119 protein-coding genes, 1 other RNA gene and 1 other annotated feature (1 of these 121 running past the window's edge) are annotated in these 115,343 nt (G+C 36.3%); of the genes, 38 read left to right on the plus strand and 82 right to left on the minus strand.

All coding sequences use genetic code 11. The features are described from left to right. Positions 1-164: 164 nt before the first annotated feature. On the minus strand, positions 165-527 hold the full coding sequence (locus tag RV04_RS06695; protein ID WP_211271184.1) for a hypothetical protein: 363 nt from the start codon (positions 525-527) through the stop codon (positions 165-167). An 85-nt stretch (positions 528-612) separates the two neighbouring features. After that, the gene (locus RV04_RS06700) at positions 613-993 is read right to left on the minus strand and encodes a CvfD/Ygs/GSP13 family RNA-binding post-transcriptional regulator (RefSeq protein ID WP_071857706.1); all 381 of its coding nucleotides are present in this window, start codon (positions 991-993) and stop codon (positions 613-615) included. Between the two features lie 77 nt (positions 994-1,070). Between RV04_RS06700 and RV04_RS06705 the strand changes: the two genes are divergently transcribed. Then, the gene (locus RV04_RS06705; RefSeq protein ID WP_071857707.1) at positions 1,071-2,237 is read left to right on the plus strand and encodes a MalY/PatB family protein; all 1,167 of its coding nucleotides are present in this window, start codon (positions 1,071-1,073) and stop codon (positions 2,235-2,237) included. A 30-nt stretch (positions 2,238-2,267) separates the two neighbouring features. Here RV04_RS06705 and RV04_RS06710 read toward each other — a convergent pair whose 3' ends face one another. Next, positions 2,268-2,855 (minus strand): peptidylprolyl isomerase, encoded by a 588-nt coding sequence (locus RV04_RS06710; RefSeq protein ID WP_071857708.1) that lies wholly within the window; start codon positions 2,853-2,855, stop codon positions 2,268-2,270. Positions 2,856-2,986: 131 nt separating this feature from the next. Here RV04_RS06710 and RV04_RS06715 point away from each other — a divergent pair, with 131 nt between their 5' ends. Together RV04_RS06715 and RV04_RS06720 are read left to right on the plus strand one after the other, a co-directional pair. Beyond that, positions 2,987-3,970 carry an NAD(P)/FAD-dependent oxidoreductase gene (locus RV04_RS06715; RefSeq protein ID WP_071857709.1) on the plus strand — a complete coding sequence of 328 codons (984 nt, stop codon included), beginning with the start codon at positions 2,987-2,989 and terminating at the stop codon, positions 3,968-3,970. Positions 3,971-3,989: 19 nt separating this feature from the next. Continuing rightward, positions 3,990-4,499: a phosphatidylglycerophosphatase A family protein gene (locus tag RV04_RS06720; RefSeq protein ID WP_071857710.1), complete on the plus strand. Its 510-nt coding sequence runs from the start codon at positions 3,990-3,992 to the stop codon at positions 4,497-4,499. A gap of 18 nt (positions 4,500-4,517) precedes the next feature. Here the strand turns inward: RV04_RS06720 and RV04_RS06725 are convergent, their stop codons facing one another. The 4 genes from RV04_RS06725 to RV04_RS06740 are packed head-to-tail and all read right to left on the minus strand — an operon-like array spanning position 4,518 to position 7,952. After that, positions 4,518-5,153: a TIGR01906 family membrane protein gene (locus tag RV04_RS06725; protein WP_071857711.1), complete on the minus strand. Its 636-nt coding sequence runs from the start codon at positions 5,151-5,153 to the stop codon at positions 4,518-4,520. Next, a complete protein-coding gene (locus RV04_RS06730; protein ID WP_071857712.1) occupies positions 5,143-5,913 on the minus strand; it encodes a TIGR01457 family HAD-type hydrolase in 771 nt (256 codons plus the stop codon). Before RV04_RS06730 ends, RV04_RS06725 begins: the two co-directional genes overlap by 11 nt. Positions 5,914-5,917: 4 nt before the next feature. Continuing rightward, a complete protein-coding gene (locus RV04_RS06735) occupies positions 5,918-6,538 on the minus strand; it encodes a YutD family protein (protein ID WP_071857713.1) in 621 nt (206 codons plus the stop codon). A gap of 34 nt (positions 6,539-6,572) precedes the next feature. Beyond that, positions 6,573-7,952, minus strand: coding sequence for a bifunctional metallophosphatase/5'-nucleotidase (locus RV04_RS06740; protein ID WP_071857714.1), 1,380 nt, complete (start codon positions 7,950-7,952; stop codon positions 6,573-6,575). 127 nt (positions 7,953-8,079) lie between these two features. Between RV04_RS06740 and RV04_RS06745 the strand changes: the two genes are divergently transcribed. Beyond that, positions 8,080-8,553, plus strand: a complete 474-nt coding sequence (locus RV04_RS06745; RefSeq protein WP_071857715.1) for a methylated-DNA--[protein]-cysteine S-methyltransferase — start codon at positions 8,080-8,082, stop codon at positions 8,551-8,553. Positions 8,554-8,600: 47 nt separating this feature from the next. Here RV04_RS06745 and RV04_RS06750 read toward each other — a convergent pair whose 3' ends face one another. The 13 genes from RV04_RS06750 to RV04_RS06810 form a co-directional block, all read right to left on the minus strand. Then, the gene (locus RV04_RS06750; protein WP_071857716.1) at positions 8,601-9,098 is read right to left on the minus strand and encodes an LURP-one-related/scramblase family protein; all 498 of its coding nucleotides are present in this window, start codon (positions 9,096-9,098) and stop codon (positions 8,601-8,603) included. Positions 9,099-9,115: 17 nt separating this feature from the next. Then, positions 9,116-9,985 (minus strand): SPFH domain-containing protein, encoded by an 870-nt coding sequence (locus RV04_RS06755; RefSeq protein ID WP_071857717.1) that lies wholly within the window; start codon positions 9,983-9,985, stop codon positions 9,116-9,118. 140 nt (positions 9,986-10,125) lie between these two features. Beyond that, an RNA gene (ffs, locus tag RV04_RS06760) (signal recognition particle sRNA small type) lies at positions 10,126-10,207 on the minus strand. 27 nt (positions 10,208-10,234) lie between these two features. After that, positions 10,235-10,738 carry a tRNA adenosine(34) deaminase TadA gene (gene tadA, locus RV04_RS06765; RefSeq protein ID WP_071857718.1) on the minus strand — a complete coding sequence of 168 codons (504 nt, stop codon included), beginning with the start codon at positions 10,736-10,738 and terminating at the stop codon, positions 10,235-10,237. Between the two features lie 137 nt (positions 10,739-10,875). Further along, positions 10,876-11,211, minus strand: coding sequence for a hypothetical protein (locus RV04_RS06770; protein ID WP_071857719.1), 336 nt, complete (start codon positions 11,209-11,211; stop codon positions 10,876-10,878). Positions 11,212-11,336: 125 nt separating this feature from the next. Beyond that, the gene (locus RV04_RS06775; protein ID WP_071857720.1) at positions 11,337-12,044 is read right to left on the minus strand and encodes a zinc metallopeptidase; all 708 of its coding nucleotides are present in this window, start codon (positions 12,042-12,044) and stop codon (positions 11,337-11,339) included. Positions 12,045-12,162: 118 nt separating this feature from the next. Then, positions 12,163-12,486, minus strand: a complete 324-nt coding sequence (locus RV04_RS06780) for a zinc ribbon domain-containing protein YjdM (RefSeq protein WP_071857721.1) — start codon at positions 12,484-12,486, stop codon at positions 12,163-12,165. 126 nt (positions 12,487-12,612) lie between these two features. Continuing rightward, the gene (locus RV04_RS06785; protein WP_071857722.1) at positions 12,613-13,563 is read right to left on the minus strand and encodes a DHH family phosphoesterase; all 951 of its coding nucleotides are present in this window, start codon (positions 13,561-13,563) and stop codon (positions 12,613-12,615) included. A 15-nt stretch (positions 13,564-13,578) separates the two neighbouring features. Continuing rightward, the gene (locus tag RV04_RS06790) at positions 13,579-14,910 is read right to left on the minus strand and encodes a DRTGG domain-containing protein (RefSeq protein ID WP_071857723.1); all 1,332 of its coding nucleotides are present in this window, start codon (positions 14,908-14,910) and stop codon (positions 13,579-13,581) included. A 144-nt stretch (positions 14,911-15,054) separates the two neighbouring features. Continuing rightward, positions 15,055-16,482 (minus strand): MFS transporter, encoded by a 1,428-nt coding sequence (locus RV04_RS06795; RefSeq protein ID WP_071857724.1) that lies wholly within the window; start codon positions 16,480-16,482, stop codon positions 15,055-15,057. 98 nt (positions 16,483-16,580) lie between these two features. Beyond that, positions 16,581-16,775 carry an MJ0042-type zinc finger domain-containing protein gene (locus tag RV04_RS06800; RefSeq protein WP_071857725.1) on the minus strand — a complete coding sequence of 65 codons (195 nt, stop codon included), beginning with the start codon at positions 16,773-16,775 and terminating at the stop codon, positions 16,581-16,583. A gap of 121 nt (positions 16,776-16,896) precedes the next feature. Next, positions 16,897-18,576 carry a ribonuclease J gene (locus RV04_RS06805; RefSeq protein WP_071857726.1) on the minus strand — a complete coding sequence of 560 codons (1,680 nt, stop codon included), beginning with the start codon at positions 18,574-18,576 and terminating at the stop codon, positions 16,897-16,899. A 189-nt stretch (positions 18,577-18,765) separates the two neighbouring features. Next, positions 18,766-19,812 carry an aspartate-semialdehyde dehydrogenase gene (locus RV04_RS06810; RefSeq protein ID WP_071857727.1) on the minus strand — a complete coding sequence of 349 codons (1,047 nt, stop codon included), beginning with the start codon at positions 19,810-19,812 and terminating at the stop codon, positions 18,766-18,768. Positions 19,813-20,085: 273 nt separating this feature from the next. On the opposite strand from RV04_RS06810, the gene RV04_RS06815 reads away from it, so the two are divergent. Beyond that, complete coding sequence (locus RV04_RS06815; RefSeq protein ID WP_071857728.1) at positions 20,086-20,904, plus strand: hypothetical protein; 819 nt, start codon at positions 20,086-20,088, stop codon at positions 20,902-20,904. 49 nt (positions 20,905-20,953) lie between these two features. Here the strand turns inward: RV04_RS06815 and RV04_RS06820 are convergent, their stop codons facing one another. Then, complete coding sequence (locus tag RV04_RS06820; RefSeq protein WP_071857729.1) at positions 20,954-22,150, minus strand: MFS transporter; 1,197 nt, start codon at positions 22,148-22,150, stop codon at positions 20,954-20,956. A 13-nt stretch (positions 22,151-22,163) separates the two neighbouring features. After that, entirely contained in the window at positions 22,164-22,451 is a 288-nt protein-coding gene (locus RV04_RS06825; protein ID WP_071857730.1) for a hypothetical protein, read from the minus strand. A gap of 271 nt (positions 22,452-22,722) precedes the next feature. Here RV04_RS06825 and RV04_RS06830 point away from each other — a divergent pair, with 271 nt between their 5' ends. Then, positions 22,723-23,379 (plus strand): Crp/Fnr family transcriptional regulator, encoded by a 657-nt coding sequence (locus tag RV04_RS06830; RefSeq protein WP_071857731.1) that lies wholly within the window; start codon positions 22,723-22,725, stop codon positions 23,377-23,379. A gap of 137 nt (positions 23,380-23,516) precedes the next feature. Here RV04_RS06830 and pflB read toward each other — a convergent pair whose 3' ends face one another. The 4 genes from pflB to RV04_RS06850 form a co-directional block, all read right to left on the minus strand. After that, on the minus strand, positions 23,517-25,814 hold the full coding sequence (gene pflB / locus RV04_RS06835; RefSeq protein ID WP_071857732.1) for a formate C-acetyltransferase: 2,298 nt from the start codon (positions 25,812-25,814) through the stop codon (positions 23,517-23,519). A gap of 516 nt (positions 25,815-26,330) precedes the next feature. Further along, positions 26,331-27,029, minus strand: a complete 699-nt coding sequence (locus RV04_RS06840; RefSeq protein WP_071857915.1) for a helix-turn-helix domain-containing protein — start codon at positions 27,027-27,029, stop codon at positions 26,331-26,333. A gap of 930 nt (positions 27,030-27,959) precedes the next feature. Further along, the gene (locus tag RV04_RS06845; protein WP_071857733.1) at positions 27,960-28,664 is read right to left on the minus strand and encodes a helix-turn-helix domain-containing protein; all 705 of its coding nucleotides are present in this window, start codon (positions 28,662-28,664) and stop codon (positions 27,960-27,962) included. 281 nt (positions 28,665-28,945) lie between these two features. Beyond that, positions 28,946-30,259: an NCS2 family permease gene (locus RV04_RS06850; RefSeq protein WP_071857734.1), complete on the minus strand. Its 1,314-nt coding sequence runs from the start codon at positions 30,257-30,259 to the stop codon at positions 28,946-28,948. Positions 30,260-30,506: 247 nt separating this feature from the next. On the opposite strand from RV04_RS06850, the gene RV04_RS06855 reads away from it, so the two are divergent. Further along, the gene (locus tag RV04_RS06855; RefSeq protein ID WP_071857735.1) at positions 30,507-31,418 is read left to right on the plus strand and encodes a UbiA family prenyltransferase; all 912 of its coding nucleotides are present in this window, start codon (positions 30,507-30,509) and stop codon (positions 31,416-31,418) included. A 40-nt stretch (positions 31,419-31,458) separates the two neighbouring features. Here RV04_RS06855 and deoC read toward each other — a convergent pair whose 3' ends face one another. The 7 genes from deoC to RV04_RS06890 form a co-directional block, all read right to left on the minus strand. Further along, positions 31,459-32,136, minus strand: coding sequence for a deoxyribose-phosphate aldolase (gene deoC, locus RV04_RS06860; RefSeq protein ID WP_071857736.1), 678 nt, complete (start codon positions 32,134-32,136; stop codon positions 31,459-31,461). A 27-nt stretch (positions 32,137-32,163) separates the two neighbouring features. Next, positions 32,164-32,463 carry a rhodanese-like domain-containing protein gene (locus tag RV04_RS06865; RefSeq protein ID WP_071857737.1) on the minus strand — a complete coding sequence of 100 codons (300 nt, stop codon included), beginning with the start codon at positions 32,461-32,463 and terminating at the stop codon, positions 32,164-32,166. Positions 32,464-32,597: 134 nt separating this feature from the next. Next, entirely contained in the window at positions 32,598-32,912 is a 315-nt protein-coding gene (locus RV04_RS06870; RefSeq protein WP_071857738.1) for a PTS lactose/cellobiose transporter subunit IIA, read from the minus strand. A gap of 12 nt (positions 32,913-32,924) precedes the next feature. Then, positions 32,925-33,260: a PTS sugar transporter subunit IIB gene (locus RV04_RS06875; protein ID WP_071857739.1), complete on the minus strand. Its 336-nt coding sequence runs from the start codon at positions 33,258-33,260 to the stop codon at positions 32,925-32,927. 37 nt (positions 33,261-33,297) lie between these two features. Then, positions 33,298-34,728, minus strand: coding sequence for a 6-phospho-beta-glucosidase (locus RV04_RS06880; protein ID WP_071857740.1), 1,431 nt, complete (start codon positions 34,726-34,728; stop codon positions 33,298-33,300). Between the two features lie 24 nt (positions 34,729-34,752). Next, complete coding sequence (locus tag RV04_RS06885) at positions 34,753-36,108, minus strand: PTS sugar transporter subunit IIC (RefSeq protein ID WP_071857741.1); 1,356 nt, start codon at positions 36,106-36,108, stop codon at positions 34,753-34,755. A gap of 229 nt (positions 36,109-36,337) precedes the next feature. Then, positions 36,338-37,099 carry a MurR/RpiR family transcriptional regulator gene (locus RV04_RS06890; RefSeq protein WP_071857742.1) on the minus strand — a complete coding sequence of 254 codons (762 nt, stop codon included), beginning with the start codon at positions 37,097-37,099 and terminating at the stop codon, positions 36,338-36,340. Between the two features lie 147 nt (positions 37,100-37,246). Here RV04_RS06890 and RV04_RS06895 point away from each other — a divergent pair, with 147 nt between their 5' ends. After that, positions 37,247-38,050 carry a Cof-type HAD-IIB family hydrolase gene (locus tag RV04_RS06895; RefSeq protein WP_071857743.1) on the plus strand — a complete coding sequence of 268 codons (804 nt, stop codon included), beginning with the start codon at positions 37,247-37,249 and terminating at the stop codon, positions 38,048-38,050. A 40-nt stretch (positions 38,051-38,090) separates the two neighbouring features. Here RV04_RS06895 and RV04_RS06900 read toward each other — a convergent pair whose 3' ends face one another. The 5 genes from RV04_RS06900 to RV04_RS06920 all read right to left on the minus strand — a co-directional run bounded on the left by RV04_RS06900 (position 38,091) and on the right by RV04_RS06920 (position 43,102). Beyond that, positions 38,091-39,164: a hypothetical protein gene (locus tag RV04_RS06900; RefSeq protein ID WP_071857744.1), complete on the minus strand. Its 1,074-nt coding sequence runs from the start codon at positions 39,162-39,164 to the stop codon at positions 38,091-38,093. A gap of 18 nt (positions 39,165-39,182) precedes the next feature. Further along, positions 39,183-39,449 carry an rRNA processing protein gene (locus tag RV04_RS06905; protein WP_071857745.1) on the minus strand — a complete coding sequence of 89 codons (267 nt, stop codon included), beginning with the start codon at positions 39,447-39,449 and terminating at the stop codon, positions 39,183-39,185. 85 nt (positions 39,450-39,534) lie between these two features. Further along, on the minus strand, positions 39,535-41,184 hold the full coding sequence (locus RV04_RS06910) for a hypothetical protein (protein ID WP_071857746.1): 1,650 nt from the start codon (positions 41,182-41,184) through the stop codon (positions 39,535-39,537). Between the two features lie 104 nt (positions 41,185-41,288). After that, positions 41,289-42,494 carry an MFS transporter gene (locus tag RV04_RS06915; protein ID WP_071857747.1) on the minus strand — a complete coding sequence of 402 codons (1,206 nt, stop codon included), beginning with the start codon at positions 42,492-42,494 and terminating at the stop codon, positions 41,289-41,291. Positions 42,495-42,622: 128 nt separating this feature from the next. After that, entirely contained in the window at positions 42,623-43,102 is a 480-nt protein-coding gene (locus RV04_RS06920) for a rhodanese-like domain-containing protein (RefSeq protein ID WP_071857748.1), read from the minus strand. A 452-nt stretch (positions 43,103-43,554) separates the two neighbouring features. Between RV04_RS06920 and RV04_RS06925 the strand changes: the two genes are divergently transcribed. The 3 genes from RV04_RS06925 to RV04_RS06935 all read left to right on the plus strand — a co-directional run bounded on the left by RV04_RS06925 (position 43,555) and on the right by RV04_RS06935 (position 45,776). Beyond that, positions 43,555-44,541: an ornithine cyclodeaminase family protein gene (locus tag RV04_RS06925; RefSeq protein WP_071857749.1), complete on the plus strand. Its 987-nt coding sequence runs from the start codon at positions 43,555-43,557 to the stop codon at positions 44,539-44,541. Between the two features lie 42 nt (positions 44,542-44,583). After that, positions 44,584-44,796, plus strand: coding sequence for a tautomerase family protein (locus RV04_RS06930; RefSeq protein WP_071857750.1), 213 nt, complete (start codon positions 44,584-44,586; stop codon positions 44,794-44,796). A gap of 104 nt (positions 44,797-44,900) precedes the next feature. Beyond that, positions 44,901-45,776: a sulfite exporter TauE/SafE family protein gene (locus RV04_RS06935; protein WP_071857751.1), complete on the plus strand. Its 876-nt coding sequence runs from the start codon at positions 44,901-44,903 to the stop codon at positions 45,774-45,776. A 105-nt stretch (positions 45,777-45,881) separates the two neighbouring features. Here the strand turns inward: RV04_RS06935 and RV04_RS06940 are convergent, their stop codons facing one another. After that, positions 45,882-46,316 (minus strand): MerR family transcriptional regulator, encoded by a 435-nt coding sequence (locus RV04_RS06940; RefSeq protein ID WP_071857752.1) that lies wholly within the window; start codon positions 46,314-46,316, stop codon positions 45,882-45,884. A 117-nt stretch (positions 46,317-46,433) separates the two neighbouring features. Here RV04_RS06940 and RV04_RS06945 point away from each other — a divergent pair, with 117 nt between their 5' ends. Beyond that, complete coding sequence (locus tag RV04_RS06945) at positions 46,434-47,129, plus strand: SDR family NAD(P)-dependent oxidoreductase (protein WP_071857753.1); 696 nt, start codon at positions 46,434-46,436, stop codon at positions 47,127-47,129. A 48-nt stretch (positions 47,130-47,177) separates the two neighbouring features. On the opposite strand, the gene RV04_RS06950 is transcribed toward RV04_RS06945, so the two are convergent. The 7 genes from RV04_RS06950 to RV04_RS06980 form a co-directional block, all read right to left on the minus strand. After that, positions 47,178-47,363 carry a hypothetical protein gene (locus RV04_RS06950; protein ID WP_071857754.1) on the minus strand — a complete coding sequence of 62 codons (186 nt, stop codon included), beginning with the start codon at positions 47,361-47,363 and terminating at the stop codon, positions 47,178-47,180. A gap of 95 nt (positions 47,364-47,458) precedes the next feature. Next, positions 47,459-48,286 (minus strand): peptide-methionine (S)-S-oxide reductase MsrA, encoded by an 828-nt coding sequence (gene msrA, locus RV04_RS06955; protein ID WP_071857755.1) that lies wholly within the window; start codon positions 48,284-48,286, stop codon positions 47,459-47,461. A 126-nt stretch (positions 48,287-48,412) separates the two neighbouring features. Further along, positions 48,413-49,441 (minus strand): NAD-dependent epimerase/dehydratase family protein, encoded by a 1,029-nt coding sequence (locus RV04_RS06960; RefSeq protein ID WP_071857756.1) that lies wholly within the window; start codon positions 49,439-49,441, stop codon positions 48,413-48,415. Between the two features lie 117 nt (positions 49,442-49,558). Continuing rightward, a complete protein-coding gene (gene map / locus RV04_RS06965; RefSeq protein ID WP_071857757.1) occupies positions 49,559-50,311 on the minus strand; it encodes a type I methionyl aminopeptidase in 753 nt (250 codons plus the stop codon). An 86-nt stretch (positions 50,312-50,397) separates the two neighbouring features. Further along, positions 50,398-51,042, minus strand: a complete 645-nt coding sequence (locus RV04_RS06970; RefSeq protein ID WP_071857758.1) for an endonuclease III domain-containing protein — start codon at positions 51,040-51,042, stop codon at positions 50,398-50,400. A 33-nt stretch (positions 51,043-51,075) separates the two neighbouring features. Then, complete coding sequence (locus tag RV04_RS06975; RefSeq protein WP_071857759.1) at positions 51,076-51,582, minus strand: DNA-3-methyladenine glycosylase I; 507 nt, start codon at positions 51,580-51,582, stop codon at positions 51,076-51,078. Between the two features lie 105 nt (positions 51,583-51,687). After that, the gene (locus RV04_RS06980) at positions 51,688-52,389 is read right to left on the minus strand and encodes a DUF975 family protein (protein WP_071857760.1); all 702 of its coding nucleotides are present in this window, start codon (positions 52,387-52,389) and stop codon (positions 51,688-51,690) included. Positions 52,390-52,580: 191 nt separating this feature from the next. On the opposite strand from RV04_RS06980, the gene RV04_RS06985 reads away from it, so the two are divergent. Beyond that, positions 52,581-53,498 carry an ABC transporter ATP-binding protein gene (locus RV04_RS06985; RefSeq protein WP_071857761.1) on the plus strand — a complete coding sequence of 306 codons (918 nt, stop codon included), beginning with the start codon at positions 52,581-52,583 and terminating at the stop codon, positions 53,496-53,498. Then, positions 53,491-54,261: an ABC transporter permease gene (locus tag RV04_RS06990; protein ID WP_071857762.1), complete on the plus strand. Its 771-nt coding sequence runs from the start codon at positions 53,491-53,493 to the stop codon at positions 54,259-54,261. The genes RV04_RS06985 and RV04_RS06990 overlap by 8 nt, the downstream gene beginning before the upstream one ends. A 48-nt stretch (positions 54,262-54,309) precedes the next feature. Here RV04_RS06990 and truA read toward each other — a convergent pair whose 3' ends face one another. The 6 genes from truA to RV04_RS07020 all read right to left on the minus strand — a co-directional run bounded on the left by truA (position 54,310) and on the right by RV04_RS07020 (position 60,337). Then, complete coding sequence (truA, locus tag RV04_RS06995; RefSeq protein ID WP_071857763.1) at positions 54,310-55,047, minus strand: tRNA pseudouridine(38-40) synthase TruA; 738 nt, start codon at positions 55,045-55,047, stop codon at positions 54,310-54,312. 130 nt (positions 55,048-55,177) lie between these two features. Next, positions 55,178-55,687: a DinB family protein gene (locus tag RV04_RS07000; protein ID WP_071857764.1), complete on the minus strand. Its 510-nt coding sequence runs from the start codon at positions 55,685-55,687 to the stop codon at positions 55,178-55,180. Between the two features lie 91 nt (positions 55,688-55,778). Then, positions 55,779-56,183 carry a C-GCAxxG-C-C family protein gene (locus tag RV04_RS07005; RefSeq protein WP_071857765.1) on the minus strand — a complete coding sequence of 135 codons (405 nt, stop codon included), beginning with the start codon at positions 56,181-56,183 and terminating at the stop codon, positions 55,779-55,781. 16 nt (positions 56,184-56,199) lie between these two features. Next, positions 56,200-56,628, minus strand: a complete 429-nt coding sequence (locus tag RV04_RS07010) for a GNAT family N-acetyltransferase (protein ID WP_071857766.1) — start codon at positions 56,626-56,628, stop codon at positions 56,200-56,202. Positions 56,629-56,633: 5 nt separating this feature from the next. Beyond that, the gene (locus tag RV04_RS07015) at positions 56,634-58,787 is read right to left on the minus strand and encodes an ATP-dependent helicase (protein ID WP_071857767.1); all 2,154 of its coding nucleotides are present in this window, start codon (positions 58,785-58,787) and stop codon (positions 56,634-56,636) included. A 143-nt stretch (positions 58,788-58,930) separates the two neighbouring features. After that, the gene (locus RV04_RS07020) at positions 58,931-60,337 is read right to left on the minus strand and encodes a CHAP domain-containing protein (RefSeq protein WP_071857768.1); all 1,407 of its coding nucleotides are present in this window, start codon (positions 60,335-60,337) and stop codon (positions 58,931-58,933) included. Between the two features lie 341 nt (positions 60,338-60,678). Between RV04_RS07020 and ypfJ the strand changes: the two genes are divergently transcribed. Continuing rightward, positions 60,679-61,575 carry a KPN_02809 family neutral zinc metallopeptidase gene (ypfJ, locus tag RV04_RS07025; protein WP_071857769.1) on the plus strand — a complete coding sequence of 299 codons (897 nt, stop codon included), beginning with the start codon at positions 60,679-60,681 and terminating at the stop codon, positions 61,573-61,575. A gap of 192 nt (positions 61,576-61,767) precedes the next feature. On the opposite strand, the gene RV04_RS07030 is transcribed toward ypfJ, so the two are convergent. Continuing rightward, entirely contained in the window at positions 61,768-62,253 is a 486-nt protein-coding gene (locus RV04_RS07030; RefSeq protein WP_169818191.1) for a TetR/AcrR family transcriptional regulator, read from the minus strand. Positions 62,254-62,426: 173 nt separating this feature from the next. On the opposite strand from RV04_RS07030, the gene RV04_RS07035 reads away from it, so the two are divergent. Next, complete coding sequence (locus tag RV04_RS07035) at positions 62,427-63,371, plus strand: amidohydrolase family protein (protein WP_245791066.1); 945 nt, start codon at positions 62,427-62,429, stop codon at positions 63,369-63,371. A gap of 44 nt (positions 63,372-63,415) precedes the next feature. Here the strand turns inward: RV04_RS07035 and RV04_RS07040 are convergent, their stop codons facing one another. The 3 genes from RV04_RS07040 to RV04_RS07050 all read right to left on the minus strand — a co-directional run bounded on the left by RV04_RS07040 (position 63,416) and on the right by RV04_RS07050 (position 66,930). Next, entirely contained in the window at positions 63,416-64,423 is a 1,008-nt protein-coding gene (locus tag RV04_RS07040; RefSeq protein ID WP_071857771.1) for a CdaR family transcriptional regulator, read from the minus strand. A gap of 65 nt (positions 64,424-64,488) precedes the next feature. After that, positions 64,489-65,625 (minus strand): glycerate kinase family protein, encoded by a 1,137-nt coding sequence (locus RV04_RS07045; RefSeq protein ID WP_071857772.1) that lies wholly within the window; start codon positions 65,623-65,625, stop codon positions 64,489-64,491. A gap of 12 nt (positions 65,626-65,637) precedes the next feature. Next, on the minus strand, positions 65,638-66,930 hold the full coding sequence (locus RV04_RS07050) for a GntP family permease (protein ID WP_071857773.1): 1,293 nt from the start codon (positions 66,928-66,930) through the stop codon (positions 65,638-65,640). 183 nt (positions 66,931-67,113) lie between these two features. Between RV04_RS07050 and RV04_RS13220 the strand changes: the two genes are divergently transcribed. The 4 genes from RV04_RS13220 to ndk all read left to right on the plus strand — a co-directional run bounded on the left by RV04_RS13220 (position 67,114) and on the right by ndk (position 70,970). Beyond that, positions 67,114-67,281, plus strand: a complete 168-nt coding sequence (locus tag RV04_RS13220) for a hypothetical protein (RefSeq protein ID WP_169818192.1) — start codon at positions 67,114-67,116, stop codon at positions 67,279-67,281. Positions 67,282-67,409: 128 nt separating this feature from the next. Next, positions 67,410-67,865, plus strand: coding sequence for a DUF2188 domain-containing protein (locus RV04_RS07055; RefSeq protein WP_071857774.1), 456 nt, complete (start codon positions 67,410-67,412; stop codon positions 67,863-67,865). Between the two features lie 249 nt (positions 67,866-68,114). Further along, entirely contained in the window at positions 68,115-70,481 is a 2,367-nt protein-coding gene (locus tag RV04_RS07060) for a phosphoketolase family protein (RefSeq protein WP_071857775.1), read from the plus strand. A gap of 81 nt (positions 70,482-70,562) precedes the next feature. Further along, the gene (gene ndk, locus RV04_RS07065) at positions 70,563-70,970 is read left to right on the plus strand and encodes a nucleoside-diphosphate kinase (protein WP_071857776.1); all 408 of its coding nucleotides are present in this window, start codon (positions 70,563-70,565) and stop codon (positions 70,968-70,970) included. Between the two features lie 62 nt (positions 70,971-71,032). On the opposite strand, the gene RV04_RS07070 is transcribed toward ndk, so the two are convergent. Then, positions 71,033-72,091 carry a serine hydrolase gene (locus RV04_RS07070; protein ID WP_169818193.1) on the minus strand — a complete coding sequence of 353 codons (1,059 nt, stop codon included), beginning with the start codon at positions 72,089-72,091 and terminating at the stop codon, positions 71,033-71,035. A gap of 385 nt (positions 72,092-72,476) precedes the next feature. Here RV04_RS07070 and RV04_RS07075 point away from each other — a divergent pair, with 385 nt between their 5' ends. Beyond that, positions 72,477-72,995 carry an HdeD family acid-resistance protein gene (locus tag RV04_RS07075; RefSeq protein ID WP_071857778.1) on the plus strand — a complete coding sequence of 173 codons (519 nt, stop codon included), beginning with the start codon at positions 72,477-72,479 and terminating at the stop codon, positions 72,993-72,995. A gap of 42 nt (positions 72,996-73,037) precedes the next feature. Here the strand turns inward: RV04_RS07075 and RV04_RS07080 are convergent, their stop codons facing one another. From RV04_RS07080 to RV04_RS07090, 3 genes are all read right to left on the minus strand, one after another. Next, a complete protein-coding gene (locus RV04_RS07080; protein ID WP_425429340.1) occupies positions 73,038-73,760 on the minus strand; it encodes a potassium channel family protein in 723 nt (240 codons plus the stop codon). 56 nt (positions 73,761-73,816) lie between these two features. Next, positions 73,817-74,326, minus strand: coding sequence for a YehS family protein (locus tag RV04_RS07085; RefSeq protein WP_071857780.1), 510 nt, complete (start codon positions 74,324-74,326; stop codon positions 73,817-73,819). Between the two features lie 205 nt (positions 74,327-74,531). Next, entirely contained in the window at positions 74,532-75,311 is a 780-nt protein-coding gene (locus tag RV04_RS07090) for a hypothetical protein (protein WP_071857781.1), read from the minus strand. Between the two features lie 191 nt (positions 75,312-75,502). Between RV04_RS07090 and RV04_RS07095 the strand changes: the two genes are divergently transcribed. Further along, entirely contained in the window at positions 75,503-76,042 is a 540-nt protein-coding gene (locus RV04_RS07095; RefSeq protein ID WP_071857782.1) for a hypothetical protein, read from the plus strand. Between the two features lie 41 nt (positions 76,043-76,083). Here the strand turns inward: RV04_RS07095 and RV04_RS07100 are convergent, their stop codons facing one another. Further along, positions 76,084-76,761 (minus strand): TVP38/TMEM64 family protein, encoded by a 678-nt coding sequence (locus tag RV04_RS07100; protein WP_071857917.1) that lies wholly within the window; start codon positions 76,759-76,761, stop codon positions 76,084-76,086. A 67-nt stretch (positions 76,762-76,828) separates the two neighbouring features. Then, positions 76,829-77,308 (minus strand): 23S rRNA (pseudouridine(1915)-N(3))-methyltransferase RlmH, encoded by a 480-nt coding sequence (rlmH, locus tag RV04_RS07105; protein WP_071857783.1) that lies wholly within the window; start codon positions 77,306-77,308, stop codon positions 76,829-76,831. A 423-nt stretch (positions 77,309-77,731) separates the two neighbouring features. Here rlmH and RV04_RS07110 point away from each other — a divergent pair, with 423 nt between their 5' ends. Continuing rightward, positions 77,732-79,048 carry a S1C family serine protease gene (locus RV04_RS07110; protein WP_071857784.1) on the plus strand — a complete coding sequence of 439 codons (1,317 nt, stop codon included), beginning with the start codon at positions 77,732-77,734 and terminating at the stop codon, positions 79,046-79,048. Between the two features lie 44 nt (positions 79,049-79,092). Here the strand turns inward: RV04_RS07110 and ytpR are convergent, their stop codons facing one another. The 3 genes from ytpR to RV04_RS07125 form a co-directional block, all read right to left on the minus strand. After that, entirely contained in the window at positions 79,093-79,704 is a 612-nt protein-coding gene (ytpR, locus tag RV04_RS07115; protein ID WP_071857785.1) for a YtpR family tRNA-binding protein, read from the minus strand. Between the two features lie 162 nt (positions 79,705-79,866). Further along, on the minus strand, positions 79,867-80,322 hold the full coding sequence (locus RV04_RS07120) for a universal stress protein (protein ID WP_071857786.1): 456 nt from the start codon (positions 80,320-80,322) through the stop codon (positions 79,867-79,869). A gap of 9 nt (positions 80,323-80,331) precedes the next feature. After that, a complete protein-coding gene (locus tag RV04_RS07125) occupies positions 80,332-80,649 on the minus strand; it encodes a thioredoxin family protein (protein ID WP_071857787.1) in 318 nt (105 codons plus the stop codon). Positions 80,650-80,792: 143 nt separating this feature from the next. Between RV04_RS07125 and RV04_RS07130 the strand changes: the two genes are divergently transcribed. Then, positions 80,793-81,128 carry a hypothetical protein gene (locus tag RV04_RS07130; RefSeq protein ID WP_071857788.1) on the plus strand — a complete coding sequence of 112 codons (336 nt, stop codon included), beginning with the start codon at positions 80,793-80,795 and terminating at the stop codon, positions 81,126-81,128. 170 nt (positions 81,129-81,298) lie between these two features. Here RV04_RS07130 and pepV read toward each other — a convergent pair whose 3' ends face one another. After that, complete coding sequence (gene pepV / locus RV04_RS07135) at positions 81,299-82,711, minus strand: dipeptidase PepV (protein WP_071857789.1); 1,413 nt, start codon at positions 82,709-82,711, stop codon at positions 81,299-81,301. A 182-nt stretch (positions 82,712-82,893) separates the two neighbouring features. On the opposite strand from pepV, the gene RV04_RS07140 reads away from it, so the two are divergent. Both RV04_RS07140 and RV04_RS07145 read left to right on the plus strand, forming a co-directional pair. After that, the gene (locus tag RV04_RS07140; protein ID WP_071857790.1) at positions 82,894-83,730 is read left to right on the plus strand and encodes an NAD(P)H-hydrate dehydratase; all 837 of its coding nucleotides are present in this window, start codon (positions 82,894-82,896) and stop codon (positions 83,728-83,730) included. Positions 83,731-83,732: 2 nt separating this feature from the next. Beyond that, positions 83,733-84,167 carry an acyl-CoA thioesterase gene (locus RV04_RS07145; RefSeq protein ID WP_071857791.1) on the plus strand — a complete coding sequence of 145 codons (435 nt, stop codon included), beginning with the start codon at positions 83,733-83,735 and terminating at the stop codon, positions 84,165-84,167. Positions 84,168-84,216: 49 nt separating this feature from the next. Here RV04_RS07145 and RV04_RS07150 read toward each other — a convergent pair whose 3' ends face one another. The 4 genes from RV04_RS07150 to RV04_RS07165 all read right to left on the minus strand — a co-directional run bounded on the left by RV04_RS07150 (position 84,217) and on the right by RV04_RS07165 (position 89,561). Then, a complete protein-coding gene (locus tag RV04_RS07150) occupies positions 84,217-85,566 on the minus strand; it encodes an APC family permease (RefSeq protein ID WP_071857792.1) in 1,350 nt (449 codons plus the stop codon). 245 nt (positions 85,567-85,811) lie between these two features. Next, entirely contained in the window at positions 85,812-86,813 is a 1,002-nt protein-coding gene (locus RV04_RS07155; RefSeq protein WP_071857793.1) for an NAD-dependent epimerase/dehydratase family protein, read from the minus strand. A gap of 39 nt (positions 86,814-86,852) precedes the next feature. Then, on the minus strand, positions 86,853-88,046 hold the full coding sequence (locus tag RV04_RS07160) for a glycine C-acetyltransferase (protein WP_071857794.1): 1,194 nt from the start codon (positions 88,044-88,046) through the stop codon (positions 86,853-86,855). 588 nt (positions 88,047-88,634) lie between these two features. After that, entirely contained in the window at positions 88,635-89,561 is a 927-nt protein-coding gene (locus RV04_RS07165; RefSeq protein ID WP_071857795.1) for an aldo/keto reductase, read from the minus strand. A gap of 142 nt (positions 89,562-89,703) precedes the next feature. Between RV04_RS07165 and mafR the strand changes: the two genes are divergently transcribed. Beyond that, complete coding sequence (gene mafR / locus RV04_RS07170) at positions 89,704-91,152, plus strand: global transcriptional activator MafR (RefSeq protein ID WP_071857796.1); 1,449 nt, start codon at positions 89,704-89,706, stop codon at positions 91,150-91,152. A gap of 8 nt (positions 91,153-91,160) precedes the next feature. Here the strand turns inward: mafR and RV04_RS07175 are convergent, their stop codons facing one another. The 4 genes from RV04_RS07175 to RV04_RS07185 all read right to left on the minus strand — a co-directional run bounded on the left by RV04_RS07175 (position 91,161) and on the right by RV04_RS07185 (position 96,659). Next, entirely contained in the window at positions 91,161-93,713 is a 2,553-nt protein-coding gene (locus tag RV04_RS07175; RefSeq protein ID WP_071857797.1) for an HAD-IC family P-type ATPase, read from the minus strand. 238 nt (positions 93,714-93,951) lie between these two features. Further along, positions 93,952-95,187, minus strand: a complete 1,236-nt coding sequence (locus RV04_RS07180; RefSeq protein ID WP_071857798.1) for a glycosyltransferase family 2 protein — start codon at positions 95,185-95,187, stop codon at positions 93,952-93,954. After that, on the minus strand, positions 95,174-95,338 hold the full coding sequence (locus RV04_RS13225) for a hypothetical protein (protein WP_169818194.1): 165 nt from the start codon (positions 95,336-95,338) through the stop codon (positions 95,174-95,176). The genes RV04_RS07180 and RV04_RS13225 overlap by 14 nt, the downstream gene beginning before the upstream one ends. Before the next feature lie 28 nt (positions 95,339-95,366). Then, positions 95,367-96,659: a nucleotide sugar dehydrogenase gene (locus tag RV04_RS07185; protein WP_071857799.1), complete on the minus strand. Its 1,293-nt coding sequence runs from the start codon at positions 96,657-96,659 to the stop codon at positions 95,367-95,369. 272 nt (positions 96,660-96,931) lie between these two features. Here RV04_RS07185 and RV04_RS07190 point away from each other — a divergent pair, with 272 nt between their 5' ends. Both RV04_RS07190 and RV04_RS07195 read left to right on the plus strand, forming a co-directional pair. Beyond that, on the plus strand, positions 96,932-97,957 hold the full coding sequence (locus tag RV04_RS07190; RefSeq protein ID WP_071857800.1) for a helix-turn-helix domain-containing protein: 1,026 nt from the start codon (positions 96,932-96,934) through the stop codon (positions 97,955-97,957). A gap of 83 nt (positions 97,958-98,040) precedes the next feature. Continuing rightward, positions 98,041-98,391, plus strand: a complete 351-nt coding sequence (locus tag RV04_RS07195) for a hypothetical protein (protein WP_071857801.1) — start codon at positions 98,041-98,043, stop codon at positions 98,389-98,391. A 337-nt stretch (positions 98,392-98,728) separates the two neighbouring features. On the opposite strand, the gene RV04_RS07200 is transcribed toward RV04_RS07195, so the two are convergent. Continuing rightward, positions 98,729-100,171 (minus strand): helix-turn-helix domain-containing protein, encoded by a 1,443-nt coding sequence (locus RV04_RS07200; RefSeq protein ID WP_071857802.1) that lies wholly within the window; start codon positions 100,169-100,171, stop codon positions 98,729-98,731. A 373-nt stretch (positions 100,172-100,544) separates the two neighbouring features. Here RV04_RS07200 and RV04_RS07205 point away from each other — a divergent pair, with 373 nt between their 5' ends. From RV04_RS07205 to RV04_RS07225, 5 genes are all read left to right on the plus strand, one after another. Then, positions 100,545-104,021, plus strand: coding sequence for a vWA domain-containing protein (locus RV04_RS07205; RefSeq protein WP_071857803.1), 3,477 nt, complete (start codon positions 100,545-100,547; stop codon positions 104,019-104,021). Then, entirely contained in the window at positions 104,011-105,117 is a 1,107-nt protein-coding gene (locus tag RV04_RS07210) for an isopeptide-forming domain-containing fimbrial protein (RefSeq protein ID WP_071857804.1), read from the plus strand. The genes RV04_RS07205 and RV04_RS07210 overlap by 11 nt, the downstream gene beginning before the upstream one ends. Beyond that, positions 105,047-105,517, plus strand: coding sequence for a prealbumin-like fold domain-containing protein (locus RV04_RS07215; RefSeq protein ID WP_169818195.1), 471 nt, complete (start codon positions 105,047-105,049; stop codon positions 105,515-105,517). Before RV04_RS07210 ends, RV04_RS07215 begins: the two co-directional genes overlap by 71 nt. Further along, positions 105,514-107,379, plus strand: a complete 1,866-nt coding sequence (locus RV04_RS07220; protein ID WP_084405559.1) for a pilin N-terminal domain-containing protein — start codon at positions 105,514-105,516, stop codon at positions 107,377-107,379. Before RV04_RS07215 ends, RV04_RS07220 begins: the two co-directional genes overlap by 4 nt. 61 nt (positions 107,380-107,440) lie before the next feature. Continuing rightward, a complete protein-coding gene (locus tag RV04_RS07225) occupies positions 107,441-108,286 on the plus strand; it encodes a class C sortase (RefSeq protein ID WP_071857806.1) in 846 nt (281 codons plus the stop codon). Positions 108,287-108,335: 49 nt separating this feature from the next. Here the strand turns inward: RV04_RS07225 and RV04_RS13620 are convergent, their stop codons facing one another. The 5 genes from RV04_RS13620 to infC form a co-directional block, all read right to left on the minus strand. Next, positions 108,336-108,464, minus strand: coding sequence for a hypothetical protein (locus RV04_RS13620; protein ID WP_281246546.1), 129 nt, complete (start codon positions 108,462-108,464; stop codon positions 108,336-108,338). A gap of 13 nt (positions 108,465-108,477) precedes the next feature. Next, on the minus strand, positions 108,478-108,726 hold the full coding sequence (locus RV04_RS07230) for a GlsB/YeaQ/YmgE family stress response membrane protein (RefSeq protein WP_071857807.1): 249 nt from the start codon (positions 108,724-108,726) through the stop codon (positions 108,478-108,480). 169 nt (positions 108,727-108,895) lie between these two features. Then, complete coding sequence (rplT, locus tag RV04_RS07235) at positions 108,896-109,255, minus strand: 50S ribosomal protein L20 (RefSeq protein WP_071857808.1); 360 nt, start codon at positions 109,253-109,255, stop codon at positions 108,896-108,898. A 61-nt stretch (positions 109,256-109,316) separates the two neighbouring features. Beyond that, positions 109,317-109,517: a 50S ribosomal protein L35 gene (gene rpmI / locus RV04_RS07240; protein WP_010742869.1), complete on the minus strand. Its 201-nt coding sequence runs from the start codon at positions 109,515-109,517 to the stop codon at positions 109,317-109,319. Positions 109,518-109,590: 73 nt separating this feature from the next. Beyond that, positions 109,591-110,115 (minus strand): translation initiation factor IF-3, encoded by a 525-nt coding sequence (gene infC, locus RV04_RS07245; RefSeq protein ID WP_071857809.1) that lies wholly within the window; start codon positions 110,113-110,115, stop codon positions 109,591-109,593. 27 nt (positions 110,116-110,142) lie between these two features. After that, positions 110,143-110,271 (minus strand) — a sequence feature (ribosomal protein L20 leader region). 143 nt (positions 110,272-110,414) lie between these two features. On the opposite strand from infC, the gene RV04_RS07250 reads away from it, so the two are divergent. Further along, positions 110,415-111,224 (plus strand): Cof-type HAD-IIB family hydrolase, encoded by an 810-nt coding sequence (locus tag RV04_RS07250; RefSeq protein ID WP_071857810.1) that lies wholly within the window; start codon positions 110,415-110,417, stop codon positions 111,222-111,224. 42 nt (positions 111,225-111,266) lie between these two features. Here the strand turns inward: RV04_RS07250 and RV04_RS07255 are convergent, their stop codons facing one another. Beyond that, positions 111,267-112,172 (minus strand): magnesium transporter CorA family protein, encoded by a 906-nt coding sequence (locus tag RV04_RS07255; RefSeq protein ID WP_084405561.1) that lies wholly within the window; start codon positions 112,170-112,172, stop codon positions 111,267-111,269. 116 nt (positions 112,173-112,288) lie between these two features. Beyond that, positions 112,289-112,945, minus strand: a complete 657-nt coding sequence (locus tag RV04_RS07260) for a deoxynucleoside kinase (protein ID WP_071857811.1) — start codon at positions 112,943-112,945, stop codon at positions 112,289-112,291. Positions 112,946-113,354: 409 nt separating this feature from the next. Between RV04_RS07260 and mvk the strand changes: the two genes are divergently transcribed. The 3 genes in view from mvk to RV04_RS07275 are tightly spaced (each overlapping or abutting the next) and all read left to right on the plus strand, a layout consistent with a single transcriptional unit that may run on beyond the window. Next, positions 113,355-114,296 carry a mevalonate kinase gene (gene mvk / locus RV04_RS07265; RefSeq protein ID WP_071857812.1) on the plus strand — a complete coding sequence of 314 codons (942 nt, stop codon included), beginning with the start codon at positions 113,355-113,357 and terminating at the stop codon, positions 114,294-114,296. Beyond that, on the plus strand, positions 114,289-115,278 hold the full coding sequence (gene mvaD, locus RV04_RS07270) for a diphosphomevalonate decarboxylase (protein WP_071857813.1): 990 nt from the start codon (positions 114,289-114,291) through the stop codon (positions 115,276-115,278). Before mvk ends, mvaD begins: the two co-directional genes overlap by 8 nt. Further along, on the plus strand, positions 115,279-115,343 hold the 5' portion of the coding sequence (locus tag RV04_RS07275) for a phosphomevalonate kinase (protein ID WP_071857814.1). Its footprint extends 1,024 nt past the window's final position; 65 of the gene's 1,089 nt are visible here — the first part of the coding sequence; it begins with the start codon at positions 115,279-115,281; the stop codon falls past the right edge of the window.

Consider the following 115,343-nt stretch of genomic DNA (forward strand, 5'->3'; position numbering starts at 1 on the left):
AAAGTTAATGTCAACAACTTTTTCTAAGTTTTTTTAATCTTAAAAATCATTGTTCGGTTTTTGCTGCATCAGCAACGTTTATTAATTTACCACGTTATTAATGATTGGTCAATAGTTTTTTTCATAAAAAAAAGAACTTATTTTCATAAGCTCTTTCTCAATGATTATTCAAATAAAGGGACGCCTTCAATTTCAATAGTTCCTAGAATCTTCCGAACACTCTCTGGGGTTTCCCAAGCGAATCCTTTGGGTAATTCCGTCATCTCGGAACTAACCATTTCAAAAACGTACAAAGGTAAATTATTTCCTTGCGTTTGAGTATTCGTCAACTCAACCAAACGAATGTCATTTACATCAATATGCAATGTACTCTTTAAAAAATTTAAAAAACTAGCTAAAACTGTATTCTCTGCTTTAGTATCAGTGCGAGCAAATTCTCTCTCATTTCCAATTTCGTGAACTAAAAAACGTTTTGATCCATCTTCTAAGTGCAACATGATTGTTCCAGATACTTGTTTTGTCACAATTTTCACCTCTGCAAAAGCTAATCATAAACCGCCATCATTGTATCATGTTTTCTGAAAAAAAGATATTTTTTGCATAAAACCTGTATTAATTTTCTACTCGTTCTTTCAACAAGTAATCAATTGCTTCTTCTGTCCAAATAGGCATATTTTTTTCAATTGATCGAAAGCCAATATTTTTATTACGATTAGTAAAGTACCGTTTGCGATGATAAGGTAATTCAACTGTGTGATCTGCTAGTGTACGCAAGGACAAACTGATTTTTTGGGTGTATTCATCAATATCTATAATTTGCACTTCGATCGTTTGACCAATTTCTAAAAAACTGTGGATGTTTTTAGTGAATCCTGATTGAATCTCCGAAACATGAATCAGTCCTTGAGTCTGCTCATCTAGCGAAATGAATGCGCCATATGGCTGGATGCCTGTCACACGTCCCTCAATAATATCTCCAATTTTATATCCCATTCGTTTCCCTCTTTTCGTATGATTCATTATACTGTACTTAGGAAGAAAATAGAAGTTTGCACATTGGAGGAAGATAAATGACTAATTTTGATCAGCCCATTGATCGTTTAGGAACCAACAGTATCAAGTGGGACGCCTTTTTAAAAACGTATAACGAAGAAGAGCTTTTGCCCTTATGGATTGCTGATATGGATTTCAAAACCCCACCTGGTGTTTTAGCAGCTTATCAAAAATTATTAAGCGAAGGCATTCTTGGTTATAGTGAAGTTTCAGATAGCCTCTATAATGAGATCATCTCTTGGGAGAATAGACAGCATGGATTGAGTCTCAATAGAGAAGATATTTTCTTTTTTTCTGGTGTACTGGCTGGCGTTACTACGGCTATCCAAGCATTGACACAACCAAATGATACCATTTTGATTCACGATCCTGTCTACCCACCCTTTGCTGCTATCATCACTAACAATCGGAGAAAATTAGTTCGTAGTCGTTTGATTGAAAAGAACCATCAATTTATGATTGACTTCGGCGATTTAGAAGAAAAATTCAACAAGCAACAAATAAAATTAATGATTCTATGTAATCCGCATAATCCTGGAGGCCGAGTCTGGTCTGCAGCGGAATTGAATCAGCTAGGAAAACTATGCAAAAAATATAATGTTCTTGTATTAAGTGATGAGATCCACCAAGATCTAGTCTTTCCCCCTAACCATATGACTTCATTCTTTAACGCTGGAGAACAGTTTAGTGATTTTAGTATTCAATTCACTTCAATGACCAAAACATTTAATTTAGCTGGAATCAAAAATTCACTGGCTTTCGTCAAAAATAAGAAATTGCGGGAATTACTACTAAATAAGCAGCAAGAGAATTTCCAGCAAGAAATCAATACGTTTGGACTAGTCGGAATGGAAGCAGCTTATCAATCTGGCGAAGCGTGGCTAAACGACTTATTGCCCTACCTTCAATCTAATATAACTTTTACTTTAGAATACTTCCGTACACATTTGCCGAAAGCTGTAGTAATGGAACCTGAAGCTACTTACTTATTATGGATCGATTTTTCAGCGTATGATTTCTCAGACAGCGAATTGGAAGAACGTTTGGTGCATAAAGGAAAAGTCGTTTTAAATACTGGAGTCAGTTATGGTGCTGGCGGTAAACAGCACATGCGCTTAAATGTCGCCTGCCCTCGTTCTATTTTGGAGGAAGGATTAAACAGAATCGTTTTCGCTTTAAGCTAAAAAAAGAACGGCCAATTGGCCGTTCTTTTTTTAGTCAGTGATTTCAATCGATTCGATTACGATATCATGGACTGGTTTGTCTTGAGCACCGCGTTTAGCATTACCGATACTGTCAACAACGTCCATACCTTCTTTCACTTGTCCGAAAACAGTATGACGGAAGTCTAACCAAGGAGTTCCCCCTTGTTTGTATGTTTCAATGATTTCACCTGGGAAACCGGCTTCTTCTAATTGAGCCATCATGTTTGCTGGAACATTTTGATTGTTTACGATGAAGAATTGGCTGCCGTTTGTATTAGGACCAGCATTCGCCATTGATAAAGCACCACGTAAATTGAATAAATTACGTGAAAATTCATCTTCAAATTTTTCACCATAGATACTTTCGCCGCCCATACCAGTACCGGTTGGATCGCCACCTTGAATCATGAAATCAGGGATCACACGGTGGAAAATCACACCATCGTAATAACCTTTCTTCGCTAATTGAACAAAGTTTTCAACTGTTTTGGGTGCTTCTTCTGGGAATAGTTGAACAATAATATCTCCCATATTTGTTTTGATCGTCGCTTTCGGACCTTTTTCTTCTGTTAGATTTAATTGTGGAAATTGAGACACTTCAAATTCCTCCTTTATTTTTGCTCCATCTATCATAACAAATTTTTACTGTTTTGCCACCTCCTTAAGCTAAGCGGTTCTTTCTATTTAAATTATTTGTTACAATTGAGCAGAAAAGAAAGGGTGAGGATATGGAAATTTTCGATATAACCATTGTAGGTGCAGGACCCGTTGGGATGTTCGCAGCCTTTTACGCAGGGATACGTCAAGCAAAAACCAAGCTGATCGATAGCTTGCCACAACTTGGCGGACAGTTGACAACACTTTACCCTGAAAAAAACATCTATGACATTCCTGGATTTCCCATCGTTAAAGCGGCAGATCTAGTTGGCAATTTAGAAAAACAATTACGAACTTTCTCGCATACGTATTGTTTGGATGAAGAAGTATTAGATCTAAAGCAACATGATGATTATCTAGAGTTGATTACCAATAAAGAAAGCCACTATACTAAAGCAGTCGTATTAGCTATCGGAAATGGGTCTTTTCAGCCTAGACGCTTACAAATCGAACAAGCCGACAAATTCGAAAATCATGGCGTAGATTATTACATCAATGATTTGATGAAATACGCCGGTAAAAAAGTAGCAATCGCAGGTGGCGGTGATTCCGCGATCGACTGGGCCTTGATGCTAGAACCAATCGCCGGAGAAGTCTCGCTCATCCACCGTCGAGATCAATTTCGCGGCCATGAGCATAGTGTAGAAAAATTAAAAACTTCTTCCGTTAATATTTACACGCCATATATTTTAACGGAATTGAATGGTGAGCAAGAGCTAGATCGGTTAACTTTGCAAAAAACGAAAAGCGATGAGACAATTAATCTGAACATCGATTACTTGATTGTTAATTATGGTTTTTCTTCTTCACTTGAGCATTTACGTTCTTGGGGACTCGAAAGTACCCGTCAAGCAATCCTAGTGGAACCAGATATGCGTACTTCTATCCCTGGAGTCTATGCGTGTGGCGATATCGCAACCTACGATGGAAAAGTAAAATTAATTGCCACCGGGATGGGCGAAGCCCCTACAGCTGTAAATAACGCATTGCATTACATCAATCCGAAGAACCGGACGCAACCAGGACATAGTACCAGTCTATTTCCACAAAAATAGGTTAAATGGAGGGAACATCATGGTCTACGAAACAACAACATTGGAACAAAAAGCTCGTGACTTATTGGAAGAACGTGGCGTAACGATCAAAGATATTGCAGAGTTGGTTTTCTTCTTACAAAAAGACTATATCTCTGAACTGGATATTCAAGTATGCATTGATAGTGTTGATCGGGTGCTTACGAAACGCGAGGTTCATAATGCAATCATCACTGGCATCGCGTTAGACAAACTAGCTGAGCAAAAAAAATTAGATGATCCGTTGCAGAAAATTTTGGAAGAAGACGAAGGCTTATATGGCATCGATGAAATCATGGCTTTATCGATCGTAAATGTATACGGCTCGATTGGTTTTACTAACTACGGGTATATCGACAAGGTAAAACCCGGAATCTTAAAAAAACTAAATGAGCATGACGGTGTACATGTTCATACGTTTTTAGATGACTTAGTGGGCGCCATTGCAGCGGCAGCTGCTAGTCGATTGGCTCATGAAGATCCTGGAAAATTGGACGCCATCGTCAAATAAGAGCATTAAAAAAAGAGCTTAATGCTCTTTTTTTAATGCTCTTTTTCCAAAATAGATTGGCAGAAAATAAAAAATTTCTAGCAAAATAAAAAATAAGATAAAACAGTGTAGAAAAAAAGTCTCCGGCAAGACATTGATAATCGGGTCAGTTGCAGGATTAAAAATCCAGGCGTCGTTATTAAAGAATAAGCCATGGAATGTAATAAAAAATTGATCAAAATTAACTGCCATCAAAAAAGCGATAACGATCGGCACGACCATTGCCAACTTGAATGGCTGAATCAATGTCCAAAGTCGTTTTTGCTTACTGAGCCTTCTTACGTAAAAAACACTTGGAACAACGGTAACTATCAACAGTCCATAGTTCAACATAAACAATCGTTTGACTTCGTAAAAGTGCAAAGCGCCACTAGCTGAAACCGGAAAATCATCCAGCTTCAACTTATGAATCCAAGGTGTATTCAAATACTGCATCAATTGATCAAAATTATGTAACAACCCCTTAGATGAAAGAATTGTATAATCTAGCAAATTTAAGTGCCTGATATCAAACTGATACAACCAACGGGCATTGATCGTCAATGTGATTGCCAGGGTTAATAACGCTACAATCAGACAAAACAATCCGATTATATCGAAGCCTTTATTTTTCATCAAAACGCCACTCATCTAAAGAATCGACTAAATGAGTCGGTTGCACTGGCAAATCAGGGATTTCTTCCTTTTGGGTAAAGCCTGATAAAACCAATAAGGAATCAATACCATTATTGATGCCTGCAAGAATATCTGTCGTGTAATTATCGCCTACCATTAACACTTCCGATTTATCTAAGCCTAAAATCCCTAATCCTTTTTCCATGATAATCGCTTCAGGCTTGCCGATATAAATAGCTGATTGTTGCGTAGAAGCTTCAATCAAAGCAATCACTGATCCAGCGCCAGGCAATAATCCACGTTCGGTCGGAATATTTTTATCTGGGTTGGTCCCGATAAACGTTGCGCCCCTTTGAATCGCTAGTGTTGCCGTCACAAATTTTTCGTAAGTAACATCAGTGTCTAACCCCACAACAACATAGTCCGGGTGCTCAGTTTCCCATTCATAACCAGCAGCTAAAATCGGATCGATCAAACCCGGCTCCCCAATCACAAATACTTTTTTACCTTTGTCTGCATCATTCATGTAATCAATCGTCGCCAAAGTCGCCGTATAAACAGTTTCAGGGCTAACGTAGATTGAAAATTCATTTGCCAAACGATCTGCAACCGTTTGAGGTGTCTTCGTCGTATTGTTTGTCAAAAACAAAAAAGGAATTTGACGTGCTTGAAGTTGCTCTACAAAACGACGACCTGCAGGGATCGGTTCGCTTCCACGATAGATCGTTCCATCTAAATCGATTAAATATCCTTTATACATATATCTACTCTTCTCTTTGACGAATCACAAAGCGTTCATCTTTTTCTTTGGTTTTCGCTGGAGCAGCTTTTTTCGGTTGACGATTTTTGATCACAGGTTTCTTTTTCTGCGTTTCCGAAACCGTCGCTTTTTTCTCTTCTACAAATGCTTGTGGTTTATCTTTGCGTTTACGTTTACGTTTTTTACGATTTTGCTGGCGTTTGCCATCCGTTCGTTCCAATACAAAGTACGCACACCCAAAATTGCAATATTCATATAAATAATCTTCTAAAGCATCGATCCGTTGCTCAGGCATACTCTTCCGGTCATCTTCACGGAAAAAGCCTTTCAAACGTAATTGGTCATATCCCCAATCTCCTACAACATAATCATAGCGCGTCAAGACCTCACTAAAGCGTTCACCTAAACGTTCGGCATCAAAGCCCTCACGGTAATTTCTAACTAAACGATATTGGCGTTCGCCAATTAAAAGATTGCTGTCATCTACAAAAACGACATGTTCACCTTTTTTCTTTTCTTCAGCGGGCGTCTCGACGATTTCATCTAAGACTTCAGTCATCTCTTGCGTAACTGTTTTTTCAGTTGGTTGTTGCTGCTCTTTTTTGTCTTTTTTCTCTCTTGTCATCGTCTCACCACCTGTTTGTTATTATACCTTGTTTTTATTTGCTTGGATAGTGAGTATGCAGATAGTCCCCCACAACGGTCCGAATAAAAGCTGGAAACAAAAATTCATACCGACCGGCAATTTCGATTGTCGGGAAAAAGGGGACAAACATAAAATGATCCACCGTGGCGATCGTATATTCTAGCTCAGGATCGACCAATTCCCCAAGCCAACGAACTTGATGATTGATGGCATCATAGTCAATTCCATCATATACAAGATGACCAAAAACTTTTCCACGAAATCCCATACCCATGACTGGAAAATTAATCAAAAAGTGCCGATTTTTTTCCATTTCTAAAACCAAACGAATCAAATCATTTCCTGATAATGTTACTTTAATCAAATGCATCGGATGGGGCAAGGCAGTATGTAGTTGATCTTGATTAATTTCTCCAGCTGGGATATCTGTCAAAAATAATCCAGAATTCAAAACAGCCGCTTCCGTTCCTGCAGCTTCTTTGACTGCTTTTAAAGCATAAGTGATCATTGGATGCAACGAATCAAGCGCTGTTTCTAATGCAAAAGGCAGTTGAGCCACTTTCTTTTCAGATAATAAGCGATGCCCTTCTTCCAGATAGCCTGCAATTTCTATTCGATCTTCTGGGATTTCCAACATTTTTTCTGTTGCAAACGTTCGAGCAATCGTTTGTTGAACATGATGCTCTTCATCTAGCATTACTTGTACTTCACCGACGTAATAGCCATATTTCCCGGCAGCCGCTAGTTGAACACCTGCGACTTTTTCACCATTCTCAAATAAATGATGTGTATGGGAACCTAAAATCACATCAATTTCTGGTAGTTCTTTAGCGATCAAGCGATCTGCACTAATGCCTAAATGACTCATCAGTACAACAACATCTACTTTAGTTCGCAGCTGGGAAACCAATTCTGGTAAGATATCCATCACTTGACGGATATCCCAACCGTTGGGATTGTAGGTTAAGGGAAATGGGGCGGTAAATGCCAATAATCCGATTGTTGTTCCTAATTTGGTCGTGATGATTTTACAAGGTTGCGACCAAGCTGGCGGCTGTAACGTTTTCTTATCAAATAGATTATCTAATACGATATCAAAATTTGCTTGATCATATAGATGGTTCAATTCTTCTTTAGAGTTTCCTACGCCTTCATTATTTCCAATTGTTGCTGCATCATAATGAATTTGATTCATCAACTCGATATTTGCTTGCCCATTCGTCGCTTCTGTTAGCGGATGCCAACGATCGACAAAATCTCCTAAATCGATCGTAATCACCGTTTGATCAGCGGTCTCCTCTTGTTTACGTTCTCTTAAAAACCGACGAATCTTAGGCCAATTTTCTAAGTGCGAATGTAGATCGTTGGTATGTAAAAGGATAATTTTTTCCATTGTTCTACCTCTTTTCGACTCTTTTTGTTCCATCTATAGTACCATAGAGCTACACTAGAAGCGTTGATAGAAGTATTCATCCATTGCTTTTGTTTTCCTTCTTAATTCTAGAAAAGTAGGTGGGTAAATGAAATTCGAATCTTCCTTAGGAACCATCTGGTTAAATGCCAATCAACAATTTTTGACTCAGATTTCTTATACGCCAATTGATGAACACCCCTTAGCAAATCAAGCTCTTTTAATCCAAGCACAAACACAAATTTTAGAATTTTTATCGGGTGAACGAAAAACGTTCGACCTTCCCTATATGTTTGAAAAAGGCACTGCTTTCCAACAAGAAGTTTGGCAATCACTGACATCCATACCTTACGGATCGACCTGCAGCTATCAAGCAGTAGCTGAAAGCATCCACCGACCAAAGGCTGTGCGGGCGTTAGGGCAAGCAAACCGCCAGAACCCATTGCCGATTTTGATTCCCTGCCATCGTGTTATCGGAAAAAATGGACGATTGGTCGGTTATTCTGGTTCAAGCGCAGAGGGTTTAAAAATCAAACAACATTTATTAGCACTTGAAAATGCTGAATTTAAAATAAACGACTGATCTATCGCAAAAAAGCACCGCAACTTTAATTCGTTGCAGTGCTTTTTTTAATCTGAAGATGATGCGGCATTCGAATTTTCATCAGCTTTCACACAATCAATCGCGATGACTAATGAAACAATCAACTCTTCCAATGAATCATTTAGGATCGTGATTTCATAGGAATCGCCCCACGAGATCCAACGCTTATGGATTTCAGCTACTTTGCGGCCTTTTTGAGAAACCTCAAAATCCATGTCCCACCAATTACCTTCTACTTTGATGTCTTCAGCTGAAATAGCATACTTTGCCTTAAAGACACTCAAATGTTTTGAAATTTCAATCGCATCGTTACCGTCCAACTCAACAGTGAATTTAGGTAATAGACTAATTACTTTCTTCGTAATTTTGCTGACTTCATTTCCTTTTTCATCTTCCACTCGAAAAGTTTTAGGAATCTTTAAAAAACTCCCCTTAACAAAATAGCGAGGATGTTGATCCTCATCTACAACAGTGAATTTTTCACCAATACTAAAGACTTTTTGTTTGATATACAATTTTTTCATCAAGGTACCTCCTCTATTTATTTTTCAGATAAATCACCCGTATTGATCACAGGTTGCGTTCCTTTATCGGTAATAATCGAAACAAGCAAATTATTGATCAATTGGACTTTCCGGTCATCCGTAAAGTGAATATCTTGGCCGTTTTCAATTTGTTCCAAAGCCATTTGGGTCATCGTCACAGCCCCTTCTACAATGGTTTGACGAGCTGATAAAATAGCTCTTGCTTGTTGTCGTTGCAACATTGCATTAGCGATTTCAGTTGCATAAGCTAAATGATTCAAACGCGTCTCGATCACTTCTACTCCCGCCATCGCCAAACGTTCTTGTAATTCTCTTGCTAATTCTTCTGACACTTCTGCGGTATTGCCTCGCAATGTTAAATCGTCTTCGTTGAAAGTATCATATGAATATTGCGTGGCGATATGGCGAATCGCCGTTTCACTTTGGATCTCTACAAAATCCAAATAATAATCAACATCAAACAACGCTTTAGCGGTATCCACTACCTTAAAAACTACGACTGCTGAGATTTCTACTGGATTTCCATCGGCATCATTTACTTTTAGTAATGAACTATTAAAGTTTCGGACCTTTAAAGAAATGGGGATTTTACGAGTCAAAGGCGTTGTAATAAATAAGCCATTCTCTTTGATCGTTCCTAAATATTTACCAAAGAACAAAACGGCTTTTGCGTTATTGGGCCCCACAATCGTCAACGAACTAAGAAATAGTGCAGCAATGATCCATAATAAAATCCCTACAATGATCATACCGAAACTATCTTGAGTATCTCCGGTCGCTACACACCATAGACCAGCTAACAAAATAAGAATCAATCCAACTAAACCAATATACCCATTGATATGAAATGCATTTTTCTCTTTCACCCTTAACACCTCCAGGATTTGATACCTTTAGTGTACGCTTTATTTAGATAGGCTTCAATTAAGAGCTTTCATTATAAGAAAGCGAAATTAGAATTTTAGGCAAAAAAAAAAAGCAGGCTCTCGCCTACCATTATCGTCTCTATAACAGACACATGCCGGATCCTGCTTAGTGCTGCTTCCTTCCGGATCTGACACAATTCACAAGCCCGACATTGTCCTGCCTTTCGGCAAGGAATAGTATAACAAATTCTATTCCTTTTGACTAGTCTTTTTTTTACGAGCACGCAATTGCCGAAAAAAATTAGTCAATAACTCTCCGCACTCGGTTTCCAAGATGCCACCTTCTACATACGCTCGATGATTAAAACGTTCATCTGTCAATAAATTCATCAAGGTACCCGCCGTTCCACCTTTTGGATCATACGCACCAAAATACACTTCCTCCACACGTGACAGAATCATCCCGCCGCTGCACATTGGGCAAGGTTCTAAGGTCACAAAAAGCTGACATTTTTCTAACCGCCAGTTATCCAATTTTTTACAGGCTTCACGAATAGCAAACATTTCCGCATGACTAGTGGCGTCTTGACTATGTTCTCTAAGGTTATGCCCTCGACCAATAATTTCACCTTGATAAACTACGACCGCTCCGATTGGAACTTCTGCAATAGCTTCTGCCTTTTTTGCTTCGTTGATGGCCGCTTGCATAAACTGTCTTTTTTCTTCTACCGTTAATTGGCTTTCACGTTCCATGTTTTTCCTCGCTCACTCTTCTAACTTAACTCGTCTTTTTACTCTATCATAATTAGAAGGACAAAAAAACTACCCATCGTCACCAATGAGTAGTTTGAAGTAAAAAATAGTTGCCTGTTTAAAGCATCGCTACTTTTTTACATTACTTTGTCTACAAAATCCATCAACTTATTTCTTAAATCATCGGTCGTATCTTTGATGGAATCACCGTAGACCGATACGCGCTTTTTTCCGCTTTTGATCTTATCTAAAATATTCATCATATTATCTAAATCGTCATCTGATAACTTGTCGACGATCGACAACAACGTTTCACTACCGTCGAACTTATCATTCACAAAGCGTTTTACTTTGTGGCGATTCGATGCGTGGCGTGCTTTTTCGATTAGCTGTCCGGAAATAACCACGGCGGTTGCTGTACTGGCTGCAAAAATAACTCCTACTCCAATTTTTACTTTAGTTGATTTTTTCATGGTATCAGCTCCTTTTATTCATGATAACACACTCTCAAAATTTAAAATAATCAAGTGCCTTCCCACTATGAGAACGTCTCCAGTCAATTTTTTTAAACAAAAAAAGAACCGACAGTCGTCGATTCTTAGTCACGATTACGATTTCCACCGAATAATAAAACTAATCGCAGTAATTGCAAGAAGGTTGATAAAGCTGCCGCTACATAGGTTAATGCCGCCGCTACTAATACTTTTCGAGCTGCTACAAGTTCATCTTCTTGCAATAAACCACCTTCTCTTAGAATAGCTAACGCTCTGCGTGAGGCATCAAATTCTACTGGCAAGGTCACTAATTGAAAGATTAAGGCTAAAGAAAAAGCCAAGATTCCGATATTGATCAACGTTTGATTCCAACTCATGAATACACCAATCATAATTAGTGGAAAAGACAAAGTTGAGCCAATATTGGCTACCGGAACGATTGCTGCTCGCAAACGCAAAGGTATATAATTTTTAGCATCTTGGACCGCATGGCCACATTCGTGAGCAGCTACCCCGATTGCAGCTACCGATGTCGATTGCGCTGTCGCTTCTGAGAGGCTGAGCATTTTATTCCCGCTATTATAATTATCGGTTAAGTTCCCTGAGATTTGCTGAACACCGACGTCAGTGATGCCTTGACTACGCAAGATATATTCAGCAGCAGATGTTCCAGTCACGCCTTTACTACTACGAAATTCATCATATTTACGAAAAGTTGAATTGACATAAGCAGAGGCTAAGCCAGAAATGACTAATCCTGCGATCACCAATAAAAACGTGGGGTCAAAAAAATTGTAATAGGATCCGTACATAAACATTCTCCTCTGATCAAGAAATTTTACTGTTCATCAATCAAAAACAGTTTCCTAATATAAGTGTAGCATGAAAAATGTGTTTTTTTATGAAAGTCACTCTAAATCATGCTCTCTTTTAAAGCTTCTTAACGAATTCTGATTTTAACTTCATCGGTCCAAAGCCATCAACTTTACAATCGATGTTATGATCACCTTCGACCAAACGAATATTTTTGACTTTTGTCCCTTGTTTGATGGCACCTGAAGCCCCTTTGACTTTCAGATCCTTGATCACCGTCACACTGTCTCCCTCTTGTAATACATTGCCGTTACTATCTTTAACGACCATTGCTTCTTCGGTTGTTTCACTTTCAGACCATTCATGACCGCATTCAGGACAAACAAATAATCCTCGATCTTCATATGTATACTCTGATTGACACATTGGGCAATTCGGCATGTTATTCCTCCAATAAACTAGTTTATGAATATTTAGTTTAACGGAAAGCCGCGTACTTGAAAAGCCTTTCTCTATAAAAAAGACTGAACAAAAGCATCTTCGTCTTTTGTCCAGTCACTTTTTACTTTAGTTATTTACTTGATACTCAGCACACAATACTTGGATTTTTTGATAAATTTCTTGGCACATCGCTTGATCTTTAGCATTGGCTCCGCTAGCTAGCGGATGCCCGCCACCATGATATTGTTTAGCTAACTCATTGATCACAGGACCTTTAGAGCGTAAACGAACGCGATAATAACCTTCTGGCTGTTCAACAAAAACAGCCCAAGCTAGTACGGTATCGATTGTCCCTGGCAACGGAACTAAAGAGGCTGTATCTGAGTCTTTGATGCCATACTTATTTAAAATTGCTTGATCCAAAATCACATAGCCAGCACCATTGTCATCGATTTGTAGATTTTGATAAAGATAACCTGAGAGTTGCGCTACTTCCAGTGAAATTTGATCAATTTGGCGGTTTAATTTAGACGAATCGAATCCGTAATCTAACAATTTTGAAGCGACCACCAAGGTATGAGAAGTTGTTGCTGGATATAGGAAACGACCAGTATCACCAACGATTCCACCATATAAAAGACGCGCAGCATTTTCTGAGAGCGTCAAATCTTCAGCAAAAGCTAAATCAGCGATGATTTCACTACAGCTACTAGCCTCTGTATTCACCCATAGAAGATCACCATATGGGTCGTCATTTGGATGATGATCGATCTTGATTAATTTATCACCTAACTGGTAACGATCATCACTGATGCGCGGCGCATTTGCAGTATCCGTTACGATCACTAACGCTCCGATATACAAATCATCCGTGATTTCATCCATCTCAGCTAAAAATTCTAGTCCTTCCACTGGACCACCGACTTGATAGATTTCTTTTTTAGGATAAGTTGCTCGCAAAATTTCAGCTAATCCACACTGTGATCCTAAGGCATCTGGGTCCGGGCGCATGTGGCGATGAATGATGATGCGATCATATTGTTTGATCATCTCAATGATTTTTTCAGTAATTGTCATATAAAATCCCTCTTTCTACGAACGTTCCATCACTTGGCAAACAACGATTGCTTTGGCTACGATCACATTATCGATATAAACTTCTACATCGACTTTTGCTGACCGCCGTCCCAATTCCAATGTTTTTGAATGGATCTCGATTTCACTTTCTAATTGGATCAAACGTAAATAGTGCAAGTTCATTTGTTCGATCAACGTATTGCGACGCTGATCCAATAAAATACTTCGTTGAGCGACATTGGCCACAATTTCACTTAAAACCCCAAATGAGATAGTCCCGACACTGTTAACCATTTGCGGAGTAACTTCGAATTTAAAATAAGGCGTATCCAACGGTGTATCGTCACGATCGGTATTGATTGTAATAATATCACCTACAATTTGATCAGAAATCGTATTTGACATTTGGGGTTGTCGCTGTACTAGCTGCATCGCCTTCATGACATCTTGACGACTGACCATTCCAACAAGTGATAGATCATCTTTTACGACCGGCATCATTTCTAAACCATCCCAGATCATTTGATGACTGACTGAAGCCACACTCATACTTTGTTTGACCACGTTTGGTTCACGAGTCATCACTCGATCAATCAATTGGTTGTCTGCTTTTCCTAATACATCTTTTGCTGTTACCACACCTAAAACACGTAAACTTTTATTTACGACAGGGAAACGAGAATGACCAGTTTGCCCTGATAAACGATGATAACTAGAAATCGGATCCCCCGATTGTAAATAGACTGTTTTTTCTAGCGGCATATAAATATCGCTAACTTGCATGATATCTTTTTTGATCAGTTGATCGCTCAGTGCTCGATTGATCATTGTTGCCACCGTGAAAGAATCATAGGTGGTACTCAAAACAGGAAGATTCAATTCATCCGCAAGTTGTGCGATTTCAGCGGTTGTTCCGAAACCACCAGTAATCAAGACTGCAGCACCATCTTGTAAGGCTAATTTTTGAGCACCTTCTCGATTCCCAATAATCAATAAAGATCCAGGTGTGATATAGCGACGCATTGCGTCTTCTGTCATAGCACCAATCACAAACTTATTCAAATCTTTATCTAGACCATTGGCTCCTCCTAATACGTCTCCTTCAATGATCCGAACTACTTCACCAAACGTTAATCGTTCGATATTCTTTTTTAATTTTCGTTCGATCCGGATGGTTCCCACACGTTGGATCGTAGAAACTAGACCAATATTTTCTGCATCTTTAATGGCACGATAGGCCGTACCTTCACTAACATTTAAATTTTTTGCGATACTGCGCACAGAGATTCGCTCCCCCACTGGGAGACTCTCAATATGTTCCAGAATCAAATCATGTTTTGTCGCCATAACTTCCTCCTGTTTTAAGTGTCTATTTATCATAGTAGTACAGCTTAGCAAAACTAGTATAACAGAGTGTTACAAAAAAAAGAAGTCAACCGTTACCATACACGTAACAAGTGACTTCTTTTGTACTAATATAGGCATTAATTTTTAGTTCACAGCTTTTTTTCTAAACCGTACCAAAGAAAGGATGAAGCCAAACACACATAGTATCAATGAAACAACAAATGTCACGCGCATACCAAAGATAAATATATCTGGACGACCTTCTATATAAGTTGTCACACGTTGACCGTAGGCCACAGACATTCCACTATACAAAATCGTCGTTGCCAACGCAATCCCAATCACCATTCCTAAATTACGAGCAAAAGAATTCATACTTCCAGCAACACCTAAATTGTCCTTTTCGACACTGCTCATCACGATTGTGTTATTAGGTGATTGGAATAAGGCATTTCCGAAGCCCATGATTGCTGTCGCTAAGACATAATACCAAATAGGGCTCGTTTGATTCATAAATACATACAACAATTGTGCAATAGACAATAAAGTCAAACCTAATAAAACCAATCTTTGTGGACCGATTTTATCAGTCAAATACCCACTTAAAGGGGAACCAATCACCATTAAAAAAGGGAAGACCATCATCAGTAAACCAGCATAACTAGCCGTTAAGCCCCGTGCATTTTGTAAATAGAACGGTATGACGACATTCACAAAAAAATTGGCTGAAAAAATCAACAATGCTGTCAGCAAACTCATCGTAAACATTTTGTTTTTTAAGATGTCAAACACTAGCAATGGATTTTCTTTGCGTTTTTCGACTTGGATAAATACAACAAAAAAGACGATCGCAATAACTAATAATACCAATGGAACGGTATGGATATATCCCACTTCTTGACCGATAAAAATCGCGCCAAAAAAGCTCATGATCGTTACTGCAAAAGTAACAAAACCCAACCAGTCGATTTTCTTTTTCGACATCGTGATATCTTTGGGTAAAAATTTCTCGCCAATCAAAATCGTTAAGATCCCGATTGGAACATTGATCCAAAAAATATACGACCAAGAAAAATGCGCTAAGATCAATCCACCAATACCAGGACCGGCAATCGCTCCTAAAGATACAAAAGCGCCCACTGCTCCTAATGCTCTTCCACGTTCGCTCATTGGGAATACCTCTGTTGTGATACCTGTATTGGTAGCCATCGTCATGCTAGCTCCGATGCCTTGAACCACCCGTCCAAAAAGAAGCATCGCCAATGAATGATTAAAGCCACACAATAAAGAACCTACTGTAAAAATAACTGTTCCAATCCGATAAACTCGAATTTTCCCAAAACTATCTCCGACTTTTCCAAAAAGGAGCAGGCACGCACAGACGACCATCAGATAGATGGACACGACCCATTCTGCTTTATTCATCGGTACAACTAAATCTTTAGAAATCGTCGGCAGAGCAATATTAACAATACTCGAATCTAATGTAGACATAAAGGTAAACATTGCAACTGAGACTAAGATCCACCAGCGATTTTTTTGGACCTCTGGGTTTTCTTGATAACTTTTCATGTAAAACTTCCTTCCACTATATAAATAAGCCATAGCTATTCTAGCGGATAGATCGATAAAAAAGCAACCCAAAATAAAAACGAGGAAAGATCCCTCGCTTATTTCATATATTTACCATTTTTTCCATCTTCGAATGTTGTAAAATAGCCATTTGAGATTCTCTTTTCATAGACATGGTGACAATTTGGACATTCAATCGGCATATTGTCTTTTGGATGATCCTCAACGTTCAATACTTCTTCTACAAAAAAATGCGTACCACAATTTGGACATTTCAATGGTTTTTCTAACATATGACCAACCCTCTCTACATTTGCTTCTCTATTTATCATACTCTATTTTTATCAAAAAACAGAATGATAACTATTGAAAAAACTCCGCAAACGAAAAAATCGTTCGCGGAGCTTTTAGGATTTATTTGCGGCGGCCGCGACGTTGATTGGCTTCCATAATAACCGGAAGAATCACTGGACGACGTTTCGTTTGTTCAAATAAGTAACGACTTAATTGATCACGAATATCTTGTTTTAATTTGCTCCATTCAAAATCATCTGAATGCAAATGTTTTTCCACGATTTCGCTAGTTGTTTCCGCACTTTCTTTAATCAAATCACGGCTAGCTTTGATATAAACAAATCCTCGTGAAGTAATTTGCGGTGCCGAAACAATTTTTTTCAATTTACGATCGATCGTCACAACGACCACGAAGATCCCGTCGTCTGACAACACTTTACGATCACGTAAAACAATATTACCAATATCACCCACACCGATACCATCAATCATGATGTTATCAGCAGGCACACTGCCCGCAGCACTCATGTGTTTGTTTTTATATTCTAAGACATCTCCACGACCAGTAATAAAGATATCTTTGAATGGCATCCCTAATTCATTCGCTAAATGGGCATGTGCCGCTAACTGACGATATTCACCTTGAACGGGAATAAAATATTTAGGTGACATAAATTTCATCATCAATTGTAGGTCACGCGGATTGGCATGGCCTGATACACGTAGATTTTCTGAAATACTCTTCACTACTCCACCAGCACGATAGATCATATCTTCTGTCTTTGCGACAGTCGTTTCCATCGCGATCGTTGGCGTAGTCGTGATATAAACTAAATCACCATCTTCAATTTTCAGGTTACGGTGTGACCGATTGGCCATTTTTTGTAATGACTTGATCGGTTCACCCATTCGGCCCGTTTCTAAAATCAGTAACTCTTCGGGTTGATATTTTTTCATTTCCTTAACAGTAATCAAAATATCTTCTGGTACTTCCAATTTTTTCAAACGCATCGCTGTTTTTAAAATACGATCTAAATCTTGACCAGTCAGTACCACTTTACGTTTGGCTTTTTCTGCAGCATTCAAGACTTGTTGAACTCGTTGTAAATTACTGGCAACACTGGCAACAATGATCCTGCCAGGCCATTCATTGATCGTATCGTAGACTTCATCAGCAATTTCTTGTTCTGAGGCTACTTGGATCGGATTTTCGGCATTTGAAGAAGAACTTAATAATGCTAAGACACCTTCTGAACCAACCTCAGCTAGACGACGATAGTTCGTCGCATACATCGGGATCGCTGTCGGATCAAATTTGAAATCACCCGTATAGACAATCGTTCCTTCATCCGTTTTCAAACTGATTCCGACAGAATCTGGAATCGTATGGGTCGTGCGGAAGAAACTGATCAACGCTGTTCCAAAATCGATTTCTGTATGTTCATCAATCACATGGAAATCTTTGAACCCTTTGCTGTCATCATTTTGATTGACCGTTAGCTTTGCTAGCTCCACAGTCAATTCAGTTCCAAAAACTGGAACTGCTACTTTAGAAACTAAGTATGGCAACGCACCAATAGCATCGGCATGGCCATGTGTCAAAAAGACACCTGCTACACGTTCTTTATTTTCTATCAAATAGGTAAAATCTGGAATCACAACATCGATTCCTAATAGTTCATTTTCTGGATACTTTAGTCCACAGTCTAGGACAAAAATATCGTTATCCACTTCCACTGCATACATGTTTTTACCATTTTCACGTACACCGCCGAAGGGAATGATTTTGATTGTACTCAAAATATACACCTCGCTAATTATTTTTATCTATTATATTCAGCTTACTCAGATCCCGTGATCAGTACGATCTGTGCTTTTATACTCACTAGCTATTATACATGATTTTTAATGAAAAACCATCGATTGAAAAACCACGGATCGCGCAGAAAAAGAAAAAGCCTAAAGCAAATCCTGCCTTAGACTATTTCTTTAATCAAATAGATTCATTTCATACATTTTTTCAGCGATTTGTATTGAATTCCATGCGGCACCTTTTAAAAGATTATCTGAAACGACCCATAAATGTACACCGACTTCTTCATCTGGATCTTTCCGGATTCGGCCGACAAAAGTTTCTTTTCTACCGACACTGTTGATCGCTTGCGGATAAATTTGCTGACTAGGATCATCCTCTAGTACTGCCCCCGGAGCGTTAGTGATCAACGTTTGAATTTCAGCAACGCTCGCAACTTTTTCAGTTTCAATATAAATCGACTCTGAATGTCCGCTCATTACTGGAATCCGCACACAGGTCGCAGAAACTTTGATTGTGTCGTCTTCCATGATTTTCTTGGTCTCGTTGATCATTTTCCACTCTTCATAGGTATAGCCCGCTTCTGCAAAAACATCGATTTGCGGCAAGGCATTAAAGGCTAATGGATAATGTTTTTTATCTCCACCACATGGCAAGATCTCCATCTGCCACTGATCGACGGGTTTGTCAGCTAAGTAATCTCTGGTCTGCTGTTTTAATTCTTCCATCGCTTGATTTCCAGCTCCAGATACGGCTTGATAAGTAGATACGATCACACGTTTCAAGCCAAATGCCTGTCGAATCGGCTCTAAAGCGACCATCATCTGAATCGTTGAACAATTTGGATTTGCAATAATCCCTTTATGTGAGCGCAACGCTTCAGGGTTTACTTCAGGTACGACCAATGGAACTTCTGGGTCCATTCGAAAATGACTTGTGTTATCAACCACGATTGCGCCACGTTTGACCGCTTCAGGAGCAAATTCAGCAGAGATCCCCCCACCAGCAGAGAATAAAGCAAGATCGATTCCTTCAAATGATTCAGGAACCAATTCTTCAATTGTTTTTGACGCACCTTTAAATGAAAGTTGCTTGCCCGCAGAACGCTTAGAAGTTAGAAATTTGACGTTCCCTAAAGGTAGCGAACTACTTTCTAATAGCTTGATCATTTGTGTTCCTACAGCACCCGTAGCACCCACGATTGCAACATTCATTTTTCTCATCGTAATCACTCTTTCGTTTCATATTTTTAAATATTTTATCATATAATTTTAGAAATACAAGCGCCTAAATATCCATTTAATAACTTTGCATATTTATATTATCTACTAAAAATGTTTTTAAATTACAGGTTTTAATTTAAATTATATTTTAAATATAACGAGTATTTTGTTAAAAAAATAGTAAAAAAAAGATTTTTATCCAGTATATTTGTTGTTAATTTTTAATAAAACATTTAGAATTAGTTTGTAAGCGTTATTTATAGGAGGCCATTCATGAGAGCTAACGGATCGATTATTAGACAACAACGCGAAGCACAACAATTGACCTATGAAGATCTCAAATTTATTTGTTCTTCTGATGATCTAATGATGATTGAACAAAAAAACGAGGGGATCTTAGAAATTATTTTAGATCTTTGCCAACGCTTAGAGGTTCCTTATCATAAGGCCTTCAGCAAAGCGACGTTATCATCAGAAGTTTTTATGTTGCATATCATTCGTTGTTTGCATTTGCGGCAAGAGTTTTCAGCGATTCTCTTTTTATTAGATACTTTTGGAAATAGGATAAATTATGAGAATACACGAATAGTCGGACATCTCTTTTATTTCCGTGCCTATGCAACCTTATTTTATAGGCAAGATACACAAAAAGCCGTACATTATTTTCAACGCGCATCTACCTTTTTAAATGAAGAAAAACGTTATGAACTTTTAGTATTAAAAGGCTTAGCAACTTGCTACCAAGCTAATCAAGAAAAAAAAAGGGCGCGTATTTTTTTTGAGCGCGCTGAACAAGTGGAGGAAAATATGATGCATCCAAAAGAATTAGGACTGTCTTACTGCCAAGCAGCTCGTTTTTTTGCTCAAAAAGGGCAATATCAGCAAGTCAATGACTTGTGCGACGAGGGGATCCAAACGCTATTAGAAATTAATATCACAGAGGGTTTGGAAGAATTGTTTTTTGAAAAAGCCATCGCACAATCAGAACCTGCTCAGCAACTCGAATTATTGAAACAAGCAAATTATTACGCTGCAATTAATCAAAATAACCATTTTGAAAAACAAATTAATGATCGACTGATTCACGTATAAAAAAACCTTGCTTCCTATTCACTGAGGAGGCAAGGTTTTTTTTATCATTTTAATGATTCATTTTCAATTTTTTATTTGGGTGATAGAAAATCATATATAAAACAGCGACAATAATCGGAATCACTGCGCAGAAAATATAGATATGTTGATAAGTCCCTAGGAGTCCTTTAATAGCACCTAATAAGTACGGACCCACACCTAATCCTAAATCTAAGCCGATAAAGTAAGTCGATAAGGCAACGCCGATACGTTCTTGCTCTACCAATTTTAATGTAACAGCTTGACCATTAGCCATAAATGTTCCATATCCTAGACCTACAAAAGCTCCAGCAATCAGTAATACTGGTGCATTTTGAGTAACAGCTAACAAAATTAAGCCAATTGTTAAACAAATAAAGCTTGGATACATAACCGCGTTTTCACCATATTTATCAAAAATTTTCCCTGACATCGGACGTGTCACTGTAACGACTAATGCATACACAACAAAGAAGAATGCACCGGCAGTAACTAAATGTAATTCATCCGCATAAATCGAGATGAAACCTAAGACGCTAGAATATGCAATACCGATTAAAAAGGCGATTGCAGCAATAAATAATACCTTCAGCTCTATAAAACTTTCAAGACTGAATTTATTGATTCTTGCTCGATGTTCATCTGTTAAAACGATATTTTCAACTTTAAACCCGAAGCAAGCAATCATCGTAACGAAAGCTAAGATGACAGCAATAATAATAATCGCTTTAAATCCTAAAATCGGTAACAGCAATAACCCAATGAACGGACCGATTGCAGCAGCTAAACTAGTACTCAATCCATAATAATTGATACCTTCGCCATATTTTGATTCTGGAATATATGCCGTAACAATTGCATTGGCTGCTGTCGAAACAGCTCCATAACAAAAACCATTCAAAAAGCGAACACTATCTAAAATAAAAATATTTGTACTTACTAAATACCCAGCGGTAGTGATCAAATAAAATAATGCGCCATACCTCAGTACTGCTCGGCGACCGAATAATTCCAATTTTTTCCCTACGTATAAACGAGCTAATAGGGTTCCGATGATATAAATACCGACAGCAAGACCAGCTTGGGCTGTCGTTGCGCCTAAACTTTGTGTAGCATATTTTGCCGTAATTACGACAAAACAATAGTAAACTAAAAATACGATAAAGTTGATGATCGTAATGGTGATAAATCCTTTATTGAATAACTTTTCTTCTTCCTTGATTGTCATTACCCACTCTCAATTAATATGCGATACTCTCATTTAATTTCTTTAACTTAGAAATTTTCTCTGCGACTTTATTGTAGTTTGATGGATAACGATCCACTGCTTGACTAACGAATAAATCCCGCGTGTAGTCAAATTCCGCCAAAAAATCATCTAGTGTTTTATCTGTTTGCGCGTAATCTTTTCTAAGCATCAACGCATTTTGGTAGGCATCATTTAGAAAGACCAATACCGCTTCCTTTTCAAACCGTACCTTGTAAGCTGATTCTAACCGTTCGATCATTGCGCTTGTCCATTTTTTCATAAATAACCACTCCTATTAGTTCCAAATTTTCTATTCACTAGACTATTTGGTTTGTTTGACTTACTTGATTGATTATACGGATATAAACAAATCGCGAAATCGTCTTTTATAATAAAAAAAGGAGATATAAATTTGAATTATGGATTTTTAGTAGAAAAGAGGTGTAACATTTGTTACTATCCTTTTGACATATATTTTTTATCCATGTGAATGAGTGATTATGATAAAATAGCTATGAATTCAAATATATTGCGGAAGGAACAATGATAAATTGGATAATACGGCCTTAACAGACTACTTAGAACAAAAAAAATTCCCTGTCGTCACGAAAGACTACAAGAAATATATTCTCTATGAAGGAATTCAAGATCACCATGTCTATATTTTAAAAAATGGAGTTATCAAAACAAGCGTCATTTCTCGAGATGGGCGTGAATTTAATTTAGAATATATTACAGATTTGGAAGTCGTTTCTTTGTTAAAGGATGAGTATTCACAATTCATCGATGCCCCTTTCAATATTCGAGTCGAATCGGAAACAGCAGAACTTTATCAAATTGATCGGGTCGAATTTTGGAAAGATATCAATCAAAACATCGATCTTCAAATTTACGTTAAGAACTATTATCGTGAACGTTTACTCAAATCAATGAAACGAACCCAGCAAATGTTGATGAACGGAAAATTTGGTGCTGTCTGCACGCAGATTTATGATTTATACGATAAATTCGGTGTCGAATTCGAAGACGGTGTTTTGATCGATTTTGTTGTTACGAATGAAGATCTTGCTCATTTTTGCGGCATCAATGCTGCCAGCAGTGTTAGCCGAATCATGCATCAGCTAAAAGAATGTGGTGCGATCCAAATGCATGACCGAAAAATTTTTATTAAAAATATTGAACTTATTAAAGATAATATTATTTTTTAATTTTAAAAGACCTATCAGCAATTTTCTGATAGGTCTTTATTTACAATTCAGCTCCTAACTGATCTCTTCAAAAAAAGATACCGTGTCTTTTGATACAAAAAAACTAAAACCCATGAGGGTTTTAGTTTTTTTTAAGCTTACATTCTTGTATGGTCTGTACGAGAGATAACATCACGACGTTGTTCCGGCGTCAAATCACGGAATTTAACCGCATAACCAGAAACACGGATCGTAAAGTTGGCATATTTTGGATTGTCGATATCTTTATCCATTTCTTCTAGCAACTCACGACCGAAGACATTGACATTTAAGTGGTACCCACCCTTATCAAAGTAGCCATCTAAGACTTGACGTAAATTATCAATCTGCATTTCTTCATCATCTGTGCGGCCTAACGCGCCAGGATTGATCGTTTGTGTATCAGAAATTCCATCTTGTGCACAAGAGTAGTTTAATTTAGCTGTTGAATTCAACGACGCTAATAAACCATTTTTCTCGCCTAGGAATTTGCCATCTTGATAACTTGGGTTCGCGCCTGGTGCCAATGGTTTCCCTGCACGACGGCCATCTGGTGTATTCCCTGTATTTTTTCCATAAACGACGTTTGAAGTGATTGTTAATAATGACAATGTTGGTGTTGAATCGCGATACGTATGTTGACGTTTGATTTGTGTCATAAAGTATTCTAAGATCCAGTTCGCCATTTCATCGGCTTCATCGTTATCATTTCCATAAGTCGGAAATTCATTTTGTGGAACATAATCGATGGCTAATCCATTCTCATCACGAACAACTTTTACATTTCCATGTTTGATCGCCATCAATGAATCCGCTGCATGAGAAATCCCCGCAATCCCAGTTGCAAAAGTACGTTTTAAATCAGTATCCATCAATGCTAATTGTGGTGCTTCATAGGCATATTTATCATGCATGTAATGAATCACATTCAACGTATTCACATAAAGTTCAGCTAACCAGTCTAAAACATCTTTGTAGCTATCCATAAATTGGTCGAAATCAATGCTATCGCCTTCTATTGGACGGAAGCGCGGGCCCACTTGCATTTTTGTCATTTCATCTACGCCACCATTGATCGCATAAAGAACTGCTTTTGCTAAGTTGGCACGAGCCCCAAAGAACTGCATATCTTTTCCGATTACAGTCGCCGACACACAGCAAGCGATCGCCGTATCGTCTGAACCCCAGTGTTGACGTAATAAGTCATCATTTTCTAATTGAATCGAAGAGCTCTCTTTCGCAACTTTTGCCGCATAAGTACGGAAGCCTTCTGGTAATTTTGAAGAATACAATACTGTTAAGTTTGGTTCTGGTGATGGTCCCATATTTGTCAATGTATGAAGGATGCGGAAATCATTTTTTGTGACTAATGAAGAACCATCCATGTTCATACCAGCTAATGACAATGTTGCCCAGATCGGATAGCCAGAGAATAATTGATTGTATTCAGGTGTACGAGCAAATTTAACCATCCGTAATTTCATGATTAAATGATCAATCAATTCTTGTGCTTCATCTTCTGTAATCACGCCGCGCTCTAAATCACGTTGGATATAGATATCTAAGAAAGCTGAAATGCGTCCGATCGACATAGCTGCACCATTTTGTGATTTGATAGCCGCTAAGTAACCAAAGTACAACCATTGGATTGCTTCTTGCGCATTGCTAGCTGGTTGAGAGATATCATAACCATAGCTTGCAGCCATTTCTTTCATATCCGCTAGAGCACGATATTGTTCAGAAACTTCTTCACGTAATTGGATAACATCATTAGTCATTACTTTGCTGCCGACATTTTTCCAATCTTTTTTCTTTTGTGCCATCAAAAAGTCGATTCCGTATAATGCTACACGACGGTAGTCACCAATGATACGGCCACGGCCATAGGCATCCGGTAAACCTGTAATGATTTTATTTTTACGGGCCAAGCGCATTTCATCTGTATAAGCATCGAATACACCTTGGTTATGTGTTTTGCGCCATTTGTTAAAGATAAATGACATCTCATCATCTACTTCATAGCCATTTGATTCTAAGGCTTTATTCGCCATGTTGATACCGCCATACGGCATAAATGCTTGTTTTAATGGAACATCCGTTTGTAGACCAACGATTTTTTCTTCATCTTTGATCAAGTATCCTGGCTCATGAGACGTGATCGTTGCTGGGATATTCGTATCCATATCGTAAACGCCATTCTTTTTATGTTGCACTTCAAAGAGTTCTTGAAGTTTATCCCATAACTTTTCTGTACTTGGAGCAGCTTCTGCTAAAAAGCTGTCGTCACCTTTATACTCTGTATAATTACGTTTGATAAAATCAAGTGTATTTACTTCATGTTGCCAACGACCTTCGTTAAAACCTTCCCAAGGGTTCGTTGCTTGTTTAACAGTTTTATCCATTGTATTAGTAGTCATAATAACACTCCTTTGTATAATTGTTTCACAATATTTAAAGTGATTATAACAGAGGAATCTTTTTAAAGAAAGGGCTTTTTTTACTTTTAAAGCTGTTAATAATTGTAAAATAATGGCGATTATTTTAATGTTGATAAAACACTGTTACAGTTTAAACTATAACAGTTATAAAAATAGTAACTAATGATTTCTTTTCAAAATAGTTAATCTGATTAAACCAACTTTATCAGTTACACTCAATTGAAAAACAGCAGACTAATACAGTACTTGCTGTAAAAAGAAAAAAATATATTTTCTCATAAAGAAGCGTCGGTTCCGATAAAAAATTTTTTTGCTCCAAAGAAATTGTGCTAAATGTTGGTTTTATTCAAGCAATTGGAATCAAAGATAGCCAATGGATATTTTTAGTTTAAAGGCTCTTCTGAAACGGTCGAAGAATCAGATTTCTAGGTACTATTTAACACCAAAGAGACGAAGACAAACGTAGAAAACACGTTCGTCTTCGTCTCTTTATTTTTACATACTATATTCTTCGACATGTTCTTTGATTAAACCACTTGGGATATCATGCAAACGATACCCATTTCCCCAGTAAGTAATGATTCGCACATTATCAATATGAGCATGTGCTATTTTTTTTCGGATATTACCGACAGCAGTCGACATCTGGACTAATCGGGATTTACTAACGGTATCATTCCAGACTCTGTTGCAGAGCTCATCTCTAGATATGATCTTTCCGTCACTTTCTGCTAAAGCATTGATAATTTTTTTTTCAATATTATTCAATGAACTATACAGCAGAACTAAGTCTTGCTTTTTCATTTCAGATTGTCTCATTAATCCCTTTGTGATGGAATCAGTTGCTCTTTCTCGTGTGTCACTCATCAATAAAAACTCTCTTAATTCAGTCATTGAACAGTCAATAGATAGACAATGATTGTCGTCAATTGTTGGAAGAGGTTCATCCGTTCGGCGAAGATAGTGCAGCTCTTTTTCGACGACGATTGGTAGAATCTCGTTAAATTCTTGATTGGTCAAGGTTTCACTAAAGATCACGATATCAAATAATGACAAAATATCTTCAAAATACTGAGGCCGATCTCCATCGTAAAATTCTTTTAAAACAAATACTTCGTAATCTAAACGTTGCAACTCATTCTGAAAATCTTGTTCAATGATAATATTTCTAGTTAAAATAATTACTTTTTTCAATCCCAATCACTCCCCCACCTTTAATCCCATTCATTTTATATCTACTATTCTAAAAACAGCTAAAGTACCACTAGATAGACCAATTTATTTAATTAGCAGCCTTGATAATTCTTCGTTACATCTAGCACCGCGGTACTTTTGGCTTTCACTATCCCATCATTTTTTCTAGTACCACTTTTTTTGATCTCAGAAATGTTTCTTTTTAACGTTTCTAATATTAACCGCTAGCCAGAAAACGCTTTTATTTCTATTCATTCAAAAATCAAGATAAAATTTGGAATCATCCAAATACAACTTAAGTTATATTAACTTCTAAAAAAAATAATCCTATTGAACATTAATGGCATTAAATATTATTTTAATTTGAAAAATAAATATTTATACTTTGATGACTAACGATTTAAAAAAATTATAAAATATCTTTTATAACATATCAATGATTTATTAACATTTAATAAAACCTTTTTTTTAAGATACTTTTGGCTAAACGAATTTTTTTAGCTATTATTTCAAATAGGAACTCCCTATTTTTTTGTAATATCTAAGAAAACCACTATGTAATAAGTATTTTTTAGTTCGCTTGATTTAAAATCAAACTTACCACTAATTTTAGATGAAACGCTTTATGATTTTACGACTTGCTTATTCTATATTTTTGTTTTTTTATACATTTTTTTATTTCTTAAAATGATTTCGTATTTTGTCTTTAATTTCATAGCCAACTATCGTGGTCTGAAAATTACTAATACGATCGCTTAAAAGACCTTCTGTTTAAGTAAATATTTAGTGAAGGTTCTCAACCTTTTTATCTTATTTCATTAAGAATCATTTTTCATGTATCAATCCCTGCTATAAATAAAAAAGTGAAGTCATTACAATCCTTAGTCGACTAAGGACTTGATGACTTCATCTTAATATAGTTAAATTACTTTATTGAATTCCAACGTTGCCTAATTCAATTACATCATTTTCAATATAATCAAAAATCTTTTTATTTAATCGATAACCTTGTCCCCAAACAGTTTGAATCGCTTCATCCCCAAATTCTCCTTGGAGTTTTTCATTCACTTTTGAGACGACTTTTGACAAACTAGCTAAGACAGATTTTGTTGGTGCTTTTTCCCAGATTTGTCGACTGATTTCTTCACGTGGAACTGTGCGATCCCCAGACTTGATCAAATAGTAGACTATTTCTTTTTGTTTAAGTTTCAAATTCATATTCGACAATTTTTGTTTAACAGATATTTGTTGCGCTCTATCCGCATCTTGAAAAGATAGATGAAAAACTTCTGCAACTACTAATAATTCTCTTAATCTTTCTAGACTTGCTCCGATAGGAATACAAGCATCAAAGCTAGCATTTATTTCATCTCCACAAGTTGTTTCCACTGCTCGACGAAAAAGTTTAAAATCTCCTTGTGGCAGTTGTTGAACTAGTTCATTCGTTTCATTATCATATAATGTTTCGCTAAAGATGATTCCTTCGAATTGATTGATAAATTGTGGAGTAATCACTTCTTTTTTTATCATTTCTACCACATTACTAGAACAATAAACTTCATTTCCTAATTGTTTTAATTGAAGTTCGAAACGCTCTTCATATAAAGGTACCTTTGTCAAAAGTAATAGTCGCATATTTTTCCCTCTCTTTAAAGCTAAATTTTTAGATAAATTCCAAAAATCACTTGTCATATGTTAATAAATACATATTTTTCAATTACACCATACAAATGATAAGTTTATTTGTCATTAAAATAAAAAAAAAGTTATTTTCAAAGATAATTATAATATGATGATAGCTCAAGGTCAATTGAATATCGACTATTTATGTATAAATATTGCTGAACTAATTAATTTATACATAAAAAGCTATTTGATTCTACTAAGAGAGAATCAAATAGCTTTTATAGATTTCTTTATTTTACATTTAAGATCCACATGAAGCCAATGAAGACGAAGAATAAAGCATACATAATAATCGATACTTCTTTCCCACGTTTAGCAGCAATCATTGTGATTGGATAAAAGATAAAGCCTAAGGCAATCCCATCTGAGATGCTGTAAGTTAAAGGCATCCCAATCAAAATCAAGAAAGAAGGAATCGCAATTTCTAATTCTCCCCAATTGATTTGACGTAACGACTGAGCCATCAAGACGCCTACCATAATCAAAGCTGGTGCTGTAACTTGGGAAGTAACTACAGATAATAATGGAGAAAAGAATAATCCGAAAATAAAGAATACCCCCGTTGTGATCGCCGTTAATCCTGAACGTCCACCAACTGCGATCCCCGCAGATGATTCGACGAATGCTCCAACTGGAGATGTACCTAATAATGAACCAGCTAGCATTGCAGTTGAGTCAGAAGCTAACGCTTTACCGACACGCGGCATTTTATTATCCTTCATAAAGCCAGCTTGATTTGCTAACCCAACTAATGTCCCTGCCGTATCAAAGAATGTTACTAATAAGAATGTCAATACGACCACCCATAATTGCAGTGTGTTGATATCTTTTACATGTTTTAAAGCAACCAAAAAGGTCGGTTTCAAACTAGGAGCTGCTGAAACGATATGTGTTGGAACATCAATCAAGCCGGTTACTAATCCTAATAAAGTTGTTGCAACCATTCCAATAAAAATTCCACCCGGTACACGCCGAACCATTAAGATAGCTGTCACGATTAAGCCAAAAACAGTTAACCACGTTGAGCCAGTATTCATGGAACCCAAACCGACTAAAGTGGATTTATTGGCCACGATGATTCCACCTTCACTTAATCCAAGGAAAGCAATGAATAAGCCGATACCACCTGAAATCGCATATTTTAGATCAGCTGGAATAGCATCAATAATCAATTCACGTAATTTAAAGATTGTAATCAAAATAAAAATCAACGAAGCAACAAAAACACCAGCTAAAGCTGTTTCCCAACGAATCCCCATACCGATACAGACGGAATAAGAAAAGAAGGCATTGATTCCTAATGCTGGAGCAGTAGCGATTGGATAGCGCGCTAGAACACCCATCAATATACACCCTAAAGCACTTGCCAAGGCAGTGGCTGTAAACACGGCGCCTTCATTCATTCCTGATGCACCTAGTACGCTAGGATTAACAAAAAGAATGTAGGCCATTGAAATAAAGGTAGTGAAGCCGGCCAAAATTTCTCTTTTTACTGTTGTATTCAATTTTTCAAGTTCAAAATAGGAATTAATTTTCCCTTTCATGAATCTTCCCCCTATAATCTGAATAATGTTCGTAAAATAATCATTTTTTTTCTAAACAACGTTGATTATCATATAATAAACTGACTAATAAGTAAATAGCAATGTACAAAAACAGCAAAACACGAACATTATTTGGCAAAAAGACAAAAACACGAGAAACCCTTTTCATCAATTAGGGGCAAACTAGTGGACATTCTCCAAAATAATCGATACCTTTGATATTGATTGAATCGAAAGGAGAATTATTTTGAAACAACTTAGCTTCAAACAATTTTGGGAGTTATCTGAAATCTATACTGCTCCGTTGAACTTATTTATTATTTTATTAGGTTATGCTATTGCTAAATTTCAATTGAATAGTTTACCAAGTCCGGCTTTCTTTCTCTTTGTTTTAATTATTGTAATGTTTCATATCACTGTAAATATCTTCAATAATTATATGGACTATAAAAATGCTTCTGATGAAAATTACAAGCAACAAACAAATATTATCGGACGTGACCACTTAGATATCCGATTTGTTAGAAATATCTATTTATTTAGTTTAGCGATGTCATTTCTACTAGGGATCATTTTAGTTTGGCATACCAATTGGGTCATTGGTGTCTTAGGGGTCATTGGTTTTTATATCGGTTTATTTTATTCCTATGGACGGCGTCCTTTGAACAGCTTGCCTATTGCTGAAGCATTAACGGGAACTGCGAGTGGCTTTTTTATTCCTATGATCAGCTATTATTTAGCCATCTACCAAGACTACACACTCACTTGGCCAATGATCGGTAAAGTATTTTTGATCAGTTTGCCCCTTGTATTGATGATGTTTAATAATTTATTAGCCAATAATACTTGCGATTTAGAAGAAGACATCGAAAATCATCGCAAAACTTTGGTTTATTATTTAGGCAAACCATTAGCTGTGAACGTCCTACTGAGCGTTTATGCTTTTAGCTTTATTTGGTTGTTGGTTCTTGTTTTTACCGGATTAGCACCTTGGACGGTTCTGTTCTTACTATTGTTATTTCCAAAAAATTGGTCCCAATTGAAAGAATACCGAACCATACAAGATAAGAAAAAAACATTCCCAATTGTTTTAAAAGCAATGTCGGCCATTATGGTCCTTTATCCTGTTCTTTATTTTATTGGTTCGCTCTTTTTATAGACAAAAAAACCGTCTAAATCAGGCGGTTTTTTCTATATTTTTAGTTAACTAAAGAGCGATATTCTTCAATAATTTTTATACCAGAACTAGTTCCTAAGCGCTCAGCTCCTGCGTCAATCATTTGCAGTGCCGTAGATAGATCACGAATGCCACCAGCCGCTTTGACTTTTACGGCAGCACCAACTGTTTTTTTCATTAATAAAACATCGGTAGTAGTAGCTCCAGCTGGTCCAAAGCCGGTCGACGTTTTGACAAAATCAGGTTTTACTTCCTTTGCGATCAAGCAAACTGCTTTTTTCTCCTCGTCTGATAAGTAACAAGTTTCTAAGATCACCTTGCTAAGTATCTTCCCTTTACGAGACGCCCTTACGATGGCCTGCATTTCTCTTTTTATATACGCCAAATCTCCCATTTTCAATCGACCAATATTTATTACGTAATCAATTTCATTAGCGCCATTTTTAATGGCATCTTGTACTTCGAAGACTTTCGCTTCGATCGTTGTTTGTCCTAACGGGAATCCGATAGCAGCACCGACATGCACCGGGCTATCTTTTAGAAAAGTATGGCACATCTTTACAGGATATGAATTGATCGCTACCATTTTAAACCCATACGAATCGGCTTCTTCACATAATTTTTTAAACTCATTTTTTTGAGCAGCTGCTTTTAACAATGTATGGTCGATCATATTAGCTAATTCTTCTAAGGCAATCATCGGTAACTTCCTTTCGATTAAATTCTTTTATTTGCTAAGTTCCCCTGGCCAAGCTGTTGTCCCTCCAGCTACACTAGTCACATTAAAACCTTGACCGGCTAAATATTCTTGAGCCATTGCTGAACGTTTGCCTGTTTGACAAATCAAATAATATTTCTGATCTTTCGTTAATTGCTGTTCTGCAATGTCTAAATTGCTTAAGGGCCAATTTTGAGCCATTGGTATATGACCTTGTTGATAGTCTTTATTTTCTCGGATATCAAAAATATTGAGCTGTTGTTTTTGCGTTAAGTCATAAAATTCTTCCATACTGATTGAACGTTCCATTTTTCTTTCTCCCCTGTCTCTTAGCCTCTTTCTATCCTTCATTTTTCATGACTTTGGTCTTTTTGTCAAAAAACTAGTTTTAAGCCAAAAAAATCCCCCTCCATGATTTAAGGAGAATCATGGAGAGGGATTTCTTATGCACTAATTTTACGATAGACATCGATGATTTCTTTTGCTAAATCGGTAAAAGCAATCGATGTCATAAGATGGTCTTGACTGTGGACCGTCAAGAGATTTAAGTTTAGCTGTTCACCTTGGGCCTCTTTCGTTAATAATCCTGTTTGCGAATGATGTGCCTCAACTAGTGATTTTTCAGCTTCTTTGATTTTTTCGTCTGCTACTGTAAATTCCCCATTTTTTGCTTCTTGAATTGCTTCCATGGCGTTACTTTTAGCATTGCCCCCATGGATAATCAAACCCATGACTGCTTCTAAATTTTCCTCTTGCACGGTGCTCACTTCCTAACTATTTATTTTAACTGATTGAATCATGGCGATTGCTTGGCCTAGAACTTTTTCACCATTCATCATGCCATAATCTGTCATATTAATGACATCAATCGGAATGCCTAATGGTGTTAATTTTTCTTCAAATTGCTTTTGCATAAATCGGACTTGTGGTCCTAACAAAACCGTATCAATTTTTTGTTCTTGCAACTTATTTGTTGCCTCGGCTGCTGCAGTCGCAAAAATAGTTACATCGATGGCTTGCGCAACCGCTGCCTTTTGCATTTTTGTCACGAGCATACTGGTGCTCATTCCAGCATTACAAACAAGCATAATCGTTTTTTTACTCATAGAATACTAGCTCCTTCATTTATTGATCGGAATATGTTTAAAGTTTTTCTCCATTTGTCTCAATCACTTTTTGGAACCAATGAAACGAATCCTTTTTACTACGATCAAGCGTCCCGTTTCCTTCATTATCTTTATCAACATAGATAAATCCATAACGTTTTTTCATTTCACCTGTTCCCGCAGAAACAAGATCGATAAACCCCCAGGGCGTATATCCCATTAAATCAATTCCATCATAGATAACAGCTTCTTGCATTGCTTCAATATGTTCTCGCAAATAATCGATGCGGTACTCATCATGAATTTCGCCATCTTCTGTGATTTCATCAATTGCTCCAAAACCATTTTCTACGATAAATAAAGGCAATTCATAACGATCGTTGAACCAATTCATTGCGTAACGCAAACCAGTTGGATCAATCTGCCAGCCCCAATCAGAAGCTTTCACATACGGATTTTTTACTAAATCATTCGCTTCGTCATAATCATAGGCTGGTCCTTTACCATGATCTTTGACCGTAAATGACATGTAGTAACTAAAGCCGATATAATCGACTGTTCCTTTTGTTAATTGTTCTTCATCTTCTACTGTAATATCTAAATTAAATTGTTTGCGTTCGAAATACTTCTGCATGTGACTTGGATAACGTCCTTTGCAATGAACATCGGCAAACCAATAACGACGTTGCATTGCCACAGTTGCGGTCATCATATCTGAAGGGCTACATGAATAAGGATAGATTGGACACATCGCTATCATACAGCCGATTTCAAACTCATGATTGATCGCATGACCGATTTCGATGGCTTTAGCACTGGCAACCAATTCATAATGAGCGGCTTGATACATGATCTTCTCACGATCATCGCCTGCTTCAAATGCCAAACCTGAATTTGTGAATGGGGAAAAATCTTCTTGGTAATTTGCTTGATTATTGATTTCGTTAAAGGTCATCCAGTACTTCACTTTGTCCTTATAGCGTGAAAAACAAACTTCTGCAAATCGAACAAAGAAATCGATCATCTTACGATTGCGCCAGCCACCATACTCAGTAACCAAATGATACGGCATTTCAAAATGCGACAACGTAATAACTGGCTCGATTCCATATTTCAAACATTCATCAAACAAATCATCATAAAACTGCAAACCAGCTTCATTCGGTTCTTTTTCATCACCCTTAGGAAAAATCCGTGTCCAGGCAATCGATGTCCGAAAACATTTAAGGCCTAATTCAGCAAATAATTTTACATCGTCTTTGTATCGACCATAAAAATCGATGGCTTCATGATTAGGATAATTTTCGCCCTCAATCACACCATTGGTGATCCGACGTGGCACACCATTTGCACCGACAGTCATTACATCGGCGACACTGACACCCTTACCATCTTCTCGCCAACCGCCTTCTAGTTGATGGGCAGCAACAGCGCCGCCCCATAAAAAGTTCTCTTTAAAAATACTCATTTGTCTACCCCTTTAATCCCGTCATTAAGCTGGTACGTTTCCTTCAGCTTTATCGTTGCCAGTTTCTAAATCTTTTTCAATTTGCTCCATGCTTTCACCTTGTTCTTGTAAGTAATTCAATGAATCTACTTTTCGAACAAATGGTAAATAGATAAAGAAGCCCATTGTTAAAACAATGGCTTGCAATAGTGCCGCTTGCCATCCGCCTACTAAGAAGCCTGAAATAATCGGTGGTGTTGTCCAAGGTACTTGAACAGCTGTAAATAATGGTACTAACCCTGTATACAATGAGAAATACGTAATTGCTCCTGAAAGCATCGGAGTCAAAATGAATGGTACTGCCATCAATGGATTCATTACGATCGGAGTAGCAAATAAAATGGGTTCATTAATATTGAAAAAGGCTGGTAGCAATGCTAAGCGTCCTAATTGTTTGAATTGAGCAGAACGAGCAAACATTACCATAAACATAACGATACCAATTGTCATACCAGCACCGGTCACGGTCATAAATTGATCTAAAAATTGTTGTGTAACGATATGGCCTCCATTTGCTACTGTTAATTCTTTGCCAGAATTTAAAATAGTCGTATTCTCTAATGAATTCGCTTGCAAGATTGGTCCCATGATACCACCAACTAGTGTTGATCCATGAACCCCGAAGAACCATAAGAATGGAACTAAGAACCCAAGCATCATTGCTCCGCCAAACGTATCCGTAACACCTTGCATCGGTGTTTGAATCACTTTATAAATTGCTTCTACTACAGTTGTGTTGAACACTTTATCAAAAATAATGTAGACAACTAATGAAAAAGTCGTGATTGCAGCTGCTGGAATCAGTGCTGTAAATGAGTTAGCTACATTCGTAGGAACTTGTTCTGGTAATTTAATTCGGATATCTCGTTTTAAGAACCATGAATACGCCCAGCCAACAAACAGACCAACTAAGATCGCACTGATCATTCCTTGACCGCCTGTCCAAGTTTTATCGATCACATTTGTGACAACTGCTTTTGTATCTGCATTTGTAGCACTTGAATGTTGTGTCAATAAGAAGACTACTAAAGAGATCATCCCAGCGGGTAATCCTTCAAACCCTTCTTCTTTTACATAAGAATTCGCAATCCCCATTACGGCAAAAATAGACATAATAGCAAAGGATGCACCAAAAGCTTCATTAAAATAAACATCTAAGCCACTGTTCGCTACCCAAGTTGAAACTGCTGGAATTGGAAAGTTTGCTAATAATAGAAAGACCGAACCCACGATCGTAAATGGCATGGTATAAAGCATCCCGTTACGCAACGCTGTAATTGCTTTTGTATTTACAAATTTTAAAATAGGGGGCAATAATTTCTCATTGATAAAATTGTTCATGCTTAATTCTCCTTAAATAAAATATTTTACTGCAGTGATTGGCCACTCACATGTTATGTATCCGTTTACATATTTATCATAAAGGATAGTTTGCATAATAGATATAGTTCTGAAACAGACAGAAACATGTTCCAAACAAAAAAACAAACTTTTCATTTTAAATAAATTTTTTACCTTTTTTAGCAATTTATACCGATAAAAAAGGCAAAGAAAATGATGCTCAAGGAGATCACTCGCCTGTCGCATCATTTTCTCTTTGATATGCTTGATGAGCTAAAATTTCTAAGAGAGCGATCACCGGAACTTGAGTGGTTAAGTTGATCGATTGATCAGTAGGATCGGGACCAGAAACATCAGGCATATAATAAGAAATATTTTGATCTGCCATATTCGCAATGATAGAATGTTGATCATTGGTAATACTCAATACTTCTGCTCCATAACGTTTGAAATCCTCAATTTGCTTGATCAGTTCTTGTGTTCGACCAGAAACGGATAAAACAATCACCAATGTCGTATCTAAGCCTCGTTTAGGAACTGGAATAAATGGGTCGGTGATCGAATACGCATTAAATTGTAAATTAGAAAAATAGCGGGCTCCGTATGTTCCTAAAATACCGCTGGTCCCGATTCCAGTAAAGACAAGGTGTTTGTTCGATAGAATCAAATCAACCGCCGGGTCCAAAACGGCATGGTAACTCTCATTATTCACTTTTTTTAAAAAAGCATCCACATGGACATTGGCTTCATAAAAAGCTTCAAAAGATTGTCTGCCTTGTTTCAATTTGTCTTTTAGTGCGAACTTAAATTCCGAATATCCTGAAAAACCTAACTTATTTAAACAACGTAAAATGGTGGAAGTCGACACATGGCAATGGTCCGAAAGCTCACGAATCGTCAACCCATTGACTTCTTCTAAGTGTTCGATAATAAAGGTGTAAACGACGAGTTCTAACTCGTTTAATTCTTTTACTTTTTCTGAATCAAACAAATGCTCTCAACTCCTAAATAAATCTACAATCGGTTATTATTATCCCATATAAAACAAAAATAACACAGTTAATCGATACTTTTGTATATCTTATGAGATAAATCAGGTACACTATTCTTAACAAAAAGAACTAAAGGAGGCGTCACAATGATCCAAGCTATTGCTGTCGATATGGATGGAACCTTTTTAAAATCAGATAATACGTATGATGTGTCTCGTTTTAAACAGATTTTTGAACAACTAGAAAAGCGTGACATCCATTTTGTCGTTGCTAGTGGCAACCAATATTATCAATTAAAATCTTTCTTCCCAACGCACCAAGACCAAATCACCTTTGTCTCTGAAAATGGTGCACTAGTGTTTGAATCCGATCGACTTTTGCGGAGTAATCAATTTTCTACTGAGGTTGTCCAACGAATGCTAACTTTTTTAGCAAATCATGATTTGGACTTAAATGTGATTGTTTGTGGCATCGCTTCTGCCTATATTTTGAAAACGACACCAAAAGACATCTATGATATCGCAAAAATATATTATCATCGTTTAGAGACCTTAGATTCTTTTGATCACTTGCCTACTGATCCGATTGTAAAATTCGCCTTGAATCTACCTATCGAAAAAGTTGCAGATTTTGTAATCGAAATCAATGCTGCTTTTCAAGGAGAAGTCAAAGCTGTCGCTAGCGGCCATGGCAGTGTGGATATTATTATTCCTGGTATGAACAAAGGTCGGGCACTTGAATGGTTACTGGACCGTTGGAACTTACAACCAGATCAGCTGATTGCTTTTGGCGATGCCAACAATGATCTTGAGATGCTCGCTTTAACCCAAAATAGTTATGCGATGGAAAGTAGCAGTCCTGCATTAATCAAGACTGCTAAACATCGAGCGCCTTCGAACAATGCTTCTGGTGTATTAGAGATTTTAGAAAAGAGACTAGCAACTAAATAAAGAGACAAAAAAGAGAACCCGAAAATTTATCAGGTTCTCTTTATTTGTGTTTACGTTTAATGGCTTTTTTTATACCGACACGATAAACTTTCGGAATCGCTAAAAAAAAGTTTTCGGTAAACTGATAGTTTTGATGTTTATCAATAATAAAAAGAATCAGTTCAGCATTGCCATATTTTTTTTGGTGGAATAATTCAAAACTATGAATTTTTCTTTGGGCTTTTTCTGGCTCTTTTAAACCTACTAAAAACGAGAGCAAGTCATCAAAATAACGTTGTTTGGCTTCATCATAGTCTTCTGTTCCATATCGTTTTAATTGAATGAAATCCGTTAATTTATGTCCCCAAAATTGTCGTTCGTAGTAAACCGGAGATTGGATATCCCGTTGAAAATCATTCAAGTAAGTTTCAAATACTTGTTTATTTGCTAGAAATTTCTTTTCTTTACGATCAAAAACTTCGCGATCTACTTGATTGATTTCTGTCAAAACGTTTAAATAATCACCAATAAAGATCGGCATGTTTGCTTGGCGAAAATGCAAAATTCGTTCTGCCAATTTTTGGTTCAAAGGCAAGGGTTTGCGTAACGTCGTATTCCGATAATACGAAAATACATAACGTTGCCACAAATCTTCTGGAAAACAATGACCACTTTCTGTCAACCAGAGCAATTCATCGAGTGCCAAATCGACATGTGCTACACCTTTTTTGATTTCCTCAGCCACTTGCTGTGAAATTCCTAGATGATCTTTAAAATGCTGGATCCCTAAACGAATCTCTTGCTGCTTGATTTTTGATTCAATCACAAATTGATACTTCAATGGACGTCCACAAGCACACTTTAATTGACTCCGAATCCCTCTTTCATAGTCATCATCAATATTCAATGCAACAAATTCCCAATCTGACGTTTCCAAATATTGCTTTTGTAAGAACATTGAACGAACTTGGTATTTACGTTGTTGATTAACTAGCTCTTGCTGGTCTTCAGTCAGTGTCTCAAATAGTGCTTTTCGTGCTGCTCCCGAATAGGTTACGTGACATTCTGTCGGATAATCATTCAAGCCATAACTTCTTGGATACCAGTGCTCATAAATTTCTAAATAATTATCCATGCTTAAACTCTTTCGTACTTATTTCTTTGAATCAAATTTCTCTTCGATTTCTCTAATTACTTTTTTCGCTTCATCTTTCAATGACGTATGAGGGGTTTCTTCTTCAACAGCATTTGAGCCAGATTGCGCAGGCTCTTTCTCTCCGCCTGCCATCTCGCCAGCTAAAGCTTCTGGTTTATCTTGCGTATCACTTGAATTAGTTCCAGCTAAAGCAACATCCTCATCTGTTTTCGGTGCCATTGAACCGCGTAAGCGTGGTTCTTTTTCGTTATTATAATTTGTCATTCACTTTCACTCCTTTTATTTCATCAATCAAAAATAGAACTTCTTGTTTTTGTATTTTAACCGAAAGCTGCTTAGAAAGCCAAAGTTAGCTTTTTTGCTGCCAGAAACGATACCCACACCATAAGAATAATGAAAACCAGCTCAACGTGCAAAAGATAAAAACAAACATCATATAACTTGGTGGATCATAACGCAGATGAATGGTGTTTTTTCCAGGCTTTTGTTGGATAGTTGGTAAGCCGATATTGGATCGTTTTATCGGTGTAATTTCTGTTGTCCCTGAAATTAATTTAGAATAATGATATAGAATTACTGGCAGTTGAATTTCCCCAGTCTTTTCTGCTTGCCAAGTCAGTTCCAAATGATTATCTATGATCGTTTTAGAAAAGATTGGTGATTGCTCCAATATTTGTTCTTCATAGCTAACATATTTGTTATTGGCATCACCATGATAAATCGGCAAATAATCTGGACTAGATTTTTGAACGGTTCTCAAAGCTTCCCCTAAATCATTCGAAAAGAAACTTTGGCGTGCTGCTTTTTCAGAACTTGTAACAAAGGTATGTTTGCTCACTAAGGAACGGCTTTCCCAAAGGGACAATTCTTGTTGATTGTTTTTTAAATTTTGTCCAATACTCAGCATACTTAAGGCAATTAAAACAAATGAGAGGATTTTTCTTGCTCTCAATTCATGGATGATAGAGGCAAAAAAGAATAAGTAGAGAACTGTAAACGGAGCAAAAAAGCGAAAAGGAAATTGGATCAAGGAGACAAACGGTATTTGATGCGCCACCATCCAAGTCCAAGGAATCAAGCTAGTTGAAAGAAGTAAAAATAGTCCACTCAGCAATAGCAGCTGCTTAGTAAATGTTGAAATAGCTTTCCAGTATACCAAACAAATGATTAAACCGATTACTAATAATAACCGCAAGCATCCAGGATATTCTAACCAATAAAAGCCTTTCAAATTAATTGCCTTTTCACTCATTTGAGCATTGACGAAAGGCATTTTTAATTGGTCGCTTGTTTCTATCACAATCAAACTGATCCACACATTGATGGATAAACAAAGATAAATAAAAATTGCTTTAAATATATCGATAATCGCCCGTTTCCATTGATGCTTTGCGTAGGAGATAAAAAAGGGTAGATAGATCAAACCCAACATTACTGCCGTCAACATATGGATTTGGGTCATCAAAGCCATCGATACACCCATTTTGATAAAAGGAAAGCGGGAATTTTTCAAATCAACGATTGGGATCAAACAAAGTGGCAAGATAGCCGTTCCCCAACTAGTAAATCCCTGATTTAAGACCCAATAATTAATACTATATGTAGTCATGAAAATAATTGAAGTAAACAAGGCCGTATTCTGATTAAGCTTCGCATAAGTCAATAATTTAAATAACGAACAACCAGCGATCACATACACAAGAAAATTTGAGAGAACTTGATAATGAAACCAACTTCCTGCTAGTAATACAAGAACACCCTGAAAATAGGCAAATACTGGTCCGTAGACTGCATTGGTGATTCTTCCCGATTGTTGAAAGCCAAAAATCGAAATGAAATAACTAAAATGCCCGGTTTTTATCTGCTGCGCTGTTTCGTAAAAACGATTGTAGTGAAAAATAGCATCGGCACCCAAAATCATTTTATGCGTCCATAACTGGGGTAGAACAAATAATCCCGCAATAATTAAGATAATTATGTAGTAATGATATTTTTTCATAAATAACTTCCTAACTGGTTATTTCTAGGTTAACTCTACCCCATTAGGAAGATAATTTGAAACAAAACGACTATTTCAAAAAAAAATCTATCATTTTTCAGTGGTTACTTTTTTTCAATTGTTAAACAGACGATTATTGTACCTGCTAAAGAGATAGTTGTTCCAATCAAAAGCATCATTGAAACAGACAAAAAGCTCAACATCTGGCCGCCTAGAAAAGAGCCCGCGATCCCCCCAATCGTATTAGCTGTCGCCATTAAAGTCTGCCCTTTAACTAAATCTTTCTGGGCGATAATTTGATTCGTATAATAAACCGAGGCCATCGTATGTAGCGCAAAACCAAACATCTGTAAACTCTGAGCCAGATTGATCAAAAAAATAGAGCCCGCAAATAAAATCAATCCTGCTTTGATCGAGAAAAAAATCGCTGCAAGTTGCATCAAGGAATGAATCCTCACGTGACGAAGCAAGTAAAAGAAAAAGAACATCGTCGGTAATTCACTGATAGCTGCTACAGATAAAGACGAGCCGACATTACTTTCTGTCCCACCCAATGGCTGCATAATTTGAAACATATAACTATTGATGATCGTATGAAAAACAAATAAGAGTGATACCCCGATCAATAGGAACATGAAACGCTGATATTTTTTTGCAAATGCGATCAATCCAATCGGTGTTTCAGAATGATCCGATTGATGCGAACCTTCTATCGATAACGAAGCCGAGTAAGTACCTCCTTGTTGACGCGTATCAATTGCTAAAGTCACAACTATAAAAAACAAAAATATAGCGATCAATAAATATAAAATGATCGTTGCTGAAAAACGTTCGATCAGCAAACCGGTCACGGCAGCTGCCCCCGCAAAAGCTAATGATCCTAAGCCACGAGCCAAACCAAAATTTAAGCCATATCCTCGACTAATAAAAAAAGTCCCAATTGCAATCGTCAGGGGTTGTAGCAGAACTAAACAGGCATACAGTAGAAGATAAATAAATGCTACTACTAAAAAGACTTTTGGTAATACCAGTAACATCCCGGAGAAGATAACTAGCAATAAAGCCATCACTGCAGCAAGTTGAGACAAGCGTATCCGTTCCATTCGATCGGCAAATGATGCCACGAACGGTTGGATAATCGCTGCCAATAAATTAGCTAACGACAATACGATACCAATTTGTCCGTTTGTAAAACCACGTGATAATAAAAAGACCGAAGTGAAGGTTCCTAATACTGAATATCCCATCCAATAAGGAACTTGCATACTGATATACTGTAAATTCAACTTAACCTGACTCGACTTTTCCATATATCCTCCTTAGAACTATTCGTTTCTTTATTATACCTGATAAAAATAAATATACTTGTTATCCATAGAAAATCATCCAAAATTTGATCACTAAAAAAACCTATGAACAATGTCATAGGCTGTTTTTGCTATTCTGTTACCCAAAGTTTTGAGTCATCTTTGTATGGCCATTTCTTTGCACCATTTTCAATGATAAATAAGCGTGATTTGTCGATTCCTTCATCGATCAACAATGAGATTGTGCGTTTTGCACCTCCGCCTCCACCAGGACAGACAACATAAATTGGATTATCACTATCTTTGAATTGGTCTGCACTGTCGACAACTAATCTTTCTAATTCTTCTGTATCGACTGGATATGCCGGAACACTAATTGAATGAGGTAGATGTCCTTTTGCATAATCTGATTTGGGTTGAATATCAATAATTTGATAGTCTGATGGATTATCATTTTCAAGGACTTCTTTCATCTTCTCAGGTGAAATCATCTGCCAATCGATTGCGGCCTCCGCTCGATCTTCTTTGGCCTCATTTTTTTGACAACCTGTTAAAACCAAAGCAAAAATAGCTAAAACTACCACAAACAATCCACTAACTCTTTTTTTCATCATAGATGCCTTCTTCCATTTATATTTTTCATTGCTCGGATGAGTCCGTACACTCTGTCGCCTTAGCTATAAGTCACCTATAGTTATCGTTTTCACAAGCGTCTTCTATAAGGGATAAAGTGGGACAAACTCACTTAGAACTTCTACATAAAATGGCGTTTCGTCGTCACAATCGTTTGAGCAAAACGATCACCTCCTAAAAATGTAAGGGTTCTCTTAATTACGAGTATATAAAAAGAAAGCATAATTTTCAATAACAATTCAATTAGAATATTATTGTTGTAAAAACTTTTAAATCAATAAAAAATATTTGATAAAATCACAATTAACAAGGATATAAATTCATTTTTAGTTTATATTTTTGAAAAATAGATTCTACTATGAAGTACTATGATTCTGGTATGTAATCGCTTATAATTTCAATATAATCACCTATTTGAAAGGAGGAAATCATGCTATTACTATCACGTGAGGATATTATTAGTGTTTTTACGATGGACGACGCCATTGCAGCTGACAAATTAGCGTTCCAATTATTCACGGAGAACAAAACTGACGTCCCTTTAAGAACACAAATCGTTTCAGAAAAGCAAAACGGAACCTTTCTTTTTATGCCTGCTTATGCTGCAGAGTTAGATGCTGCAGCACTAAAAATCATCAATATTTTCCCAAACAATATTGATAAAGGTCTTTCTTCAGCACCCGCACAGGTCTTATTGATCGACGGAGAAACTGGATACGTGAATGCGTTATTAGATGGAGCGACTGTCACTCAACTACGAACAGGTGCGGCCTCTGGTGTTGCATTTGATGTTTTGGCTCGCAAAAAAGCCATAATCGGTGCATTGATTGGAACAGGCGGTCAAGCCGCTGCGCAATTAGAAGCGATGCTCTGTGCACGTAAATTAGAAACAATCTATGTATTTGATCAAAATCCTGAACGAACAAAAGCTTTCGCTACTCAGATGAATTCAGCTTTAAATAAATACGGTGCTCAAATACTGCCGGCTAGTACTTCAGATCAAGCGATTGCAAATGCTGATTTAATTGTCACTGTAACACCAGCGACCGCACCTGTTTTTGATGGCACAAAAGTCAAAGCCGGAGCGACGATCAGCTGTGTCGGCTCTTATCAACCACATATGCAAGAAATGGATCCCGTCATCCTACAACGAGCAACAAAAATATTTTTTGATTCTGAAGCAGCAGTGCTTGCAGAAGCAGGGGATATTTTGATTCCATTAGAAAATGGGCTAGTTACTAAAGATGATTTTTCCGGCGATATCGGTGAAGTCTTAACTGGAAATGTTATGGGTCGCGAAACGGAAGAGGATATTATTGTCTTTAAAACTGTGGGAATTGGCGCACAAGATTTAGTGACTGCACAAAAGATATACGAACTTGCGCTGAAGAAAAACGTAGGAACTAACTGGGAATAATCAAAAATAAAAATCTTATAACATCCATTGGAGGAAAAAAATATGCCACATTTATCTGTAAAACTATATCCAGGTCGCACACCAGAAGTAAAACAAGCTTTTGCAGAAAAGCTCCAAGATTTTGTAGTAAAGGAATTAAATTGTGAACCTAATGTCGTCTCCGTTTCTTTTAAAGAGATTGAAGCAGATCAATGGAATGATGTCATCGAAGGAGAAACAGCGGGAGAAGAGATCGTCATCAAAGCTGATTTTTAGCTCAAACGCAATTGATAATTTATTGTTTTTTCAATCTAATAAAATTACATAAGTTTTCTTCTTTGATTATTGGTATAATCAAGAAAAATAATTAAGGAGGACTTATGGCACAGATTATCTTTTTTATTTTAATCAGTCTGATGGTTTTTCAAGCAGTCATGCTTCTATGGGATGTATGGACACATCGGGGGGATTTAGGTCCGGGCAGTTGGTTGGTTAATGGAATGATTGGTTTTATCGCTGATTTTGCCGATACGATTGGGATCGGAAGTTTTGCTTTAACAACGATGATGTTGAATGCAACGAAGCAAAACAAGGATGACCGAAAACTTCCTGGTATTTTGAATGTCGGCCATGCCCTTCCTGTTTTAACAGAAGCCATCATTTTTGTAACAGTCATCAAAGTCGATGCTGTCACTTTGGTCGCACTGATTGTTGCAGCAATTGTTGGTTCATGGTTTGGTTCAAAATTTGTCACTCGGCTTTCTGAAAAAGCCATTCAGAAATGGATTGGTTGGGCTTTATTGATCACTGCCGCATTAATGTTATTGCGTCAAACTCAAGTTATCGCTTTATTAGGCGAAGGCAATACAGCCATGGGACTAAGCGGAATAAAACTAATTGTAGGTATCATTGGGAATTTCTTTTTTGGCGCCTTGATGACTGTCGGAGTTGGCTTATATGCCCCTTGCATGGCGATGGTTTACATGTTGGGTATGACACCTCTAGCGGCTTTTCCGATCATGATGTGCTCGTGTGCAGGTCTCCAACCTGTAGCAAGCATCAATTTCATCCGTAAAAAAGCCTATTCAAGAAAAATCGCTTTAGCTATTACTATCGGAGGGATTCCAGGCGTGATCATCGCCTCACAGTTCTTAACGAGTCTGAACATCTCTTTAGTCACCTACTTAGTGATCATTATTATTTTCTACACAGGCATTCAATACATTCTCAAAGCGCGAAAAACTATCGCCGAATAAAGAAACCACCCAACTTAAAAAATTGGGTGGTTTTTTTTACTTTTAAATTACAGCACTAATATGCTAAAAATAAGAATTTAGAACTATCTTTTTAATTTAACGAATTTACTGCAATCCCATCTTCAATTGAGCTTTTTCTGCCTTTACATAAGCAATCTGGGTATCAATAATTTGTTTGGCTGCTGATGAATTATAGCGATTTAATTTAATGTCGATTTCTTCCAAACTCTCCATTAATTGCGCTTGCTGCGCTAAGACAGCTTCTTTATGTGCTTGAAGTAAAGCTTTTCTTTGGGGGATCGTTTTTGAGCCTGCCATACAGTAGTCAATATATTGTTTGATTTCATTGATAGGCATCCCGGTATTTTTTAAACAACAAATCGTATGGATCATATTGAGATCTGAATTGGTAAATTCACGATAACCTGAAGTATTTTTTTCAACAAAAGGCAAGAGCCCTTTCTTATCATAATAACGAATCGTCGAAATCGTTAAATTGAATTTTTCTGCTACGTCTTTGATCGTATAAGTTTCAAGCATGGTATTCTCTCCTTTACATGCAAACTTTATAAACAATTTAGTTGCCCTAAACCTAGGTTTAGGGCGTATGCTTACAATAAATCAAAAATAAAAATTAGTCAAAACGGAGGTTTTATTATGAAAACTGTTTTAATCACTGGTGCAAACAAAGGCATCGGTTATGCCATCGCTCAAAATCTTGGACTGAAAGGTTGGCATGTTCTGGTCGGTGCACGTAATCAAGCAAGAGCTGAAGCTGCTGTCAATAAATTACAAAAAATTGGGGTTGCGCAAGTTGATTTTGTACTAATTGATCTTAGTGATCCTACTACAATCAGCGCAGCTATCCAAACGATTAACAAAGATTTTATGGCGCTTGATTTATTGATCAATAATGCCGGAATTCCTGGTGGTCATGGTTTAAGTTGGGAGGAAGAACTTAACGATTTAAAGGCAACGATGCAAGTAAACTTCTTTGGTACCTTCCAATTGACTCAAGGTTTATTACCACTTTTAGAAGGAAATCATGGCCGAATCGTCAATATCACGATTCCAACTGGAGCAAATCCTTACTGGAATCCATTTGCTTATAAATCAACCAAAGCTGCTCAAAATGTCATGATGCAAGCAATGGCGATCGATTTTGAAAAAGAAAATAAACAGCTTGAAACATTTAGCATTCATCCCGGACCAACTACGACAGATCTTAATGGAAATATGACCGCTGAAGGCTTTCATACTCCTGAAGATGTTGCTGAAAAAATCACCGCAATTCTTTTAGATGAACAATCTCACCAAGGAGCATTTTTAGAAATCTATGGCGAATTAAAATAGGCATTGTAAAAAAGGAAGCCTCCTTATTTTAGGACTTCCTTTTTTTATTTAAATTAGCGTTCTACCTTTAAGTAATATAAAAATCAAAATCATCAACATCATGCCAAGACAAACATTTTGAACAATGATCCATAGCATGTACTGCGTATCAATCTGCTTTTTTTGTACTTTTTCCAACAAATTAAAAGAAGTAAAAATCGTAAGTAACGTCAATACCAACAACGCTTTTAACATTGAACTCCCCCCATTTCTTCTACATCATATAATGAAGCTGATAGTAGAAACGAAAAAAGAAGTATCTTTTACGATTTTGTCCATCTCTATTTTGTTTAATAAAGATTCTTTAGTCCGATTTTATTACGTAATTTTCCTCTAAGATGTCGGTACGTCAAAAACTGTTGGCGTGCCCGTTTGATTGCTTTGTATCGTTTAGGTTGCTTCTTATAAAATTCTTGATGATAATTTTCGGCGGGCCAAAAGCTTGCAGCTTCCTTTATTTCGACAATGATCGGCTTTTTATATGTATTGGAATCTACGATCTGCTGTCTTTTACTTTCAGCGAGTCTAATTTGTTCTGATGTTGTTGTAAAAATAATCGGTCGATACTGAAGTCCTCGATCTTGAAACTGACCCAAAGCATCCGTTGGATCAATGATTTGCCAATAAAGATCTAGTAAATCTTGGTAACTGATGATTCGTGTGTCAAAAATAATTTCGACTGCTTCTACATGTCCACTCATCCCACTGTTGACTTGATCATAACTAGGATGAGACAATTTTCCACCTGTATAACCAGATAACACAGAGACGATTCCTGCTTGCGTCTCAAACGGTTCTACCATACACCAAAAGCAGCCACCAGCAAAAATAGCCCTTTCTTGAAATTGAGGGTCTCGTATTTGATGTTCATCCAATGTCGTTACTTGGACATCCTTCCCAATTAAGCGTTGATAAAAATCAGATACGTCCGGTGTTAAATTATTCCGTATCGCAAGTGGTCGCAACTCCATTTCTAATTTGGCTAATTGCTCACTTTCATTTCCTTGAGCCTCTAAATTATCTTTCGTGTTTGTTAATAGATAGCGTTCCCATTCTCTGGTGCTAGGATTCAATATTAGGTTATAGATCTCTTTCAGTATTTCTTCTGTCGTCCGCATGATGATCGTCTCCTTCAACACCTTAAATTTCATCTGAAATTTATCATACTATAGGTAATTAAGCGAACTTTAGGATTCAAAAAGAGTATACATAAACATGTATACTCAGACGCTATTCTTTAGCAACTAAACTAATTGATACGCTAGCAAACTATCCACGGCTGCTAAAACCGCAGCTTCTTTTGTTCCGATCGGCGTCCATCCCAATATTTCTCTAGCTTTTGCATTGCTGACATTACGATTCATTTCCATCATGAATTGCCCTTCTTTCGCAGTCGCATTTATATATGAGGCTGCTTTTAGTAGCCAACTAGGCATTGTTTTAGTAGAGATATTTCCTGCAACTTGGGGGCGTTCCTTTTTAATCAATTGTGCGATTTCTGGTAATGAAATCATTCCGTCTGCTGATGCAATAAAACGTTGGCCGACAGCTTGTGGTGTTACCATTGCTCGGATGTGTATATCAACAACGTCACGTACATCGACGACATTCAACTGAAGTTTTGGCATTTGCTTCATAGTACCATTCATAATATTTTTTACTAAATCAAAGCTACCTGAAACATGGCTATCCAATGAAGGTCCCAAAATAGCTACTGGATTAACCATGGTAAATTCTAAGTCCTTCGCTTCTGTTTCAATATATTTCCAAGCTGCCTTTTCTGCTAATAATTTTGATTTTTCATAAGCAGATAACCCTTTTGCATGTTCATCTGTCCAATTTTTTTCTGTCGTTACAGAATCCCAGTCACGATTAGTAAATCCGATAGCACCGAAATTTGAAGTCATCACGACACGTTTGACCTGAGTACGATTAGCTGCCTTTAAGATCCGAATGATTCCTTCCACCGCTGGACGGATCACTTCAGCCTCATCTTTAGGGATTTCAAAAAAGACGGGAGAAGCAACACTCAACACATAGTCTCGATCACTCATTGCTTCTTCCCAATGATCATCTTCTGATAAATCGGCTTCAATAAAAGAAAGTAGTTGGATATTTTTAACGTTATTCTTTTCCAAGGTAGCGAGTACCTTAGCTTTACTTTTTAAAGAACGTACAGTCGTGCGTACATCATAGCCTTTGTTTAATAGTTGGAAAATCATTTGTATTCCTAAAAATCCTGTACCACCTGTTACTAATACTTTATTTGTCATTTTATAGACCTCCATCAAGTTTTCCTTACTTTAAACCCTAAACCATAGTTGAGGGCAATAGGTTTGTTTGATTTAAAATAAAAAAGACACTCAGAATTATCTGAATGTCTTTTCGTTTTAGGCATCTTGTTCGGTCATAATTACAGGACCTTCTTTAGTAATCGCAATTGAGTGTTCATATTGCGCACAAAAACTGCCATCTAATGTCCGCGCAGTCCAACCATTTCCGTCGATTCCGGCTTCCCAAGTTCCTGTTGTGATCATCGGTTCGATCGTGATCGTCATACCTTCTTTTAAGCGTGTACCTTTCCCAGCCGCACCAAAATGTGGAAAAAATGGTTCTTCATGAATGGTTGGTCCAATGCCATGAGCAAGAAAGTCTTGAACGACACCATATCCCTTAGCCTCAGCATATGTTTGGATGGCATGACCAATGTCGCCCACACGATTTCCTATTTGCGCTTCTTCAATTCCGATCATCAATGCTTCTTTTGTTACCTCCATCAACGCCTGGTGTTCTGGAGTTATCTTACCGATTGCATATGTCCAACAACTATCGGAAATTGCGCCATGATAGTCCACACAAAAATCTACTTTTAAAACATCGCCTTCTTTTAAGCGATAGTTAGATGGAAAACCATGACAGATTTCATCATTTACACTTGTACAAGTTGCAAATTCATACCCTTCAAAACCAATTTGAGCTGCAGTCGCTCCAGCAGCTTCGACTTTTGCTTGGACAAATTGATCGATTTCTTTCGTCGTGATCCCTGGGACGATAAATGCCCGTAATTGTTTATGGATGCCCGCTAAGATTGCGCCGGATTCTTTCATTTGTTCGATTTCTCTTGCTGATTTTAATGTGACCATCTTCATACTCCTTCATCAATACTTTGCTAGTTATATCATGAATCGCTGATTTAGAAAAGTATCCGTCTTTTTACTAAGCATAGATGCTATGAATTTAATTTCAATTTAAACCTTTTCAAAGGTCCTTGTTGCCACTGTGAATCATTTTTTAAGTATACTTGTCCATAAGCAACAATCCAACCATGTAAATTTTGAGCTTTTATGGAATTCATTTCAGTGGGCCAATCAATTTTGCTTTTTAATTGTTTGTACCCACTCACTTCAAATCCCATTTTACTAAATAACCGTTGTGCATATTTATCTGCGACAAATGTCGATTTTCCAAACACATAGACCAATAAGACATCGGCTGTTTCCTCACCAATACCTTTGATTGCTAATAATTCTTTCCGCAGCTCTTCAAAATCCATTGCTGCTATTTTTTTTAAATCAAAATCAAACGCAGAGAACCACCGAAGCAATCGTAAAATCGTCGCAGATTTGGCTTTATAGAAACCACTAGGACGAACCATTTCTTGTAACTGATCTTCACTTAATTGAAGAATTTTTGTTGGTAAAAAATCAGTGGCTGCCTTCAAATTAAACAATGCATAATCGACATTTCGCCAATTCGTATTTTGTACCAAAATAGCACCTAGTAAGATTTCCCATTTATTATCTGTATCCCACCAACGTCGTTGATCCATAAATTTTTCAAATGCGGTATAAAGTTCTTCAATGTTTGTAATCATCCTATTTTCCTGACTGATTTATTTTAAAAACCATTATTCCCAAACTTGATCTTGAATGATTCCAGCAGCTTTTAAAAACATCGTAGTCACTACTGGGCCAACAAAAATAAAGCCTCTTTTTTTCATATCTTTAGCTATCAAAGTAGCTTCTGGCACGACATTTTTGACCATATCTTTCGCTTCACATTCATAAATCAGTGGTACTCCACCCACAAAATCCCACAAATAATCAGCAAAACTATCATAATCAGCTTGTAAAAGTATGATCGCTTGAGCATTTTGAACCACTGCCTTAATTTTTCTTGGATTGCGGATCATGGCTGGATCTTGACTAATTTTTTCAAGCTCTTCTGGAAATAACGCCGCTACTTTAGAAATATCTAGCTGACAAAAATTTCGTTCAAAAACATCTCGTTTACTAGCAGCAACTTTCCAACTCAAACCTACTTGAAAAATTCCCACGATCAATAATAAAAAAAGTAACGAATCGTCTTTCGTGGGTTTTCCCCACTGATCACTGTACCATTGATAGTTCTTCATACAATCTATTCCTCTTCCAATCTATGTACTAGCTATTACAATTATCCTATCATCAATAACTAAAAAAAGCGTCTGAATCAACTTTGGGTTGATCCAGACACTTTTTTATAGATTATTCTGCAAATCTTCGTAAAAAGCGGCCTTTGTAGCAGAGATATACGGATTCAACCATAAATAGCCAATCCCTATAGTTAATAGTGCTAAAATGTGCCAACCAATGAATGACAAATCAAGCCAGAATAAGCGGCCTTTCTGTCCCTTCATCAAACGACGACTTGCCGTGATCGTATCCAATATTTTAGGTTTTTCACCTGTTTGTTGAATCTGATCATAATAGATAAAATAGCTTTGTGCATAAGCATAGGCTTTAACGATCCCTGGAATAATCAGTAATAGTGTCCATAGTGAGATAAAAATATTCGTTACAATAGCTAGTAAAATTACTCCACCCAGAAAGACTCCTTGGAAACCACGAAAGGCATCCTTAAATGGTACGATTTCATTTTTTTCACCACGTAGTATATCCAAATAGGTCCAAGAAATCCCACTCATAAATAGTGCACTAATTATAGCCGAAACTAGACTGGTGCCACCCCCACTAGCATTACTTTGTTGATACTCCGATACCGATGAAATCATGCCATCGCCTGAACCGTGAAGTACAAACCAAATTGCTCCGGCTAGAAATACAAAGAACAAAACTGCGATCCCCAATAATGTTGGAATAAGGTTCAAAAGAACGGCTTTTCCCCAACGACCTTTAAGAAGCTGTTTGGCTTCCATCTTTAATTCACTTGTTGTTTTCATATAATCTCCTCCTCTCTATTGATAAGTATAAAGTAGTTAATATTAAAAGTCATTTTACAACATCTTTCATTCACTTTTGCGCTCTAACAGACACTTAACTATTTATTTTTATATCTTCCAATTATTCCAACATATTTTAAGTAAATGAATGATAAAATAAGAAATCAGATAAAATAAGGAGATTACCGTTCATGACACATGCTCTAGAGATAAAAGATTTAAGAAAAAAGTATGCCACGGGCGTCGAAGCACTTAAAGGTATTAACTTGATCGTTGAAGAAGGCGACTTCTATGCACTGCTTGGACCAAATGGTGCCGGAAAATCAACAACGATCGGAATCATTACTTCATTAGTCAATAAAACATCTGGAAAAGTCACTGTTTTTGATTACGATCTGGATACTGATTTGGTCAGTGCCAAACAACAGATCGGCTTGGTTCCGCAAGAATTTAATTTCAATCCTTTTGAAACCGTCCAACAAATCGTCGTCAATCAAGCTGGATATTATGGTGTTTCAAAAAAAGAAGCTTTGATTCGTAGTGAAAAATATTTAAAACAATCAAACTTATGGGAAAAGCGTCATGTTCGTGCTCGGATGCTTTCAGGGGGGATGAAACGTCGCTTGATGATTGCTCGCGCGTTGATGCATGAACCTAGGTTACTAATCCTAGATGAACCGACGGCTGGTGTCGACATTGAACTCCGGCGTGAAATGTGGACATTCCTACGTGAGCTAAATGAGCAAGGAACGACGATTATTTTGACGACACATTATTTAGAGGAAGCTGAAATGTTATGCCGGAATATCGGAATCATCCAATCTGGTGAATTGATTGAAAATACTAGCATGAAATCACTCTTAGCTAAACTTCAATTTGAAACATTTATTTTTGACTTAGAACCGTATCAAACTCTACCTACTATCACAGGATTTAAACATACTTTTGCTGATAGTCAGACTTTAGAAGTCGAAGTCGTACGTGATCAAGGAATCAATGATTTGTTTGAACAGCTGACAAAACAAGGAATCAAAGTACTATCGATGCGCAATAAATCAAATCGCTTGGAAGAACTATTCCTAAAAATCACGGAGGGAAATCATGTTTAATTTATATTTCACTGCTTTAAAAAGTTTAGCAGCAAAGGAAACGAACCGTTATTTACGAATCTGGGTGCAAACTTTAGTGCCGCCGGTTATTACGACCTCTTTATATTTTGTGATCTTTGGTAATTTGATTGGTGGCCGGATCGGAGACATGGCTGGCTTTTCTTATATGCAATTCATCGTACCTGGTTTGATCATGATGTCTTCGATCACGAGTTCTTATGCAAATGTTTCTTCTTCATTTTTTTCACAAAAATTTCAAAAGAATATCGAAGAACTATTAGTCGCTCCAGTACCGACTCATATCATTATTTGGGGATTCGTTGCTGGTGGTGTTGGCCGTAGTATTTTAGTCAGTGCCTTAGTCACGATTATCTCATTACTATTTGTGCCCCTACACGTCTTTTCTTGGGGAATCGTCGTGATCACCTTACTAATGACGGCGATTTTATTTTCATTAGCTGGATTGTTAAACGGTATTTTTGCCCAATCTTTTGATGACGTTTCGATTGTTCCAACCTTTGTTTTACAACCATTAACTTATCTTGGTGGCGTCTTTTATGCGATTTCGATGCTACCGCCTTTTTGGCAGGCTGTCTCAAAAATCAATCCGATCGTCTATATGATCTCTGGTTTCCGTTATGGGTTTCTTGGAGTGATGGATGTTTCGATCGTAGTTTCAATGAGTATCTTAGTTTTATTCATTGCGGTACTTTACAGTGTGTGCTGGTATTTGATTGATCGCGGACGCGGCCTAAGAAGTTAAAAAAGAATCTGGTACAAAAGTAACATATACTTTTGTACCAGATTCTTTTTAATAATAGACTTCATCTAAGAACAAACCTTGTGCAGGCGCTGTTTCCCCAGCTGCTTCACGGACTTTTTGTTCCAATACTTCATCGATGATCGTTACGGGTAATTTTCCAGCTCCAATTTCTAAAATCGTGCCCATTAAGATACGGACCATCTTATGCAAAAAGCCATTTCCGACAAAAGTAAAATGCAACATATTCCCTTCTTGTTCAATGGTAATCGCATCGATGGTTCGAGTGGTTGATTTTTTACTTTTTTTCAAGGCCGAAAAACCAATAAAATCGTGCGTACCTTCTAATTTCTCGCAGGCTTCATTCATTTTAGCAATATCTAATTTTTGCGGGAAATAAAAACTATGATAACGTTCAAAGGCCGTTGGAATCGGATTATTCCAAACATAATAGCTATATTGTTTTCCTTTGACATTGTAACGTGCATGGAAACGTTCGGGCATTTCTTCGACTTTTTTTACTACGATATCACTTGGTAGATAACGATTGAAAAAACTCAACATATCATTTAACGACATTTCTGAGTTTGTCTTAAAGTTAGCCACTTGACCAAGAGCATGGGTGCCGGCATCGGTTCTACCTGATCCAATGATTTCGATTTTTTCTGTCGTCATTTGAGTAATAACACTTTCAATTTTACCTTGGATCGTTTTTTCTGAATCGCCTAATCGTTGCCAGCCTAAATAACGTTTACCATCATACTCAATGGTCAATTTGATATTTCTCATTATTTACAAAATCTCCTATTCAAAAATTCTATTTTTCTACTGACTCAATGTACCACATATCCCTGACAGGCTCTAGTAAATAGTTAAAAAGAAAAAATAGACTTAGTAAAAATACTAAGTCTATTTGTCTCTATTTTCCAATCACTAATCTTCTAGTATAGACCGCTTGACCGGAATGCATAGCGGCATCATCGACAACTGAAATGATTCTGTCTTGACGAGTAACAGGTGGCGTCCAGTTCGTATCAATAATATCACTCAATTTTTCTTCAGGTAATTCTTTCAAATAATTTTTAGTAAATGTAATACTATCGGCCAAATAATCTTTGAGTAATTGATAATCTTCGACTACAACTTTTGCTGCTTCTTCTGGTGTATGCTGCCAATCCTGGGTGTCATCAGGCAAGTCTAAAGCAAATTTTTTCGTCCACCCTTCACTTGTCCAAAGCGGTTCACTTTTGTTAAGATCTGAAATTTGTAAATCAATTTCTCGCGCCGTGTGCCACATCAACCAAGCAACTGATTTAATCAATGGTTCTGGCATTTTATTGGCTTCTTCTATCGTCAATTGTGTCAACGTTTCTTCAAAACGTTCTTGTGCGCGATCTAACATTTCTGTTGCAAACTCAGTGTTTTTCATTGCATTTCCTCCCACTTTTTTCTATTTTTACCTTACTACGCCAATCAAAATTGAGCAACTATCTACTCTAAACTATCAAAAAACGAAGCTATCAAAAGAAAGCCTCGTCCAAATCTTCAAAAGACTGTTCCAATATTTTTGCCGCCGTTTGAACATAACAGTCACAATTATTTTTGCCCAAAAGTCGCTCACAATAAATAGAACCATGAGTCCTTTCAAAATCCTGTTTCATTTTTTTAAATAATTGTTCTGTTTGAGTACTTTGGCTGATGGCTGGATCGATTGGATTGCCTTGCTGAACAAGCTGATTGATTACGATGAAATTTCCTGCTAGCGCTCCACAGATTCCCTCATACAGACCGCCGCCATACTTTTCTCCCAGAACAATCGCTTCTTTTTCACTAATATCCATGAATTCTCGATAGCTGCAATTGATCGCCTGACAACAATTAAGCCCTTTTTGAAAATAAGCAACTGCTTTTTCCGATTGTCTCATCAATACATGCTCCCTTTTAAAAAACTTTCATCAGTGTAATACAGTCGACCCCATCTTCAGTGTAAGGCTCTCCGATCCGACTATAACTCATTTTTTGATAAAAAATTTCAGCGGTTAATTCAGCATGGACAAGACTTTGCTGATAGCCTCGTTCAATAGCGCAAGCTTCTAAGACTGAGACTACTTGGCTGCCAAGATTCTGTCCCCGATATTCTTTTAAAGTCGCCACACGACCAATTCGAACAGTTTGTTCATTTTCAATCAGTAAACGAGCGGTTGCCACAGGTTTAAATTCATCAAAGATAACGCTATAGATGGTTTCAGCAGTATCTTGAGTATCAAACTCATCTACGATTGCCAGATAACGTTCTATTACAAAGACATTCATGCGAACATAACAACTCGCGGCTCTCAAATAGGATTCATTACCCGTTTCTATTTTCATTTGAATCAAACCTCCTCTTTTTCAATGGGTTTGCGATACTTTTTAGTCACTAGACCCGCTTCTTGAATAAATGGCGAGGGATCAACGGCTTTATTATTAATCATTTGCGGAAAGGTGACATAGAGATTTTCTTTGGCACGTGTGATCGCCACGTACATCAAGCGGCGCTGTTCTTCCAACATTGTTGGCGGTGCTCCTTGCTCTTTTGCCTGTTGAAGATTGCATGCTGCTTTTTTAACAGTGTGATGATTAGGCAAGGCATCTTGATACACACCCTTGATAAAGACGTTTTTCTTTCCTAACCCTTTACTAGAATGGATCGATAATAAATACACAGCATTCAATTTGTCTTGATCATATTCTTTTAGTCGACGTTTCATTCCTTGATTTTGCTGACTCGCTTGTTTGAACGCCTCTATTAACCCCGCCCAATTTGCCGCAGCTAATAATTCTTTGGACAGCCAGTCGGCTTCTTCTTCACTCAAATCTTTTTTGAATTTCGGCGTAGAAAGCAGGGCTTGAGCTACTGGCGCTAAATCTAATTCTCTTCGTTGGTAGAACAGATATACTTGTTTGAAAAAAGCTTTAGCCAATGATTGAGCAGCTAATGAAATATTCTTTTCTTTCACTAAAAAAGTAACTAAATCATTGATTTTAAATTTGTTTTTACTAAACAGCTCTTCGCTAAATTTTGTACTCGTTCCAAATTTAATGAAATGAAAAAAAGCATATTGCTGAATAATATTTTTTAAAGCCATATTTTTTTGAGCTGCATTCGAAGCCTCGGCCATTTGTTGTAATTGCTGAAATAAATTTTTGAACAAAGGCAAGCCGAATATTCCTAACAAATCATCATTTGAGGGCGTTACAAAGGGAACCTTTTGTTTTTCCAATTGTTTTAACAATGATCGTAGTTGGCCCCGCGTAGGATAAAGGACCATCGTGTCACGATAATCTGGACTGCCATCTCTTAACGGAGCTACCTTGGCTAAAGTTTGAATTTTTTGTCCAATCCATGTAGCCTCAACATCATCATCAGGAAAACTCATACTATAACAATCATGGTTTGCAGCTGTTTTTGCGGCGGTCATCGTTTTTTCTAAGCGATCGTGTTTGTTATACTTGATCAACTGATTGCCCGCCGCAACGATTGGGGCTTCTGAGCGGTAATTAGTCATTAGCTTTAGCGATGTTTGCTGATATTCTTCTTCAAATTGTTGGATATATTTAGGTTCTGCTCCGCGAAAATAATAGATACTCTGATCGTCATCTCCTACAATGATCAATTTACTCATGTGTTTTAGAAGACGATTTTTATCCGGTGGACAAATCAGGGCTACGATTTGTTTTTGTAATGGATTAATATCTTGAAACTCGTCAATAAAAATATACTGATATTTTGTTTGCACCGTTTTTCGTGCAGCTGCATCATTTTCTAAAATGATTTTCAAATTGAACAACATGTCATCAAAATTAATAAACTGTTGATTTTGTTTTATCAATGATAATTCTGCCAAAAATTTTTGGAATATTTCACTCAGTCTCTGATTAGGGAGCAAATCTTCTTTATCAAAATACTTGGCGACAAACTGGACCATCTCAGCATCAGAGTAACCCATATTTCGCCAATAACTGATTCGTGAACTAATTGTTCGTTCTTCAAATTTATCAAAATTATATAAGCGATATTTTTTGATCAATTGATTGACTGTTTGATAATATTGATCTTCATCGATTGATCCGGTGATTCCCCATTGTTTTAAAGTTGGATTATTTCGAATCAATTCATTGTATTCCCCATTGAACCAACCATGAAACGTTTGAACTTTCACTCGTGCATTGCCACCAAGATACCGATTCACTCGTGCTTCCATCTCTAATTTTGCTTTACGAGAGAAGGTACACATTATAATTTTTTGAGGCGCAATTTTTTTTTCTAGAATAAGATAGGCAGCTTTTGCACAAATTGTCTGTGTTTTTCCGCTACCCGCTCCTGCAATGATTCGTAAATGAGTTTGCATAGGAAATTGAATCGCACTTAGCTGTGATTCACTGAACATCAACCCATTATTTTGTTTAACTAAATAGTTGATTGTTTTGTTTTTATCGCTATCATTTTCGATCAACTCATCTTTTATGTAATCAGAAAGCTTGGACATGAATAGTGTGTTTCCTTTCTATCTAAAAATCCATACCTACTTATTATACCTAAATTCGTTTGTTTTAATAGTTTTACTATCGACTGTAAATGAATCGTAAATAAAAAAGCTCCCGATAAAATCGGAAGCTTTAAATAGTTTGCTTATGGGTGAATATATGTTAAGCCTGCTGCGCTTAATGTTGCAGTATTAGGTCCACCTGGATTTGAGAAGCCCATACCACCTTGTGTGATCGTAATCGTATTGTTAGAAGCATTATAAGATTGTACGTAGGCTACGTGTCCATAAGTAGAATCTGCATTCCACGTACCAACGGATTGACCTTGGGCAAAACTAACGATTGCGCCAGCTGCTGGCGTACCATCTACTTGGAAACCATCAGCTGCGGCTGATGCACCCCATTGACAACCGTTACCCCAATAAGTTCCAGCCCACGGTGCAACACTTTTTACGTACCATGTACATTGACCGTATGCATACATATTGCCTTCACCAGTGTGATCAACTTTACCACCTGTACTTGGAGTTGATGGTACTGTCACTTCAGTATCTTCAGAAGATGAAGTATCATTTGTCGACGTTTCAGTTGTATTCGTAGCTGAAGATGATGTAGTCGTTGAACTGTCTTCTTGTTTGCTTGATGAAGAAGATACTGCAGTAGAAGATGATGCAGTTGTTGAACTTTCTTCTACTTTACTTGATGAAGAAGCTTCGGCAGTTGCTTCTTTTTCTGCTTTTGCTGCTTCTTCCGCTGCCGCTTTTGCTTGTGAAGCTTCAAATGCTTTTTGAGCTTTTGCTGCTTCTTTAGCTTGACGAGCTTCTTCTGCTTTACGTGCTTTTTCCGCTTCTTGTTGTTGTTTCAAGATGCGCGCTTGTTCTGCTTTTGCTGCTTCTTGCTGCTTCTTCAATTTAGATTTATCTTGTTCTGCAGTTGCTTGTTCTGCAGCATAGTTTGCTTTGACAACATTCAATTCAGCTTGCTTATTGGCAATTTCATTTTTTTGTGTTTCTAATTCAGCTTGATTAGCTTTGACTTCAGCTACTTTTGCTTCATTATCTTTTACTTTTTGTTCCACTGATTTTTCATCGGCTTTTTGTTGTTCCATCAATGAATGGTTGGCTTTCACCATTGTAGACATTGCTTGAACACGCCCAACAACATCGGATAATGAATCAGCTTCTAAAACAGCAGAAACATAGTTAGAGGCTTGTCCTTTAACCTGCGTATCACGTGCTTGGCTTTTAATTACTTCATTACGTTTAGCGATACGAACTTTCAAAACTGCAATTTTATCTTGCAATTTCATTGTATCAGTATTTAATTGTTCTTGTTTTGCTTCTAAAGTTTTAACTTTATCGCTAACCGTAGCAATTTCATTGGTTAACTCATTGATTTGTGTTTGAACGTCGGATTGTTTTCCTTGTAATTCGCTGATTTTTTGATCTTTTTCTTGGATCTGTTGATCATAAGTATCTGCTAATGCAATATTCGGGACTGCTGATACAGCGATGGTGCATACCAACAACGCTGATAGTAAACTCTTTTTCACTAATTACTTCCTCCGGATAATATATTAATTTAAAATAATTTCTTTCTTAATGTCAGATGTAATTCTATCATAGGCATATATCACGCAGATAAAAGAAATGTTACAGTTATATTTCAATATTGTTTTTTATTCGGTGATTGAATTAGATACCTTCACTCAACTACTAATTCCATTCAATAAAAATAAAAATAAATGTTATTTTTATTTTTTTATTTCGAAAAGTTATTTATTTGAATATAAACTTACCCATTAGCAATTGTTTCTCATTATTAAGGCATATCCTTGGTCACTCTTTCCGTTATCCCGTAAAATTAGATTAAAAGAATATGGAGGAAAAAAGGATGCGTTGGCGAGGAGATCGACAGAGTACGAATGTAGAAGATCGTTCAGGAAGTAGCCGCCGGCCAGTAGGAAAAATGGCAACTGGCGGCGGCTTAGGTGTCATTTTGATTGCGGTTATTTTCTTTTTTATTTCAGGTGGTGATTTGAGCACTGTCACAGACACTTTAGGTGGTGGAATCACACCAGCAACATATGAAACAGAAAATGTTGCTTCAAAAGAATATACCGAACAAAAAGAGTTTGCCGCAGTTGTCTTTGCTCATCTAGAGGATTATTGGAAGCAAGAATTTGATGCTCGAAATGAAACTTATCAAAATCCCAAACTTGTTTTATTTACTGATAGCGTCAATTCAGCTTGCGGACAAGCGACTTCTCAAGTAGGTCCGTTTTACTGTCCCGCAGATCAAAATGTGTATTTAGATTTGAGTTTTGCAGATGAATTATCCACTAAGTACGGGGCAACTGGCGATTATGCGATGGCATACGTCATTGCTCACGAAGTTGGCCACCATGTTCAAAATCAATTAGGTATTACCAATCAATTAGATAAAATTCGAAAACGTGTATCCGAAACAGAGTACAATCAATACAGTGTTCGTTTGGAACTACAAGCCGATTATCTAGCTGGTTGTTTCTCTAAGTATTTAGCGGGACAAACATATCAGGGTCAGCCAATTATAGAAGAAGGCGATATTGAAGAGGCCATCACTGCAGCTAATGCGATTGGCGACGATACCTTACAAAAAGAATATCAAGGATATGTCGTTCCAGATAGCTTTACTCACGGAACTAGTCAGCAACGTGTCGACTGGTTCAAGCGTGGCTATAAATATGGTGATTTAGAACATGGAAATACGTTTAATGAAAAAAAACTTGACTTAGCAACTGCAGCTTAAGAAATATATGATTGAAACAAAAGTCACTCAGCTTCTAGCAATTGGTGTAATTGCTAGATATTATACCTTTTGCCTAGAGTGATCTAACACCATTGTCAAAAAGTCTTTACTTATCAAAAGAGGCTAAGGCAAAAGTATCTACTACTTTTACCTTAGCCTCTTATTTATAAACACAAACTCATTAGATATTTACTATTTTTGATATGGAAAAATTTCAGATAAAACAATGTGCTGACTGGCCAAGGCCTGCTCTGTCATTGTTGCAACTAATTGGGCTACTTTATTTGGCGGCTGTAAATTTTTCTCATTTAGCCAAGCCATCGCGACCCCGATATGAGCATTGATAATATAATGACTGATCAAACGACTGACTTTTTCATTTTGAATTTTACTGTAAATAAACGTTTGATAAACCTCGATACCGATTTGAGTCATTCGATAATGAAATTCAGGCCACATCGAGCTGCTATTAAATGTTTTAAAATAAATCGCATGTTCATAAAGGTAATGAAAATAATGCTCATAAAATACAGTCGGTGTATTTGCAGTATATTTGGCAGCTCCTGATAATCCTTCCATATGAAAATCTAATACCCATTGAAAGAACATCTCTTTCGTCTCAAATGAACGATAAAATGTCGAGCGGCTAATTCCAGCGTGCTTGATCAGTTCAGACACTTTGATGTCTTCCACTGATTCATACGTCAAAAAATACGCTAGGGCATCTAATAAACTTTGTTTGCTATGCGATAATTTCCTCATAAAATGAAACAGAATCAGTGATTCTGTACCTCCTTTATTTGAATAATTTACTTTAAACTAAAAGTACATTAAAGAAAGCAGGAATTCAAATGATTAATAAAATTGATTTTCATACCCACTTTATCCCTAAAAATTACGCTGACTATTTAGAAAAATATTATGCTGGAAAAGCGGATGGGGTCTTAACCCCTGAATGGTCCCCAACTGAACATTTGCAATTAATGCAAGATACTGGAATTACGCATTCCGTAATTTCGTTATCTAGTCCTCATCCTAGTCTAGGCTCTGCAAGTGAAACAAAAGAGCTGATTCAAGCAATCAATCTTGAAGCAGAACACTTAAGTCAAACGTATCCAGATAAATTTTCTTTCTGTGCAAGTCTTCCCCTGCCCTCAATTGAGAACAGTCTTGAAACAATCCAACGCTTTTCAGCTAGTGCTTTTGGGTTTGCTTTTCCAACAAACTGCCAAGGAATTTATCTCGGAGATGCTAAATTAGATGAAATCATGGCGGATTTGAACACGCGAAAGGCAAAAATCATGATTCATCCAACAGAACCACATCAACAAAATATTCATGCTGCTGAAACAATTAAAACACCTTTGATGGAATTTTTCTTTGATACGACGCGCGCAATTGTAAATTTAGCTGCTAATCAAATTTTTTCACGTTATCCTAATATTACTTGGATCATTCCTCATGCTGGAGCTTTACTACCGGTGATTGCCCAACGAATTACTGAAGGCAATAAATTTTTAGCTGATCCTGATGCAATGGTTCCAGATAATTTATTAGAAGTACTGCAACAAAAAAATCTATATTTTGATTTAGCTGGTATGGTGCTCCCATACCAACTACCTACACTGCTACAAATCATATCTCCAGAGCAATTACTTTATGGCGCTGACTTTCCTTATACTCCAGCGAAAACAATTCAAAGTATGGCACAAAAAATTGAAGATACTCCACTATTTTCAGCTGAAGAAAAACAATTACTTTTTTACAAAAATGCCCAAACCCTTTTAGGAAAATAACCCACAAAAAAGTCATCCTATCTCACTTGAAATAGGATGACTTTTTAATTTCTTTGTTTAAAACAATAGGCAAAGTGGTACATTAATGTCCATAGAGCGGACCAGTTCCGAGGATCTTTTTGAGTTAATGTCTGGATGCGCTCGATTCGATAATTCAACGTGTTACGATGAATTCCCAATTGCTCAGCCCCAGCTTTGACATTTGTACTATTATTAGCAAAGGCAACAAGCGTTTCATAATATTCATCATAGATATCATTCACTTTTTTTAACAGCTCTTGATCAAGTTCAATTGGAAAGTCAAATAAATGAGCAAAATAGACATCCGCTGTGAAAAATGTTTGATCAAAAGGTATCTTTGAAAATTGTAAATATAAAAGTGTGTTTTCGACTTCTTTCATTGAGCGACTCAGATTTAAACGATCCGAACTAACGATAATCTTAGCTACTTCTGTGTTCAATTCGACTTCTGTATCGATAAAAACTAAGAATTTATTTCGCCATTCAAAGAGTTCCTCCAAAGGAAATAATTTCCTTAAAACCTGTTGTTCCGTTGCTAAAATACAGCGATTAGGGCGTAATAAATTAATACCATAATTTTCTAAAGATCGTTTTTCAAATTCTTCACTATAGTTGCCTTCTGCGAGAAAAAGATCTTTTATAAAATCGGTACGCTGCTGTTTCTTTTTTTCTTTCTTGCTGAATTCATTCAGTTCTTCTATCAATAGCAAGACAATCGATTTAACTAATTTAGTAAATGGACGTACCTCTTCAGGATCTCCCGAGATTCCAACTACTCCTAATAATTCATCATTCAGAATAATTGGTTCATTAGTTCCACGCTTTTCTAAAGAGGTATCTTTAAAAATTTCGACCATCGCTTTTTGTTTAATTGCATGCTCCGCTCCGCGATGACGTTCACCGATTCGATGATTTTTACCGCTAGCGATAATATATCCCTGTTCGTTCATGATATTGATATTGTAAGGAATATCGGCCATCAATTTTTTTACGATCAAATTAGCTTGCTCTTTTGTTAATAGATTACTCATCGTCCACCATTCCTATGAAAGTGCTTTGATTTTATTGTAACCCATGCCATAGTTTTTTTGTGCATTTACTCATTCAATACACGAACAATATTTTCGACTGTCCGTTCTAAATTGGTTTCACCATCTTTCAATGCGTCTTCTAATGATCCTGCCTTAGCCAAGATCCCAAAGATCGCAGTGATCCCTTCATCATAGAGTACTTCAACTTGTTCACCGATATAACCTGCACATGCAAAAACGGGCTTTTTCAATTGCTTCGCTACCTTGGCAACACCATAAGGGGCTTTGCCAAATTTTGTTTGAAAGTCCATGCCACCTTCACCAGTAAAAACATAGTCTGCTTGTTGAATTTTATCAGTCAAATTCGTTAATTCAATAACTAAATCAATTCCTGAACGCATACTAGCATTGGTAAACACTAACAAACCTGCGCCTAAGCCACCCGCTGCTCCCGCTCCTGGTTGATCTTTAATGTCAATCTTTAATTCCTTTTGAATAACTTTCGCATAATGAGTTAGATTTTCATCTAATGATTGAACCATTTCTGGTGTTGCTCCTTTTTGTGGACCGAATACAACCGAAGCACCATTTTCTCCCACTAGAGGATTGGTTACATCACTAGCAATAATAATTTCTGTTTGTTTAATACGTGGATCGATTCCTGTCACATCAATCGATGCCAATTTAGAAAGCCCACCACCGCCAACTGACAATTCTATACCCGATTCATCTAACAAACGTACTCCCAAGGCTTGGGCCATCCCGGCACCGCCATCATTGGTCACACTTCCTCCAATGCCGATAATAATTTTCTCAACGCCTTGATCCAATGCAGCTTTGATCATTTCTCCTGTCCCATACGTTGATGTAATCAATGGGTTTCTTTTATTTTCTGGTAATAATTCGATGCCGTTCGCCTTAGCCATTTCCATGACCGCAGTCTTTTTATCGGCTAATAAACCATAATAGGTAGTTACTTTTTCTGTTGGAATCGGACCAGACACTTCAATAGTGACTCGTTTACCATCACTCCCGTCGACCAAAGCATCGACAGTCCCTTCGCCACCATCTGCCATTGGTACCTGGATGATTTTAGCTGCTGGTATAACTTTCCGAATTCCCCGTTCCATTGCTTCACAGGCTTTTTTAGCACTCATACTTTCTTTAAACGAATCTGGTGCTAATACAAATGTTTTTTCCATCGTAATTTCTCCTTATTTCAAAATAAAGCCATATAAAACGGTGGCCACGATCGTCATAACACCACCTACACAAAATTCATACGGAATAACTTTCATCCGTTCTTTAATCGACATATGCATACTGTTCGCCGTAATATGAAAATAATTTCCTTGTGGTACGCTATCAATCACTGTAGCACCGGTATGAACCATTACTGCTGCCGCCAATGGTGCTGTTCCAGTAGCTAAAATAGCATTTCCAAAAGAGCCGGTTGCTAGAATAACTGCTGTTGACGTAGAACCAACAGCCAAGCCCATCAATATTCCAGAAATCGGTGCCAAGAAAGTGCCAGAAATACCTGATACTGAGATTAAATGGACTACTTGTTTTGAAAGATCTGATACAGAAATCAATCCAGCAATTGCTCCGGCTCCAATTAAAATCAACACAGTATCTGTCACTCGATAAAGTCCTGCTTTAGAATAATCTCGAATTTGATGGATGTGCCCCATTGCAATTGTACCAACGATTGAAGCAAACGGTAAAATATACATGGCATCTATTTTTAAATTTGTTAAAACTTGGATGTGCAACATCGTACCAATGGGATTGATCAATAGCAAAACAATCGATAAGACCGGAGCAATCAAAGCTTTATTCAAGGGCATCAACTGTTTTTCTTTTCTTTCTTCAATATCACTATCTTGAACCATGATTCCTTTCTTTTTAATCAGACTAGCAATTACAACGGCTGTAATCAAACCACAAACAGCTGGTATGAAACCAGCAATCATCACACTACTTAGATCTAATTTGAAACCATTCGCTGCAGCGATCGTATTTGGATTTGGCGAAATAATATTCCCTGCTTTACCTCCACCGGATAGCGCTGTTAATAAGGCTAATTTACCGATTCCTGTTTGCCTTCCCACAGACAATGCGATTGGTGCCACTATCAAGACAGCAACTGGTATAAATACACCTACCGCAGTAATGATCATCGTAGACAATGCCAAGGATAAAAGTGCTTTGTTAGCCCCTAATTTTTTTACAATAGCATGGGCTATTGATTCCGCCGCACCCGACTCCATCATGACTCCCGCGAGCATTCCTGCTGCTAACACCCGAATAGCCGTCCCCATGATGCTCTGAGTTCCTGCAACTAAGATATTTACCGTATCACTTAATGAAGCACCGCCTAATAAACACCCAATAATTGCACCTAAAAATAATGAATAAACCGGATTCATTTTCTTTAAAATCAAAAAAATAGCCAAAAGTAATCCAGTAATTGCTGCATACCACGGCACTATAATATTCGGCATATGAATCATCTCCTTTAATTTTGTTTACGTTTTCATTCTACCAATTTCATTGATAAATAAAATTGGTAGATTCACAGGATTAATTGTGCATTTGCACAATTAATCCTAAACCGAAAGCAAATAAATTGCTTTCGGTTTAGGAATTCGTATACTATAAGCCAAACTAAAAAAGCAGGTGATCTTATGTATGTTGTCAAAGTCCTACATGGTTACATTGGTAAAGAAGGTCAAAGAACCCGTGAAAAAGACCCTGAAAAACTTTGGGTATTCCAAAGTAAACAAGAATCCGATCAATTCGCTGAAAAAATTGGTGGTCATAGTCGACATGTCTCTAAAATCAGAAAAGACTAGCCTTTAAAATAAAAATATAGAGCTGTACCTTCAAACTATTGAGGGTACTTTTTGAGCAGAATGATTTTAAAACGAACAGTACCATAGTAAGGTTTAATTATCTTAGAGTGTTTAAGGAGGAATTTATTATGCCTTGGAATATGCAGGACTACCCCGTTTCAATGAAAAATTTAGATCCCTTAATCCGTAAAAAAGCAATTGATATCGCCAATGCCTTATTAGTGGACGGTTATCCAGATAATCGTGCTATTCCTATTGCGACTAGTCAAGCCGAAAAATGGTACACAGCTGCCTCACCAACTGAAAAAAAAGCCTTTCAGCAAACCCCAGTTCCACAAAAAACTGATCCACATGAAAAAAATAAACATGCTCAAAAACTGATGAATGCAGATATATTATTAAAATACGAGAACAATCATTGGAGTGTCATTTCTGATGGTGGAACTCACGCGAGCGAAACTTTTGATAAAAAAGAAGCTGCTATTAAAAGAGCCAAAGAAATCGCAAAAAATAAACAATCTTCCGTAAAAATATATAAAAAAGATGGAACTTTACAGCAGACACATAATTATCTGAATTTCTAAAATACTTGTCTTTTTTGCACGATAAACAAATCAGTCATTGATTTATTTATCGTGCTTTTTCGTTTACAAAAGTCGGAATATATTGAAAACAATTAAATAAACATAATTATTTCGGCACGTATTAGGAATAAACACTCGCTCAAAAACACTATTTTTTATTCTTTTAATTTAATAGTTTACAAACTCACAAGATAAAGGTATATTGTATTAGAATAATAAAAGTAAATTTCACTATAAAGGAGTTTTACCATGACAACAAATTATGATAACCAAGAATATTTAGATACTGTTGATGCTTGGTGGCGTGCTGCAAACTATATTTCTGTTGCTCAAATGTATTTGAAAGACAATCCTCTATTAAGACGTCCAATCAAAAAAGAAGACGTTAAAACACATCCAATTGGTCACTGGGGAACTATTGCTGGTCAGAACTTTGTGTATGCACATTTAAATCGTGCCATCAATAAATATGATTTAAATATGTTCTACATTGAAGGCCCTGGTCACGGTGGTCAAGTGATGGTTTCTAATTCTTATATCGATGGTAGCTACTCAGAAATTTATCCAGAATATCCAGAAAGCGAAGAAGGGTTAAAAAAACTATGTAAAATTTTCTCTTTCCCAGGTGGAATCGCCTCTCATGCGGCTCCTGAAACACCCGGTTCGATTCACGAAGGTGGCGAATTAGGATATGCCTTGTCTCATGCAACTGGTGCTATTTTAGATAATCCAGATGTAATTGCAGCCACTGTTGTTGGTGATGGTGAAGCGGAAACAGGTCCTTTATCAGCTGGTTGGTTTTCTAATGTATTTATCAATCCAGTCAATGATGGAGCTGTTTTACCCATTCTTTACTTGAACGGTGGCAAAATCTCTAACCCAACAATTTTAGCTCGTAAATCTGATGAAGAATTAACCAAATACTTTGAAGGACTTGGCTGGAAACCTTATTTTGTTGAAGGAACCGATCCTAAAGAAGTACATCCAATGATGGCAAAAACGTTAGATGATGTTATTACTGAAATCAAAAAAATTCAAACGGAAGCTAGAAAAAACAATGCTGACGAAGCAGTTATGCCTCATTGGCCAGTGATTATTTTCCGTACGCCAAAAGGCTGGACTGGCCCAGACACTTGGGATGGCGAACAAATTTCAGGTACTTTTAGAGCACACCAAGTTCCAATTCCAGTAGATTCTGAACATATGGAACATATCGATAAATTAGTTAATTGGTTAAAATCCTATCGTCCAGATGAATTATTTGATGAATCCGGAAAAATTAGCGCTGAAGTAAAAGCATTATCTCCTAAAGGACATAAACGGATGTCTACTAACCCTATTACTAATGGTGGCCTTGATCCTAAACCAATGAAGATGCCTAACTGGAAACAATACGCGATTGATACTAGCACACCGGGTGCAGTGATTGCTCAAGATATGATCGTGTTTGGTCAACAAGCACGAGATATGATTTCCGAAAATCCCGACAACTTCCGTATTTTTGGTCCAGATGAAACAAAATCAAATCGTTTGAACAAAATATTTGACGTTACAAATCGTCAATGGTTAGAACCTAAAACCAGTAATGACGAATGGCAATCCTCAGCCGGCCGGGTCATCGATGGTCAACTTTCTGAACACCAAGCTGAAGGTTTCTTAGAAGGCTATGTTCTAACGGGTCGTCATGGTTTCTTTGCTAGTTATGAATCATTTTTACGCGTTGTTGATTCTATGTTGACACAACATTTCAAATGGATGCGTAAAGCCAGTGCGCATGCTTGGCGTAAAAAATATCCAGCATTGAATATTATGGCTACTTCTACGGTTTTCCAACAAGACCACAACGGCTATACCCACCAAGATCCTGGTGTATTGACGCATTTAGCAGAGAAAAAACCGGAATTTATTCGCGAATATTTACCAGCCGATGCGAACAGCTTGATGGCTGTTATGGATAAAGCGATGCAAGATGAACAAGTGATTAACTTGATCGTTTCTAGCAAACAACCTCGCCCACAATTCTACTCTGCAGAAGAAGCAGAAGAATTAGTTGAAAAAGGTTTGAAAGTAATTGATTGGGCAAGTACTGACAATGGTGAAGAACCTGACGTAGTCATTGCAGCGGCCGGAACTGAGCCAAACCTAGAAGCTTTAGCTGCGATCTCACTATTAAATAAACAATATCCAGATCTTAAAATTCGTTTTATCAATGTAGTTGATTTATTGAAGTTACGTCATCCTGATGTCGATCCTCGTGGTTTAAGTGATGTCCAATTCAACGAATTATTCACTACTGATAAACCAATCGTCTTTGCTTTCCATGGCTACGAAGGAATGGTGAAAGATATTTTCTTCGATCGTGCAAATCATCATTTGCATATTCATGGTTATCGTGAAAATGGTGACATTACTACCCCATTTGATATGCGTGTCTTCAGCGAGATGGATCGTTTTCATTTAGCACAAGATGCTGCCAATGCAGTGTATGGCTTGAAAGCACAAGCCTTTTCAACTAAAATGGATGAAACACTACAATTCCATCATGACTATATTCGTTCAGAAGGAATCGATATTCCAGAAGTTGAAAATTGGAAATGGGAAAATTTAAGCAAGTAATACTAGTCTTAAAAAAGCCTTGATGTTCAAACATCAAGGCTTTTTATTCACTACTAGTACCTGCGCTAAGGAGGGCTCTTCATGGAACAAACATTGGTCATTATAAAACCTGATGGTATAAAAAGAAAATTGATTGGAAAAATTATTCAACGCTTTGAAGATCGTGGGCTTATTATCAAAAAAATGACTCTAGAAACATTGTCTGCAGCTATCGTTAAAGAGCATTACGCACATTTAAAAAATGAACCTTTTTTTGATAGCTTAGTCGATTATATGACTTCTGGTCCTGTTGTTTTAATGATCATCGAACAAGAAAATGTGATTCATTTGATTCGAACGATGATTGGAAAAACCAATGCCTTAGAGGCAGCTCCTGGAACCATTCGAGGCGATTTTGCAATTGATTCGACCCAAAATATTGTTCATGCTTCTGATTCACAACAAGCAGCTCAAATAGAAATCACTCGTTTTTTTCCGCAAGAACCTTAATGAATAAGACGAAAAAATCGCTGAACTCTTATAGTTCAGCGATTTTTTTAATTGATTGCCATCTATTTGACCACTTTTTGTACATCTTTAGATAACTGTTCAATCAATTGTTGCCCCTCTGCTTGCGTAGTATTATTATTCGTCAAAACAGCCATTGTATATTCTTTCCCTGCAATTATAACGTGTCCAATTGAATTCACGATCCAACCAGCTTCATTATATTGTAACCAACCATTTTTCAATTGTGACTCATCACTTATAGCTGAGATCCCCCAGTTTTGATCACTTTCAATGTTTCCCATTAAATTTTCTATATACGCTGTATTTTCTTTATTCAAAAAATTATTTGAAAAGAATATTTCATTCAATAACGTGATTTGATCTGTTGCTGTGGTAGTAGAGGTTCCCCATGCAGTCAAATCAGGCGCACTATGGCGCATTTTCAATGCTTTAAATAGTGGTGCGGTCCCATTATAGCCATCCAATTTATTCGTTAATAAGTACGTAGTAGCTTCATTATCACTTTGCTCGATCATCGACTGCATTAAAGTCCGTTCCTCATCTGAGACCGTTAATTGTTTCGTTTGTTCTAAATGTAATATCTGAGCTAAAATCGAGACTTTGATGATGCTAGCTGTATAAAATGGATTATCTTGCGGTTGATGAGTTAATTTATACGTATGATCATCGGCTTTACTATACAATGCAATATCAACATTTGTGTCTGGATAATTTTTCAACGTTGCTTGCCAACGTTCTTTTAAATCAGTTGCTTTTTGTTTTATCAATTTTTTCTTCTTTGCTTCTTTCTGATCTTCTTTAGGCTCATCGGCTCCTGTTTGAAAGATTGACCAAAAATCTACTCCTGCTTGACGCTGATCATTGATACTACTCCCAACAATAAATAAACAAATAAGTACTAACCATAGAGCAAAAAGACGCTGGAACAGTACCTTATCTAACCACTTATAGGATTTATTTAAATAGTAAAATAAAAACAGTAGAAAACCATTGATCGAAACGAATTCTGCATTATCTTTCAATAATGGAATATGATAGAAAATTAGGTACAGAATCCAGGCTAGCGTGATAGCTAACCAAAAAAGCAGTGCCTTCTTCAAGAGTTCTCCCTTTTTCAAATGTTGCTTTTTATTTAGAAAAACCAGCACAACTAACCCTAAAAAAATTACTGCTAAACATAAACTAATGACCATTTGTAACGACCTTTCTTAAAATATCTTTTAAATAATACAATATTTTTTATGAAATAAACATAAGGAATCTTAAAATACTTTAGAATAAATTGTTTTCATTACTAAATTACATTAAATTTTAAACTTATTTTTCGCTATTTTTAAAACAATTAATAAGTAAAATTCAAAAAAACAAACTATTCAAGGGAAAAAAAGATAACATAAATCTGAAAGAAATTACGTTAGCGAAAAAGCGTTTATTTTTTGTTTCTTCAACAAGAAGGGTATACTTATTTTATGGAGGTGAAAGAAAATGGAAAGAAAATCAGGTTTTAGTTTTCCATATTTTTTAGTAGGAATTTTGTTCATTTTAGTATCTCTTTCAGCATTCAAAAATCCAGAAAGTAGTTTGTTAGCCATTGTTTATATTTTTGCTTTATTGGCTATTTTTAAGGGGATTTTCGAATTGTTTGTAAGACGTAAATTACACGAATTTACGAATCAAAAATCTACGATGTTGATTATCGTTGGGATCTTCGATTTACTAGTAGGGATTTTCCTATTCTTTAACGCTTCAGCTGGGTTAATTGCGTTACCTTATATTTTTGCGATCTGGTTTATTGTCGATTCACTCGTAGCATTAGCTGAATCTAGTATTTTTCGAACACGTGGAACAGGATTTTACTGGTTTAATTTAATCATAAACATCCTCGGAATAATTTTAGGTTTCATGCTATTGTTCAACCCAATCACTTCAGCATTAACACTGGCATTTTTAGTTGGTTTTTACTTTATGATGATGGGAATTTCATTTATTGTTTATGCTTTTTAAGTCAAAAAACCATTCTCTTAATAAAGAGAATGGTTTTTTGATTTATTTTTCTTTATCTTCTAAATTTCGAGTTAAATGTTCCACAGCTTGTGTTAGCTCAGAAACTTTTGTATGTAGTTCTTCAATCTCAGAAGCTTTCTTTTTTTTATTTGTATTTCGATCCTTGAAGTAATTTGTGATCGTTGATGTCAACATGCCAATAAAGCCAATGCCAAAAAGCATTGTTATCGCTGCAATAAACCTACCCAAATCTGTTTTTGGAACAATATCACCATACCCTACAGTCGTCATGGTTACTAAACTAAACCAAATACTATCTTTATAACCAATATTTTCCGCAAGGCTATAAAAACCACTACCAACAAAAATGATACAGCCACTAGCATACAATGCATAAATGAATCCATTGCGATATAAGATACTGTTTTTATTGTGTCCTAGTTTTGCCAATAAATTGACGATACGAAACAAGCGATTTGCTTTTAACAAAAAAACACCACTCAAAAAATTCAGCGGAATAATTGCTAATAAGTCAAAAATATTATTGATGAAATACGCCTTTTTATTCGATGCCCTAAAAAGACGGACCATGTAACTGATAAAAAAGAAGAGTAAGATACACGTATCGATTTGCCGGTATGGAAATTGATTGATATCAATTATACCAGCCAAGCTTAATATGAATAATAAAATCCAAAAGAACGTTAAGACAAAATCACCAACAAGATACAATTGATTCCTCCATCCTTTATCCAAAAATCTCACTCCTTTTACTCTCAAAATGAATGGTCCTGGCTTCTTTTATGAATGTAAAAAAAAAACTAACGATTCTCTTCGGCACGATAACAAATTCCTAACCCTTTTAAAAAATTACGCATGTATTTGTCACCACAAGGTTTAAAATTACGATGCCCCTCTTTTCTCAAAATCGCTCCTAATTCACCTTTAGACGGATAAACTCCTGCTTCCGCAAAGATAGTCAACATATCATCACTCGTTAAAAACAAAGCGATTTTTAATTTTTTCAACAAAATATTATTGATATATTTGATTTCTTTACTCCTAGGAGCAACTCCCACCTCGGATTTATTTTTTTGCGGACCTCTTTTTAAAGTAATAAAACCGTTTAAAAAAGAATCCAAGACGTGGTTGTTGATCGGCTTCAGATAAATATTGTCTTCATCTGGTCGCGTTTCTTTTTCTTTAGTCAGCATCGCACTAACTTCCTCATGTGTAACTGTCATTCCACCAAGTTCAAAAGCTCTAATCAGGTCTTGATCCTTTATATCTACTGCGTATCTCAATCGTAACAAGCGATCATTATTGTTCATACATTCTCTCCTATATATCTATTTTTATTGATTTATTTTTGATAAGAATAAATTTTACACACATTCATCATACAACTTCTTTTTCTTTAAGGAAATGATTTACAAATAAACCTTTCAGTTCTACTATTTTTAATTTATAAAAAATATGCGCTGCTAAATTAACTAGTAAAAAAGACTACTCCTCAAAGTAGCCTTGTTCTGGTTATTATTGATACGCACTGATTAATTCTTGTAATTTTGCTTGTGCTGCAGTGTCCTCAGAAATTTGAAAGTCCAGTGTTGGCGGATAGTCCATTTGAGTTCCTTCGTCATTGTATTCACCAAAACCAGTATTCGTACTTACAGGCGTTCCGTTGCCGGTCTTTAATTCATAAACCATGCCATTATCCCCAAGTAAATATTTGCTTACTGGCTTTGACCAATCCATTTTTGCCGAATAATTGGTTGCAAAAGAATCTGCAAACAGTTCTTGCTTTCCAATGTTACCATCTTTAGCTGTGTAGAAAACACACCCACCAATGGCATGAATCGCAAATGAACCAAACCCTGGATAGCCGTTGTTTTGAACTTGAACTTGCCCATCGGGGGTATTTGCATACCAATCACCCTTACCAGCTGCACCGTGATCAAAGTACCAATCACTCACTGCCATATTTCCTATCTCAGCTCGTTGACTTGCCCACCCCAAGAAATCATTGGTGATTTGTCCTTTTTGATTGTCATTTAACACAATCGACTTATTTTTTTGTGCTTCTTTCTGACTACTACTTTGAGATTCTGAAGTAATACTTGCTTCACTTGAAGTACTTGATGACGTTGAAGTTGTTTCCGAAGTTGCTTTAGAAATTGACGGCATGGAAGTACTTTTTACAATGATACTATCACTACTTTTCGATTCCGTTTGTTGTTCTTTTTTTGTCGATTGACACCCTGCTAAAAGTACGATCGAACATGCTCCTACCAAAAAGACCGCTATCTTTTTCATTGATTTGTCCCCCAAATAGTTTTGTTTTTATACAGTTAGATTATAACACTATTTAAAGTAAGGATTTCATCTTAGAGAAGTGATCCAATTAAAGTGGCTCCTTTAATTTGGAAGCGCTAATCTTTTATCTATAAAATACTTACGGCATAGTTTATACTAAATATAATGATAGAAGTAGAGGGGCTGAAAAAATGTTTCAACAAAAAAAAGTCTATAAAAGTATGGAAAATCGCAATTTCACTTCAGAAAGTTTGCTTAAAGAATTAGAAGATTTAAAACTATTCAAATTCGATAATGTTTCTTTTACAGGTCTAGCATTAAACATTGAAATGCTTGTTCCTCAATATTTACGAGATGATAATTTTAATCTAATTGAGGTAAAAGGCGGTTTAGCAAAAAAAACCTATGCGCTTTGGTTCCATGATTTATCGCTAGCAATTGACATTTTTAATCATTTTGTTGATTATACTAATGAACATTTTAATAATTATTTACAAGAATCTGAGCGTTATCAAGCTGAGACGGGGAATAGTCCCTCATCGCCTGAATATAAAACTTATTTCGAACAAGGGAATAGTATGTATTTTCATGATGTCTTGCATAGTGTTTTTGATCTTTCTAGAAAAATCGATCTTAGTGTAGAAGATTTTAAAGAAGCGCTAGCAGCAGATGGAATAGATCCATCTCAATACGTTTTACCTACAAAAAAAGTGTTTAATAATCATCTTTAATAGATTAAAAAGAAGCTCCACTTATAATTACTTACACGTAATTATAAGTGGAGCTTCTTTTTCTCTTTTTTATAGATAACTACTATTAAACTAATCAAAACAATAATACCTATGACTAGAATGATTGTCGGTTTACTAATTCCCTGAATCAGAGTGTCTCCTCCACAAGCATAAAGAATAGATGACGGAATAACACCGATAACGATGGATAGAAGGATTTCTTTTAGTGGTAGCTTTAGCGCTTCAGCCGTGATATTGATCACTGAAGAAGGAATAACTGGAACCATGTACCCTAACATCAATCCTATTCTGGGATGTTTCAACTCTGTTATAGATTGTATCCAATGATTCGATTGTTCTTTTTTATCAAATAATTTAAACTTACTCATACAATAAATGGCGATTGTATTCCCAATTGTATTTCCCAAAATATTGATTATTGATCCTAATAAGGGACCAAAACTAAGCCCTGAGATCACACCAACTACCGATGTAGGAACTCCTGGTACAGCACACATCATAGTTGTTAATCCTATCAATAAAAGTGCTGATAACATACCGTGCGATTGGACTTCTTTTACAAATCTTGCTTTACTGGTTTTTGGATCAATAAATAAATGAATGTCTTGTTGATATTGTAAATACAAATGATAGCCCAAAATAATCATTAGAAGAATACCAAAAACAATCAGGAGTGTTTTCACTCTTTTTTTATTCAACTCATTCACCCACTTCGCTCATTAATTATACAGATATTCGTGGTTAAGAACGCACACAAATAATCTATTATTTGTGGTATGGTTCATTATTATTGATTCTAAAGGTTCGGTAGATTTGTTCGACTAAAATCAGACGCATCAATTGATGTGGATAGGTCATTTTACCAAAGGATATTTTGGCGTTGCTGCGGGTCAATACTTGGTCACTAAGCCCTAATGAGCCCCCGATCACGAAAACAAATTGACTTTTCCCGCTTGTTTGGAGACTATCCAACGTAGCGGCGAATTCTTCACTACTTGGATTTTTTCCATTGATTGCTAACGCAAAAACATATTCTTGTTCTTTGATTTTAGCTAGAATACGCTCGCCTTCTTTTTCTTTCACTTGGATCATTTCTGCCTCACTAAGTTTTTCAGGTGCTTTTTCATCGGCTACTTCAATCAAACTGATTTTACAATATTTAGACAGACGTTTTGTATATTCGTTGATTCCTTGAACTAAATATTTTTCCTTTAATTTTCCCACTGTAATAATTTTGATATTCATTTTCTACTCCCATACTAGTTAAATTTTTTCTTTTTCTTAGTAACAACTTATACTTGTCCACTGTTTTTAATACCTTAAAAAGAAATACACTCACTTTTCCACGTACTTATGCACACTAATCACAGGTTTATCCACAGATAAAACTATAAAAAGCTCTTGTGTTACAAGTTTTCATTAGACAAACACTTGTTTTCCACTTATTTATCCACTTTTTCCACAAAGCTGTTGATAACTTTATTTTATTCATCAACACTGTTTTTCCTAGGTTTTCCACTGTTGTTGTGGAAAACAATCAATTAATCTTTGATATATTTTTTCCTACAAATCTTTTTCATAAAAAAATCAAATCAGTGTAGTAGACTTAAGTTATAAGATAATACTATACTCAATATAACTTAATTTATAGTAGAGGTGGAGGAAATTATGGTAAGAAAAGATATTACACCCCGGCCAAAAAGATCTGCTGGCTTTTTAAAGCGATTTGGGATTAGTTTACTAGGTGGTGTCCTTGGGGCTGTTCTAACGATCGGTATTTTTTATGTCGCAAATGGTTCACTACTATCTCCTAGCAGTCAAACAGCTAGCGGTTCTCCTAGTGCTGGGAATACAAAAGTAAGTAATATGAAAGTCGATGTTAATTCAGATGTCACTGATGCCGCTAAAAAAGTTCAAGGTGCGGTTGTTTCAGTCATCAATTTGCAAAAACAACAACAAACTCAGAGTGGTTTAGGCGGATTTTCTGATATTTTTGGTAACGACAGTGATAGCAACAGCAGTTCTTCATCTAGCGAAAATAGTGACTTAGAGGAATCTTCTGAAGGTTCTGGTGTTATCTACAAAGTTGAAGGCAATACTGCGTATATCGTTACGAATAATCACGTGGTCGAAAATCAAGATGGTCTTGAAGTACTATTAGAAGATGGGACAAAAGTTAAAGCTTCTTTAGTTGGAACAGATTCTTATACTGACTTGGCCGTATTGAAAGTTGATTCCGAAAAAGTCTCTGGCATTACTGCCGCTACTTTTGGTGACTCAAGTAGTCTAAAAGTCGGTGAACCTGCAATTGCATTAGGATCTCCTTTAGGTTCTCAATATGCCAACTCTGTTACTTCAGGAATTATCTCTTCATTGAATCGTCAAGTAGTCAATCAAAATGATGATGGACAAACAATCAACATCAATGCGATCCAAACGGATGCAGCGATCAATCCCGGTAACTCCGGTGGTCCTTTAGTGAATATGGCTGGTCAAGTAGTCGGAATCAATTCTAGTAAAATCGTTCAAACAGAATCAAATGTCAGTGTTGAAGGAATTGGTTTTGCTATTCCAAGTAATGATGTGGTCAATGTCATTAACCAATTAGAAAAAGATGGCAAAGTTATCCGTCCAGCTTTAGGGATCTCAATGGTCAACCTTTCTGATCTTTCAACTGAGCAATTAAGTGAGATCATCAAAGTCCCAAGTTCTGTCACACAAGGTGTCGTGGTTGCAAGTATCCAGTCTTCAACTCCAGCCTCTCAAGCTGGTTTGAAAAAATATGATGTAATCACAAAAATAGATGATACCAATGTTACGACGGGTGTAGAATTACAATCTGCTTTGTACAAACATAAAGTTGGCGATACTGTAAAAATTACTTATTATCGTCAAGACAAGAAAGAAACGGTTTCTGTAAAATTAACCTTAGATTCTAGTTCATTGAAATCAAATACAACGACCCAACAAGGAAATAGTAACTAACAAATAAAAAAATCCGTTGAGAGGAATACTCTCAACGGATTTTTTTATTTGCCTACTTCAAATTTTTCTCCAGTTTTCGCATCTGCTGCTAAAACTAAGATTCCTTTTTTCTCAGGCGCATTCGGTAAATGTAATTCTTTTGCAGAACAGATCATTCCAAAACTATCCACACCACGAAGATTTCCCGGCCAGATCATTTGACCATCCGGCATCATCGCACCTGGTTTTGCTACAACCACTTTCTGACCTGCTTCGATATTTGCAGCGCCACAAACGATTTGCAGCGTATTGCCACCATCTACTTCGGTTTCAGTAATATGTAAATGATCTGAATCCGGATGTTCCACACATGTTTTTACATGACCAACAACAAATTTAGGAGAAAGATCTGCAACTAAACGTTCTTCATACCCTGCTGTTTTTAGTTGTTCATTTAATATGTCGATATCGTTCTCTCTAAGTTCTACTTGACCATTTCCTTGAATCGTTACGTAATCAGAAACATTAAAAAAGTTCCAAGCAACCGTTTCGCCATCAATTGTTTGGATACGAGCTACCGCACCTTTTCGTTCTGTTTTATTTTCTTTATTTTCATCGTTTTTGACGATCACCATCAAAGTATCGCCGACATTTTGTTTATTGTATGCAAAAATCACGTCTTTACCTCCATCTATAATCCTCTCGTATCTTAACAAATACTACGGGTCATTTGCATGAGATTTTTTTCATTTCCAATAAAAAAAACGGATAGTTTCATTAAAAATTTATCCATTGATTAGTTATTTTTTCCCAAATAAAAAGCTGGACAAGCCAGCTTTTTATTCCGCGCTCGGATGAACTACTAACACATCACAGGTGGCTTCTTTGATCACATAACTAGCTACACTACCGGTCATGAATCGTTCAGCCGCATTTAGTCCTGATTGACCGACCATCACCAAATCAACATTATATTTTTCTGGTAACGTCTTAGCCATCGCTTCTTTTGCTGAACCATAAGCAATGACCCCTTCGATTTTTTCATATCCGGATTCTTTACCAATTTGTTTACAATCCGCAATCAATTCTTTGGCATCTTCTGTTAATTGATCCATAATATTTTCATTCAATGGCGAATAACTCATGAACGTGTAAAATTGATGATCGATCACATTAGCCACATAAACGGTCCCATCATTTCTTTTAGCTACCGCCAAGGCTTTTTTGAATGCTTCAATTGCTTGGTCACTACCATCGATACCAACTAAAATATTTTTATATGATTGTGTAAACATAAGAATTGCCTACCCTTCTACTCGTTGTAAGAAGCCTGCGATTTCATCTTTCGTTTTACGATTTTTATTGACCAAACGCCCTAATTCTTTTCCATCGTCTACAACGACAAAACTAGGGATCCCAAAAATACTCCACTCTGCTGCTACATCTATATACTCATCACGATCTACTTGGATAAATTGAAATTGTGGAAATTCTTCTTCAATCGCAGGCATTTGTGGTTTAATAAAGTTACAATCTCCGCACCAGTCTGCGGTGAAAAAGAACACATTTTTTCCGACTTGTGCATATTTCGCTAACTCTTCAATATTTTTTGGGATAATCATTTCTTCACGACCTTTTCTTTTACTAATTTAATTATACACGTTTCTCAGTTTTTGAGAAAGGAGCGACTCTCGTTGTCTAACAGCCTAATTGTTCTTATTCTATGTTAAAATAAAGCGAACATATCCAAGAGGGGGATCGCATTATGGAGAAAGCAAAAAAATTTATGCAAGGTCTGATGTTTGGTTCGGCACTCGGTTTAGCCGGTGGGATCGTTGCACATCATTATTATCGTAAACAGCAAAACAGCTCTCCTGATAAAATTTTAGATCAAATCAAAGCGGAATTTTTGAAAGAAGGACCCATCGAAGGTTCTTGGATTTCTTTTGATACAGAACATTTACAAAAATTTGCAATTTCAATGGAAGTTCTTTCTGGTGGGATTACTCGCACAGAAGATGAGCAGCTCGTTGCTTATGAATTTAAAGCCGATGCTAAAACCGGTGCAGTTTTAAGTATTGAACGTATCATTAATGAATAATGAGAGATTCAAAAAGTTGCAAACGTTCTATTTTTGTAACTTTTTTATTTTATCTATTACTACGTTATTGATAATCATGCTTTATAATTACAAAAATAACATCTTTTAAGATTATAATGGTCAACAAAAAAACGGGCACGCTACGCGTACCCGTTTTTCATCTATTTGCTCTATTTTACTAAACGATAGATAGCATCTGCATAGATCACTGCAGAGTTTAAAATATCTTCCACAGACATATATTCGTTTGCTTGGTGCATTGTATCTTCAAATCCTGGGAATTGAGCACCGTAGGCAACACCGCGTTCTAGTAAACGACCAAATGTTCCGCCACCGATAACCATTTCTTCACCTTTGATCCCAGTATGATCTTCAAAAGTATCCAACAAAGTAGCCACTAATGGATCATCAGCTGGTACGTAGTGAGGCAACATGTGGTGTCCCCCCATCGTTACGTTTACATCTGAACCAAATAATTCTGTTAATTTTGCTTGGACTTCTTCAGCCGTTGTACCTTTAGGGTAACGGAAGTTCAACGTGATATGATTGTCGTTATCTTGACCATCTTTAAAAGTAAAGATACCGGCATTCATTGTCAATTCGCCCATCTTTTCATTGTTGAAGTCTACGCCAAGTTTTTTCCCATAAACATCTTCATGAATGTATTTTGCACTATTTTCGATAAATGCTTTCGCACCTTTTTCGAAATCATAGTTATCTAGGAAAACAGCTAAGAATGTTCCCGCGTTAGTCCCTAGTTGTGGGCTTGCCCCATGAGCGGCTTTTCCATCTAAGTTAAATTTAACGGTCGTTCCAGCTACTTCAGCAGTCCCTTTAACCGGATTTTTTTCAACAAAATCAGCAAAATCTTTTGCTAATTGTTCTGCCGCAGCTGAATCAGCAACTTTTACTTCAGCAACAGCATTACCTGGAACCATGTTTTCACGCAAGCCAGCTTCAAAGTTTACTAACACATAAGATGTTCCATTTGTGCCATCAAAATGAGGGATCATTGTAACGTTCCCTTTTTCACCATTGATGATTGGGAAATACGCATCTGGAGAGAAACCAAAATCAGGTTTTTCTTCATGTTCAAAGTAATAGTCCATATCTCCCCAGCCGCTTTCTTCGTCGGTACCGAAGACAAAACGGATTTTTTTAGAGATTGGCAACCCTAATTCTTTAATGATTTTAACTGCGTAGTAAGCGGCAACTGACGGGCCTTTGTCATCACTTGAACCACGTGCATATAATTTTCCATCGCGGATTTCTGGTTCATAAGGATCTGAATCCCAACCATCACCTGCAGGGACTACATCTAAGTGACCGAAAATACCTAAAGTTTCATCGCCATCACCATAGTCAAAATGTCCAGCATAGTTATCAACATTTTTAGTTGTGAAGCCATCACGTTCAGCGATCTCTAACATTTTTTCTAATGCTTCGACCGGTCCTGGTCCGAATGGAGCTTCTTTTGTTGCTTTGTCGTCTTCACGTTCACTCTTGATGCGTAATAAAGTGAATAAATCTGCTAACAGATCTTCTTTGCGTGCTTCGACTTCTTTTTTAAAATCGATTGTCATTGAAAGATTCCTCCTTTAATTTAACCCACTATAATGATAGCATTCTCCGGACCAGAATAAAAATGAAAACTCTTTAAGAAACCCGACGACAGACTCTTTTTTTTATCTTATAATAAAAACAAATAACCGGATTTCGCCGATTATTTTCATAACATTCTCACTTAACGAAAGTAGGTGTTTAAATGGTTCAAATGAACGCAGAAATTTTAGCTAAAGTGATCACGAAACGCCCTGAAATTTCTCATAAAGGGACCTTTGGTAGAGCCGTTTTGATTGGTGGAAATCAACAATACGGTGGTGCGATCATCATGAGTGCCGAGGCCTGTATCAAGTGTGGCGCTGGACTTACAACAGTCATTACAGCTGAGAAAAACCATACCGCTCTTCATACTCGTTTACCGGAAGCCATGGTTTTGGCTTTTTCGGAAAAAGCGGCCATTCAAAAAGTACTTGATTCGGCTACTGTTATTTTGATTGGACCAGGCTTAGGTTTAGATGCTCCCGCCTTAAAGCTGCTTAAAAATATCCTAGCTGTCCAAAAAGAAAAACAATGGCTAGTCATTGATGGCTCTGCTATCACGCTCTTTAGTGAAAATTCGCTGACTCTTCCTCATCCAAAGCAAACAGTTTTCACGCCACATGAAGCCGAATGGTCACGTTTGAGTGGTTTGGCATTAGATGAACAAACTACAGAAAATAATTGTGCTAAACAAGCTTTATTAGGGGCAAAAATTGTATTGAAGAGCCACCGAACAACCATATATGATAATTCAATTGCCTATTATCATAATCCATTAGGAAATCCTGGTATGGCTACTGGAGGGATGGGGGATACCTTAGCTGGAATAATCACTGGTTTTTTAGCTCAGTTTGATAAAACGATCGATACAATTGGCGCTGCTGTTTACTTGCACAGTCTGATTGGTGATGAATTATACCAAAAAAATTATATTGTATTACCTACTTCCATTAGTGCCGCTTTGCCTACTTATATGAAACGATCGATTGAAAGGAATTAATTATGGAAAAATACCCTGGTTATGTACGTAAACCGTTTTATTATGAAACTGATAAAATGGGCATCATTCATCATTCAAATTATATTCGTTGGTTTGAAGAAGCCCGCGTCGATGCATTGAATTTTATGGATTGCCCTTTTGAAAAAATCGAAGCTGAAGGAATCATGATTCCGGTCTTAGGAGTCAGCTGTGAATACAAAGAAATGGTTCGTTTTGGTGATGAGGTAGTGATCAAACCTTTTGTAACAAAATACACTGGTACACGTTTAGATTTTGAATACCGCATCTACCAAGGGGAAAAATTGGTTACGACTGGGACTAGTCAGCATTGCTTCATGTCTTATGAAAACAATCGACTGATCCAACTTAAAAAGACACACCCAATAATCCATGAATTATTTTTAGATTACTATGAAACAACGAAAGAAAGTTATTAAAAAAAGCTCACCTCAAAGTTTTGAGGTGAGCTTTTTGATTTGATTCTAATTATTTATACTTTTTCTTTAGGTATAGATAGAATGGAATACCTAATGCTGTAATTATGATACCGATCATCGCTAATTGGAATTGGTTGATTAATGTCATAACTAAGATGAATAACCCACCTACGATTGCAATAATTGGAATGATTGGATAAAGTGGCACTTTATAAGGACGAACCATATCTGGTTCAGATTTTCTTAATTTGATAACGGCGATAAATACTAATGTGTAGAAGATCCAGATAACGAAAACTAACATATCTGTTAACATATCGAATCCGCCGATCATCATCATGCCTACAGCAATTACTAACTCTAAGATACCTGCAATATAAGGTACTTTATTTTTGTTTAATTTCACTAATTTATCAGAGAATGGTAATTGTTTTTCAAGACCCATTGTATAAGGCAGACGCATACCGGTCATTGTATAACCATTGATGGTTCCATATACGGAAATCAAGATACCGATCGTTACTAATTTACCGCCCATGCCGCCAAAGATTTTTCCAGCAACATCCATTGCTGCATTTTCATTACCAGCTAATTGAGAAATATCTAGTGTGCGTAAGAATGCGAATTGAACTAATAAATAAACAACCATGATACCTAAAATACCACCAGCGATTGCACGAGGTAAGTCGCGGGCTGGGTTTTTCAATTCACCAGCGATATTTCCAACATGGATCCAGCCATCGTAAGCAAACATTGTTGCTAATAGACCGGCACCTAATGCTGGAGCAAAACCACCAACATGTGCTCCTGCTTCAACTGGGAATAAACTTACTGACACATCACCTTGACGTAATAAACCAAAGATAACAATTAATGCTAACGGAACTAATTTACATACTAAAGTGATTGATTGGAACATCCCACTGGCTTTTGAGCCTAGGAAGTTGATCAACATGATCGTTGTCGCTGCAATGATCGCGATTGGAATAATCGCTGCATTGCTCAAACCGAATAAGTTCTTGAATTGTATTCCAAAAATGATTGCTAAAGCGGCAACATTTGCTGGGAAGTAAATAACTACTTGTGCCCACCCTAGTAAGAAACTCCAAAATTCTCCATAAGCACGTTCGATATAACGTAACATTCCACCTGTTTCTGGAATTGCTGCTGCTAATTCGGCACCTGTTAAACCAGCACACACACTGATTAAACCACCTAAGAACCAAGACAGCATATGTAGACTTGTTGATCCTGTTACCGCTGCCACACTTGCAGCTTTAAAGAATACACCCGCACCGATTACTGTACCCATTACAGTTGAAAGGGCCGGGAAGAATGTCATTGTGCGTTTTAATTCACCTTCGTGAGAACTCACAACATTTGGTTCGTTACTTGCCATTTTTTTTCCTCCTCTATGGCGAAGTGAATGTTTGTTCACTTCTTAACTTGAATTCAAAAACAAAAAACATAAGTTACATTATTAAAAAATAAAACGATAAATTGCGATGAACTAAGTATTTGATAACTTATATTGTTTGTTCGAAAATTATTTTACCATGGGGTTATAAAAAGGGGAACGTTATTTTTTCACATTCCCCTTTTTCTTATTTTACCCTCATGTTTTATTAAGAAACCGCTGTACTTTTATGAATTGACTTTATTAAAAGAAACTTTTGTATCAATACCTTCTGCTTTGAATTTAGCAGATAATTTTTCTAGCATTTCGTCCGTCATCTTATCTAAGTCAAAATTAGGACTGAAATCCCATTCTTTACGAGCATCACTGTCATCAATTGAGTTTGGCCAAGAATTAGCGATCCCTTGACGAACTGGATCAACATCATAATTCATTTCAAAGTCAGGGATACGACGACGAATCGATGCCGCGATTTGTTCTGGATCAAAGGCCATAGCTGTAATATTGAATGAATTGCGATGTTCTAAACGATCTGCATCTGCATTCATTAATTTTACGATTCCTTCGATTGCGTCATCCATGTACATCATGTCCATATAAGTACCTTTATCGATAAATGATGTATAAGACTTGTTTTTCAATGCTTCATAATAAATATCAACAGCGTAGTCTGTCGTTCCGCCACCAGGCGCTACTTTATATGAAATCAATCCTGGAAAACGAACCGAACGAGTATCAACACCATATTTTGTATGATAGTAGTTTTCTAATAATTCACCTGCAACTTTAGTCACGCCATACATCGTTGTTGGATGCATCACTGTATCTTGAGGCGTGTTGTCTGGCTCAGCATCTGGTCCATAAGCAGCGATTGAAGATGGCGCAAAGAATTTAGTTTCTGGTCCAATTTCACGCGCAACTTCTAATGCATTCATTAATCCAGTCATATTCAAGTTCCATGCAAAGGCTGGACGTTTTTCAGCCGTTGCTGACAGTAGTGCTGCTAAATGGATAATTGTATCTACTTCATAGCGCTTAGCCATGTCTAAAAAGTTATCATAATTCGTTACATCTAGTTCTTCAAATTGTCCATCTTCAACAACTGGACTACCTTCAACTGTCCGAATATCTGTTGAAATAACATTATCGACACCTAAGTCTCTACGTAATCTCTCTGTTAGTTCTGAACCAATTTGTCCTAAAGCACCTGTAATCATAACTTTTTTCATCTGTTTATCTTCCTCTCTATTTAGCTTTCATTTAGTGATCTATTTGATGATTCCTAATTCTTTGCCCACTTGTTCATAGACTTTAATTGCATCATCCAACATCTCTTTTGTATGACCAGCATTCGGCATATTGCGTACACGGCCAGTTCCTAGTGGTACAGTTGGATAAACGATTGGTTTGGCATACACACCATTTTCCAATAATTTCTTAGAAAATTCTTGTGCTAATTTTTCGTCACCTACAATTACTGGTGTGATTGGTGTTTCTGAATGTCCGATATCGTAGCCAATACGTTTTAATTCTGATTTAAAGTAATCGGCATTTTCCCAAAGTGTTTCAACATACTCTGGATGTTCTTCGATTAGGTCAATAGCTTTGATACAAGCACCTGCTGCTCCTGGTGTTAATGACGTTGAGAACAAGAACGGACGTGCTTGAGATTTTAACCACGTAATCAATTGTTTTGTTCCCGCAACATATCCACCAACAACACCGATACCTTTGGATAACGTTCCCATTTGGAAATCGATATGATCTTGCATTTCAAAATGTTTGACTGTTCCATGACCATGTCCCATAACACCCGTTCCATGAGCATCATCTACATAAGTAATAACATTGTATTTTTCACAAATTTCAACGATTTCAGGGATTTTCGCTACGTCACCATCCATTGAAAAGACACCATCTGTGATGTACATTACTTTGTTGTATTCACCACTTTCAGTTGCGGCTTTGGCTTTGGCTTCTAAGTCTTCCATATCTTGGTGATTGACACGAATAATTTTAGCACCTGATAGACGACAGCCATCAATAATCGATGCATGATTTAATTCATCAGAAAGAATGGCATCACCTTTTTTCATTACTGCTGAAATGGCACCCATATTACAGTTAAAACCAGATTGGAAAGCAATCGCTGCTTCCGTTCCTTTAAATTCAGCAATTTTAGCTTCTAATTTTTCATGAATATCTAAAGTTCCATTGATTGTTCTTACAGCACCTGCACCTGCTCCGTAATGCTGTGTTGCTTCAACATCTGCTTCGATTAATTCAGGGCGTGTCGCAAATCCTAAATAATTATTAGAAGCCAAGTTGATCATCTTTTGATCATTCACAGTAATGATTGAGCCATTACTTCCTTCTAAAACATCGATAGTGTTGAACAAACCTTTTTCTTTTAGATCCGCTAAATTCGTTTCTAAAAATTGATCAAGAACTTTTGAACTCATAGTTATTCTCCTCCGTAGTCATTATTGCGCAGTGACTTGTCTTATTTCTAACCTATATAAGCATCTTTGTTTGCGCTTTCGTACTTTACATACCTAGTGTATAAATTTTTGTTAGCGGTTACAACTTACTTTGAAAACAATTCTTTGAATTATAATAAAATTCAGTTGTTTTCTAATTAATTTTATTCAATAATACTTTTTAATGGTCATTTAGTTAAAACTAAAAGTAAAAATATTGATAATTGATGATTTTTACCAAAGTTTTGTTTTTCACAATAATTTTATTATTTTTGCTTAATCTTAATCAAATTAATAAAAACGCTTTCAAAACAAAGGTATTTCTAATTAACTATTAATTAGTTTAATCACAAAAGAATTTTTCATTGCTTTTTTTTGCTCAAAATATTTATTCCTTAAATCTTACATTTTCTAATTGAAAATTCATTTTATTTATCGATGATTTCATCTATTTTTTTAATCAACTTCATTTCATTATCGCTAGACTGAATAAATAGTAGCATTTATTAGTAAGATGACTAAAAAAGCAAAGTTAGCTAACCCTAACTTTGCTTTTTTATTAGTCTTTTATTAAGGCAAATCATTTCCAGCAGCAAAATAAACGTCGTACCATTCTTGTTTCGTTAGAACAACATCTGAACTTGCCGCACTTTCTTTAATACGTGTTGGGTTCATCGTTCCTAAAATAACTTGCATGTTGGCTGGATGACGTAAAATCCAAGCCGTTGCAATAGCATTTTTATTGGTATCATATTTTTTAGCCAATTTAGCTAGTAATTCATTTAACTCAGGGAATTTATCATTATCGACAAATACCCCTTCAAAGAAACCATATTGGAACGGTGACCAGGCTTGGATCGTCACTTTTTTACGACGAGAAAATTCTAACACACCGCCATCATGATCAAACGAGCGTGTGTCAGTCATGTTTGTATGCATCCCATAATCGATCATTCCAGTATGCATGATCGAAAATTGTAATTGATTGATCAATAATTTTTGATCTACCTGAGCTTGTAATAATTGAAATTGCTCTGGATTGAAATTCGACACCCCAAAGTGACGAACTTTTCCACTGGCTTGTAAAAGATCAAATGCCTCGGCAATTTCTTCTGGTTCCATCAATGGATCTGGTCGATGCAATAAATAGCTATCTAAATAGTCGATACCCATTCGTTCTAAGATCCCATCAACGGAATCTAATAAATGTTGTTTAGAAAAATCGTACCGTTTTTCATCACCCGTGACAATTCCACCTTTTGATTGGATATAAAATTGATCACGCGCAATATTTGCTTCTTTCAATGCAGCACCAAAAATTTCTTCTGATTTCCCATCACCGTACATATCAGCCGAATCAATAAAATTGATTTTACTTTCAATTGCTGTATCTAACACTTCGGCAGCTTTTGTTGGCGTTAAGGCTGCCATTCTCATAATCCCTAAAGCTACTGCTGAAGTTTCCCAATGGCTACCGCCAATTTTTCGTTGTAACATTTCATTCACCCTTTCTGATAAAACGCTTACTACTTATAGAAGTATAGACTATTTTGTCGTTAAAATAAATGAAACGTTTTAAATCTCTGTAGCTTGACCGACGGATATTTTCTCCGTATGCTTAACTAGGAGGGGGTTGCTTATGTATTCATTACTCAAAAAAGTTATTACCGAAAAAGATATCTATCGACAAATCATTCTTTTAGAACAATTATTGAACCATCAAAAGCTGACTGCTAAGGAATTAGCTCAGAAAATTGCAACGACTGAACGAACAATTTTTTCTGATCTTCAACTGATCCGCAGCTACCTGCCAAAACAATGGGAATTGGAAACTGATAGCAACGGTATCCGTTTGATTGCTCATAAAAAGGCACTGACGAATGATATCTGGGAAGCTTTCCTACCCCATTCTGTTAGTTTACAATTAATCAAACAACTTTTTTTAAAAAAGGAATTGAATGTCACCCAGTTTTTAACGGAGAACGGTATTTCCTACGAAACGCTTAAACGTCAGCGAACAAAAATCAATCAACAATTACGTTCTTATAATATAAAAATTTTACTGACTGCTAAAAATGCTCGCTTGATTGGAGATGAAAGCGCAATTCGGATTTTTTATCATCGACTGTTATTGCCATTCACTCATAATAATTATTTTTTTGAAGATTATTCGATTCATGAAGAGCATTACTTGTATTTTTTAGAAAAAGAATTGCCCAACGAACTAAGAATTCAAGCTGAACAGATTTTTGGTATTTGCTGGTTCTTCATTAATACCATCCGAAACAAAGCCGGCTGTCGGATCGATCACTTTTCTTTCGCAAAAAATGATACTTTATTTTTAATGTATCGATCGCCGCTAAAAAAATTATATGAAAAAGAAGGGATTTATTTACACACTGAGGAACTCTTCTTTGCCTTTTTCTGCTTTTTAGAAAGTTGGAATTACAACAATCAATTTGGTGAACAAATAATCGCTGTCTTAGCGACTGATTATTCTCAGCTCTTAACCTCCGCCACAAAAACCGTTCAAGAAATTGCTGAAGAATTTCATTTGCCGCAATTAGTAACCACTTCTTTGACGGAAAACGTATTGTTACTCTTATTAAAATATGCCGAGTCACCGGCGCTTTCGAAACAATTCCAGCTAGAATATCATGAGTTGATCAATCAACATAAAGACGAGCATCGTTTTTTGTATCAAATAGGATTAACATTATTTGAACAATTACCACAGTTTTCTAGTAGTGAAGATACGACTTATTTTATCAATCTCTTTTCATTATTGACTCAGCAAGCTATCGTTTCAATTCGACCTCATAGAAAAACCGGCTATTTCATTTTTCAAAGCGAGCCTGCTTGGAAAAACTATTTGCAACAAGAACTTTCCGATTTATTGGGAACTCGTATTCAACTGATTTCAATTGAGCTTTCACAGTTAAAAATGCTAACTATCGAACCAGGCTCATTTATTATTTCTAATATTCCTTTGGATGCACCTCCGCTTCCTGTGATCTATTTGTCTACCCTACCAACAAAAAATGAACTCAGCCAATTGACTGAGCTCACTTCTAATACGTATCTATAACCTATCAGTTAGTCGTTCATATATTGACTAACTGATTTTGTTTTTCTTTGAATAATTGTTTTGCTGATTTTCTTTTCGATTTCTACAACTAAGAACAATAGTAACGCATTCCCTGTAATCACCAGTTGTTGACTTAAACTCAAAGCGGTTGTACCGATCAATTGTTGTGCAAACGGAAGGAAAATCACCGTTACTTGTAAGACTAGCAAGATTCCTAACGAAATAAACAACAATTTATTTTCAAAAAATCGCCGATTGATTGCTGGATCGACTAGCTCACGACAATTGATCATATAGACAGCTTGACCTAAGACGATACTTTGTAAAAGAATCGTTTGTTGTAAGGCACTACCATCAAAACGCATTGCCAGTAAGTAGGCCGGAACCATGATCAATAAGGATACATAAACGATCCGGAAGAAATTATATCCTGATAAAATTCCAGCTTTAGTATCTCTTGGTGGCCGCTTCATGGCATCTTCACTGACTTTTTCAAACCCTAGTGCGTAAGACAAAGTAATCGTTGTTACCATGTTGACCCAAAGAATTTGAATCGGTGTCAACGGCAAGGGACGATTCATCAATAACGCTACGATAACGATCAGTCCTTGAGCTAGTGCGGTCGGTAAAAAGAAATTGATCGTTTTTTGAAGATTATCAAAGATCCGACGGCCTTCTTTGACTGCATTGACGATCGTATAAAAATTATCATCTGCTAATACCATGTCCGCAGCTTGCTTGCTTACTTCACTACCTTTGATCCCCATAGCGATACCGACATCGGCTTGTTTTAATGCTGGCGCATCATTTACGCCATCGCCAGTCATCCCTACGATTTCTTCTTTTTTCTGTAGCGCCGTTACAATTCGCAATTTATGCTCTGGCGTTGTCCGAGCATAAACATCCACTTTATCGACTACCTCGGATAATTCTTCATCCGATAGTAAATCAATATCGATTCCTTCTAGCACTTTAGAAACATGCTTCAAACCAATTTGTTCACTGATTGCTTGCGCTGTTGCTTTATGGTCGCCCGTGATCATTTTTACCGAGATTCCTGCTTGTTGGGCTTGTCCAACTGCTTTGATCGCACTTTCCTTTGGTGGATCGATGATTCCTGCCATCCCAACAAAAGTCAGTTCGGTTAAGTTTTCGTGAGTCAACTCAGTAGAAGAAACTTCTTTATAAGCAAACCCTAAAACACGCTGGCCCTTACGTGCAAGCGATAATCCTTTTTCTTGCCACTCGCGTTTTTCTTCGTCTGTTAACTGTGCTTTTTCTAGCAAAACTTCTGGTGCACCTTTAACAAAAATAATATATTGATTCGCTTTATCATGAAGTGTTGCCATGTATTTATAGGAAGAATTGAATGGGATTTTTGCTAAAATAGGTTTCAATTTCATTTTTTCTTCAGAAATATACTTCAGCAATGCTCGTTCAGTTGGATTTCCTTGAATTTCTTCAATTGTCTGATCATCCTTTGTTTTCAACTCTTGGCAATTGTTCATGATTTCTTTTATGGTAACGGTATTTTTTGTTAGGACATCCGTAACAGTCATTTCATTTTTTGTTAATGTCCCTGTTTTATCTGAACAGATCACCGTCATTGATCCTAAGGTTTCAACTGTTGGCATACCTTTGATAATGGCATTTTCTTCTGCCATTTCTTTGACACCCATTGAAAGGATCATCGTCATAACCGCGGGCAATCCTTCTGGAATCATCGAAACAATCAATGCAATACTCGCAGAAAATAGCAATCCCCAATCCATTCCATACCTAAAACTAGTAAAGAACAATAAAAACACGATCAATGCGAGGATTCCACGAAAAATCTGTTTGTTTAGCTGGTGCATTTTTTTTACTAACGGTGTTGTTTGAGCTTGAACAGATTGTAATGCTTGATTGATTTGACCGATTTCTGTCGTATCACCGGTTTCTACAACTATTCCGCGCGCCGTTCCCGTTTGAACCAAGGTACCAGAAAAGGCCATATTCAACTGATCTCCTGCTAAGGCTTCACCTGCAATCGTGGCAATATTTTTTTCAACAGGCTCCGATTCACCTGTCAGTATTGCCTCCTCCACTGTTACATCGTGACTTTCAATCAGACGTAGATCCGCGGGTACGACATCGCCTGCTTTTAATAGCACAATATCGCCTTGCACCAATTCTTCTGAAGTAACATTCACTGGCTGGCCTTCGATCAATACCGTTGCTTCTTGTCCCATCATTTGTTTCAAACCGTCTAAAGATTCTTCTGCTTTTCTTTCTTGCCAGTAGCCAACAAAACCATTCACGATTACGACTAAGAAAATGATACTTCCTTCAATCACTTCTCCTGTTAAAAATTTTAAAAGAGCAGCACCGATCAACACAAGCATCAATAAGTCCGTAAAATGCTTAGCAATTTTCTTCCATAATTTTACTTGTGCTTTTTGTGCTAGTTTATTTGGCCCATTTTGTTCCAAACGGATTTGACGTTCGTTCTGAGTCAAACCTGACTCAGCCACCGTAAATTGCTGTCTGATTTTATCTATCGAAAAAGTATACCACTTCATATGTATTCCCCCATTTCATTTGCTGTATTAAGAATAACAACAATTGCTTTTTATCGAGGGTCGATAATTTCAGCGATAGCTGAAATTGTTGCCAAATAAAAAAGCCTGCTAATAATAGCAAGCCAAAATAACGCATTATCTTCTCTTATAAATGTAACATCCTAATAAAATAAAGATCGCGCTTATCTTTAAAGTTTGTCAATAAAACTGACGTAATAAGGGACGTTAATAAAAATGCTTACCTTGTTAACCAGTGATCTTCCCTTAAAGCAAATAGTGCTGAAAATTTTGCGAAAACTAAAACAAAAGTAGTCAGAAAAAAATCAAAGGGTGTAATAAACAACCACGATAAAAATTTTTCCCCACTTTTCATGTGTGGACTGCCTAAGAGATAAATAGCAGCTTCTAAGTATCGCGTACTTAATTTTAAAACAATGTAAAAATAAATAAAATTGTAGTGTCCTTGGCTAAGAGCAACTGCCACAATCAAGTAAAAGGCGGGGACCGTTGTCCATTGGACCATTCCTAGAAACGGAAAGAATAAATCTACTACTGATAAATTAGTTACTTGGAAAGGAAAATATTTCCAGCCACCCTTTCCCCAGCGTTTTCTTTGATTCCATAATCCTTTAAAGGTCGTGGGCATGTCCGAAAAAACTAACGCTTCTTGGACACCGATCGCTTTACCGGCAATTTCGCTATACATACATAATTGTCGATCATCGCTATAAGTCCCTGAATTCAAATAATGAGGCAAATTATCAAATAAGATCTCTTTCCGATACATTGAAAGTGCTCCTGAAGTTGTTTCTAAAGAACCCGTAATGGAACGAGAAGCTCTAGTAACAAAACAAGAAACTCCAATATTTATATCAGAAATACGTGTGATCCAATTAGTATTATAATTTCTCGTCACTACAAAACCGGTAGCGCCCATAACTTCTTTATCTGCTTCAAAAGCCATAATCAATTTTTCTACAGCATTTTTTGCCAATACAGAATCAGAATCTACCGTTAGGATAAAATCAACCGTTTGTTCCTCTATATGGTTGATTGCGCATCCTTGTGCATGACGTTTTCCTTTGTTTTCTTGTCTATGCCACACAACGTCTTTTGCTTCGTATGGCTTCACCTCAGGAACAGATCCATCATCCACTACATGAATTTCTTGTACTTTAAAAGTTTGTTCCTGAATCGAGCGAATCGTATTTTTTAATAGTTCTGGATCTTCATTATAGGCAGGAATAATTGCGATCACTCTTGCTTCTTTTAATGTATCTATTTTCGTTTGTTTTGGTAACCAACGGAAAGTATAACTAAAAAAACATACTAATAAAACAAGTCCATAAATCCCCCATGGAAGAATCAAAAATCGCGGATAATTTTCTTCATACACTAGATAATAGAGTGTCATTAGCACGATAGCCATCATTATTAGACTAATCAAGACATTCAGTATTTTACGATCCTTCATTTACTGTACTCCCATCGGTTTGCTCTAATTGCTCTTGATAGCTTTTTGGGTCATATTTCTTTTTGCGTGTTGTATAGCGATAAATGACACAGCCAATTAGTAAAACTAAACTAATAATCATTGTTGTCAAAGATATTGCATAAAAGATCATGAAAATAAACCTCTCCTTCTGGCTTTTCCTAGCAGCACTCAATACTTCGATCAAAAAATTTTTCTCTCTTTGTATCAAATAAAATCGTAGAATATTCACTTAGCTGTTGATAATCAAGACAATCATGATCTGTTAACAAAATAACCAAGTCATAGTCATTTAACTTTGAATAGTCAACATCTAGAACAGTTCTTTGACCACACATAGCTGTTAAAGGATCCATCAATGTTACTGTAATCCCTTGATTTTCTAATGCATCGGCTAATTCTGGCGCTGCCGAAAGACGTGTATCAGAAATATTTTTTTTATACGTTACTCCGACAATGGCCACGGAGGCATCAAAGATTGGGATTCTTTGTTCATTCATAAGTGAATAGATTTTAGAAACAGTATGCGGGATCATTTGTTGATCCAATTGACTAGCCGCATTGATCATCGTTGTCTCCAAACGATGTTGTTTCATGTACCATTGTAAATAATATGGGTCTACACCAATACAATGGCCTCCTATTTTAACAGCTGGATCAAATCGCATAAATCCAAAGGGTTTTGTTTCTGCCGCAGACAAGACTTCTTTCGTATCTAGATACAATTCACTACAAATCAAATGCAATTCATTCGCTAACGCAATATTTACAAAACGAAATGTATTTTCATATAACTTTGATAATTCAGCTACTTCCGGACTAGAGACAGAGACTGCTTGTTCTCCATAAAAAGTGGTCCCCAATTGTTGGCACTGGTCTGTATACCCGCCCACCAATTTTGGGGTGTTATGGATCGAGTATTGTTGGTTGCCTGGATCGATTCGTTCTGGCGAGTATACAACAAAAATAGATTCTCCGATGGTCCAACCTTGTTTTTCTAGAGGATCAATAATATATTTTTGGGTTGTCGTTGGATACGTCGTACTTTCTAGAACTAGCAATTGTCCTTCTTGTACACGACTAAGTATTTCTTCCAGTGCCGTTTCTAAATGAACCATATACGGCTGATTGTTTTGATCTAAAGGAGTAGGAACATCAATCACGATAACATCACATTTCGTAATATCATCAAAAGATGTCGTCACTTCATTATTCTGAATAAAATGATTTACCGCATGATCTTCAATATCATCAATATAACTTTTTCCTTCTTCAAGGAGACGAATTTTCCAATCAGATATATCGATTCCTGTTACTGGAAATCCTAATTGTCCATAATGGATCGCATGCGGTAACCCTACATACCCTAAACCTACTACCGCAACTTTTGCGCTTTTCTTTTTTATTTTTTCTAGTCTTTCAAGAAAAATAGTTTTCTCTTTTACTTGTTCCATTTAAATCTCCTTTTTTAAATTAAAATTAATCAATATCTTTTTAAAAAATTAAGCTATTGCAACAGTTTTACTATACAATGGAATTATCCTTATTTTCCTTCATAATGTTTTTTTTCGAACAAATAATTTGCTATATTTCACATATATTACCTATTTATAAATAACAAAAATGCTATTATTCACAACTGATTGTACTAATCGTATATTTTCACAACAAAGGTATAAAAAGATCCGTCGTTGTAGTTACCACTTTATTAAAAGGAGGAGATTACTTGTTTGGATTAGATAATCGAACGTTACTAAGTAAAGATATTATTGAGATACTAGATCAAGTTGATTATGGCCTCTCCGTTGAGGATATCCAAAATAAATTAGGTTACAGCAATCCTGTTACTATTCTTTCAGTCTGCAAAGAAATTACAGCTGTTATCAAAAAAAACTATATACATAATCATTATCAGCTTGAAATTGATAATTCCAAACGTGGATTATTTGAATTGAAACGTTATTCTACAAATCTACAAAGTCTGTATAAAGAAATTTTTTCCAAAGATATCGCCTATGATATTTTGATGGTTTTGATACAGAAACGATCGATTTCTAGCGAAAAAATTTGTCAAACGTATAATATTAGTCGTTCTACTTTACAGAGAAAAATCAAAGCAATCAATAAAGAAATTGCAGATTTCCAAGTCTACATTACCTGTTCAGAAAGGATCCAATTTAAATCTGATGAATTGCTTATTCGTTCCTTCTCTTATTTCTTTTTTTGGAGCATGCATCGTGAATTAGATAATACCTTTTGGTTTCCAGAAGGTGAGCAACACCTCTTTAATGCTAAACGGATTTTGGACTATCTTGGCTGTGCATTTGATCCAATAAAAAGTCGTTCATTGGCTTTATGGATTCAATTTTTTTCTATTGGGATCGCTAAAAAGAAGACCTTGAATTTTTCAGCTGAAAAATTACAATTCTTAGAAAGCTGTCAAATTCCTGAATGTCCCGATTTTTTAACAGCTTGGAGCAACCTTGAATGGCGGACATTAGTTGGTGTGATTTATGTCTCTAACGTTTATGAATATGAATTAGTTTTTCAAATCGAAGCTGTCGAACCCTTTCTCTCTGCAGGGGATTTATGCTATGAGGACTTTGAAAGAGCTGCTGAAAAACAGTTTTCTTCTATCTCCTCTTATGAAAAGACAAAAATCCAGCGCGAAATTGCCCGCTATCAATTATTAAATTTATTTATCAATCCACAAGCAAAAAAAGTTTACGTGCGATTACAAATCATGTATTAAGTTTTGATTTTCTTAAACAAAATTATCCTACTTATTGGGAGAAATATGCGTATTTTTGGAATGACTTAAAGAATAGTTTGCGTATGGATGAACAACATTCTTATATGCGCTATCTTTGTTTAACTATCTGTTTAGCTATCTTTCCTTTGAAAGACTATTTGCCAGAAATTAAGATCCATCTGACATCTGATGTAGATTCGGCCTATAAAAACTATCTAAAACAAGCAATTGCTTTACACTTTAAAAATTTCTACTCCTTACATTTCATTGATAATTTTAAACAAGCAGAAATTATCGTTTCAACTTTGCCTTTTCCCAATCAATATTTAACTCCCTCACAAAAATCATTAGTAATCCGTGCACAATTGAGTGAGAAAGACTTTGGTGCTCTGGAACAACTACTGAAAAAACATATAAAATCAGGAAAAAGCTAATAAGCAAGCTCAATAGCGATGTTTCTTACATCCACTAGTGAGCTTGCTTATTATGATATTATTTTGATTTTGCCGTCTTACTCCATAAAAGCTTTCGAAAGAATCGAATAAATAAAAGAATCAGAATAAAGACAAGAATTGCCAGTCCTAATTGTATTAATCGCTGGTCCTTAACAGATTTTATGACTTGAGTAGCCACCTACAATACTTTTTCAATTTCTTTATTTTAATGACGATATATTTTATATTACATACTCTTTATCAATAGATACTTCTAGATTAAATCAAAAAAAATATTTTATAAATTATTTTTTTTCTCAAATCGATTCCATAAAAATTAAAAAAGATTAACCAAATCTTGCTCTTGGTTATTTATTTGAAAAATATACGTTGGCTTCTTCGTTGCAGAGATATTTTCGTTATACGTACTTAAGATAACATCAGAATCATTAAAATCTCTATTGCTAGTAGAATACTCAATAAAGTCCAATCGATCTAAAAATAATATAATACGTTGGATAGCTAAATAATTAATAACTGGAGTAATCATAACTTGTAGTTTTTTTTCTACTTCTGCTTGATAGTAAGGATAAACTAGTAGCGTTAAACTATCTATTAATCCTAGACTAGAGTATTTTATCCATTGGAATGATTCTCGTCTTAAATACGGTTTAAAAAAGAGTTGAATTTGTTTTTTGATAGTTTTAAATTCTTTCTGTTTATAGCGTTTATATTCACTGGTCTCATTCAAAGTGAGGCCTAAAAACATTTGCATATTACCATTTATTAAATAATGAATATCCAATATCCCAAATATATTTACTCTATCTTTAGGCAACAATTTTATTTTATTTTGTAATATTTGTTCTTCCACATAAATAATGAACTTTTGAACTAATTTTACAAATACAGGATCGATCTTTTTAAGTTCTTCGAAAAATAATTTTACTCTAAGCAATCTAGGGTCCTCATCAGAAGAATAATAAAATGCAAAAATAAATTGAAACTTGAAAAGATTAGCTAAATAAACAACTTGATCTTCATCATCTGTAAATTTTCGATGATAGTCATTCAAAATATATGTAAATTCGGGGTATAGATTTTCACAACCTTTCACTGGCAACACTAAATAACCTTGGAGTGTTCGAATTTTAGAAATCGCTAAATGAACCACTACTAACTCTTCTGAAATGTTTGACAAATCATAACATCGCAATTGCTTAGACATCCATCTTTCTTGAGTTAGCTTCAAATTGGAATATTCGATATCTTTTCCTAATGAACCAACCCATAGAACTTTCATATAAAGATAGCGTATTTTTACCTCACTACCTGTCAAACAAATTTTTGAAAAATTAATTTTTAAGTCCATCTGTTCCACATAATCTTTAAAATCATTTAACGCTCGCAACGCAGTCGAACGACTGATAAAATGCTCTGTTAAAAATTCTTCAATATGTTCATTTTTATGAAGCAATGACGATAAGACAAATTGATAAGGCAAGCCTCTATTGATTAAGTACCGCACGTATTCATTAAAATAAATATGTTCAGCTGTTACTACCAATGTATTGGTACTTTGTAATAGCTCTACATTAAATAATTCAGCGATTTCTGTATTCATTTCAGCAATAAGAACATTGAATTTTGTACGTGAAATTTTAATGTTCTTTTGTATATCAGAATAATGAATTTTAATATCTGGGCGATCCATTAAATACGATAAAATCTTCAACTTAGTTCTTGATTGAGAATCCAATAATACATCTTCCAACTCCATTCGATCCCTCCTAGTTGATCAAATTTCATTAAATAAAATTGAAGTTTTTGAGCAAAACCTAAATTAGTTTTAATTTTTTCATAACTTTATACATCAAATAGTATCATTTTTTTATTTTTTTTTGAATTTTTTAAACTTACTTTTTATTAGGGATTTTGGATATTTTTTTTGCAAAAAGCCTTCAACGATATGTCTTGACATAAAATTGAATATTGTGAAATATAATTTTCTTTCATCGCCTTAAGAAATTATTAATAAATATGTTTTGTTTTTAAATGCCTAAACATCAATGAAAAACTTAGTTATTGATTCTTTTATATGTTCCGATTATAACTAAAGCAACAGGAGAGTTTGTGAAAAAGGAGGGTGTAAATTGAAGAAGAAAGCATATGTTACAAGTTTTTATTTGTTTATTACGCTTGTCACTATGTTACTTAATAGTTTTTTAGGGTTGAAGTCTGTATTAGCAAATGATTTTTCAATTATTTTTAACAATGAACAGTTGGTACTCAAAAAAAAGGTTACTTCGACTGCTAATGATACGAACTGGCAAATCGAATATCAAAAAACCGAAGGAAAAATCGCCTTTCAATTTATTGATGATACTGGTCAAATAATTTTGCCGCAAAATTCGACTAATTTTGAATCTACTCAAGACAAATGGATGATGGAAAAAACAATTAAAAATACTGGTGTATTTAACTTTACAACAACCAGTAGTACCAAAGAAATTAAATTATACGCAAAAATCTACCAAACAAATTCAGATAAAGAAAGTATTATTTTTCAAATTACTGATCCACTACTCATAAAATCTGATATCACTGAACAAGCAAACTCTATAACAGATACTACGAAAAAGATACAGCAATCTTCTACTTCAAGTGCTAATACAACAACTTCTAGCTCTGTAGAAGATACTACTATCAGTAGCGAACAGCCAAAAGCAGCTCTGAAAGCTACGGCTGCCGCACAGGTTTTAGCTATTCCTCTAAGTGGTACTGTTTCTAACTCTGATCCTTTTGCTTATACACAAAACAGTACAGGAAATTTTTTAACCAATTCAACAAACTCATATACTAATAACCTGACGTCTGAGTACATTAAAAATTATACTTTTAACCGCTCCTTAACTGAAGGTACTTCGACAGTAAAGAATATTTTTTCAAGTGGTAGTCTAACATTTGAAAATGGGTATCATGATTACGATGATGTCTTATTAAAAAAGACGATCTCACCTACAAGTGATCCAACACAATTTAATATCCAGCTAGATATGATCGGTAAAGCTCTAGTTAACCGACAAAAAGTTGATGTTATTTTTGTAATCGATAAATCATCCTCTATGAATGATCGCTTAGGATCTTCTGGATCACGTTGGGACACCGCTCAAACAGCTTTGAAAAATTTTGCTGATAATCTATTGAATTCTTCTAATAATGACACAATTCGCATGGCCTTAGCTAGTTTCGGCTCTGTTGAAAAAGTTCCTTTTGCTGATATTGCCAAATTTAATAATAGTTTCTTTATCAATAACTCTACCACATATAAAGATCATCCATTATTGAACCAAAAACCAGGGATCGACTCTAGCACTGGATCGGGAACACCAACTTACCTTGGACTAGACGCAGCTTATGCGCTAGCTACTAATACCCAATTTGGTAGTCGTACTGATGCTGCTAAGGTTGTTATCATGTTAACAGACGGCGAACCAACTTATACGACAAATGATACTTATTCATCCTTGACTAATCGTATTCTAGATCTACCTACGACAAGCTCCACAACTAAAAATCGTTACTCTGCACAACGAACAAATGGAACGTCTACCATTAACTATTTTTCAGGAAATGGCAGTAATGATCAATCAGACAGTACGATCTCTTATGTAAATCAACGAAACAATTCTTCATTATTTCAAAATATCAAAAAATATTCAATTGGTTATATAACTGGAACTAATAACGTCTTAAAAACAATCGGAACAGATGGCACTTATACAGCTAATAATGAAAATCAACTAACAACGATTCTTAATAGCTTATCCACAGCACTTACCGCCACAATTCAAAATGCTACTTTGTCAGACCCGTTAAGTGCGTTTGTCGACCTTATCAATACACCAACGATTCAAGCATTGAGCCTAGTAGCTAATTCATTGAATTTAATTGCAGAAAATAGCTTGAATTATCCAGCTTATGCTGATCAAGTTCAAAAAAATTTTAGTCCGAGCCAACTTCAACTATCTAATATCAATTTAGGAAGTGATAATGCTACTCGCCAAGGGTTACGCTTGAATTATAAGGTTCAGCTCAAGGAAGCATATCGTGATAATTTATTTTATCCAACAAATGGGATGACAGTTTTAACTAATCAATTAAATAATGCTGCTACTTACTATCACTTTGCTATTCCATCCGCTCGTGTCCCTAAAAAAACCATCGACTTGCAAGTCAAGAAAACGTGGGATGACAGCCAAAATAAATGGGGATTGCGAAAAGCTATTACTTTCCAATTACAACAAAAAATTGGAACTACTTGGACCAATGTCAGTGGACAAAGTAAAACACTTCCTGCAACTACTACCAACTGGTCAACTAGCTTTTCTAATTTGCAACAATATCAAAATGGAATCGCTATTGATTATCGAGTAATAGAAACTTCCGAAAGCAATGAATTTATTAGTGGGTATGAGAAGCCCGTCTACTCCCCTACATCAACTACAGCTGGAGCTACGTTAGAAGTAATAAATACATTGAAAACAACTTTTATCACATTAAAAAAATTCCAACCAGATGGGGAGACGCCTTTAGCAAATGCTAAATTTGGACTTTATTTAAAAAACAAACCACAGACGATGCTTCAAGAAGCTACTTCTACGACTGAAGGTAACGTGGTACTATCCGACTTACCCATTGGTAGTTACCTTTTGAAAGAAATAACTGCCCCCAATGGCTATTCTCTTATGAACGATCTAAATTTTGTTATCAGCCAGAATACACAAGGAGAGCTAGTAATTGATGGACTTCCCACAGAGAACAAGTTAATTAACCAACTAAAAGATTTTAAATTTAGCTTTACTAAAACTTCAACGACCGGAACTGCATTAAGCGGTGCTACTTTTGAACTTTCACAAAATGGTACTGTTTTAGAAACGAGTACTTCTACTAAGGATGGAACAGTAAGCTTTTCTAAAGAATTGCGTCCGGGGCAATATAATTTGAAAGAAACACAAGCGCCGGCAGGATACAGTACACCCACTAATCAATGGACATTAACCATTGACCAAAAACAAAATGTAACGATAAAAAATCAAACACAAGAAATTATCTACAATCAAAAAGCTCTTTTCGATACTGAAAAAAACAGCTGGATAATCAAAGATTTTAAACTGACAAATCAATTGAATGATTTTACTTTAAAAGTTTTGAAAAAAGATTCTTTTGGAAATTCATTGAATGGCGCAGTATTCAAACTGACTGGTCCTAATCAATATTCAAAAATAATTACTGGTGAACAAGCAACCTTTGAATTCATTGGTTTAAATCCAGGAACTTATAGTTTGAGTGAAATAAAAACACCTGAAGGTTATCAATCGTTAAAAGATAGCGTCACTATCTTCATTGATACCAGCGGAAAAGTAGTCATTGATCAGAAAGAACTCCCGTCTGTTTTATCGAAAAATGGAAATATTATTCAACTAGAAATTACCAATCAAGTACTCATGCCTTTACCAAAAACTGGTGGTATCGGATTGCTTCCCTTCATATTGATTGGTTTCATTACTGCTGCTACTTTTGGAACAGCTCTCTTTATACGAAGGGTTGGTGATCATAATGAAAACTAAGCTAATTTTCAGCTTACTATTTCTAGTGGCTTTCATCACGACCCTCATGCATCTACAAACTGTCCATGCAGAAGAAAAGCAAACAATTATTGTCAGTAGTTTAAAATTTGAAGATACAAAAGATCTTCAAATACAATCAAGCCCTGGAAAGCCTATATCAGCTTTAACTAAATTTACAGGAATTAACAATAAGAAGTTTCAGCTTTATGACGTAACTGATCTTTTTGTTAGCTTCAGACAAGCAAATTCAGCTATCAATGACTCAACGCTAGATACAAAATTCATCGCTAGCTTGACTAAAGATCAATTAGCAACGCATTCTTTCATTTCGAATACTACACAAACCACTACTTATGGCGATGGAACAATGGTTTTCAATGTCATTAAGGAAGACGAACAAGGCTATCACGTCTATCTATTAAAAGAAATTGGTAATGGTGATATTAGTTCTCCTATGCTGATTCGCTTACCAGTAATAGATCAAGGAAATGAACTAAACCCTATCTATTTATATACAAAAAATGTGATAAAAGTAGATCCTGTTTTCAAACCAGAATTAATAAAAACAATCAATGATAAAAAAGATAGTTATACATTTGGTGATGATATCGTTTATTCTGTTGATTTCACTATTCCTTCAACCGTTGAGCAGGCAAAAAGTGTGGAACTCTTGGATACGTATGATCGAGGTTTACAAAAAAAATCACTTACTAAACTTTCTATAGATGGGCAATTAGTACCCAATGATTTGTATACTGAACGAGTAAGTGATCAACACACGAGTTACTCATTTAAGCCTTCATCACTAACAAAGTATATCGGAAAAACTTTGACCCTTGAGTATACATTGCAATTAATCAATAGCACTGTTGAAAAAACACAGTATAACAACACCATTAAATTAATGATTTCAGAAAAAGAAATTTTAAGGGATCACGAAACCATCTCAACCGGTGGAAAACACTTCAAAAAAATTGACTTAGCCACAAAAAAACCACTGGCTGATGCGAGTTTTTATCTCACAAATGAAACTGGACAAATATCAAGGCTATCATTGGCAATCAGAGATTGCCCAGGCCCATTTTCTTACTTCTAATCAAAACGGGGATTTTAAAATCAATGGATTGGCTTACGGCAACTATGCCCTTAACGAAATCAAGCCTCCTAAAGGCTATGTAATAAATCAAGAACCTATCCCTTTTGAAATTGCAAAAGGAACATTCGAACAATCACCAATTCAGGCTTTAGAAATTGTCAATAAAGCATCTACGAAAGATACAACGACGAGTTCTGACAAAATGATTCCTATCGAACAGTCAGCCAGTCCGCGTAACCCAAATAACTCTCTCAGCTCTGAAATTTTAGGTATCACCCCAACAACACTCAAAAAATACGTTGCTACTGGGGAAAAAATATCAACTTGGATTACTATTTTAGGTTTACTATTGTTGTTCACTATTGCTTTGATTTGGAAAAAAAGGAGTGGAATAAAATGAATGTACAAACGAAAAAGTTAAATTTGTTACCTCTATTATTATTATTCATCCCATTGTTAGTTTTGGTAGGCAAACCAATCGTCGGTCATGCAACAGTCACTGGAAATACCCAACAAATTACTTTAAGGAAACTCGTCTTTGATACACTACCTACAGAACAAAAAAATACTGGTGATTTAATGGAGTGGGAAAATAGTACCCCATTAGCTGGTGCCGGTTTTACTGCTTATGATGTAACAGCGGATTATTGGGCAGTCTATGATCAAACGTCGGGAAATAAAGATGCCAAAGAAGCCGCTGCTATTGCCGCAGTCAAAAATATTTCTACTGTAGGTAAAGCATCCGTTGTTTTCCCTAACACAAATACTGGAGGAACTACGACATTAAATCTACCCGTAGTTTCAAATAATAAAAACGCCATTTATTTATTCAAAGAAACAACAACTCCTGCTGGCGCAAATGCGGAGAAATCTGTCCCGTTTGTCTTAGGACTACCCGTAGTAAATGCAGATGGTACAAATAAATCCACTGTTTATTTGTATCCAAAAAATGAATATAAACCTACTAGTTTAACTTTTAAAAAGTATGGTGTTGGACTAAATAGCACTGGGAATATGGAAGATCCCAAACCTTTAGCAAACGCTCAATTTATCCTAAAAGAAAAAGATGGTAGTTATTACAATACTACTTCTGGAAAATTTGATGCTACAGCCGAGAATGCTTCAAAATTTACTTCCGGTAGCGATGGCAGTGTTACAGCTGCAAACTTGATTTTAAAAGCACCTAGTACTTATGAATTTTATGAAGTAGACTCTACTATCGCCACAAGCGCTAGTCAGTCTGCTACTGAAACAACAGAAAAATATCATTACAGTAAAAATCCAGTCGTCACAGCAAAAACTGTTCGTGATCCTTCAACATCCATCTTAAGTGTCACGTATGACTATTACGATAAAGCATTTAACAAACAATTGGATAAAAAGAGTGCTGAAGCCTATAACTATTTAGTTCCCCAGCCTAAAAAAACTGTAGATATTCCTGACGCAGATATCGGACAAGAGGTCACTTACACATTGACACAACAAATTCCATTAGATATTCAGCAATATACTAAATTTGGATTTATCGATACTAAAAGTGCTTCTCTATCTTTGGGATCTTCAGATGCAGATATTTTAAATTCATTGAAAATCGATGGAAATGCAGTCACAGGAGTCTCTCCAACTATTATTAAAGCTGGAAATATGATCACCATCAATTTTTCTCCAGAACAATTAGCTAGTTATGCGGGAAAGACAATCACGTTAAACTTAAAAATGAAGATTTTACCCGAAGCTGCGTTGAGTACAGAATTGCCTAACACACTAGAATTCGATAACAATTTTAAAATTAAAAATTCAAAAGTGGCAATCAAAACTTATGGTAAAACATTTAATAAGATTGATGCAGATACAAAAAAACCTTTAGTAGGTGCAAAATTTGTAATTAAAAAAGGCGATTTGTTCCTTAAAAATACGAATGGGGAAATCAGTTGGGTAGCATCCCAATCAGATGCTACCATCCTCACTTCTGATGCTAACGGTTTAATTTCAGTCAAAGGACTTGCACAAAAAAATGGCAATACAACAATCAATTACGCCCTAGTCGAAACAGCTGCGCCGGAAGGCTATGTTATCTCTACTAAATCAGTACATTTCAATGCAGATGATGGCACGATTATTTTAGAAGTAGCCAATAAACTTAGTGGAAGCTTACCAATCACAGGTGGTATTGGACTTATCGCCTTCATTGTTTCTGGTCTTGCTGTAGCAGGTATTTCATTTATCTACTATTTAAAACGTCGGAAAGAATTCAATAACTAATTAAAAAAGGCTGGAAAATTATTCCAGCCTTTTTTAAATCAATTCACCGGAGGTGATCTGGATGAAACACAAATGGAAATTACTAGATTACTTTATGTTGCTTTTCTTCTTTGTTGGTATTGGAATTGTTGCTTATCCATATATTTCTCGTAGTCTTTCTACTATGTTTGATCAGCAGTATATCAATTATTACCAACGACAAGCGAATAAAAAAAACCAGCAAGAAATGGCTTCATTGGCAGCCAAACAAGCAAAGAAAAATAAAAAATTAACTAAAGAAGGCAATACGCCAGGCACAGCGACGTTTACAAAAGCTGTAGAAAATAAAAAAAAGGTAGAAAAAAGTAAAGATTATTTTGAACAACACACGATTGGGGCTTTAACCATTCCTAAAATCAATGTTAAATTACCGATTTTCGATGAAACCAATGACGTCCTTTTGCAAAAAGGAGCAACATTACTAAATGGTACTAGTATTCCAATTGGTGGGACTGCTACTCATTCTGTTCTTTCGGCCCATCGTGGACTTCCAGAAGCGTCACTGTTTGATCGCCTCCCCGAACTTAAACTAAAGGACGTTTTTTTTATCGCTATCAATAAAGAAACACATGCGTATCAAGTAGATCAAATCAAAGTCATCGAGCCAACGAATATTTCTGATTTAGTAATTTCAGGGACGAAAGATTATGTTACTTTGATGACTTGTACACCATATATGGTAAATACACATCGCTTAATCGTTCGTGGTCATCGAATCCCTTATAAAGTCAGCCAAAAAATGAACTTAGAAAAAAAGAACACTGAACAATCCTATTTGCGCATTACTATTAGCGTCATCATTGGTATGACGTTACTAATCAGCCTCATCTATTTTTTTAACAGACGGAAAAAAAGAAAAGTAACTTAACTTTTCAAAAAAAGAAAAAGCTGCGTCTTTTCAGACACAGCTTTTTTGATTAATGTAGAAAATCTTGAAGATCGTCTCCATATTTGTCAATTTTTTTAGTTGTAAAAATTGTTCCTGCTACTAAAACGCCACCTACCACTAATGTGCTAGCAACCATAAATTTAAAAAGTGTTTTCATGATAAAAGTCCTCCTAAGATTTTTTGCGACTCATAAAATAAGAAACAACAGCGACTAAAATAATTGCACCAATAATCGAAGGGATCAATGCCATCCCTGCCAAGCTAGGCCCCCAAGAACCAAGTAACGCTTGACCAATAAAAGAACCTACTAAACCAGCGATGATATTACTGATCCAACCCATTGAATTACCTTTATTCGTGATAGCTCCAGCAATCGCTCCGATCACAGCACCAATAATGATCGACCATAATAAATGCATAGATTTCCCTCCCTCTTCTTTACTTTGTTTATATAATTATCCTAGCATAAAACCTTGGATGTAGCCTTTAATATGCTTACTGATTGATAAGCAAACACATACTTACCCATTTTTTTGCGCAAAAAAACCTCACTCGATTGAGTGAGGTTCGATTGTTGTCAAACAACAATTATTTGCTTAATGAATCTTTTGCTTGGTCAGCTAGTGCAGTGAAAGCAGCTGCATCGTTAACTGCTAAATCAGCTAACATTTTGCGGTTGATTTCGATACCGGCAAGTTTAAGACCGTGCATTAATTTTGAGTAGCTTAAGCCGTTCATACGAGCAGCCGCGTTGATACGTGCAATCCATAATTTACGGAAGTCACGTTTCTTTTGACGACGATCGCGATATGCGTAGTTGTATGAATTCATTACTTGTTCTTTAGCTGTTTTAAATAGAGTGTGTTTAGAACCGTAGTAACCCTTAGCTAGTTTTAATGTCTTTTTACGACGTTTACGAGTTACTGTTCCACCTTTAACACGTGCCATGTTTAATTCCTCCTAATAAATAAATCATTGAATTTTTTAAGTTGTAAAGCGGGTGACGCAATTATTTCATGCGTGCCAATTGTTGGCGGATACGTTTGTAATCGCCTTTTGATACCATAGACGCTTTACGTAATTGACGACGTTGTTTTTTAGTTTTTCCGTGGAAACGGTGACTTGTAAAGGCGCGGAAACGTTTCAAACCGCCGTTACCAGTACGTTTTACGCGTTTTGCTAAACCGCGATGTGTTTTTTGTTTTGGCATGACTAAAATTCCTCCTACTTTTCATTTCGCATACTCTTTAACTAGAGTCAAAGATGCATTCTCAAAATTATTACTAGTCTTTCTTCTCTTTCGGTGCAAGCACTAAGAACATGCTACGTCCGTCCATCTTCGCTTTTTGTTCAACTGTAGCGATATCGCCAGTTTCTTCCGCTAAGCGATCAAGAACTTTTTGACCAATATCTTTATGGGTAATGGCACGGCCCTTGAAGCGGATCGAAGCTTTCACTTTGTCGCCTTTTTCTAGGAATTTACGCGCATTACGAAGTTTTGTGTTAAAGTCATTTACATCGATTGTTGGACTCAAACGAACTTCTTTAACGTTGATCACTTTTTGTTTCTTACGTGCTTCACGTTCTTTTTTCTGTTGTTCGAAGCGATACTTTCCGTAATCCATAATACGTGCTACCGGTGGTTTCGCACCTGGAGCGACTAAAACTACATCAAGATTTGCTTGTTCAGCGATTTTTAGGGCTTCTACTTTCGCTACAACACCTAATTGTTCGCCGTCTTGTCCGATCAAACGTACTTCTCGTGCACGAATGCCGTCGTTAACCATCATATCCTTTGCTATGGTCATTCACCTCCAAAATTTTTGAGAGAAAAAAAGCGAATAAAAAAACGAGTTCTTTACGAACCCGCGCGTAGTTCGACTCATCGAAAAGATCAGTCATTAACTATCTAGCCCAGCGAGATATTCGCGTAAGGCGAGAAGCGGGTGCTTCTGCTTTCATTTCTCAACTTTACAAGTATATATGTATTTATTGGTTTTGTCAATCTTTTCTTGTTAATCTTTTCAAAGAAAGTCAGAATCACCAAGTGAGTGGCTCTATTTTGTTTTTGCTATAATAAAAGTAGAAAACTGAAGGAGGTACAACTATGTACCGATTAATTGCCTGTGATTTAGATGAAACACTTTTAGACAAACAACGTCACGTCTCCCCCAAAACTCAAGTAATAATCAAACAAGCAGAAGCTAAAGGTGCTGTCTTTACCCCTGCTACTGGCCGGGGCTTTCATTCGATCAAACAAACATTAAACGAATTAGATGCTGTCAATAAGGCCAACCATTATATGATTGGCTTTAACGGTGGTGTGGTAGTCGAAAGCCAAGGGCCCAAGATCATCAAAGAATTTCCGATGTCCTTTGAGCTTTTGTCTCAACTATTTGAGTTTGGCTCTAATTATGATGTTGCGATTCATCTTTATACATTTGAACAAACCTATTTGTATCATAGTAATCCGGATGAAGATGCGTATCTTTCAACGATCCCCCACGAAAAACGAATGGATGATGACTTTTCTTTTTTGAAAAAACAAACGTGTTACAAAGCATTGTTTCAAAATTTGGATCGTTGTTATTTGGAAAATATTGAACAAGAGATGCCGGCTGAACTTCGCGAAGCGTTAGAAATCAGTTATTCATCGAATCGTTACATTGAGTTTAATCCTAAAGGTGTCAATAAAGGTATGGCTTTAAAAAGTTTGGCCACTCATTTAGCGATCCCGATGAGCGAGACGATTGCAATTGGTGATAACACCAATGATCTTTCTATGATCCAAACAGCTGCTTTAGGCGTTGCCGTGGCGAATGCAATTCCTGAGATCAAAAAAGCTGCTCAATACATCACCAAAGCCGGTCACGAAAATAGCGCAGTTGCTGAAGTCATCGAAAAATTCATTTTATAAAAAAATTGAGTCCCAAGTATTTTATGCTTGAGGCTCAATTTTTTATCTTATTCGTCGCCACAACACTAAAATCAGCCAAATCGATAATCCTAAACTGATTACTAAAGAAATGATCCAGCCTAGTTCCGAATGGGTAAAAGGTAAGGGCATATTCATCCCGAAAAAACCCGTTACAATGGTTGGGATCGTTAATAATAATGACCAGATCGTCAATATTTTCATTGTATCATTTAGGTTATTATTCAGAAGATTATTATATGTTCCTGACAGTTGATCCAATATCTCACTAGATAATTTAGTCATCTCGACGGCTTGTTTCGCTTCAATCAGGGCATCATCGAGCTCCTCTTTTTCCTGATCTGTAAAACTAGAAAAAATCGATTGGGCCTTAATTTGTTCTAACAAGACTGCATTTTGTTTTGTGGCCGTCACTAGATAGACTAAACCGATTTCCAAATCGGAAAGAGCCAATAAGTTTTTATTCGTCGTTTTTTCTCTTAATCTCTGATTTAAATGGATCCGTTGACTATCTACTTCTTCTACTAAAGGAAAATAATAATCTGAAATCAAAAACAAAGTATGAAATAATAAGCTTGCCGCGCTTTGATCAGGCTCATCACTTAATAACCGTTCAATAATATTTTCAACATACTTCGTGCGTTCATTGACAAAAGAAAAAAAGTGCTGGTCTTTCAAAATAAATGCCATCGGACTCGTCTCGTAATGATTGTCCTTTTTTAATAGGTTCGGCACTTTAAAAATCAGTAACAATGCTTTTTCCATTGGATCGTACTCAACTCGTGCTCGTTCGTTTTTGTCCAAAGCATAGGTTAGCATCTCATCACTAATGGAATAGCGTTCTTTTAGCTTTTTCACTTCATGCGATTGCGTGCTATCCACGTTGATCCATGAACTCATATCTTGATTAAATGTTTGACTGCTATCCACTTTAGTCTCCCCCACGTTCGTTCATCTATTTTAGTATACCAAAATCGTTACGTAGTTTCTTCTATCCACTCTTTTCGTTACAAAAAAAGCACGCAATTTAAATCGCGTGCTTTTTCTTATTCAGCTGGTACAGCTTGAACTTCTAAAATTTTTTCATCGATCATGCGAATGACTTCTTTACGAGCCGAACGGTCATCGACAAAATTCAATTGATCGCCATCGATTTGGATCTTCGGACTTTCGTTATAGTCTTCATACCATTGATCGTAACGACGATTCAATTCTTTGTAATAATCATATAAGGTCGGATCAAATTCCAATTGTTCATATTCTCGACCGCGTTTTTGGATTCGCTCCATCATCGTTTCAAAAGAAACACGAATGTGAACTAGTAAATCGGGATGTTTCTTATCAGCAGCATAAGGTAATTCTTGCATCATATTTGCTAATAATTCATCATACACTCTTACTTCTGTTTCGGTTGCTCGACCTAGGTCCGCATTTAAATGGAACAATAAAGAATCTTCATAGATCGAACGATCCAAAACATTATTGTCATCTTGCATCGCTTTTTTGATACTATCAAACCGTTTATTCAAAAAGTAGATCTGCAATAAAAAGGCATACTGCTCTGGATCTGCGTAAAACAATGGCAATACTTCGTTATCTTCAATTGATTCATAAAAAGCTTGACTTCCCAAGTGTTTAGAAAGCATTTCGGTCAAACTTGATTTTCCTGCCCCAATAGTTCCTGCTAATACAATCACACTCATAAACCTCCAACTCACTTCATACAAAATATGGTACATTATATTTCAACTTATCCAATATACCCTCAATATATAGTGTAGTCAAATGAAAAAGTATAAAGAAATAATGATTGACGCTTCTAAAGAATCTTTAAAAATATATCGATTCTAGAAAACTTTTCGATCGTTTCGTTTACTTGTCGCAAGACTGTGAGTAAAATGTAAAGAGACTAAATTTGATCATTCCGATATAATAAGAATGGTTGAAAAGCATTCCTATTTACAAATCAAATAAATAAAATGTATTATTTTTTCTATAACAACAATGTATCTTATAATCGAATAAAAAAATAATTCTTGCTTCATCTATTTCTAAAAAGCAGACTTATTTTATGTGAAATAACTACTCTAAAATGAATTAGGAGTTTTTTTAATGAAATCGATCGGCATGGGTTATGCCAGTGGGAAAATTATATTAATGGGTGAGCACTCTGTTGTATACGGCGAGCCTGCAATTGCGTTTCCTTTTTCAGGAACCGGAATTCAAGCGACGATCCGCAAGCACAAACTTGAATCATGGATTGAATCTAGTTTCTTCCACGGACCGCTCAGTGAAGCACCTACTACGATGCGTAACGTTACTATTTTACTTTGGTATTTAGTTAAACATTTTAAAATTCCAGAGCCATTTTATTTAAAAGTTGAAAGTTCAATCCCTGCAGAACGCGGAATGGGCTCTAGTGCCGCAGTTGCTGTAGCAATTACACGCGCTGTTTTCGACTGGATGGAAGAGCCTACGACACAAAAAAATGTTTTATATTTTGTCAATCAAGCAGAAGCCGTAGCACATGGAAACCCGAGTGGCATCGACGCTACGACCATCAGCGGTACAGAACCGATTCTTTATCAAAAAGAAATTGGTTTCCAGCCTTTCCAATTAAACATGGATGCTTATTTAGTTGTTGCAGATACAGGTATCAAAGGACAAACGCGTAAAGCAGTTCGAGACATCGCAAAATTAATGGAATTGCGCCCTCGCGAAACGGCGAAACAAATCAAATCATTAGGACGTTTAACCCAACAAGCACAACAAGCGATTCTAAAAAATCAGCCACATATTTTAGGTGATTGCATGAATCAGGCTCAAGGATTGTTGCGTTTATTAGGTACAAGCAATCGACATTTAGATCATTTGATCGAGACAGCTTTAAATCACGAAGCTTTAGGAGCAAAATTAACAGGCGGTGGCCGTGGGGGCTGCATGATCGCTTTAGCAGAAAATGAAACGAGCGGACGGCAATTACAACAGATTTTATTAGCTGCCGGTGCGCGCAATACATGGATTGAAGGGTTAGGTGTGTACGCACATGTTTAGTGGGAAAGCGAAAGCTTATACGAATATCGCCTTAATTAAATATTGGGGTAAAAAAAATCAAGAATTGATTCTTCCGATGAATAATAGTTTATCTTTGACATTAGATGCTTTTTATACTGAAACAAGTGTCACTTTTTCAGCCGAATTCACGGAAGACCAATTTTATTTAGACCATCAATTACAAGATCCGAAAGCGACTATCAAAGTAAGTCGCTTTCTTGATTTAGCACGAAAAAAAGCAGATTGTCCTTTATTTGCTGTGGTTAAAAGTCAAAATTTTGTTCCTACCGCAGCTGGATTAGCCTCTTCGGCTAGCGGATTGGCAGCTTTAGCTGGAGCTGTTAGTGCTGCTTTGAATTTAGATTTGTCACCTCGTGCATTATCTCGATTCGCACGCCGGGGTTCAGGCTCTGCTTCACGTAGTATCTATGGTGGCTTTGCCGAATGGGAAAAAGGTGACTCCGATGAAACTTCTTATGCAACTAAAATCATCAGTGATGGTTTTGAAGAGGATTTAAGCATGATTTTTATCGTGGTAAACGATGCACAAAAAGATATTTCCAGCCGCGATGGGATGCAACGAACGGTTGAAACTTCTTCATTTTATGACGGTTGGTTGCACAGTGTTCCAAAAGATTTAGCCAAGGCAAAAACTGCGATTGCAGCAAAAGATTTTATTGCTTTGGGTGAAGCAACTGAAGCAAGCGCCTTAAAGATGCACGGGACTACCCTAGCTGCTACCCCTCCGTTTACTTATTGGTCAGCGGAAAGTATGAAAGCAATGAATCTCGTGCGTCAGTTAAGAAGCGCAGCCTTACCTTGCTATTTCACCATGGATGCTGGTCCTAACGTCAAAGTCTTAGTTGAGCGAAAGAATGAAGAAAAAATTCTTAACGAGTTAGCCAAACATTTTGATTCAACTCAATTAATTGTCGCTCATGCAGGACCAAGTATTGAAATTTTAGCAGCGGAGGAAGCATAAATGATTGAAGTATCTGCACCAGGAAAATTATATATTGCTGGCGAATACGCGGTGGTCGAACCTGG

This window comes from Enterococcus hermanniensis, assembly GCF_001885945.1.
Taxonomy (GTDB): Bacteria; Bacillota; Bacilli; order Lactobacillales; family Enterococcaceae; genus Enterococcus_A; species Enterococcus_A hermanniensis.

Bases quoted from the DNA above. Each gene is read 5' to 3' on its own strand.
- RV04_RS07140 (WP_071857790.1), top strand. From the start codon at position 82,894: ATGGTTCAAATGAACGCAGAAATTTTAGCTAAAGTGATCACGAAACGC.
- RV04_RS07175 (WP_071857797.1), bottom strand. From the start codon at position 93,713: ATGAAGTGGTATACTTTTTCGATAGATAAAATCAGACAGCAATTTACG.
- RV04_RS07150 (WP_071857792.1), bottom strand. From the start codon at position 85,566: ATGGCAAGTAACGAACCAAATGTTGTGAGTTCTCACGAAGGTGAATTA.
- RV04_RS06990 (WP_071857762.1), top strand. From the start codon at position 53,491: ATGTTTAATTTATATTTCACTGCTTTAAAAAGTTTAGCAGCAAAGGAA.
- RV04_RS06915 (WP_071857747.1), bottom strand. From the start codon at position 42,494: ATGGAAAAGTCGAGTCAGGTTAAGTTGAATTTACAGTATATCAGTATG.
- infC (WP_071857809.1), bottom strand. From the start codon at position 110,115: ATGACCATAGCAAAGGATATGATGGTTAACGACGGCATTCGTGCACGA.
- RV04_RS06735 (WP_071857713.1), bottom strand. From the start codon at position 6,538: ATGACAAGAGAGAAAAAAGACAAAAAAGAGCAGCAACAACCAACTGAA.
- RV04_RS06980 (WP_071857760.1), bottom strand. From the start codon at position 52,389: ATGAAAACAACAAGTGAATTAAAGATGGAAGCCAAACAGCTTCTTAAA.
- RV04_RS07185 (WP_071857799.1), bottom strand. From the start codon at position 96,659: ATGGAACAAGTAAAAGAGAAAACTATTTTTCTTGAAAGACTAGAAAAA.
- mvaD (WP_071857813.1), top strand. From the start codon at position 114,289: ATGTTTAGTGGGAAAGCGAAAGCTTATACGAATATCGCCTTAATTAAA.
- pflB (WP_071857732.1), bottom strand. From the start codon at position 25,814: ATGACTACTAATACAATGGATAAAACTGTTAAACAAGCAACGAACCCT.
- RV04_RS06810 (WP_071857727.1), bottom strand. From the start codon at position 19,812: ATGAGAAAAATGAATGTTGCAATCGTGGGTGCTACGGGTGCTGTAGGA.
- RV04_RS07215 (WP_169818195.1), top strand. From the start codon at position 105,047: ATGAAACTGGACAAATATCAAGGCTATCATTGGCAATCAGAGATTGCC.
- RV04_RS06970 (WP_071857758.1), bottom strand. From the start codon at position 51,042: ATGATTACAAACATTGAAGAACTTTATACCGCATTTGAAAAATTTATG.
- RV04_RS07035 (WP_245791066.1), top strand. From the start codon at position 62,427: ATGATTAATAAAATTGATTTTCATACCCACTTTATCCCTAAAAATTAC.
- RV04_RS06875 (WP_071857739.1), bottom strand. From the start codon at position 33,260: ATGAGTAAAAAAACGATTATGCTTGTTTGTAATGCTGGAATGAGCACC.
- RV04_RS06940 (WP_071857752.1), bottom strand. From the start codon at position 46,316: ATGCTTGAAACTTATACGATCAAAGACGTAGCAGAAAAATTCAATTTA.
- RV04_RS06905 (WP_071857745.1), bottom strand. From the start codon at position 39,449: ATGACAAATTATAATAACGAAAAAGAACCACGCTTACGCGGTTCAATG.
- RV04_RS07010 (WP_071857766.1), bottom strand. From the start codon at position 56,628: ATGAAAATAGAAACGGGTAATGAATCCTATTTGAGAGCCGCGAGTTGT.
- RV04_RS06895 (WP_071857743.1), top strand. From the start codon at position 37,247: ATGATCCAAGCTATTGCTGTCGATATGGATGGAACCTTTTTAAAATCA.
- RV04_RS07225 (WP_071857806.1), top strand. From the start codon at position 107,441: ATGAAACACAAATGGAAATTACTAGATTACTTTATGTTGCTTTTCTTC.
- RV04_RS07200 (WP_071857802.1), bottom strand. From the start codon at position 100,171: ATGGAGTTGGAAGATGTATTATTGGATTCTCAATCAAGAACTAAGTTG.
- RV04_RS06825 (WP_071857730.1), bottom strand. From the start codon at position 22,451: ATGAAAAAATGGACAAGCGCAATGATCGAACGGTTAGAATCAGCTTAC.
- truA (WP_071857763.1), bottom strand. From the start codon at position 55,047: ATGAGAAATATCAAATTGACCATTGAGTATGATGGTAAACGTTATTTA.
- RV04_RS07195 (WP_071857801.1), top strand. From the start codon at position 98,041: ATGGATGAACAACATTCTTATATGCGCTATCTTTGTTTAACTATCTGT.
- RV04_RS06725 (WP_071857711.1), bottom strand. From the start codon at position 5,153: ATGAAAAATAAAGGCTTCGATATAATCGGATTGTTTTGTCTGATTGTA.
- rpmI (WP_010742869.1), bottom strand. From the start codon at position 109,517: ATGCCAAAACAAAAAACACATCGCGGTTTAGCAAAACGCGTAAAACGT.
- RV04_RS06885 (WP_071857741.1), bottom strand. From the start codon at position 36,108: ATGAACAATTTTATCAATGAGAAATTATTGCCCCCTATTTTAAAATTT.
- RV04_RS13220 (WP_169818192.1), top strand. From the start codon at position 67,114: ATGTATGTTGTCAAAGTCCTACATGGTTACATTGGTAAAGAAGGTCAA.
- rplT (WP_071857808.1), bottom strand. From the start codon at position 109,255: ATGGCACGTGTTAAAGGTGGAACAGTAACTCGTAAACGTCGTAAAAAG.
- RV04_RS07005 (WP_071857765.1), bottom strand. From the start codon at position 56,183: ATGAGACAATCGGAAAAAGCAGTTGCTTATTTTCAAAAAGGGCTTAAT.
- mafR (WP_071857796.1), top strand. From the start codon at position 89,704: ATGTATTCATTACTCAAAAAAGTTATTACCGAAAAAGATATCTATCGA.
- RV04_RS06770 (WP_071857719.1), bottom strand. From the start codon at position 11,211: ATGAAAAAATCAACTAAAGTAAAAATTGGAGTAGGAGTTATTTTTGCA.
- RV04_RS07090 (WP_071857781.1), bottom strand. From the start codon at position 75,311: ATGAAAAAGATAGCGGTCTTTTTGGTAGGAGCATGTTCGATCGTACTT.
- RV04_RS06910 (WP_071857746.1), bottom strand. From the start codon at position 41,184: ATGAAAAAATATCATTACTACATAATTATCTTAATTATTGCGGGATTA.
- RV04_RS06745 (WP_071857715.1), top strand. From the start codon at position 8,080: ATGAAATTCGAATCTTCCTTAGGAACCATCTGGTTAAATGCCAATCAA.
- RV04_RS13620 (WP_281246546.1), bottom strand. From the start codon at position 108,464: ATGAAAACACTTTTTAAATTTATGGTTGCTAGCACATTAGTGGTAGGT.
- deoC (WP_071857736.1), bottom strand. From the start codon at position 32,136: ATGATTGCCTTAGAAGAATTAGCTAATATGATCGACCATACATTGTTA.
- RV04_RS06750 (WP_071857716.1), bottom strand. From the start codon at position 9,098: ATGAAAAAATTGTATATCAAACAAAAAGTCTTTAGTATTGGTGAAAAA.
- RV04_RS06865 (WP_071857737.1), bottom strand. From the start codon at position 32,463: ATGGAACGTTCAATCAGTATGGAAGAATTTTATGACTTAACGCAAAAA.
- RV04_RS07220 (WP_084405559.1), top strand. From the start codon at position 105,514: ATGAATGTACAAACGAAAAAGTTAAATTTGTTACCTCTATTATTATTA.
- RV04_RS07085 (WP_071857780.1), bottom strand. From the start codon at position 74,326: ATGAACAATAATGATCGCTTGTTACGATTGAGATACGCAGTAGATATA.
- RV04_RS13225 (WP_169818194.1), bottom strand. From the start codon at position 95,338: ATGATCTTTTATGCAATATCTTTGACAACAATGATTATTAGTTTAGTT.
- RV04_RS07125 (WP_071857787.1), bottom strand. From the start codon at position 80,649: ATGATTATCCCAAAAAATATTGAAGAGTTAGCGAAATATGCACAAGTC.
- RV04_RS06795 (WP_071857724.1), bottom strand. From the start codon at position 16,482: ATGAAAAGTTATCAAGAAAACCCAGAGGTCCAAAAAAATCGCTGGTGG.
- RV04_RS07230 (WP_071857807.1), bottom strand. From the start codon at position 108,726: ATGCATTTATTATGGTCGATCATTATTGGTGCTGTGATCGGAGCGATT.
- RV04_RS06985 (WP_071857761.1), top strand. From the start codon at position 52,581: ATGACACATGCTCTAGAGATAAAAGATTTAAGAAAAAAGTATGCCACG.
- ypfJ (WP_071857769.1), top strand. From the start codon at position 60,679: ATGCGTTGGCGAGGAGATCGACAGAGTACGAATGTAGAAGATCGTTCA.
- RV04_RS07045 (WP_071857772.1), bottom strand. From the start codon at position 65,625: ATGGAAAAAACATTTGTATTAGCACCAGATTCGTTTAAAGAAAGTATG.
- RV04_RS07110 (WP_071857784.1), top strand. From the start codon at position 77,732: ATGGTAAGAAAAGATATTACACCCCGGCCAAAAAGATCTGCTGGCTTT.
- RV04_RS06740 (WP_071857714.1), bottom strand. From the start codon at position 7,952: ATGGAAAAAATTATCCTTTTACATACCAACGATCTACATTCGCACTTA.
- ndk (WP_071857776.1), top strand. From the start codon at position 70,563: ATGGAACAAACATTGGTCATTATAAAACCTGATGGTATAAAAAGAAAA.
- map (WP_071857757.1), bottom strand. From the start codon at position 50,311: ATGGTCACATTAAAATCAGCAAGAGAAATCGAACAAATGAAAGAATCC.
- RV04_RS07160 (WP_071857794.1), bottom strand. From the start codon at position 88,046: ATGAGTTCAAAAGTTCTTGATCAATTTTTAGAAACGAATTTAGCGGAT.
- tadA (WP_071857718.1), bottom strand. From the start codon at position 10,738: ATGGAACGTGAAAGCCAATTAACGGTAGAAGAAAAAAGACAGTTTATG.
- RV04_RS06900 (WP_071857744.1), bottom strand. From the start codon at position 39,164: ATGGATAATTATTTAGAAATTTATGAGCACTGGTATCCAAGAAGTTAT.
- RV04_RS06780 (WP_071857721.1), bottom strand. From the start codon at position 12,486: ATGCCGAATTGCCCAATGTGTCAATCAGAGTATACATATGAAGATCGA.
- rlmH (WP_071857783.1), bottom strand. From the start codon at position 77,308: ATGAATATCAAAATTATTACAGTGGGAAAATTAAAGGAAAAATATTTA.
- RV04_RS07075 (WP_071857778.1), top strand. From the start codon at position 72,477: ATGGAAAGAAAATCAGGTTTTAGTTTTCCATATTTTTTAGTAGGAATT.
- RV04_RS07165 (WP_071857795.1), bottom strand. From the start codon at position 89,561: ATGTTACAACGAAAAATTGGCGGTAGCCATTGGGAAACTTCAGCAGTA.
- RV04_RS07145 (WP_071857791.1), top strand. From the start codon at position 83,733: ATGGAAAAATACCCTGGTTATGTACGTAAACCGTTTTATTATGAAACT.
- RV04_RS07180 (WP_071857798.1), bottom strand. From the start codon at position 95,187: ATGAAGGATCGTAAAATACTGAATGTCTTGATTAGTCTAATAATGATG.
- RV04_RS07210 (WP_071857804.1), top strand. From the start codon at position 104,011: ATGAAAACTAAGCTAATTTTCAGCTTACTATTTCTAGTGGCTTTCATC.
- RV04_RS07120 (WP_071857786.1), bottom strand. From the start codon at position 80,322: ATGTTTACACAATCATATAAAAATATTTTAGTTGGTATCGATGGTAGT.
- RV04_RS06785 (WP_071857722.1), bottom strand. From the start codon at position 13,563: ATGACAATTACTGAAAAAATCATTGAGATGATCAAACAATATGATCGC.
- pepV (WP_071857789.1), bottom strand. From the start codon at position 82,711: ATGACAATCGATTTTAAAAAAGAAGTCGAAGCACGCAAAGAAGATCTG.
- RV04_RS06815 (WP_071857728.1), top strand. From the start codon at position 20,086: ATGAGAGCTAACGGATCGATTATTAGACAACAACGCGAAGCACAACAA.
- RV04_RS06700 (WP_071857706.1), bottom strand. From the start codon at position 993: ATGGGATATAAAATTGGAGATATTATTGAGGGACGTGTGACAGGCATC.
- RV04_RS07050 (WP_071857773.1), bottom strand. From the start codon at position 66,930: ATGCCGAATATTATAGTGCCGTGGTATGCAGCAATTACTGGATTACTT.
- RV04_RS06950 (WP_071857754.1), bottom strand. From the start codon at position 47,363: ATGTTAAAAGCGTTGTTGGTATTGACGTTACTTACGATTTTTACTTCT.
- RV04_RS06775 (WP_071857720.1), bottom strand. From the start codon at position 12,044: ATGTACGGATCCTATTACAATTTTTTTGACCCCACGTTTTTATTGGTG.
- RV04_RS06800 (WP_071857725.1), bottom strand. From the start codon at position 16,775: ATGTTAGAAAAACCATTGAAATGTCCAAATTGTGGTACGCATTTTTTT.
- RV04_RS06960 (WP_071857756.1), bottom strand. From the start codon at position 49,441: ATGACAAATAAAGTATTAGTAACAGGTGGTACAGGATTTTTAGGAATA.
- RV04_RS06820 (WP_071857729.1), bottom strand. From the start codon at position 22,150: ATGACAATCAAGGAAGAAGAAAAGTTATTCAATAAAGGATTTATCACC.
- RV04_RS06720 (WP_071857710.1), top strand. From the start codon at position 3,990: ATGGTCTACGAAACAACAACATTGGAACAAAAAGCTCGTGACTTATTG.
- RV04_RS06880 (WP_071857740.1), bottom strand. From the start codon at position 34,728: ATGAGTATTTTTAAAGAGAACTTTTTATGGGGCGGCGCTGTTGCTGCC.
- RV04_RS07260 (WP_071857811.1), bottom strand. From the start codon at position 112,945: ATGAGTGTGATTGTATTAGCAGGAACTATTGGGGCAGGAAAATCAAGT.
- RV04_RS07040 (WP_071857771.1), bottom strand. From the start codon at position 64,423: ATGAGTAATCTATTAACAAAAGAGCAAGCTAATTTGATCGTAAAAAAA.
- mvk (WP_071857812.1), top strand. From the start codon at position 113,355: ATGAAATCGATCGGCATGGGTTATGCCAGTGGGAAAATTATATTAATG.
- RV04_RS06845 (WP_071857733.1), bottom strand. From the start codon at position 28,664: ATGCGACTATTACTTTTGACAAAGGTACCTTTATATGAAGAGCGTTTC.
- RV04_RS07015 (WP_071857767.1), bottom strand. From the start codon at position 58,787: ATGTCCAAGCTTTCTGATTACATAAAAGATGAGTTGATCGAAAATGAT.
- RV04_RS07060 (WP_071857775.1), top strand. From the start codon at position 68,115: ATGACAACAAATTATGATAACCAAGAATATTTAGATACTGTTGATGCT.
- RV04_RS07250 (WP_071857810.1), top strand. From the start codon at position 110,415: ATGTACCGATTAATTGCCTGTGATTTAGATGAAACACTTTTAGACAAA.
- RV04_RS07055 (WP_071857774.1), top strand. From the start codon at position 67,410: ATGCCTTGGAATATGCAGGACTACCCCGTTTCAATGAAAAATTTAGAT.
- RV04_RS07155 (WP_071857793.1), bottom strand. From the start codon at position 86,813: ATGAAAAAAGTTATGATTACAGGTGCTTTAGGACAAATTGGTTCAGAA.
- RV04_RS06935 (WP_071857751.1), top strand. From the start codon at position 44,901: ATGGCACAGATTATCTTTTTTATTTTAATCAGTCTGATGGTTTTTCAA.
- msrA (WP_071857755.1), bottom strand. From the start codon at position 48,286: ATGCGGACGACAGAAGAAATACTGAAAGAGATCTATAACCTAATATTG.
- RV04_RS06975 (WP_071857759.1), bottom strand. From the start codon at position 51,582: ATGAAGAACTATCAATGGTACAGTGATCAGTGGGGAAAACCCACGAAA.
- RV04_RS07130 (WP_071857788.1), top strand. From the start codon at position 80,793: ATGGAGAAAGCAAAAAAATTTATGCAAGGTCTGATGTTTGGTTCGGCA.
- RV04_RS06705 (WP_071857707.1), top strand. From the start codon at position 1,071: ATGACTAATTTTGATCAGCCCATTGATCGTTTAGGAACCAACAGTATC.
- RV04_RS06945 (WP_071857753.1), top strand. From the start codon at position 46,434: ATGAAAACTGTTTTAATCACTGGTGCAAACAAAGGCATCGGTTATGCC.
- RV04_RS07095 (WP_071857782.1), top strand. From the start codon at position 75,503: ATGTTTCAACAAAAAAAAGTCTATAAAAGTATGGAAAATCGCAATTTC.
- RV04_RS06790 (WP_071857723.1), bottom strand. From the start codon at position 14,910: ATGGCGACAAAACATGATTTGATTCTGGAACATATTGAGAGTCTCCCA.
- RV04_RS06930 (WP_071857750.1), top strand. From the start codon at position 44,584: ATGCCACATTTATCTGTAAAACTATATCCAGGTCGCACACCAGAAGTA.
- RV04_RS06920 (WP_071857748.1), bottom strand. From the start codon at position 43,102: ATGAAAAAAAGAGTTAGTGGATTGTTTGTGGTAGTTTTAGCTATTTTT.
- RV04_RS07000 (WP_071857764.1), bottom strand. From the start codon at position 55,687: ATGAAAAACACTGAGTTTGCAACAGAAATGTTAGATCGCGCACAAGAA.
- RV04_RS06850 (WP_071857734.1), bottom strand. From the start codon at position 30,259: ATGAAAGGGAAAATTAATTCCTATTTTGAACTTGAAAAATTGAATACA.
- RV04_RS06715 (WP_071857709.1), top strand. From the start codon at position 2,987: ATGGAAATTTTCGATATAACCATTGTAGGTGCAGGACCCGTTGGGATG.
- RV04_RS06730 (WP_071857712.1), bottom strand. From the start codon at position 5,913: ATGTATAAAGGATATTTAATCGATTTAGATGGAACGATCTATCGTGGA.
- RV04_RS06925 (WP_071857749.1), top strand. From the start codon at position 43,555: ATGCTATTACTATCACGTGAGGATATTATTAGTGTTTTTACGATGGAC.